The organism is Novosphingobium sp. TK71, assembly GCF_055361505.1.
In genome coordinates, this window is record NZ_CM143962.1 from 3,354,186 (window position 1) to 3,436,332 (window position 82,147).

The following is an 82,147-nucleotide window of genomic DNA, read 5'->3' on the forward strand; positions in this document are numbered from 1 at the left end:
TTATATCGGGATAATCGGGCGAACGGCCCGACTGTCACACTATTTGTATTTTTACGTCATTCGAATACGGCGGCCAGTACTGTGGCGACATTGGCAGGGTCCAGTCCGTCGATCTCGATTTCGAGATCGGGATTTTCGCTGTAGCCGAGCATCCGGCCATGGCGGTCGAACGTGACGGACAGTACCCGCAGGCCCTGTTCGTTCGTGATGACGGCCAGCCCACCGGCTGACGGGAACCGGTCTGGATCGACGATCAGCGTGGCCCGCCCCGGCAGGCCCGCGCCCAGCGTCGGCCGGCCCATGCGCAGCCCGTAGGCCCTCGGGCCGGCATTGCGGGGCGCTTCGACATGGGCATCGACGGGCGTCCTGGCGATCAGGCCATCGGGAAGCGGCGTGCCGAAAACGGCGACCATGCGATGTCCGGCAGCATCGTCGGCAAGAACGGCCGGCGCGGCGTCCTGGACCGGTATGAGGCGTTCGCCCAAGGGGTGAGGAATGTTGAGCCTGCGCGGCCGGGCGATGATGGAACCCGAACCGGCATCCAGTTCATCGCGCAGCGAGGCGACCCGCACGCGGGTCTTGCCGATCCGCAGTTCGGGATTGGCGATCATCGGCAGGACGGCGTCGAGTTCGCCGCGCGAATGCACGGCGGCAATGTGTTCGGCGAGCTGCCTGTCGTTGGACACATCGAACAGGCGGCGCAAGGTTGCGCGCACATCGTCGTTCCAGCGGTTGTAGGGCTTCAGCGCGTTTTCGATCCGCGAAAGGATCACGGGCGCAAGCCCATGCTCGTGTTCGAGGGTGGCGATCGTCAGGGCAGGATCGCCCGCGCGGCGCACGCGCAGGGCCGCGGCGAGCAGGACGGCAAAGCGCTCCGCCTCGGGATCGGAGCGGTCGGCGCCGTGCAGCGGTTCGGCCCAGGCGGCAATATCGAACTCGGGGTCGTCGACATCGATCAGCAGGTCCTGCGGATCGATACCCAGCGCCCGCGCGATTTCGCGAAGCTCACCGGCCCGCGCGAAAATCTCGCCCCGCTCGATCTTCGAGAGGCGAATATAGGTTATTGTCGGAAGCTGTTCCGACAATTCCAGCAGCGATCCGATATTCAGCTGCTTGCGATATTTCCTGATCCGGTTGGGAAAGACCAGCGTGCGGTAAGCATCGATCTCGATCATGGTCTCTGCCGCGGCAGGGCCCTTCCCAGTCCGCTTTTGCGATCTAAGCGGTTTTTGGGTCATTGAAGCTCTTGTTTAGCTAAGGTTGGCGAATTTGTTCCATGGAATTGCCATTTGGTCAATATTCCATGATCCATGTCGTACCAAAGTGGGTCGGAATAATGCATGCGGCAATAAATTCCGATGTTATTGCTCCTACTTTTACGCCGGAACGGTTAAGCTTGTCATGTTTCCAGCGAATTTCAGCTTCATTGCAGGCAAATTTTTCCCACTTCGGCCATGCAACTCGCCTCGCTGCTGCTCTAAAAGGAGCGGGGTTAAATTTTTGAAATACATATAGTTTTGTATTTCCCATTGCCCTGTGATCGCGATCACGGGGCAATTGCCTCGGGATCGGAGCATTTTCGGGATGAAGCAGGATGTGTTTGAAGCGGGGATGAACGGCTTTCCGGGTAAAGAGCCCGGAAAGAGGCTTTTCATCATGCCGTTGAGCATGGAACGGCTGTGCTTTTCACCTTTGGATCCTCCCGTTTATCCTTGAACGACGATGCGGCGATTTCGTTCCTGTAAATCAGTCCAATAATTCAGCCTGCCGCCAGGCATCCTTCAACGAAAGGGGGGCACGCCCCGCCTTGGAGCGCGCCCCCCTTTTCGAGCCGGGCTGAAAGCGCGATCAGCCCCGGCCGAGGGCGGCCTTCATCAATCCGATCTGCTTGCGATAGAGATTGGTCATGGCCGCGAAGTCCGCCTGGACTTCGCCGAGGTTGAGAAGCTGGTCTTCCAGCGTGACGTTGTTGCCGTCGGGCTTGGTCTCGCTGGTGTCGCTGTCCAGCACGATGTGGCTGCCGGCCTGCGGCGGACGGGCGCCGAGCGCGGTCATGCCGCCCGACAGTTCGACTTTGGGCCGGGACACGCGCGGGGCGCCGCCCGCCTCGCCATATTGCGCGACGAGGGAGGAGAAGTCGGGCGCCTCGACGGTGCGGGCCTTGAAGCCCGGCGTCTCGTTATTGGCGATGTTCTCGGCGATCACGCGCTGGTGTTCGGCCATGAACTTCATCGCCTGTCCCATGCCGTCGAAGATCGGGGGAAGAGAGGACATGCTTGCGATCCTTTACGAGCCGGTCAGGCGCGACAGGGCGGCCTGGTAGTTGGCGAGTTGCTTCTGCTGGTAGGCGGTACCGCCCCCGGTCACGGTGCCGTCCACCAGCGAGGCCTTCGTGGAATCCCAGTAGAGCGAGCGATAGGCGGTCTGCGTCATCGAGAGCGCGGACTTGATCTTGGAGAGCGCGACCGCGGCGGTCTTGGCATCGGACAGGTTGAGGGTGTCCGAAAGCGCGAGGCTGTAAGTGCCGCCCGGGGTGACCTTGGGCGCGTCGGGATCGGCCGCCTTGGAGGCCACGAGGCGGACGGGATCGATACCGAGCTTGGAAAGGGCATCCTTGCCCTCGGCTCCGGCGCCGAGTTCGATCTTGTAGCCCGACTTGACCTGGATCTTGAGCGTGGTCTGGCCATCGATCTTGGGTGTGGTGATGGTCGCCTTGGTGCCGGTGATCCGCTGGATCTTCAGCGAGAGCGAGGCCATCGTCTCGTCCTTGTCGATGGTGATCGTGCGCGTTGCGCCGCCGTCCACGCGCAGGGTGAACTGGTCCCCGGCGCGAAGGCTGGTCTGCGAGGTGAGGGTGGTCGATTCCTGCTGGTTGAGCGTCCCCCGGCTGAGGCCGAGCGCGCCCAGCACGGTGGAGCCGCCCGAAACGGCCGAGATCTTTACCGGCTCGGTGGTCGAGGTGCGCATGCCCCATTGCGAGATCTTTTCGATCTCTCCGGTCGAAGCGTCGATGCGGGCGACGAAGCCGTCGACGGAACCGGTCTTCGCGCCTGACAGGTCGCCCGCCGTGCGGCCGCCGACGTAGAGCGTGCCGTTCAGGTACGTGACGCTGTCGGCCTGATCGGTGGCCGAGGTGCCGATATAGGTCGTGGTGGCAGAGGACATCGCCGCGTCGATGCGCGTGACGAAGGCGTCCTGACCGCCGTTGATATTGTTGACCTGCGCGCCGTTGACCGCGTTGGCGGTGGTGCCGACGACCGCGATTTCGCCGGTGTCAGAGACCGCGATGGCGCGGGCGGTGACATTGCCGAGCGAGATCGAGCCAAGGTCCGAGGACAGGGACGAGGAATCGATCCGCCGGATCGTGGCGACGCCGTTTTCGCTGGTCAGGGCCAGCAGGTTGCCGGATTCGTCGATGGCCAGCGAGGTGACGGAATCGGCGCCGCCGCTGTCGATCGTGCGACGTTCCACGAACTTGCCGGTGGCGTCCAGCTTGGCGATGAAGGCATCGCCGCCGCCGGTGGAGGCCTTGCCCGCGACATAGATGCTGCCGTCGTCGCCTACGGTGACCGCGCTGGCCGTTTCATTGCCGACCTGGCGGATGACTGTGGCCGAGAGTTCCTCGCCCTTCACGTTGTATCGCGCGACGAGCATGTCGGTCTGGCTGTCGTCGCCGCCGTTGAAGGCGCCGCTGACGGTGCCGGCCACGACGATATCGCCATTGGCTGCAATCGTCACCGCCGCGCCCTGCGCGCTGCCGGCGGCGCCGAGGCTGCGCTGCCAGACGACGTTGCCCTCGCTGTCGACCTTGGTGAGGAACAGGTCGTCGGAACCGTCGGTCAGATGAGTGCCCACGTCGCCGGCGGTCGTGCCGACGACATAGCTGAAGCCTTCGGCGTCAGTGGCGATGGCCTTGGCCTGGGTCGCCGAGGAGACGGTGTAATCCTTGTCCTCGTAATCGTCGGCCGAGGCGGACGCCACTGCGGTTGCGGTGGCGGCGCCGTCCACGGCGTTGATCTTGCTGAGGCGCTGCCAGGACAGCGACGCGTCGAGGTCGTCGATGCGGTATACCCGCGCGGCGGTCACCGCGGAGGAGGCGGTTTCGCCGCTGGCGACCATCAGCGCGTCACTGCCGCCGATCTGGTCGATCGCGACCTTTTCGCTTCCCGCCGGATTGAAGACGAGGCCCCATTTGCCGTCGTTCTTCTCGACCGTGAAATTGGACTTCCACTTGCTGACCGGATTGCCGTCGGCATCGACGACCGGATTGCCGCTGGTATCTGTCGCCTGGCTGGCGCCGATCGCGGCATTGATCGCGGCGGCCACGGAATCGAGCGTGGGCGGCTGCGTCGTCTGCGACAGGTCCACCGTGACCGTCTGTGCGGCGCTGCCCTTGGTCAGCTTGATTTCGAGCACTTCGCTGCCGGTCATCCCGGCGATGGCGGCATCGCGCGAGGTGGACACCCCTTCGCCGATCACCGCGCCGCTGGAATTGGCGGCCTTGATCGCCACCGAGGTCGCATTGCTGGACGGCGTGCCGAAGTTGAGCGTGACAAGGTCGGTGTCAGCCGAACCCAGGTAGGTCTGGAGATCGGCCAGGCCTTTCGCGAAGGCCTTCTGGAGCGAGGCGCGCTCGGTCGAGGAGGTGGTGGTCTTGGCCGCGCTTTCGGCAAGGATGCGCAGTTTGTCGAGTGCCTTGTAGGTGGTGAAGGCGGTCTGGACGTCCGGCAGGTCCTCCAGCGAGCTGTCCTTGGTGGTGTCCACGATCGACAGCATCTTCTTGATCGCGAGGATTTGCGAACTGACGGAACTGGTGTCCGCGTCCTCCTGCCAGGGAGGCGTGGTATCGGGCACCTCCAGCGTGAAGTTCTTTTTCGCAGCCATAACCGCCGCACTGTCCATGGAGGCGAGGGACGACGACAGGGCGGAATAGGCGCTAGATCCGCCGAGAACCGACAGGCCTATCAACCCATTGTTTAAATTTATCGCCAATTGTGTCTCCATCGGGCGGTTGCGCTGACCTTGCTCCTATAAATAGAAGGAACGAGGCCCTGACCGTACGGGACCGAGCAATTTTTCGGGGGTATCGAAGTGACGATGATGGCCGCGGTGGGTGAGCCGCCGGAGCTCAAGAAGTATTCGGGCATGCAGCGCGCTGCCGCGCTGATGCTCGCGCTCGGCCGCGATCATGGCGGTCCGATCTGGGAGCAGCTCACCACCGAGGAGATCAAGGAGCTGTCCTCCACGATCGCCCAGCTCGGCCGGGTGCCGTCGGTCGTCGTCGAGCATCTGCTCGTCCAGTTCTCGGGCGAGGTCTCGAGCATGGCGACGCTTCACGGTTCCTACGAGACCACCGAAAGGCTGCTCGAAGGCATCCTTTCGGCGGACCGGGTCAAGGAAATCATGGAGGACATCCGTGGTCCTTCCGGCCGCACGATGTGGGACAAGCTGTCCAACGTCAGCGAGGCGGTGCTCGCGGGGTATCTCAAGAACGAATATCCGCAGACGGTGGCGGTCATCCTCCACAAGCTGCGGCCGGATCACGCCGCGCGCGTCCTGTCCGAGCTGCCGCGCGAATTCGCCACCGATGTCGTCATGCGCATGCTGCGCATGGATACGGTGCAGAAGGACGTGATCGTCCAGGTCGAACAGACTCTGAAGAGCGAGTTCATGACCAACCTCTCACGCGCGCAGCGCCGCGATCCGCACGAGACCATGGCCGAAATGTTCAACGCGCTCGACCGCTCCACCGAGGAAGCGATGCTCGGCGCGCTGGACGAGAAGGCCCCCGAATCGGCCGAGCGCATCCGTGCGCTGATGTTCACTTTCGAGGATCTGGCGAATCTGCTGCCGGGTGCGATCCAGACGATCGTGCGCAATTGCAACAAGCGCGAGCTGGCGCTGGCGCTGAAGGGCGCGCCGGACGAGATGAAGAAGATCTTCTTCAACGGCATGACCGAACGCGCCGCCAAGCTGATGCGCGACGACATGTCGGCGATGGGCCCCGTGCGCGCACGCGAATGCGAGGAGGCGCAGACCGCGCTGGTCCGCCTTGCCAAGTCGCTCGGCGATCGCGGCGAAATCATGCTGGTCGATCCCAAGAGCGACGATGCGATGATCTATTGATGAAATGTCCGATTTTGTACGCGCGTCATATTCCTGAAGAGTTCTTCGCGGAAACAGGTGCTTGCCTGTTCCGCCGCGGGGAAGTCCGGGCGATGTCGTAAACTCGCCAAGAGGCCGTCGAGGTTTGGGGCAGAATGGATCAGCGCAAGCCTCGCTGGCGTCATTAATGAGTTTACGACCTGATGAAGACGTATAGAGATTCCGAGGGTGCGGCGATGATGGAGGATCCCATGACCATTCAGCCATTCGGTTTCGACAGGGTGTTTCGATTCCCGACCAATGAGCCCGTGGACGAACGGCGGCACGAGGAACTGCGCGAGCATGTCGCGGAGCTTCAGGCGCGCATCGAACGTCTTCACGAGGACCATGTCGCCGAACTCGCAAGGGCCAGGTCCGACGGCTTCGACGCCGGGCTGGAGCAGGCGCGGGGCGAGCGTGCGGAGGCGATGCTGGCGGCGACCGACGCGCTTCACGCTTCGGTGGACGAAGTGGAACGACGCTTCGATGCCGTGATGGACCAGGTCATTTCCGAGGCCGGGGCGATTGCGCTCCAGGCCGCCGAACTGCTCGCCGGCCATGCCATCGCCGCCGAGCCCGCGCGCGCCATCGATGAAGCGCTGACCCGCGCCCTCGATCAGGTTTCCCGCGATACCGCGCTTTCGATCCGGGCCAATCCCGCCATGCGCGAGGATATCGAGCGCCTGGTGGAGGAGCGCCGCAGCCGTGAACGCCGCGCGCTTGCGATCGTCGTGATCGACGACGAGACGCTGCCGATGAGCGATGCCCATATCGGCTGGGCCGAGGGCGGCCTCAACGTCGATTCCGCTTCCCGCCGCGCCGCCGTCATGGGCGAACTCGCGGGCGTCCTCGCGCCGGAAGGCGCTGCGTAAACTTTTCCTGTTACCGGCAAGAGTTGCCTAGCCGATTATCCTATAATGTCAGCAGCGACGCCAGGGGGGTGCCGCTGCTGATGTAAGAGGCGACTTTTGAACGCGTTGCGGAACTTTATCGAGCAGATCGGTCCGCGCCGGGCCCTGCTGATGGGGGGCGTGGCCCTTGCCATGCTGGCGGGTCTCGGGTGGATGGCCTTTCGCAGCCCCACGACCGAGATGGGCTACCTCTATACCGATCTCGATCCTTCGGCCGCACAGTCGATCACCGAGAAGCTGAAGGGGCAGAACGTGCCCTTCCAGCTTTCGGCGGACGGCACGTCGGTCATGGCGCCGGTCGACAAGCTGGCCGAACTGCGCATGTCGATGGCGTCCGAGCAGCTCGGCGGCAAGATCGGCTATGAGGTGCTCGATGCCGAGGAGCCTTTCGGCATCTCGTCCTCGCGCGCCAAGCTCAACGAGACCCGCGCCATCGAAGGCGAACTGGTCCGTTCGATCGAGAGCCTTGAGAAAGTGGCCAAGGCACGCGTCCATGTCGTAATGCCCGACCGCGCGATGTTCGAGACCGAACCGCGCAAGGCCAGCGCCTCCGTCACGGTGAAGACCAATGGCCGTCTTTCCGGCGAGCAGGTCCAGGCGATCCGCTATCTCGTGTCTTCCGCCGTGCCCGATCTCAATCCCGAGGCCGTGTCGATTGTCGACCAGACCGGCGCGCTTCTGGCGCGTGCGGGTGAGGGCGGCGATGCGGGCGCGGGCAATCTCGAGGATCGCCAGAACGCCGTCGAGGCGCGCCTGCGCAACGAGATCGAATCGATGATCGAGCCGATCGTCGGCCAGGGCAAGGTGCGCGCCGAAGTGGCCGCCGTGCTCGAACGCGATCAGGTGCGCGAGGAATCGGAAGTCTTCGATCCCGATACCCAGGTCGTCGCCCATCAGGTGACGGTGGAATCCAACAACCAGAACGACGAGAACTCCGCTGGCGCGCAAGGCGTGACCGTGGGTGCGCAGTTGCCGGACAACCAGGGCAACGTGGCCGGCAACGGCGGCGAAAACCGCCGTTCGGCGCAGAACGAGACGTCTGAAGACACGACCTACCAGAACAGCCGAACCCAGAAGGTCGCGGTCCGCACGCCGGGGCAGGTCAAGCGCCTGACCGTGGCGGTCATGGTCGACGGCGGCCCGCAGGGCCTTCCTGCCGCGCAGGTCCAGCGCCTGCAGCGGCTGGTCGAGAACGCCGTGGGCTTCGATGCCGATCGCGGCGACAGCGTGGTGGTCGAGAACATGGCGTTCAACGCGCCGACCGATCTCGACGGCGCCGATTCCGGCCTGCCCTTCGGCATCACCACCGACCGCATCTTCGATGTCCTGAAGATCCTGCTGGTGGGCGGCATCATCCTCTTTGCCATCCGCATGCTGAAGCCCAAGCTCGGCGAACCGCCGCTGGTGGAAGGCGTGGTGGAACAGCGCCTGCCCGCTCCCGATGCCGAGATGATCTCGCTGAGCGAACGGGCGGCCGACGGCGACGAGGACGCCATGCGGCAGCTCGAGGAAATGCGGGCTGGAGAGGGCGAACCCCTGCTCGACCAGGAGATCGCGCTTGCTCAGGTCGATGGCCGCATCAAGCTTTCCGCCCTGCGCCGCATCGGTGACGCCATCTCGGCCAGTCCCGCAGAATCCGCATCCGTAATCCGTCAGTGGATGAACAGTTGAAAGGTATGACCATGAGCGACGAGCTCGAGCCGCGCCAGCTGGCGCCTGCTCACCTGACCGAAGAGAACCCCGCTGACATGGGCGGCGAAGGAACGACCGAACGGTCCCCGCGCCCGACCACGCCGCCCACGCCCGACGACCTGCACGCCGTGTTCGACGTGCCGGTGAAGGTACAGGCCGTGCTTGGCCGTTCGCGCATGGACATCGGCGAACTGCTGCGCCTCAAGCCAGGCATGGTCGTCGAACTCGACCGCCGGGTGGGTGAGCCGGTGGACATCTTCGTCAACAATCGCCTGATCGCTCGCGGCGAAGTTGTCCTGATCGACAGCACGCTGGGCATCACGCTGACCGAAATCGTGCGGCAGGAGGCATGATGCCCGTGTCCGATCACGATCCGACCCGTCTGATGCTGGTCGGGGACCTTGGCAACGCCATGGGCCTCGCGGTCGAGATGGTGCGCGGGTCGGCCGCGAGCATCGCGGTGGGAACCGCGAACCCGGCCGTGCTCGAAGCGTGGCACCGTGCCAACGGCGATATCGTCGTGGTGGATATCGCGGTGAACCTTCAGGATGTCATGGCGCGCCTGCGTGGTGAACGGGCCGGTAATCAGTCCGTCACCATGGCGGTGTCGGAACTGGTGGGCCAGAACATCGCCGAAGTGGAGCGCGAGCTGATCCTGCAGACGCTCGAACGCTGCCGCGGCAACCGCACGACCGCAGCGTCCATGCTCGGCATCTCGGTGCGGACCATGCGCAACAAGCTGCGAACCTTCCTGTCCGACGGCCTCGTGGTGCCGCCGGGCCTGATCCGCCACTGAAGCTTTCGGAACCCGGTGAAGCGATGAACGCACTCGTCTCTGCAAGGCTCGACCAGTTCCTGACGCGCCTCGGCCCCAGCCGCGACCTGGCGCTGGCGCTGGGCGTCAGCGCGATTATCGCCATGCTGATCCTGCCGATGCCGGGCTGGATGCTCGACATGGGTCTGGCGCTTTCGATCACGGCCTCGGTCCTGATCCTGATGACGGCGCTGTTCATCGAAAAGCCGCTCCAGCTTTCCAGCTTCCCGACGATCCTGCTGATCGTGACGATGCTGCGGCTGGGCCTGAACCTTGCCTCGACGCGCCTGATCCTGGGGCACGGGCACGAAGGCCATCACGCGGCGGGCGGCGTTATCGCGGCCTTCGGCGAGTTCCTGATGGGCGGCGAGACCGTGATCGGCCTCACCATCTTCGCGATCCTGATCGTCATCAACTTCGTGGTCATCACCAAGGGCGCGGGGCGCATCGCCGAAGTGGCGGCGCGCTTCAGCCTCGATGCCATGCCCGGCAAGCAGATGGCGATCGACGCCGATCTCAATGCGGGCACCATCACCGAGGCGCAGGCCCGCGAACGCCGCGCCGAGATCGAGGCGGAAAGCGGCTTCTACGGCGCGATGGACGGTGCCTCGAAGTTCGTTAAGGGCGATGCCGTTGCCGGCCTGCTCATCACCGCGATCAACATCGTCGTCGGCCTCATCATCGGCGTGGCCATTCACGGCGTGCCCTTCGGCGAGGCCTTCACCACTTACACGATCCTGACCGTCGGCGACGGTCTGGTCAGCCAGATTCCGGCGCTGATCGTCTCGACGGCGGCGGGCCTGCTGGTCTCGAAGGGCGGCGTGGTCGGCAAGACCGGTGCCGCGCTCGGCGAGCAGCTCGGCCGCTATCCCAAGGCATTCGGCATCGTCGGCGTGCTGATGGGCGTGCTGGCGCTCATGCCCGGCCTGCCATTCTTCCCGTTCGCATCGCTTGGCGCGGCCTGTGGCTGGCTGGCCTGGTCGATGTCGCGCAAGGCCGAGGCAAAGGCCGCGCAGGAGCGGATGCAAGAAGCGCTCACGCACCAGCAGCAGATGGAGGCGCAGGCCGAGGAGCCGATCTCGCGCACGCTTGCCATCGATTCGCTGCGCATCGAGCTGGGCTACGGCCTGCTGCCGCTCATCAACGATTCGCAGGCCGAGCCGCGCCTGGACGACCAGGTGCGCGCCCTGCGCCGGCAGATGGCGATCGACTACGGCTTCGTGCTACCCTCGGTCCGCATTCTCGACAACATGGCCCTCAAGCCGAACGAATATATCGTCTTCGTCAAGGAGACCGAGATCGCGCGCGGCGAACTGCGCATCGGCAAGCTGCTGGTGATCAACGCTTCCGGCCAGGACATGGGCATCCGGGGCGAGGCCACCAAGGAGCCGGTGTTCCAGCTTCCGGCGCTCTGGATCGACCGGGACATGCGCGAGGAAGCCGGATTCCGCGGCCTTACCGTGGTCGATTGCGGCACCGTGGTGACGACGCACCTGACCGAGATCGTCAAGGACAACATCGCCGACCTGCTCTCCTATACCGAGACGCAGAAGCTGCTGAACGAGGTCCACAAGGAATCGGAGAAGCTTATCTCCGACATCATTCCCGGCAAGATCTCGATCTCTGGCGTGCAGCGCGTTCTCCAGAACCTGCTGTCCGAGGGCGTGTCGATCCGCGACGTGCCGACGATCCTCGAAGGCATTGCCGAGGCAACCGCGATGTCGGGCAATCTCACGCAAGTGACCGAGCACGTCCGTGCCCGCCTTTCGCGCCAGATCTCCGCCCAGCAGACGTTCGACGGGACGATCCCCATCGTCACGCTCAGCGGGCAATGGGACGAGGTTTTCGGGGAGGCCATCGTCGGCCTGGGCGACGACCGCCACCTCGCCATGGCGCCCTCGCATCTCCAGGCCTTCATCACCGCCGTCCGCGAGGGTTACGACCGCCTCGCCGCGCAGGGCGAAATTCCCTGCCTGCTCACCAGCCCGCCGCTGCGGCCGTTCGTCCGTTCGATCATCGAGCGCGTCCGCCCTGCAACGGTGGTGCTCTCGCAGAACGAAATCCATCCGCGCGCGCGCCTGCGCAGCCTCGGCACGATCGGCTGAAGCGGCAGGCCCGAGTGAAGGCGAGGGTGCGACCGGGACCGGTGCAAACCCTCTATGATAACAACATGGCCGCGTATCGCCGGCCGGAGGATGCTCCATAATGCCGGTTTCCATGAATGCCCTGTTTCCCACCTCCGCACCGGCGGCAGGCGCCGCAACGAGCGCCGACAGCCTGGCCGCAAGCGGACAGAAGGCGCCGGTCGCGTTCGGAACCCTGCTCGGCGCGACCCGCAAGACCGCGCCTGCCGCTTCTGCCATGATCGCGGGCGAGGCGGCGGGGACCGGAGCGGAAACCGTTCCCGCCGCCGACCCGGCACTGGCCGCTCCCGCTGACGCTGCCGAGAACGGCAAGCTCGTCCAGCAGCCGTGGACCGCGGCGACTTCGCTTGAAGAGGCGGCAGTGGCAGCGACACCGGGCGCGGCGCTCGCCGGGAAGCAGGAACAGGGCGCCAAGCCGGTGGCCGCACACAAGACGGTGGCAGACAAGCTCGCTCCGCAGGCGGAGACGGCAAAGACCACGCTGGCGCAGCTTGCGGCGCAGGCAGCCGCTTCGCAGGTTCCCTCCGGCACCGACACGGCAGTACCGGCCGATGGCGCGGCTGCCGATGCGCCGGTTGCCGAGGACGGCAGCGCGCCGGATGCCGGCGATGCGGACGTGGATCCGGCGAGCCTTGTCCAGACCACGCAAGTTCAGAACATGCCCGTGCCCGCTGCGACGCAGCCCGCGTTGGCGGTGGCGCCGCAGGCGGTCCCGGACGTGAAGGCCGAAAAGACCGAAGGCGGCACCAAGAGCGGCGAAATCGGTGGCAAGTCCGGCAGCAAGCTGGCGAGCAGGGCATCCGCTGCCGACCGTTCGGCGGGCAGTGCCGACCGCCTCGCCCCGGAGCCGGCGGCAACGCGCGGACAGGGCGCCGGCTCGGCGGCGATGCAGCAGGCCGATTTCGCGACGGATCAGTCCTCCGCGCAGGGCGATGGCAATCTTTCGACCCCGCTGCTGTCGCAGACGCTGACCGGCACGGCCGCCCGCCCGGCCGCGCTGCCTTACCCGGCAACGCAGTCGGCGACCCAGAGCGCGGCGGTATCCGTTCAGGAGGGCCAGTTCGGCGCCGATATCGGCGTGGAGATCGCCCGCGCCCTCGACAAGGGCAGCGACGACCTGCTCATCCGCCTCGACCCGCGCCACATGGGCCGGATCGACGTGCGCCTATCCTTCGACCACGAGGGCGTTCTGCGCGCGGTCATGTCGGCGGACAGTTCTTCCGCGCTCGACATGCTGCGCCGCGAAAGCACCGATCTCAATCGCGCGCTGGCCGACGCCGGTATCCGAGCCGACGGCCAGTCCCTGCGCTTCGACAGCCGCTCGGGCGGGCAGGGCGGACAGCGCTGGCAGGGTGACCAGCAAGGGCAGCGGCAGGCGCAGGGCAGCCTGTCCGACACATTCGGCGGGAGCGACGACCCGATCTACCGACCGCTCAGGAGCAGCGGTCATGTCGATCTCATGGCATAAGGCACAAGAGCAATGACCACGGTTTCAAGCACGACGTCGACCACGAGCGACACCACGGCGGCCTCCACTTCGGGGCTGCTGACCGACTACAACCTGTTCCTCAAGCTGCTGACGACGCAGATGACGAACCAGGATCCGCTCGATCCGATGGATACCTCGGAATACACGCAGCAGCTCGTGCAGTATTCGCAGGTGGAGCAGTCGATCCAGCAGACCGGCAAGCTGGAGGACATCCTCAGCCAGCTCACCTCGCAGCAGATGGCGCAGGCATCGAGCTACATCGGGCGCGAGGCGCGTTTCGATTCCCCGGTTGCCGGGCTCGGCAACGCACCGGCCCACTGGACCTATTACGTGGACGGCACGCCTTCCACCATCACCGCCACGATCAAGGATTCCTCGGGCACCGTGGTGAACACCGTGACGCTCGATCCCACCACGCAGGGCTCCTACGAGTGGGACGGAACCAAGGCTGACGGCACGAAGGCCGCGGACGGCGCCTATACGCTGTCGATCACGGCCACCAATGCCGCCGGCAATGCGCTGGATACGACGATCAACTCGGTGGCGATCGTGGATGACGTGGTGACCGACGGCACCAACATCATGCTGGGCGTCAACGGTATCCGCATGTCCGCCTCCGGCCTCGTCGCCCTCGCGGCTGCCGGCGCCAGCACCGATAGCTGACCGGAACGGCCCCGAAAACGAGAAAGGCCCCTGAACCGGCTGGTTCAGGGGCCTTTCTCGTTTCAGGCCTGGCCGACCGTGCTGTGACGGTTGGCATTTCCGATGCCCGTTGCCGGCTCCACGCTCTCCGCCGACTGGAGGGAGACGTCGAGCCTGGTGCAGCCCGGAATACGTTCGGGCAACGCCAGGATCATCAGGCAGTCCGCGATCGACGGATCGTCGATCGGACCGATCAGTTCGTCCACCTCCTCATAGGAGACGTCCGATTGACTCATGCAGCGAAGCGCGGCCGCCTGCCAAAGCTGAGAAGTTGATTCAACTCTCAACTTGAGCGAGAACCAGAACTCTTCGTGCGACACGACAGTTGGACCGGCCTCGCCGGCGCAATTCCAAGGTAAATTTTCTATCATCGCACTCTCAAAAGTACATCGAACCGAATAGATGCAGTCCGTGCCCCCGGACCTGAGAGGGAGTCCCACAACCCCTGAAAGTTCAATGGCTCCCGTGGTCACTGGGACCAACTAAGGGATTTCCCGTATTCGATTTGGCGATTGGGTAAATGTTCTCTTACCGTGGAAGGCGAGGCAGTTGGTCCGGCAAACGGGGAGCGCCGAATAAGGGCGGAAACCCGCGGATTATGAGCGAATCGACAGGCGGCGGCATTACCCAAAGCTAACGCCGATGTGGTTGTGTTCAGGGAGATGCCAGAAATTTAATCCACAATCTTCGGCAGACTGCCGGCTTTACGCGCTAGGGCGACGCACAGCGCTATTGTCTTTGTGGAAATGGCGGCAGGCGCCGGAAGTCTCAGGGCGTGGCGGGCGGGGGAACGCGGCGCGCGCTCACGATCTTCACCTGCGGTTCGAGCATCTGGCCCTTCATGACGCCTTCGCCCTTGGTGGGCGAACGGGGCTGGTCCCAGATCCTGCGCACCACGTCCATGCCCGAGACGACATGACCGAAGGCGGCAAAACCTGCGCGGGCTTCGGGATTGTCCGAAGCGGGCTGGGCATCGAGGGACGGGATGTCGCTCAGCATGATCGTGAAGTCCGCCGTGGCGCTGCCGGGCGCGTAGCGGGCCATGGAGATGGTGCCGGCCTTGTGCGTGATCCCCGTGGCGCTGGTGGGCTCATGAGGTACTGGCGGCAGAACGTTGATACCCTGCAGGCCGCCTTGTAGTAATCCGTTGGGCTGGTCGCCCCAGTCGAGATGCATGGCGCGGTAGAAGTTGGCGCCGTCGAACCTGCGGCTGTCGACGTACTTGAGGAAGTTCGCGACCGTGAGCGGGGCGTGGGCCTTGTCGAGATCGAGGGTGATTGTCCCGGCGCTGGTCGTCAGCGCAACGTAGACATGCTCGGCAGGCTTGGGCTCGGCAGGCTTCGGTGCGGCGGTTTCGCCGGAGGGCGGAGCGTTCTGCGCGAGGGCAGGGGCGGCGAGCGCCAGAACGAACGGTGCGGCGATAAGCCAGGCATTCAGGGCCCGTCGCCGCACCATCGTCTTCATCGGATCAGCGAACCCGCGGGCCGCCGAAGGGAAGCGGCGGAGGAGGACGGCGCGCGCCGCGCGGCAGCTGTGCCTGATAGGCCCGGCCGCAATGCTCGACGCAATAAGGGAACCCGGGGTTCACCTTTTCTCCGCAGAAGTGGAAGTCCGGTTCGCCGGGGTGGCCCATCGGCCAGCGGCACACGCGGTCGCTGAGGTCGAGGAGGCTGGTCTTGTCGGCGATTTCCGCGCTCGGCTTGGCAGGCACCAGGCGGCGGGGCGGCGCGGGCGGAATCGGCTGCTGCTGATCGCCGGGGCCCTGGCGCAGGAAGCCGCCGGGGCCGACAGAGACGACGCGCGGGCCCTTCGGCGCGGCCGGGGCATCTTCGCTGGCGGCGACCGGCGGTGCCACCGGAGCGGGGCTGCGGGGTGCCGGCGCCACGGGCGGCTGCGGCGCGGCGCGCACGACCGGCGCTTCGACCTGCGGCGCGGGCGCGGCTGGCGCGGCCTCGGCAACGGGCTTGGGCTTCTTCGGGGCGGGTGCCGGGCGGGCCGGCTTTTCGTTGGCCTTGACCGGGGAAGGGCGTGCCTTGAGCCCGAGGCGGTGTGCCTTGCCGATCACCGCATTGCGGCTGACGCCGCCAAGCTCGTCCGCGATCTGGCTGGCGGTGGCTCCGCCCTCCCACATCTTGGTCAGCTTCTCGATCCGCTCGTCCGTCCAGCTCATTCGGTGTTCCATCTCTTCATCGGGCGAACCAAGAATCGCCCCAAAATTCCGTGGCGCGGCTTGCCTTGGAAAGCCGCAGCCGATACTCGCCGGTCCATGCCCGATCAAACGAATTCGACCGAACTGCCGACACAGGACGGGAGCGTGTCAGAACACATCGTGCCCCGGACGATCCCGGCCCGCCATTTCCCGGCGAAGGGAGAACCCCTGATCCACCAGGTGAACTGGGAGGGGCTCAAGACCCTTTATATGAAGGAGGTCCGCCGCTTCTTCAAGGTCCAGACCCAGACGATCTGGGCACCGGCGATCACTACCCTGCTGTTTCTGGTGATCTTCACTGTGGCGATGGGACGCGGCGGCCGGGAAGTGCTCGGCGTCAACTTCGCGACTTTCGTGGCGCCCGGCCTGATCGTCATGGGCATGATGCAGAACGCGTTCGCCAATTCCAGCTTCTCGTTCCTGGCGGGCAAGATCCAGGGAACGATCATCGATTACCTGATGCCGCCGCTGAGCGAAGGCGAACTCATGCTGGCCATGGTCGCCGCGGCGGTGACCCGCGCGGTACTGGTCGGGCTCGCGCTGTCGGGCGCGATGCTGCTGTGGCCGGGCGTGAGCCTTTCGATGGCGCATCCCTGGGCCGTGATCTGGTTCGGCCTCACCGGTTCGGTATTCCTCGCGCTGCTCGGCTTCCTGTCGTCGATCTGGGCCGAGAAGTTCGATCACAACGCCGCCGTCACCAACTTCGTGATCGCGCCGCTCTCGCTGCTTTCCGGCACGTTCTATGTGATCGACAACCTCGCGCCCACCTTCCAGGCGATCAGCCGCCTCAATCCGTTCTTCTACGTGATCTCGGGCTTCCGGTTCGGTTTCCTGGGTGTCAGCGATATCGGCGATACCAACATGGCCGTGCTCCACAGCGCGATCGGGATGGGTCTGCTGGACGCGGTGCTGGCGGGCATCATCTATCTGGTCCTGCGTTCGGGCTGGAAGCTCAAGGGCTGACATCCTTTCCCCTTCGCAGTTGCAGACGCCCCGTTCGGACATCCGGCCGGGGCGTTTTCGCATGTGGCGAAGGCGGAGGTGAAGGCCCTTGTCACATGGTTGACGCATTGTGACGCTTATGGCCGCGCTTTCGCTTGTGGTCGGCCTGCTGTTGCCTTCTAATGCTCTGGTATCCCTCGAAGGCTAAGGATTTCCGCGTGTTCGCTCCGATCCACACGCGCAAGGTTCGCAAGTCGGAAGCGGCCAGATTTGCGCCGCATATCGTCGTGGCCGCGCTCTTCATCGTCATGCTGATCGTCGGCTTCCTCATCTGGTCCGGGCGCGAGATCGACCGCATCGCGAGCGAGCGAGACCGTTCCATCGTGTCGCTCGTCCTCGCCCAGAGCATCGAGCGGGTCGGCCATGCGCAGGAATCGTCGACCGTGTGGGACGATGCCCTGCGTGAAGCGCGCAGGCGCCCGATCGATCAGGACTGGATGGATCTCAACCTCGGCATCTGGTTCGATCAATATGCCGGGTTCAACGAGGTCTACGTCCTTTCCCCCGAGAGCGTGCCGATCTACGCCATGCGCGGCGGCAAGCGGAAGGTGCCGGAAACTTACATCGCCATCGAAGACGTGGCCGACCCGCTGGTGATGCGGCTGCGCCGCACGCGGGGTAGCGGAAAAGTGGGAGTCGGCGGCGTTCCCATGATCTCGCCCGGCGCCTCGGACCTTGCGATTCTTCGCGGCCGCCCGGCGATAGTCAGCGCGAAGCCGATCCTTTCGGACAGCGGCTCGATCGTCCAGAAGCCGGGAAGCGAGCCGGTGCATATCGGTGTCGTCTATCTCGACAACGACTTCTTCGCCCGCCTCGGCAGCAACTACGGCCTCGCACAGGCGCGCTACGAGATATCGCCGAGCAGGGCCTGGGGCGAAGCCTCGGTGCCGCTCCGTTCGCGCGACGGCGATGTCATCGGCTACTTCGTATGGCATCCCTTCGCGCCGGGGAGCGAGGTGACCCGGTCGGTCGGGCCGGTCGTGCTGCTGGTCCTCCTGCTTTCGGCCGTGGTGATCTACCTCCTGGCCGGCCGGCTCGCCAGCCGCACGCTCGATCTTGAGGAAAGCCGGAGCGAGGCGCGCCACCAGGCGCTGCACGACGCCCTGACCGGACTGGCCAATCGCGCCATGTTCGAAGGGCGGCTGGACGCTGCCCTGTCCCGCTGCCGCCGGGAGGGCGGCCTTGTCGGGCTGCTCTACATCGACCTCGACCGCTTCAAGCAGGTGAATGACAGTCTGGGCCATCCCGCCGGCGATGCGCTGATCCGTCAGGTCGCCCGGCGGCTGACCTCGGAAGTGCGCGGCTACGACATGGTCGCGCGCCTTGGAGGAGACGAGTTCGCCGTGCTCGTCGTCGAGCCGGAATCCCGCGAGGCGATCGGGCAGATCTGCGAACGCATCGTAGCCGAGATCGAGCGTCCGTTCGACGTGGCCGGGGCGCAGGCGTTCATCGGCGCCAGCATCGGCGTTGCCGTCGCGCCGGACCACGGCGCCGACCGCACCGAGCTGACCCGGCGTGCGGACATCGCTCTCTACAAGGCGAAGATGGAAGGGCGGAGCCGCTTCACCTTCTTCGAGGCGAGCATGGACGAAGTGGTGCGGCTGCGGGAGACGACCAATCGCGAGCTGCGCCAGGCGCTTCTGGATTGCGACGAGCAGCTCAAGGTCTTCTACCAGCCGGTCTACTCGACGGTCAGTGGCCGGATGGTCGCGGTGGAAGCGCTGCTGCGCTGGAACCATCCGGTGAACGGTCTCGTCAACCCTGCCGGCTTCATCCAGCAGGCCGAAGAGTCCGGCCTCATTGAGGTGCTTGGCGGCTGGGTGCTGCGCAAGGCGGTGGACGATGCCATGGCCTGGCCCGACCTGCGGATATCGGTGAACGTCTCGCCGGTGCAGATGCGCAGCAGGGCCTTCGTGGACAATGTGCGGGCGGTCCTGAACGAAACCGGCCTCGATCCGCGCCGTCTGGAACTGGAGCTGACGGAAACCGCGCTGATGTCTGCTTCGGAAGAGGTCTCCGCGTCTCTCAAGGCGCTGCGCCGGATCGGGGTGGCCTGTGCGCTCGACGATTTCGGAACGGGCTATTCCTCGCTCAGCCACATTCGCGACATTGCGGTGGATCGCATCAAGATAGACCGTTCCTTCGTCCATGCGGTGAACACCGGACCGGGCGCGGCCCTGGTGGAGGCGATCGTCAACGTTGCCCGCGCCAATGGCCTGAACCTGACTGCCGAAGGCGTGGAGACAGAGGCCCAGCTCTCGCACCTGCGGTCACTGGGATGCCACGAAGTACAGGGCTACCTGCTTTCGCGCCCCGTTCCTTACGGCGAGATCACGCGCCTGCTGGAAGGCGGCGCGCATTCCTTTTCAGATACAGGGACCGAATCGTCCTGAAGAAGCGCGGGTTCAGTGCGCGAGACCGCGCCGCAACCGATAGCGCCCGTTGCCGAAATCATCGAACATCTGCGACAGAGAGGGGTGGTCTACCGGCCCGCCCTCGGCATCGGCGAGCAGGTTCTGCTGGCTGACATAGGCAACGTAGCTGGATTCCTCGTTCTCGGCGAGGAGGTGGTAATAGGGCTGGTCGCGTTTGGGGCGCACGTCCACGGGAATGGATTCGTACCATTCCTCACTATGGGCGAACACCGGATCGATATCGAAGATGACGCCCCGGAAGTCATGATTCCGGTGGCGGACCACATCGCCGATAGCGAATCGCGCACGGGTCTGGCGAGGCGCATCGATGATGCGTCCGGCCGTGGGTGAAAAAAAGTGCGCCCTGTTCATGCGAGAAATATAGGTTTCCTGCGGGGTGCAAACAAGCAACCCCTGTGGACAATCCCCATTTTTGAAAACAGGGGGTTGGCAAGGTCGAAATGCTGGGCTAACGGCGCGCTTCCCGACCCGATGGAGACCTTCCATCGCTATCGCATCTCTAGCGGAGAGGTGGCAGAGTGGTCGAATGCGCTGCACTCGAAATGCAGTGTACGGGAAACCGTACCGTGGGTTCGAATCCCACCCTCTCCGCCAAGAGCCCTTCCGGGACCATCCAGAACTGATCGCAGGAAATCGAAAGATTTCCTTGGCTTCAGGGCGATCCGGCTCAATTTCCTTTATCGTGGCTGGACGTTGGCTCGACGAAAGTCGTCTCTTGCGAATTTCGCGCGGAATGTCCGGGAATTCTCCTCACCGACCGGGGCTTTGTTCTCATGTGCGTGATTGCCGGCAGCGCTTGAACGTATTTCGGGCGGAAGCCGGTTTTTTCGTTCGCTGAGGTCACGTCCGGTGTCATGTTGACAGATATCGGCGGCGCGAGCAGCTTGTTCCGGTTGAAGATGGCGGCTCGGAGAGTCGGTGTGAATTAGCGCTTTTTCGGCGGCTACCTCGGTCAAGGGTCGGGTGCATGCAGAGGGTGTTGAGCAGCATTGCTTTGGCGGCGCAGGGCTTTGTTCTTGCCAGTTTTTCGACTGGCGCGGGCATTTCGCCGGTGACTCTGGCCATGCTCGATCCGTCAGGGCTTGCCGCTTCGATTTGCGGCGCAAGGGCTGAGGCGGCGGTGCTGGCGCACGAGCTTGTGCTTGCCGCAGCCGTTACGGGTCCGGTCGGTGCCGCATCCCAGGCGATACCGCTCTATCGCGATCTCGTTGCCGATCGTTTGCCGATCACCACTTCAAGCGAGCAGGCGCGGCGCTATTTCAATCAGGGTCTCCTGCTGGCCTATGGCTTCAATCATGCAGGGGCGGTGCGCTCTTTTCGCGAGGCGCAGCGGCTCGATCCGGCTTGCGCGATGTGCTGGTGGGGCGAGGCGCTTGCGCTGGGGCCGAACATCAACGCGCCCATGGACGATCGCGATCGCAATGCGGCTTTGGCGGCGATGGACAGGGCCGCAGGGCAAAGCGTGCATGCGTCCCCGCTGGAGCAGGCGTTGATCGGTGCGACGGCGCGCCGCTACACGCGCGATGCGAAGGCCGATCGCTCTGCACTGGATGCCGCATATGCCGATGCCATGATCGGCGTTGCCCGTCGCTTTCCAGCGGATGACGATGTGGCCGTGCTGGCGGCCGAAGCGGTCATGGATGTCAGCCCGTGGAGCTATTGGGAGGCGGACAAGCGAACGCCGACAGGCCGAAGCGGCGAGGCGGTTCGGCTGATCGAGGGCGTGCTAATGCGTGACCCGGGCAACCTTCAGGCCGCGCATCTTTACATCCATCTCATGGAGAACAGCGCGGAGCCGCGCCGCGCGGAAGCTGCGGCAGACCGGCTGGCGCGGGAAGGCGCGCCGAGCGCCGGCCATCTCGTCCACATGCCGGGGCACATCTATCAACTGGTCGGCCGCTACGCCGATTCCATCCGGGTCAACATTGCGGCCGCGCGTGCAGACGAGGCTTTCATCCGCAGCACGAACGATCGCAGCCTCGTCCGCTACGGCTATTACCCTCACAACGTCCACTTCATCGTGACATCCGCGCAGATGGCAGGTGACATGCGCACGGCGATCACCGAGGCGCAGCGTCTGCGGAAACTGCTGGATCCCGGCACCTCCGCGCGGATCGCCTGGATACAGGCGATCGATGCCGCACCCTTTCTGGCGATGGCGCAATTTGCCGAACCCGAGGCGATCCTGGCCATGCCGCCGCCCGACCCGCGTTTGCCCTATGCCGCTGCCATGCGGTTCTATGCGCGCGCAGTTGCCCGGGCGCAGGGGCGGGACCGCGCCGGAGCCGAGCGTGAAATCGCCGCCATCGTGGAAATCCGCAAATCCGGCACCCTGGCCGGCATGACCGAACAGGGCGTGCCCGCAGCGGACCTTCTCCAGCTTGCCGAAGCGGTGGCGCGCGGCAAGCTGGCCTTTTCGGAAAAGCGCTACGAAGAGGCCGCGCGCCTCTATCGCCGGGCAATCGTGCTGGAGGCGAAGATACCCTATCAGGAGCCGCCATACTGGTATTATCCCGTGAGCCAGTCGCTTGGCGCGGCCCTGTTCAGGGCCGGGCATTATGGCGAGGCGGCGCAGGCTTTTCGTGCCGCGCTCGTGCAGTCTCCGAAAAGCGGCTGGGCACTTTACGGACTTGCCGAAAGCGAGAAGGCGCAAGGGCGCGGTGTTGAAGCGGCCGCCGCCCGCCAGGCGCTCGGGCAGGCGTGGCTGGGCGACGATGCCTGGCTGCGGATGGACCGCTTGTGAATCTCGTCCACGCCCGGGCGCTGCCCATTTTCCCGCAGCCGCGCGGTGGTTATCGGGGGTCTCTTGCCTGCGTGCGCAGGTAGGCGATCAGGTCGGCTCGGTCCAACGGGTCCTTCACGCCGGGGAACTGCATGGTCGTGCCCGGCACGACCGAGGCGGGGGCGGCGATCCATGCGTCGAGCGCCTTTTCGTCCCATCTGCCGCCGATGCCGATCAGAGCCGCAGTGTAGCCGTAGCGCGACCTGTTGGTGCCGGGGGGCTGGCCGAACACGCCGAACAGGTTCGGTCCGCCGCGATCGCTCGCGCCTTCGATGATGCTGTGGCAGGCGGCGCACTGCCGGAATTTCCGGGCGCCGCTTTCCACGTCGGCAACTTTCATAAGCTCTTGCAGGGTCGGGTCTTGCCCCGCTTTCCGCAGGCGCTCGTCATGACGGTCATCGCGGCATCCGGCGAGTCCGATCAGGAGAGCCATTCCGGCAAAGGCCGCGCGGGCCGATATCCATGCTTTCACGGTTCGCGGGTCCGATGCATCAATCGCGATGGAAGAACGCGGGCCTGCCCTTGAGCACGTTGCGCGCCATGTCGCCGCCATCGTGAAGGGCGAGCGGGCCGCCGGGCAGGGCATCGTCCCAGAAACCGTGGTCGGCATATTGATCGAGCGCCTCTTCATACCGGGCGATCTTGGCGGCCTGCGATGCGAGCAGCCTTGTTGCGCTGTGCATTTCGGCAAAGTCGTCGCCCGATCCCGCGCGCACCATCCGGGCGAGATCGGGGCGTTCCAGTGCTTCGAAGTATTCGGCAACGAAGTCCCGGGCGGATTGCAGCGGGGTTGCGTGACCGGCAGTCGGCATGGTCATGGGCAGGTCAATCGCCGTTGCGCGGGGCGCGGGCATTGAGATCGGCCCAGAGTGCCTCCGTGCCCGCTTCCTGCGCCTTGTTCACGTATTGCGAGGCCACGAGCCAGCCCTTGATATACTGCAGCGGCAACACGCAGCCCAGCCCGACCAGCGGGAACGAAGTGAGCAGATGGACCCAGAACGGCGGGTCGAACTTCACCTGCAGCCATACGGCGAAGAACGTGAGCGGGAAGGCGACGATGCAGAGCGAGAAGAAGGCGGGGCCGTCGTCAGGGGCGGCGAAGCCGTAATCGAGCCCGCAGGCCGGGCAGGTATCGTTCAGCTTGAGCCACTTGCGGAACATGGCGCCTTTTTCGCAACGGGGGCAAAGTCCTTTCAGGCCGCACCTGAAAATACGGCGGGCCTTGTCGCCGGGCTCCATATTGTTGTCTGACATGATGCAGGTCCGCCGTTGATCGCGAGGATTCGTCTGTTGCTCAATATGGATATTGTATGCATACAAAGTCAATGCAAACAGTGATGCAAAATTGGCTGCCGGACATCCGCAATGCTCAAGGGCCGCTCTATCTGGCGATCTGCGCGGCGATCGGCCGGGATGTGGAGGAGCGTCGGCTCAATCCGGGGGATCGCCTTCCGCCCCAGCGCGAACTGGCCGAAGCGCTGGGCGTGGATACCGGCACGGTCACGCGCGCTTATGCCGAGGCGCGCAGGCAGGGGCTGATCGACGCGGAAGGGCGGCGCGGCAGCTTCGTCCGGGGGAAGGCGGCGTTCGATGCGTCCAGCCAGGTGCCGCCGTTCGACACCGGCATGAACCTGCCGCCGATTCCCTCCAACAGTTCCTATGCCGCCAGTTTCGCGAATGCCCTGCAAGCCGTGCTCGAAGGCCCGGCCGCGGCGAACCGGTTGCAGTATCAGCCTGCGGGCGGCGCTCCGGAAGACCGCGCGGCCGGCGCGCAGTGGCTGGCGGCTTCGGGAATGGAGGCGACGGAGGACAACGTCATCGTCACCAGCGGTGCGCAAACCGCGCTGCATGCGGTTGTCAGTTCCGTTCTGGCGCCCGGCGATGTCGTGTGCACGGGGCCTTTCGTCTATCCGGGCTGGAGCGCGATTTGCCGCCGGCACGGCGTGGCGATCGTGCCGCTCGGCGCGGATCGGCACGGCATCGATCCCGATGCTTTCGCGCGGGCCTGCGAAACCGGGGCGGTTCAATCCACCCCGGTCAGGGCGATCTATCTCGTGCCCGACAACGACAATCCGACGACCGCGACGCTCAGCGAGGAACGGCGCCGCCGCATTGCCGAGATCGCGCGGCGGCACGATGTTCTCATCATCGAGGACGATCCCTATTCCCGTCTCGGCAGCGGCGAGATCCCGTCGCTGGCAGCGCTCGCGCCGGAGCGGACGTGGCATGTCGCAAGCCTTTCAAAGCTCGTCTCGCCATCGCTGCGCGTTGCGTACTTGCGCGCGCCGCAGCTTCGGGATGCGCTGCGGCTGGCGACGGATACCTATGAGACCACGATCATGGCGCCTCCGCTCAACCTGGCCGTCTGTACCCAGTGGCTGAACACCGGGAAATGGGCCTCGCTGGTGGCGGAGGTGCGGGACGAGTGCCTTGCGCGGCAGGCTATCGCGGCAGGCATCCTGCCGCATGGGAGCTATGAGGCGGCCCGCGCGGGCTATCACTTGTGGATTGCGCTGGAGCGGGAAGGGCAGTCCGCCGATCTCGTGCGGGCGCTGCGGCCGCTCGGCATCTCGGTCGTGTCGGGAGAGCAGTTCCGCATCGACCCCGAGGCCCGTCATGCGGTGCGTATCTCGATCGGCGGCAGCGCCGATCGGCAATGCATCGAACGGGCGCTGAAGATGGTGGATGCGATGATCCACCATCAGGATGGCCGTTTCAGCCCGATGGTCTAGCCTCAACGGCCCGGAACTTCACCCGAAGCTCCGGGTCGTCGAGCCTCGGTCAGGCCGTTTCCGTTTCCATGAGGGCGGCGACCTGTTCGGGATCGCCCAGGATCAGGCCGATGCGCTGGTGAAGTCCGACCGGGGTCACGTCGAGCACGCGGTTCCAGCCGTCGGTCGAGGCGCCGCCCGCCTGTTCGACCAGGAAGCTCATCGGATTGGCTTCGTAAAGCAGGCGCAGGCGCGCCTTGCCCGGCGTGCGGTGATCGGCGGGATAGAGGAACACGCCGCCGCGCTTCAGGATGCGATGCACGTCGGCAACCATCGAGGCCGTCCAGCGCATGTTGTAGTCCCGGCCGCAGGGGCCCTTGCCGTCAGTCAGGCGCTCGTCGATGTAGCGCACCACGGTTGGCGACCACTGCGGGCGGCGCGCCATGTTGATGGCGATTTCGCAATTGCCCGAAGGAATCTGCATGGGGCCGTCGGTCATGATCCAGGCGCCCAGTTCGCGATCCAGCGTAAACTCGTAGACACCGGAGCCCAGGGTCAGCACCAGCAGCGTCTGCGGGCCGTAGATCGCATAGCCGGCAGCGACCTGCGCGGTCCCGGGCTGGAGGAAATCTTCCTCTCGTACTTCGCGGCCCGCGCATTCGTCAGGCGCGCGCAGCACGGAGAAGATCGTGCCGACCGAGAGGTTTACGTCGACATTGCTGGAACCGTCGATCGGATCGTAGACCAGCAGGTATTCGCCCTTGGGATAGCGGTTGGGGATGGGATGGATCGTTTCCATCTCTTCCGAGGCCATTCCGGCGAGGTGGCCGCCCCACTCGTTGGCATCCAGCAGCAGTTCGTTGGCGAGCACGTCGAGCTTTTTCTGAACTTCGCCCTGCACGTTCTCGCTGTCGAGGCTGCCCAGAACGTCGCCCAGCGCGCCCTTGGCGATGGCGTGGTTCACCGTCTTGCAGGCGCGCGCCACGGTTTCGATCAGCAGGCGCAGTTCGGGCGGGCAGGTCGAGTTCGGCTCGCGCTGCTTTTCGAGCAGGAAGCGGGTGAGTGTCGGTTTCATATCAGCTTCCTTACCCCATGTTCCGGACAAATCCATGGCACTGCGAGCACATCCTGCCCCTTCGGGCCGGCATTACGCCGCGTCTTGCAGCCGCCGGGCTACTTGCGGGCCATGCGCGAAGGCGGTGGCCTTGGCAATGGCCTCATCGTCGGGGCGGATGCCGGTATAGAGCACGAATTGCTCGATGGCCTGGAGCACGATCACTTCCGCGCCGGAGATCGCCGTCTTTCCTGCGGCGAGGGCGGCCTTGATAAAGGGCGTTTCGGCGGGCTGCGCCACCACGTCGAAGGCGACGTCGCAGGCGGCGATCTGCGCGGGCGTGAAGGCGAGTTCGCCGGCCTGCGCGCCTTCCATGCCGAGCGGCGTGACGTTGACAAGCATCGCCGCCCCCTGTTCGGGAAGCTCGGGGAGCCAGCGGAAACCGTACTGTTCGGCAAGGGCGGGGCCGGCTTCGGCATTGCGGGCGATAATCGTGCCCTGGCGGAAGCCGAGATCGCGAAGCGCGGCCATGACCGCCTTGGCCATGCCGCCGCTGCCGCGCAGCAGGAACGGCGTGGCCGGATCGATGCCGCGCCGGGCAACGAGATCGCGCACGGCGGTATAGTCGGTATTGTAGCCGGTCAGCACGCCTTCGTCGTTGACGATGGTGTTCACGCTGTCGATGGCGCGGGCCGAATCCTCAAGCCCGTCGAGCAGGGGGATCACCGCTTCCTTGAACGGCATCGAGATCGCGCAGCCACGAATGCCCAGCGCCCGCAGGCCGCCGATGGCCGCTGGCAGGTCCGTGGTGGAGAAGGACTTGTAGACATAGTCCAGCCCCAGCAGCCCGTAGAGCGTGTTGTGCAGACGCGACCCGGCGTTGCCGGGGCGGGCGGAAAGCGACATGCACAGGCGCGTGTCCCGGCCGATCGATTGTTTTGCGCTGAAGTCGGTCATCATGGTCAGGCTCCGATGGGCTGGTTGGCGCGGGCGTGAGGGCCGCTCGATCCGCGCGTGATGAGGCGTCCCGCCAGCACGACCTTGCGGGCAGGCGCTTCGGGATGGTCCAGCCGGTCCAGCAGCATGGTCATCGCGGTGCGGCCGATCTCCTCGACCGGCTGTTCGATCACCGAGAGCCCGTCGCCGACGAATTCCATCCAGTCGTTGTTGTCGAACCCGGCAAGGGCAATGTCGCCGGGCACAGCGAGATCGAGGTCGCGCAGCGCACGCAGCACGGTGAGCAGCATGACGCCGTTGCTGGCGACGAGCGCGTCCGGGCGAACCGGGCCGCAGAGCAGTTCCCTGACCGTGCGTGCCGCGGCCTCGGCGGCGTGCGGCATCTCGACCGTGACGGCCTCCATGCCGAACTTGCGGGCCGCTTGCTCGAACCCGGCGCGGCGCTCGATCCCGGTGCTGCTGGCGGCGCCGAACAGCCCGGCCACGCGGCGGTGGCCCTGGGCGTGGAGGTGCGCCACCAATTCGGCGGCCATGGTTTCGTTGTCTAGCAATACCGTGTCGAGACCGGCGCTGGGCAGGCTGCGGTCGATCAGGACGACGGGGAAGCCCGGTTCCAGCCGCTCGGCCTTTTCGACCCATTGGCGGCAGGGCGCGAAGATCACCCCGGTTACGCGTTCCTCGTGCATCAGTTCGAGATAGCCGGCCTCCTTGGCCGGGTCTTCGTCGGTGTTGCACAGGATCACCCGCATCCCGCGTGCGGTGGCGAGGCTTTCGATGGCGCGCGAGACCGCGGTGAAGAAGGGGTTGCGGATATCGGCGACGATCAGGCCGATGGTGTTGGTGTGCTGGGAGCGCAGGCGCCGCGCCGCAAGGTTGGGGCGGTAGCCGGTGGACTTCACGGCCGCCAGCACCCGCTCGTGCATCGCGGGATCGACGCTGCGGCCTGACAGCACCCGCGAAACGGTGGCGGGGGACACTTCGGCAACCCGGGCTACGTCCTTGATTCCAACTGTCATCCGCAATGCGCCATTCGAGAAATCGTTCTCACTTGTTAGGGCGTTTTGCCCCTCTCCTGCGGGAGACTATGCATCACGTTCTCTCAAGATCGCAAGCATTCTCTTGACAAGCGCTTTGAGAAAACGTTTTCTAAGTACATCACAGACCCGTCGTCAAAACGGTCAGGAGAGGCCTGAAATGCTCGCAGATGCGCCCGCCTCGGGGGTAGAGGATCTCGTTCGAATCGATGCCAGCGCGGCAGACAAGGTCGATGCGATTCGCCAGGTCGGCCAGCTTCTGGTCGCCGCCGGCTGCGTTGCGCCCGGATACGAGGAAAGCATGGTCCGCCGGGAGGGCGTGGCGAACACGTTCCTGGGCGCGGGCGTGGCGATCCCGCATGGCCTGGGCGAGGACAAGGGCCTGGTCCGCCGCGACGGCGTGGCGATCCTCCAGTTGCGCGAAGGGGTCGAATGGAACCCCGGCCAGCGCGCCCATCTGGTGGTGGGCATCGCCGCCAATTCGGACAGCCACATCGCCATCCTGCGCCGCCTGACCCGCCTCATCCAGGACGAGCCGCGCCTTGCCGCGCTGGTCGCCACCGACGATCCGGCCGCCTTTTCCCGCGCGCTGTGGGAAGACGGCGCGGCTGCCGCCCCGTCCGAACCGGCGGCAGACTATGCTGAAACCACAGAATGGACGGTCGACTACCCAACCGGCCTCCATGCCCGCCCCGCCTCGGCCTGGGTCGAAGCGGCGCGTGCCTCTGGCGTGCGCCTGCGCGTGCGCCACGGCGGAGAGAGCGCCGATCCCCGCAGCCTCGTTTCCCTCCTCCAACTGGGGCTGCGTGCTGGTGATCGGGTGACTCTCTCCGCCGAAGGGGCAGGCGCGCGGGCGGCGCTGGACAGCTTTGCCGCCGTGGTCCGCCGCCTGACCGTGCGCGAGAAGGAAGACGCCGCGCGTGCCGCCGAAAAGGCCGCCGCGCCGATCCGCGGCTGGAAGCCCGTGGGCGAGGCGCGGATGATCGCGGGCGTCGCCGCCAGTCCGGGCCTCGCCATCGGCAAGGTCCATGTGCTTTCTGCGCAGGAACTCGACGTGCCCGACCGGCCGACCGATCTGGCCAGCGGTGGCACCCAGCTGAACGATGCGCTCACCCGCACCCGCGCGCAGATGAAGGCGCTGATCGACGATACCACCCGGCGTCTGGGTGCGGGCGATGCCGCGATCTTCAAGGCGCAGGCCGAACTGCTCGACGATACCGATCTCATCACGCTCACCTGCCAGCTCATGGTCGAGGGGCACGGGGTGGCATGGTCGTGGCATCAGGCGGTGGACCGTATCGCCGGGCAGCTTTCGGCGCTGGGCAATCCGGTGCTCGCCGCGCGCGCGGCGGATCTGCACGATATCGGCCGCCGCGTTCTGGCCGAGATCGATCCTGCGCTTGCGGCCGGATCACTGACCGATCTGCCCGAGGAGCCCTGCGTGCTGGTCGCGGCGGACTTGTCACCTTCGGATACCGCCACGCTCGATACCGCGCGGGTTGCGGGCATTGCCACGGCGCTGGGCGGGCCGACTTCGCACAGCGCGATCCTGGCCCGCACGCTCGGCTTGCCTTCGGTCGTGGCGGGCGGCGCGGACCTGATGGGGCTTGCCGCCGGGGCCACCGCGATCGTCGATGGCGACAGCGGCCGCGTCTGGCTGAACCCGTCGGAGGCCGATCTCGCCTCTGCCCGCGCGTGGATCGCGGCGCTCGCCGAAAAGCGCGCCGCCGAAGAAGCCGAGCGCGGCAAGCCTGCCGAAACCCGCGACGGCCACCGCGTGGAGATCGCCGCCAACGTCAATCGCCCCGATCAGGTCGCTTTCGCGCTGGCGCAGGGCGGCGAGGGCGTCGGCCTGATGCGCACCGAATTCCTGTTTCTCGAACGCGGCGACAGTCCGGGCGAGGACGAGCAGGCCGAAATCTACCGCGCCATGACCGAGGCGCTGGAAGGGCGCCCGCTGGTGGTGCGTGCGCTCGATATCGGCGGCGACAAGCAGGTGCCGCATCTTGACCTCCCGCGCGAGGAGAACCCTTTCCTTGGCGTACGCGGCGCGCGACTCTTGCTGCGCCGCCCGGACCTGCTGGAGCCGCAGCTTCGCGCGCTGTACCGCGCCGCCAAGTCCGGCGGCGATCTTTCGATCATGTTCCCGATGATTACCTCCGTCCACGAACTGATCGCGCTGCGTGCCCGCTGCGAGGAGATCCGCGTCGAGCTGGACGCGCCGACGATTCCCGTGGGCATCATGATCGAGGTTCCCGCCGCCGCCATCCAGGCGCGCTCGCTGGCGGCCCATGCCGATTTCTTCTCGATCGGCACGAACGACCTTACCCAATATGTCCTCGCCATCGACCGGCAGAACCCGGAACTGGCGGGCGATGCCGAAAGCCTGCACCCCGCCGTGCTGCGCATGATCGCGGCGACGGTGGAGGGCGCGAAGGCGCATGGCCGCTGGGTCGGCGTCTGCGGCGGCATTGCCGGCGATCCCTTCGGCGCGGCGCTGCTGGTGGGGCTGGGCGTCAGCGAACTGTCGATGACCCCGCGCGACATTCCGGCGGTGAAGGCCCGCATTCGCGGCGCCAGCCTCGAAAGCCTGCGCACGCTTGCCGCCAGGGCGCTCGACATGGAAAGCGCCGGCGAAATCCGCGCGCTGGACGGGCCGAAAATCGAAGAGGGGGAAGGCTGATGCGCACTCTTACGGTCACCTTCAACCCGGCCATCGACCAGACCGTCATGCTTGACCGGCTGGTCGTGGGCGAAGTCCACCGCGCCCGTTCGGTGCGTCAGAACGCGGGCGGCAAGGGCGTGAACGTCGCCAGTTGCCTGGCCGACTGGGGCATGCCGGTGTCCGCCTACGGCCTGCTCGGCAGCGACAATGCCGCCGCGTTCGATGCGCTGTTCGCCGCCAAGGCCATCGAGGACCGCTTCATCCGCATCGCCGGGGCCACGCGGGTCAACCTCAAGCTGGTGGACGCGACGGGCACGACCGATATCAATCTCGACGGGATCGCCGTGGATGCGGGGCGCGCCGAAATGGTGGCGGCAACCATCTGCGAAGCCGCGCGTGAGGGCGATCTGGTGGTCCTGGCCGGAAGCCTGCCGCCGGGCTGCCCGCCCGACAGCTACGTCACGCTCACCGCACGCCTGCGCGCGGCCGGGTGCCGGGTGGTGCTCGACACCAGCGGCCTGCCGCTCAAGTGCGCGCTTACCGCCGATGTTCTGCCCGATGTGGTGAAGCCCAACCGCGACGAACTGGCGCAATGGCTCGGCCGTCCCCTGTCCGATCTGGCCGCGCTTTCCGAAGCGGCGGCGCAGCTGCACGGGCGCGGCGTTTCGTTGGTCGTCGTGTCGATGGGCGAGGAAGGGGCGCTGTTCCTGTCCTCGGAAGGCGCCGTTACCGCGCGTCTCGCCATCGGACAGGTCGCCAGCACGGTGGGCGCGGGTGATGCGATGGTCGCGGGTATCGTGGCGGCTCTGGGCGAAGGCGCGGATCTTGAACGCACCGCCCGCCTCGCCACCGCGTTCGCGGTCGCCAAGCTCGGCATGGCGGGGCCGAACCTGCCCGCCCTGCCCACGGTGCATGCACTGGCCGATGAAGTGGCCGTCACGCCGTCGATGCTGCCGGGCTGTACCCGCCCGCAAACGATCAAGGCCGGAGAGGAATGATGGGCAAGCTCTACGCAGTTATCGATGCGGCCGATTCCGCCGTACAGGGCGTGCTCGCAGGGGAAGCGCTGCGCAAGGCGGCGCGGGCCAAGGGCCGCGATATCGAGATCGAGGTGCGCACCGGGCAAGGCGTGCTCAATCCGCTTCCGCCGGAATTGCAGGCGGGCGATACCCTGCTGCTGGTCGCCGCCCATGACGAGGCCGCAGCCGCACTCCCGCTCACGCCGCTTCGCCGTGTCACGCTGGAGGCGGTGCTGGCCGATCCCGAAGCTGCCCTGGCGCAGGAGCCGCAGGTTTCCGCCGATTTGCCGCGCGTAGTGGCGATCACCTCATGCCCCACCGGCATCGCCCATACCTTCATGGCCGCCGAAGGCCTTGAGGAAGGCGCCAAGCAGCTGGGCTATCCGATCCGCGTGGAAACGCAGGGCTCGGTCGGCGCCGGTTCGCCGCTGACGGCGGAAGAGATCGCGGCGGCCGACGTGGTCATCATCGCCGCCGACCGCGAGGTCGACCGTGCGCGCTTCGGCGGAAAGCGGGTCTTCGCATCGAGTACCAAGCCCGCCATCTCCGGCGGCAAGGCCCTGATCGAGCGTGCTCTCACCGAGGCGAAAGTGCAGGGCGGCGCGGCCTCTGCCGAGACTTCCGGCGGCGCTGCCGAACGTGCCGGTCCCTACAAGCACCTGATGACCGGCGTTTCCTTCATGCTGCCCTTCGTGGTCGCGGGCGGCCTGCTGATCGCCATGGCTTTTGCGCTGGGCGGTATCGATGCCAACAGCGCAGGCGCCGAGGGAACACTTGCGGGTGCCCTGTTCCGCATCGGCGCGCAGGGCGGTTTCGCGCTGATCGTGCCGGCGCTGGCGGGCTATATCGCCTATTCGGTGGCGGATCGGCCCGGCATCGCGCCGGGGATGATCGGCGGGATGCTGGCCGCCAATCTGGGCGCGGGTTTCCTGGGCGGCATCGTGGCGGGCTTCATCGCCGGTTACGGCGTCGAATGGCTCAACCGGCTTATCAAGCTGCCCAAGAACCTTGCGGGCCTGAAGCCGGTGCTGATCCTGCCGCTGCTGGGCACGCTGCTGACCGGGCTGCTGATGATCTATGCGGTCGGCACCCCGGTCGCCGCCGCGCTGGCGTTCCTGACTGAGTGGCTGCGCTCGATGCAGGGATCGAGCGCGATCCTGCTGGGCGTGATCCTGGGCGCGATGTCGGCCTTCGACATGGGCGGGCCGGTCAACAAGGCGGGCTATGCCTTCTCGGTCGGGCTGATTTCCAGCCAGGTCTATACGCCGATGGCCGCGACGATGGCGGCGGGCATGGTGCCGCCGCTTGCCGTGGGCCTTGCCACCCGCCTGTTCCGCGACCGGTTCTCGGTGGAAGAGCGCGAGGCAGGAGGCGCCGCCGCCGTGCTGGGCCTTGCCTTCATCACCGAGGGCGCGATCCCCTTTGCCGCGCGCGATCCGTTCCGGGTGATCCCGGCGCTGATGGCGGGATCGGCGATTGCCGGGGCCATTTCGATGGCGGCGGGCGCCGAGCTCAAGGTGCCGCATGGCGGCGTGTTCGTCCTGCCGATCCCCGGCGCGGTCACGCATCTGGCGGTCTACGGGCTGGCCATTCTGGCGGGCGTGCTGGTGAGCGGGGTCCTCGTTGGCCTGCTCAAGCCGCGCATGGCCCCGGCGGAAATCGCCGCCGCCTGAATTGATTCCGGGCCGGCGGAAGACCGGGCCGATCCTAGAGAGGATATGTTTCGATGCGGTTCGCACTGCTCAAGGGCGCCTGCTGTGCAGGTGCCGCCGCCCTTTCCTTGCCCTGTTTGACGGCATCCGCCGCCATGGCGCAGGAGGTCGCTTCCGACGAGGCCCCGGTCGCCGACAGGCAGGCCGATGTCCCGAAGCCCTGGCAGCCGCTGGCCGACGACGGCATTACCCTCGCGCTCAGCTACACGGGCGAGGCGGCAACGAACGTCACCGGCGGCCTGCGCCGCGATGCCGCTTATGCCGGGCAGATCTATGTCGGCGCGGACCTCGACATGGACCGCATCGCCGGCATCGGCGGCGGCACGATCCATGCCGCGATCACCAATCGCCACGGGGAAAGCCTCTCGGCGCTGGCGCTGGGCAACAACACCTCGGTTCAGGAAATCTGGGGCACCCAGAACACCCACCTCGCGATCCTGACCTGGGAGCAGAAGCTATTCAACGATCGCCTGATGATCGAGGCGGGGCGCAGCCAGGCCAACATCCATTTCCTGAATTCGCCGATCTACTGCAATTTTCAGGGCAATTCGGGCTGCGGCAACCCGACGTTCGTCTTCAAGAACAGCAACTTCACCTACTTCCCGGCATCCAGCTGGATGATCCGCGCCAAGGCCGAAGTGCTGCCGCATGTGACCGTCCACGTCGGCGCTTACGAGGTCAACCCGGACCGCAAGCGCGCCAGCGACCACGGCTTCAACTTCAGCACGAAGAATGCAACCGGCGTGATCGTGCCGTGGGAACTGGGCTATTCGAACGAAGGCAAGGGCGTGCGCCTGCCCGGCCACTATATCGTCGGCGGCTGGTTCGACCGGGGCGACTATGCCGATCCGCTGCGCGACGATCAGGGCGGCATCGCCATCCTCACCGGGCGTGATCCGCAGACCCGCAAGGGCCGCTCGGGCCTCTATTTCCGCTTCGACCAGCGCCTGACCCGGCCCGATCCCCGTTCGGAGCGCGGCCTCAGCGTGTTCGGCGTGGCGATGACCAACTTGTCCGGCCGGGTGGAGGAAAGCCGCTTCCTCGACTTCGGCGTGGTGCAGACCGGCACTCTTGCCGGACGCGATGCCGATACGATCGGCTTCATGATCAGCGACCAGCGCTTCAGTAACCTCGCGATGGAGCGCATGCGCGCGGCGCGGGTTTCGGCGGGCGGGGATGCCGCCGTCAGCCGCCACCAGTACATGATGGAACTGGCCTACGGCGCGCAGCTCGGCCCGGCGATCCGCATCTCGCCCAATGTGCAGTACATTCTCCACCCCGACCAGACCGGCGCCCCGTTCCGCACGCGCGACATCAAGGATGCGCTGATCTTCGGCTTCAAGTTCACGATAGACGCGCCAACGCTGCTGTCCGGAGGTCGATAAAGGCGGGAGCGCTTGACCGCCGCCGCCGAAGATGATGGAACGGACGCGTGAGCGACGATCTTCCCCGCCCCGAAACTCCATCTCCATCCAGGGCAGAGGCAAAAGCCGAAGTGCGCGCGGCCGAGGCCGCCGCCATCCGCCGGCGATGGATCACGCTGGGCGAAGTGCTGGCCGTGGTCGCAGTCGTCATTTCCGGGCTGACACTCTGGAATAACTGGACCGCGCGCAGCGACGGCGAGGCCGTGAAGCAGGCCGATGCGCAGCGCGCTTCCACCCGCGCCGCAACACTGGTGCTGGTGGCGACAAGTTCCGGCGAACAGGTGCTCACCCTGAAACCTGCTTCGCCCGAACAGTCCGTACAGAGCCAGACCATCCTGTTCCCGACAGCCTTGGGTGTGGCGCCTGCCGAAACCACCGGAGAACCGCGGATCGAGGCCAGGTGGTTCGAGCGGGAACTGGAAAAGGCACGGAACGAGGCCAAGCTCCCCGATAACAGCCGCGGCGACGAGCGGCTGCCGGTTGCGATCAGGACACGGTTCCTGGTCGATGGCGAACCGTACGAAGATGTCGCGCTATACGATATCGGTTACAGCGTTTCCGGTCGCTTCCTGTCCGGCCACAGCGTTGCCCTTCGCGGCGTATCGCTGATTTCCCATGTAAGGAGCGGCGCCGCTCAATCGAAACTCGACGCCCGTTGGGAACGTCTGCGCGCTCGCCCCTGAAGGTCGTCATCTGAACGGGTGGCAAATGCCCGGAAGGTGCACGGGCAATCCGGCCCTTCCGGTCACGCGGAACCGCTGCTCGCTGGCAAGGGGCGGCGAGGCGATTCCCAGCTTGTTGCAGAGTGAGTTTTACGCCGTCTTTTCGGCGTGAACATCTCGATGGCGAGGGGGCATTCCTGCGTGGGTCTGGCCGCTGCTTCTGTCACGCTCTGTCGGTCTCAGTGGCCGTTAGGTGCTCTTCAATGCGTGTGTCCGATCTTAATTCTGTGTCCGGCGAGACCGAAAACCGAGACTGCGATCCTATAAGAAGTTCACGCTGAGCCGGGATCGGCAAAGGTTTGTAGCAGCGGTCGCAGGAGTTGGGTCTTGTTTGGTTTCTTCGTTTCCGGTTTCTGGTTTGCAGGCAGCGTTTTCCTGGCATCCGCAGCCATTCAACTCCTGATCCGGCATCCGGGATTCCGTGGCCCTGCGGCCATCGCCTTTGCGGTCGTCGTGGCATGGGATATGCCGAGCATCAACGCCGCCCTCATCGATATTGCCAGTGCAAGCGGGTCGGCGCCTTCACTTGTCAATGATGTAGATGGGAAAATGATGGAGTTCCTGTACTTCCTGCCCATTCTACCTCTCGGATACGGCCTGTTTGCGGTCATGACCTGGCTGCGCGAGAACTCCCTGGGAACTCACGCGGCGACGAGAATCCAAGCTTGAATACTGTTCTTGTGGCTATGAATATTTTCGCCGGCATGTGATTATGCTCCGGTCACGGGTTGGGCGCGCGTCCTGCGGGCAATGTGTTCCTGAAGAATATTCCTTGCGGCCCCTTCATATCTGGTCGTGATCAGCCAGGCGAAGCCGACGATGACGGGGATCAGAAGATAGGCTTCCCATCCGGTACGCTCCAGGCCTGTGAACCTCTCGAAAGCGCCGGAATAGAGCGCGAGGATCGGCACATGAAGGCCGTAGACCGGATAGGAAACGACCCCCAGAAAGCGGCCGCCGGGGATCACTGTGCGATGGCCTGCGATAACCGCAAGAACGAGCGTGCATGGCAGGATGACAGCGGTGACGAATAGCGTCCATCTGACGTCATTTATCGGTAGGCAAAGCGACAGGATCAGAAGCAGGGCTGCGACGTACGAAGCCCAGGCTCCGGCTTTCGGCAGGGCTTGGCGGAATGCGTGTATCAGCAGGCCGATCAGGAAACCGAAGGATACGCGTGCGAGGCCGCCGGTAAATGTCGGCAGGTTCCAGCCCATGTCCATTGTTCCGTGAATTCCGGCAAGACGGGTCAGAGCGATCAGGCTGATCGCGGCGAGAACCAGGAGCGTCCCGCGTCTCCTGGCGACCAGAAACCCGGCCCATGCGAAGTTCACAAGGATTTCGAAGAACAGTGACCAGAGGGGGCCGTCCGCCGGGAAGAGTTCCCAACCGGTTGCCGATGCTTGCCACCATTTGGGCAGCAGCAGGAGGTTGAGCGCAGCGCTGGCGAGGATATCTTGCAGGCTGTCAGACCTCGCGGGTACGGCGATCCAGCGAGCAAGGAGGTAGGCTGCACCCATCAAGACGCCCAACACGATGATTGGCGCCACTCTGATGATGCGTTTCGTCGCAAAATCCCCGAATGTCATGCCGTTCAGAAGTCGCGCGCGGTAGGCTTCCGCGATGACAAAGCCACTCAGCATGAAGAAGAAATCGACAGCGAGATACCCGTTCGCGGCCAGCGGCGGGGCGCCCGTTCGGGTTCCGATGTGAAAGATCAGGACCGCCATCGCGGCGATGCCGCGCATTTCATCCAGAAACCCGTAGCGATCATGTGTGGAATTCGCGGACTGCATCGGCAGTAATCCCTGGGCGTGCATTTCGGGAACCGGCTTGCGCCGAAGTTCGGACGACATCGTTGGCTGCCGTCATGGGCTCGCGGATGAAATAGGGGGAAGATGCGGCTCTCACCGGGCGGTCCGGCTGGAAGGAAAGCGCTGTCGCAAGGCCGAAGCCGAAAGCCGCGACAAAGTCGAAATTGGCATCCGCGATCATCAGCGACACGGTGAACATCGGTATGTAGGCAAAGCGGAAACCCGAAGCGAGAATCCGCAGTTCCGGGCTGCTCGCCGAGCGAAGGCAGCTTTGAGCGATGAATGCGCAGAAAAAGACGCCTCCGAGGATACCCGTGGCGCTGAATATGGCGACGATGCTGCTCGACGCCCGTGTGCTTCCCAGACCAATGCCGAAGCCATGGCTTTCGAAAACGCTGGCGAGCGCAATCGAACGCCACATTCCGCGTTCCTCGTAGGAGTGCGATGAGCCTTTCTGCAGGACCATACGGTCGATCATGGCATAGATCGGATCAAGCAGGTCCGGCTTGAGAAGCAGGGTCATGGTCACGCCGGTCAGGATGGCGATCGGCACGGATAGTTCGCCGAGAAGGCCTTGCCGGTAGATCAGCCCCGTGTGCTGCGGCTTGTTCGCCCTGAGCAGCCATTCGGCACATGCCATCGCCACGAAGAGGCCCATGCCCACGTAAGCAGCAGAGGATTTCGACTGCCAGCAGAGCAGGAGCAACGCGATCAGAATGGGCGGACAAACCCTGGTTCGCAGCGCAATGTTGGTGATTGCGCGCCTGTAGAAGTAAAGGCTGCACAGGAAGCCGAGGCAATAAGTGCCGAACGCGGAAGCTTCCGGCATCAGGCCGACGACGCGTTTGGAGCCCATGACCTCCACTTCCGTGGCCAGTGCATAGGATGCAGTCCTGAACGGCTGCAGCAAGGGAGCCAGCGGCAGGAACTGGCTCGCATAGTCAAGCAGGCCGGTGACGATCAGCATGGCTGCGCCGAGGCAGAGCGCCTGAAGGGCATGCTGCCGCATGTCCGGCGATCGCAGGTGCCTGGCAAGCGCGAAGACCGTGAACACCGATATCGTCATGTAGACCCATTGGGAGAGATTCTGCGTCGATGGGGCCAAGGGTGCCGTGGTGCGGAGTACGCCGCGTACAGGAACGACGAGCAGGTCGCCGGCAAGCAGGCGGGGCATGAAAAAGGTCGTGACCGTGGCGATCGTCCAGAAGGCGAACAGGAACAGAAGCCGGTTCGGCATGATCGCCATCGACAGCAGGGCCGATGGGCCTTGCCTGTTGAGGAAGGCTTTTGCGATGACCACTATCGCAGCGATGGGCGTGGCGATGAACGTCAGCCCTCCGGTGAGTTGGGTGGGGATCACCGCGAAAGCGCCGAACGGCATGGTTGCGAAGAAAAGATAGAGCGCAACCGGCCGCCGGCTTGCGGCTGCCCAGATGACGAGCAGCCAGAACAAGGCGATGGGAATCGCATTCATTGCCGGTTCTTCCCGTGCTGCCGGGATGCGGTGCGGAGGTTAGAGGGTATCAGGCTGACCTCCGTGGGTTGGCGATCTGGACGTGGCTGGAGACTAGCCCGGAGTGGTCTGCAGGCGCAGTCGGGTCATCTCCGTTCCGGTGTCAGTTTTGATCGCTGACCAGTGTGGGCGCGGCTCATCTCTTCCATACCTGGCATTTGCTGTAGTCGCGGCTGATGGCTGGGACGGGGGTTATGGAGGGGCCGCGTGAATTTCGACGGCATACCGGTTGCATCGCGAATGCCTGGGGAGTTGTATCGGATACGGATGAGTTCGACTTGAAGGAGAGAAAATACTGGCGCACCGTTTGATTGAGGCGGGTTTTGCATGGTGATGGATAGGTGTTTACACATAATCTATCTGTGCAATTGCATTATTGGTTGTGTCTGTGATGGTAACCATCGCTGTAAGTCTGTCGTAGTGATATGATCCGTTACTTCCGGGGAAATTCTTCTTCGGGGAACGTTATGACTATCCGGTTAGATGCCCAGACCCACTTCAGCCAGGGGTGGAACACATCGCTTCTTGATGCCGCTGCAAACCTTGGCGTGGATGGCATCCGCGACAGCGTGCCATGGGGGGCGATCGAGAAAGCTGCGGGCAAGTATGACTTTTCGGTTCCGCAGGCTGCCTGGCTCGATCAGGCGCTGCAGAAGGGCCTTGCAGTTACGCTGACGTTTGCGAATGCCAATGCGCTCTACGACCGCGGATACACGGTTTACAGCGATGCGGGGCGCGAGGCTTTCGCCAATTTCGTCGTGGCGACATTGCAGCGCTATCCCAATGTGAGCGCCGTCGAGATCGGCAACGAATACAACTCCAATTCTTTCGTGACCGGCCCTGTGGCGACATCGTCGGCGGCCAACCGCGATGATTATTATGCCAAGCTGGTTGCCGCGGTGGACAGTGCGCTGAACAGGGCGGGACTGGACGTGGAACTTGTAGGAGGCGCCACGCACTCCATCCCGGTGGACTACTTCGCGGACCTCAAGGCACTCGGAACACTGGGCCTCCTCGATGCGGTTTCCATCCATCCCTATACCACGCCGCCCGAGCAGTTTGCCGACCAGATCGAGGTGCTGCGCGGCGTGATCGGCAAGGACATGGCGATCAAGGTTACCGAGTTCGGTGCGAATTTCGCCTCGCTCGACGATGCGCCGGCCTATCTTGCGAAAATGCTCAGCGTCATGGGGGATGCCGGTATCGAGAGCGCGAGTTGGTATGCACTGGCGCGCCAGTCCTACTTCCCGAACATGGAGCTCTGGAATACCCAGGGCGCCAGCGCGACGCCGGCGGGAGAGGCTTTTCGGGTATTCGACAGCCTGCTGGCTGATGCCGACGTGATCCGACGGGTCGCGACCGATGATTTCACTTACCTGTACACTTTCGGCGATCATGCGGCGGTGCTTTGGGGGCAGACGGGTTCCGTCAGCCTGGCGAAGGGCGTGTCCGCCTATGATCTCGACGGCAATCGGATCGCGAACTTCGACGGCAGGATTTCTGCGGATACTCCGATCATCCTGAAGTCCGAGGGGGTGATGACGGGAGCGTCGGTCCAGTTCCACGCGGGAAATCTCGTTGCGGACAGCTATGACCAGTTTGACGTGACCAATCAGGATGCGGCAGGTGCCGGGTTCGAGGGGCCATGGTCGTACTTTTCCCTGTCCGGCACCGGCCAGGTCGCCGCGTTGCAAACGATGGGGGGCGGATTGAAAGGGGGGGAACTGTGGACTCCGTATCTGGGTTCGCAATGGCTCCGCCCGCTGGAGATCAATGCGACAACGCTGACACCCGTTGATTTCGGCGGAGGCAAGAGCGCGGCGGCCCGTTACGGCATTATCGAGCGGTACACCGCCCAAACTGGCGGTCTGTTCACGATCAAGGGCACATATGATGTTGCCGATCAGAGCCTCGACGGGATTTTGCTGAAGGTCACCGTGAACGGGAAGGAGATTCTCCAAAAGGAGATCTATGACCCCGCGAAGGGCAATGCATACGATTTCAGCCTGGCTCACGTATCGCTCGCGGCAGGGGATCAGGTCGATTTCATCGTGCAATCGGGCGCCAGCTCAAGCGGCGATGTTACCACGCGCCATATCCAGATCTACTCCGAGAAGGCTGTTGCTGCCACGGTCCAGGCTGCAACCCTGGATTACTCGGGCGCGGGGGCCGGATTGCAGGTCAACCTGACGAAGGGGGCGGCGATCGTGGATGGCAAGCGCGCAGCCATCAGCGGGTCGGACGTGAAGGGATCGGCCCATGCCGATATCCTTGTCGGGGACGGGAAGGGCAATCGTATCGACGGCGGCGCGGGTGACGATCGTCTGGACGGACTTGCCGGAGATGACGTCCTGATCGGCGGAAAGGGCAATGACAGGATCGACGGCGGGATCGGGGCCGACCGCATGGAAGGTGGCGACGGCGACGATACCTATTTCGTCGACGACCGTGGAGACAGGGTGATCGAAAGCGGTGCGCAGGGCGGCGTCGATACCGTCAGGTCGCAGGTCGATTTCACGCTTGGCGACAGTATCGAGCGGCTCTACCTGACCGGCACGGCCAACCTCCATGGTATGGGCAATGCTCTGGCGAACATTCTCTACGGCAACGACGGGAACAACGTCCTGAATGGCGGCAAAGGCGCGGACAAGCTGACAGGTGGGGCCGGCGCGGACACCTTCGTATTCGATTATCTCGAAACAGGTGCGAATGCCGATACCATCCTCGATTTCCAGAGCGGTGTCGATCACATCGAGATCGACAAGGACATCTTCGCTGCGCTGGCCCCGCTTCGCCCGGGTTCGCCCGCGACCCTCGACTATGGCCGCAAGGCTGCTTCGGCCGATACGCATCTGTTCTACGATGCCTCTGCCGGGACGCTCTACTATGATGCCGATGGTAGCGGGTCTGCCGCGGCCGTTGCCCTTGTCACCCTCCGTGGAAAGCCGATGATCGATGCGACCGATATCATCCTTGCCTGACATGCAGGAAACTGGCGGTGAGCCGCTGGTTGGCCATAGGGAGGGCTTTGGCCCTTGCTCCGGTGAATTCATGCCGGGGCCGAGCAGGCGAAAGCCCTGGGGGGCATCCCGGAGAGAACCGCTGCCGGAGATCGCGCATCCTCATCGCCCCTCGCTTCTGCTTGGCCGCGTGTTTGCAGCCGAGTCCGACGACAGGAATCCGATGATGGGGATTGCGGTGGCCATGGCGGTCTCCGTCATGGGTTGGGCACTTCTTCTGGGTGCGATTTTCTGAGGCGGCCGAATGCCTCCGCCTGGCGGGGGCGCTCTCCCGGAAAGTCAAACGCCGCAACCGGAATTGCGTGAGGCCCGTAAAAAAGCGGACCGGGATGCGAAGGCATTCCGGTCCGCTTTTTGTGCGTTCAGGGCTCAGGCGAAGATAATGTCGGCGCTGGTCAGGTGGGCGTCGTAGAAACGAACGGTGGTGGTGCCGTAAGTCAGAATGGTGTTGTCGCCGAGATAGCTGAGCGAATAGGTGTTGCCTTCGAGCAGGCGAACCTTGTCCAGCCCCAGTTCGAAGTCGAACACCTTGTCCGAGCCGTCATCCTTGTCGAACTCGAAGATGTCGGCGCCGGTTTCCGTCGGGTCGTTGGGGTTGTCGCCATAGAGGGCATCGTCGCCGGCGCCGCCGAAGATGATGTCGTCACCCGAGCCGCCGTAGATGCGGTCGGCCCCGCCGCCTCCGTTCAGATAGTCATTGCCTTCGCCGCCGCGGAGCTTGTCTGCAGAACCGCCACCGTAAATGGTGTCGTTCCCTTCGTCTCCGTAGAGGTTGTCGCTGTTGGCTCCGCCGATGATGTAATCATCACCGCCGGCACCATGCACGGTGTCGTTGCCTTGGCCGGAAAGAATACGGTCTCCCAGCGCACTGCCGGAAATATTGTCACCAATGGATGATCCGTTGATATCTGCCACGGGAATGCTCCTTGCAATAATCGTTGCGATTTGAACTCGAAACCATTCGACGACGATTGTGCCGGCTTCCCGATTATTTGTGCAGCAAATCACGTCCACTCAAGAGAGTTTGGTGAAGTGTACCGGTTGCCCCCTCCCCCTTTCGATTTGCAGGTTCGGCGCAGTGCGCTTCAGTGCCCTCTCAATCGTGGCTTGTTCATAAGGCTTAGGGTTAATGTCGTGCAACCGTTTTGATGTGGATCTTACATTCATTCATTTTAATATACGCCATTATGGATGGTGTTTTACGTGTTATTACTAGAGTCTATGGCGATATTGCGCGGAATTTCTTTGTTGTTCAGCGCCCGCATGTGAAGTCTCCGCTTCCGGAATGTCCATTATGGACGCAGAATTCGATGGCGGGGAGGGGGGCTTGCACTTCTGGCGGATTAACGATGGCGGGCGTCGCGAGGGCGCACAAGGAAAGGGCCCCGATTCCTCGGAGCCCTTTCGATACAGTCGCTTGGGGAGATGTGCGGGGCGTCAGCGGCCCTGTCAATGAACGGGCGGCCTCACGCCCAGAGCAGTCCGGCATCGGTGTCGGCCACATGGAGGCCTTCCATTCCGACGCCCTTGATTCGGGCGAGCAGGTGGTCGCCACTTTCGTCATGCATCTGGAGGTAGGTGCCCGAACCGCTGGTGACGATGTCGAACGTGGCAGTGCTGCCGTTCGCGATGCCGGTGATCAGGATCTTGTCACCATCGGCCGCGCTGAAATCGTAGATGGTGTCCATGCCTGCCACGTCGGAAGCGTCGAACACGAAGGTATCGGCGCCGGCCTCGCCATAGAGCCGGTCCGCGCCGGTTCCGCCGAAGATCCAGTCATTGCCGGTGCCTCCCATGATCGTGTCGATGCCGGCATCGCCATAAAGATGATCGTTCCCGTCATCGCCATAGAGCGTGTCGTCGCCGTTGCCGCCGTGGATGCCGTCGTCGCCGGCCATGCCGCGCAGCTTGTCGATCCCGTCGAGGCCGTCGATCCGCTCGCCTGCCGTGGTTCCCACGATGCGGTCATCCGCGCCGGTGCCGGTCATGGTGGCTGCATAAGTGCGGCCTTCATCGCCATAAGGGCTGGTGGCCGCATGATCCGTGGAGCCCGAACCGGGCGTCTCGGTGACCGGAGCATGCACGGTTCCGTCGCCGGTGCCGGCCTCGCCCGAGGTGTTGCCGGGGACTGTCGGCGTTTCCACCGGGGCCTGCGTGACCGGCTGGTCGACCACTGCCGAAGTGCCTGCGGCGAGCAGCTTCACCAGTTGGGCGTAGCTATAGGTGCCGTCCGAGAAGGTGAAGGTTTCGACGTTGCTGATGGTCGAGACCTCGCCATACTTTGCGGAGATGAGCACGTCGCCGGTGGCCGAGACCGAGCCGGAAATCTTCGAAAAGGCGCAGTTCATGACCAGCGCGTCCTGGCCTTGCCCGCCGTCGATCCTGTCATTGCCGAAGCTGAAGTAGATCGTGTCGTTTCCGCGCCCGGCGCTCAGCATGTTGGCGACGTTGCTGCCGATCAGCGTGTCGTTGCCGTCACCGGAGTAGACATTTTCGATGGTATTGGCCGCCAGGTTCAGCGTGACGCCGGCGATCGTGCTTACCTTTGTGGCGGTAAGATCGATCGTGGTGTTGCTGGTGACGGCCGCCGCGTTGATCGTGTCGGTTCCGCCGTTCGCATCCTTGAGCACGCTACGCTTCGCGAGATCGGCGCCGGCGTAGAGCGTGCCGAATTCGTCGGTGTAGATGTAAGTGTCGTTCTTTGAGGTGTCCGCTTCGCCGAGCAAGGTCAGCGTTGCGCCCTTGAACTTGCCCGTCATCGGCACCCCGGCCTTGTCGGCAGCGGCGGGATCGCGGTTGTAGATGTCGAGCTTCCAGGTACCGGCGGATTGTTCGCCCATCGAGGCAACCGAACTGAAAGTGAAGTTGCGGATGCTGCCGACGCGGCTCTCGGTTGGAAGGTCGTAGACCAGGCGGACCCGGGTACCTTCCGGCGATGTCAGGTAGACGTCGAGATCGCCTGTGTTGAGCCAGTTGAGGTCGATCGAAATCTGGACATGTTCGAGATCGATCGCATCGGTCACGGGGATGTCGAGCGAAAGGTGATCGTTCGATCCGGCGACCAGGGTCTGCGCTGTCGTGACGGTCTTGGTGGCTGTGGCCATGTTCGCGAAAGTCTGCTGTTCGTCCCAGGTTTCGGCCAGTCGCACGGCATCGTGGACGTTGAGGAAGCCGTAGCCGAATGCGTCGCTGTAATGGAGCCCGCCGCCATTGGCGTTATCGGCGCCATTCGTCCGCCAGCCGTCGCCGAAGCTGGCGCCTTCGGTCAGACCGGTGCGGTGGGCGGAGTAGGCGAGGATTTCCTGAACGTCGCGGTAGCCGAGGTCGGGGTTGGCCTGGAGCATCAGGCCGATCGTTGCCGACACGGCCGGAGCGGCGAATGATGTTCCCGAAACGCTTTCATAACGGTCGCTCAGCGTGGTGGTGAGCACGTCGCGGCCGGCGGCCGAGATCAGCACGTTCGCGCCGATGCTGGTGAAGGCGGAAGGATTGCCGTCGGCGTCGACCGAGCCGACCGCGATCGTATAGGGCGAGTTCTGGAAATTATGGTAGTTCGAGGTGCCGGAGGTTCCAGCGTTACCGGCCGCGAACACCAGCGAAGTGCCCAGCCCGCCGCGTCCGGTTGAAACGGCGGAAACGAGCGCTGCCTTGTATTCCGGGTTGGCATTGAAATTGTCGGCGAAGTTTTCGACGAAGCTCCAGCTGTTGTTGGCAACGTCCAGGCTGGCTGACTTCTGCAGGGCAGACACGATCTGCCCTGCGGCATTGCTGGAGGAATAGTCGACGCCGAGGCCGACGAGCGTGGCGCCAGAGGCGATGCCTACGGTTCCGATGGCATTGCCGGCTTCGGCGGCGATCACCCCGGCAACGGAAGTGCCGTGGGATTGGGGCAGGGCGGTGGCGCTGATCGTTACGGCGTCAGTCGCCGTTGCGAAGTTGTAGTCGAGCGTGGTGTCATAGGCCTTCTTGAGGTCGGCATGACGAAAGTCGATCTGGGAGTCGATAACGCCGATGCGCACGCCTTTGCCGGTGTAGTCCTGCCAAACGGAATAAGCGTCGATGCTCAGCTTTGAGCGGGTCGATCCGTCCAGATACCACTGCTGCTTTTCAAGAGCGTCGCCGTAATAATTGGTTGTTGCCGCAGTCGATGCGATGATATTCTTCTTTGCCATGTGATAATACTCGCATTTTTGGCTCTATCCGGATCGATTGTTGTTTCGGTAGAGCTGTTGGTTTCGTTTCTGCGAGATATTCAATATGGCTGTAGTGGCTAATCGGGGCCTTCTGTGCACGGTAAACGCAAATTCACGGCTGAATGTTTGGGTCGTGATTCAAGTAATACTTGGTTGGTAAGGGCGATTGCGTACAATTCACAATCGTTTGGCGGTTGCAGCCGCTTTTGCCCTGCAGTCACAAACGTTTGTGCGTGCCCTTGTAGAGGTGGCGTTAACCATGCGCAGAATTGGCCGGCTTTGCAGGCCCGTTGTGGTTCCGGTTTCGCAGGCAAAAACCAGGTGGTTGCCCGGATGCCATGGCCGATAGGGGTTTCGCCCTAAGCGTGATCGTTTTTTCCGGGATCGACGCTTTTTCCCTTCCTAAGGGAGCGGAAATGTCGATTCGGTTGCCGGGTGGACTTGCCATGGGCGGGGTGAGGGACGCAGCTTGGCTCCGCTATTATTTGATAGCGCCGACAGGAGCGCAGGCCCCCGTGTCGTACAGGCGTATGCGATACCGGACCGCACCCGTGCGGCCAGCGCCCTCCGGTGCGACGACAAAGTCCAGCGCCTGCCCGGGGGCAAGCGGTATCGTCCGCTCTATCCGGATCGGGGCCGCCCCCCGGGTTGCAAACACGGACTGTCCGCCCGATCGCATGGATACGGCCAGGCCGCTTTCACTGCGGCCTGTCAGCGCGAATTCGGCCTCTATCCTGAGCACCATCCGAAACCGCGCGGTGTAGCGGAGAAGAACGGCATCTCCGTTTGCTCCTGTGGCCGGGACAATCGTGTCAGCCGCCACTCGAGGTCCGGCCGCGCGGCGCGGCGCGAGATAGGGGGTCCATGGTACGCCGGCCGTCTGTTGACCGGGAAACGTCATGAAAGGCACTTCGCGAGAGCCCGTCTTCCAGAACGGGACAAGCCCGACCGTCTGGCTGGGGATGGCACCATCGGGTGCCGGGAAAGTAAAGCCGAGGAAACTGTCCGCGATCAATGGCGTGCAGCCGAGTTTCACGTGTTCGTCGATCTTCAGTGGAACCTTGCCCGTGAGGATGAGCACCCGGTCTTCGGCCAGCATCAGAGAGGCGCCACTAAGCCGGGTTCCCGCGGCGTCGAACGCGGAAACGGAGGCGGAATCGATCGAGATCGGCCTTGCCGCGCCCCAGAGGACCCAGGTTCTGGCGCCGAACGCGTGAATGAAGGTGAAGCGATCGGGGCTTCGATCCTCCCCCCGATGATCGCCGAGTTGCTTCGTCACGAAACGGAAGGCGCGGCCTGCCTCCGTCAGTCTTGCGTCGCGTCGCAGCAAGGGGACGAACCCGTCGCCCCGATCGTTGAGCGGGTACCAATCGAACTCCGCGATGCCCAGAGACGAAAGGGTCGCGTAAGCGCGGACCAGATCGTCACCGGCATGCTCTGGGTCCAGGCTGCCATATTCGGTCATGTAGAGCGGTATTGGCGCCAGAGAAGGATGGCGGCGGAGGACTGCGACTTGAGCGGGAAGTTGATCGATCGGCGTGGTGTAAGGATGGAGCGCGAGACCGTCGAGCAGGCCGGCGCCGCCCTGATCGAGAAGGGGCCAGAGAAAGCCGCCGGGCAGCGAATGGGTGGAGCCGCCAATGACCTTGATATCCGGCCGTACCGCTCTCGCGGCCTTGGCTGCGCTTCGTACCATGGCCAGGTGGTAGGCGAGGCGCTGCGCGGGCGGCGCGTCCTTCATCGGGCCGGAAACGAAATTGTTGCCGTTGATCTCATTGCCGATTTCCAGCGTGTCGATCGCAGGATACCGGCGCACCACTTCGGCAACGAACTTCCCGAATGCCGCGAGCGCTTCGGGCGAATGCGGTGTCTGTCCGGCATCGTAGAGCGGATTTCCCCAGTTGAGCGTCAGGGTCATCCGGGCATGGTGCTGCTCCAGGCTGGCCGGATACAGGGACATCGGCTGGTCGAAGGTGTAGCGGCCTCTGGTTTTCTCGACGTCTGCCCAGCGGATGCTGTCGCGCCAGTTCGCAAGCGGCAGAGCCAGGGCGGCATTGAACAGGCGAGGGAGGTTGCCCTGCGAGAAATTGGAGGCGGCGCCCAGCCGCATCGGTGGGAGCGGGGCGCGGATTTCAGAAGCAAGCCGCGCGCCGGGTTGCGCTTCTGGTCCTGCTTCGAGGCGGCTGGGGCGCTGCGGGTTTCCGGCGGGCGCCTGAGCGGCAGCAAGCGCGGCGATCAGTGCGAGTATCCGTTTCACTGAAGATTATTCTGAAATTTCAAGGCGTAATGGCTCGTGCGATTTCGGTGTGCAGGCTTTCTACCCCATAACGCGCCTGCGCGATTACGCGGGCGTGGGTGTTGGGGGCTATTCCGTTCGCCATGGCTTGAGCCAGCAGGAAGGCGGCTGTTTCGGCCGGGGTGGAGGCTGGATCGACAAGCCATTCGCCGTGATCGATGGAATGTACAAAGGAGGCGAGCTTGGGGTCCCAGTCCAGCGCGACGAAGGGAATCCTGCACGCGTAGGATGCGATAATTGCGTGCATTCTGAAGGCGATAAGTCCGCCGAGACCGGAAATGAGCCGCGCCAGTTCGCCCGGCGTATCGGCTTCGGGAAACGAGATCTGGCCTGGCAGGGCGATGGTTTCGAAGGCGCTGCGAAGCCTGGCGGCGCAGGCGCGGTCTTCCGGGCTGCCATTCGTGAATACGGCGACCCGAAACCCGCGTGCAACCAGGGTTTCTGCGAGATTCAGGTACCAATCCTCGAGCTGTCGGGCCTGCGGGGCATGTTCCGCATGGTATTGCACGGCGACGGGGGCAGTCACATTCAACCCGACCAGAACGGCACCTGGACGGGGTTGAGAAGCACCGAGGCCGTAGCGTTCGCCGGCGAGGAGGCCAGGGTCGCGCACCAGTCTGGCAGGGAGGCCTGCATGTTCGCCGAAAAGGTCGTGCCACAGCGATATCGATCTTTCGTCGCGCAGGAACACCTGCCGGACCGCGCCTCTGGCAAGCGCCTGTTGCAGCAGCGCCGCCCCTTGCCTGCTCCAGCCTGAGGAGACCCCACAGCCATAGATGAAAACCGGCAGTCCGCGATCCGCCGCTTCATGGATTGCCAGGGCCAGTTTGGTCGGGAAATTGAGATCGAGATCGGCGATGAGGTTTCCGCCTCCGATCACCACGCAATCGGCATCCCGCAATGCGGCGCGGTAATGGGGCAGCCAGCGGCGGCGGCTCTGGACAGCGAGCGGCAGGCGGACCGCGAGCCGGCGGAGCGCGGGCGGCAACGACTGGAGCATCCGCATCAGCGCCGACCGGCCCGCCGTGCCGCGACCGTATGCCGAACGCGCTGCGAGATCGATCGAGCATGTGCTTTCATCGGCCCCGCATTCCACCAGCGCCTGTTCGAGGCACTCCGAAAGCAGGCCGTCCCCGAGGTTTGGGCTGTATTTCACGTTGAAGATCCGCACGCGGGGGCGAGGCCGCGGGGAAGGGCGTGCGGCGGTGTGGTTCAGGGCGCTGGTCGATGGCATCGGTGCGGTTATTCCGGTCATGCGGCCATTTCGGGCGAGGCTGCCGGAGCGGCCCCGCAATCGAGATTGCGGATGACTTGCGCGATCACGCCGGACGATGTCGGCAGATATTCGAAGCGTCCTTGCCGGCCGGCGGAGATGATCCCGACCCCGGCGATGCGATCCAGCGCGGCATCAAGGCGTGCGCGCGCGCCCACCGTGTAGAGCGGATAGCTGTCCTCCACGAGTTCATGGCCTTCCAGCCGAAGGTCGCTGGCGAGGCCGAGCCTTGTTGCATGATCGCGGAAATCTTCGAAGGCGGCGCCGGGGCTGTGGCGGGCGCCGGGGGGCAGGGTGGTTTCCACCGAGAAGAATTCCCGGCCGCACGCGGGGTCCGGATAGATGCGCGAATAGATCGTGGCGCGTTTCCATTCGCCTTCGGCATGGAAGTTGAACAGCACATTCCCCGCATCCGGATGGAGGTGCGCTGCGGAAACGTAAAGCGTGGTCATGTCGAGCGAGACGGTGCCGGAAGGCGCCGAGAACAGTACCTGGTGGAGCGCATCCACCGGGATCGTGCTGACCACCGCCGAAGCGAGCCGGGTGGTGCGGGGGGCTCCATCCCGGCCAGCACCATGGTTCGGGCCGTGATGGCCGCTCTGGCCCGAGCCCTGCGTGCCGACGCGGAAGAAGCTGCCTTCCCGCTCCACGGCGGAAAGCTGTTCGCCAAATGCGAATTCGACCCCCGCCGCCGTCAGGCGTTCCACGATCGGGCGGAACATCGCCTGATATCCTTCGCGCGGGCGCACGCGCATCGGCCAGCGTTTGCGGTGCTGGCTGCCCTGCCGGATCATGATTGCGCGGGCGGCGCTGCGTGCCAGCGCGTTCATGCGGGTGAAACGCTCGATGATGGCCATTCGCCGGAAAAAGAATTCCTCGTCGATCTGTTCGGGCGGGACGTGATGGAAGCGGCCGATGTAGGAGCGCAGGCCGGTATCTTCGAAGAATGTGCCGCCCAGCCGCTTGCGGCAGATCGCTTCAAGGGTTCCATCGCGGCTGACGGCGATGCGCGAGCCGAGGAGATCCAGCACCGACCGGGCGAGCCGCAAGGGGGATTGCTTGAGCAGATCGCGCGGTTCGATGGGGTAGAGCAGGATCGAACCGTCAGGCGCGACGCGCCGTTGCAGGCTCAGGACCTGGGGGCAGAGATCGCGGATTCCCGGCGCCAGATCGAAGACCCTGGCGTTTTCTTCGTAGAAGATGCTGCCGACATCGAAAGTATAGGGGCCGATCTGGCGGCTGCGGTGCGTGCCCCCGGCGGCGTTGCCGCGTTCTATGACGATGACTTTGTGACCCGATCTCACGAGGCTGTCCGCCGCTGCAAGGCCGGCGATCCCGGCGCCGAGGACGATCGTCGGCCCGCCGGTAAGGTGCAGGGGAAGTTCGCTCACGCCGGGGGCGGGCCGGCCGCGTGGCATCCGGCGAGAAACGTCTTTTGGGGCCTGGAGAATTCGGGGAGATGTTGCAAGCGATGCTCCAAGCAAGACCGAGGAGAGGGAGCCTCCCGTTTCCGGCGTTCGTTTTATGGTTCCGGCATGGCCTCGGCAACGCGATCAGGGTCCATTACGGCGGGCGTTTCCATCCATTTCGGATGGCCCGGCATCCACCGTTCAGCGCGCCAGCGCCCGAACGCAAAAGCGCCGCGGCCGCGCCTCCCGCGTGAGCGGTGGAGGCGAAGCCGCGGCGTCCTGGATAGGCGAAATCCGGTCCCGGAAGGCCGGTGGGCCTTCCGGGCCTTTCATCCGCTCAGATCAGAAGCTGGCGCCGACCGAGAACAGGACGGTCGATCCGGCGATCTGCGAGCCGTTCTTCGTGGAGGAGAAGTTCGGCTGGAGATAGACGCTCTCCGACTTGGAGATATCGGTGTCCACATAGGCGACGCCAAGCGTGACCGGGCCGAGCGCGAGGTCGGCGCCGAGCATCCAGTCGAGGTATTCACCGGTCGGCGCGACGCTGGTGCCGTTCGGGCCGAGGCCGGAGTTGCCCTTCGAGTAGCCGAGGTGCGCCTTGAGCGTCAGCGGGGTGCTGGGGATGGCGGTGTTGCCGTCGGCCCACATGTAGAAGTTGTCCGACTTGGCGCCGGGGCGGCCGATGCCGTCGGCATAGTCGTCACCGCTGGCATAGACCTTGCCGAGCGCCTGCTGCTTGGGCGCGTAGGCGACGCCGACCAGCATGTTGGCAGGGCCGATCGCGCCCGAGAGCTTCACGTAGGGTTCGGCGAAGTCGGTTTCCGAGGCGCCGCCCGGATACATGTACCAGGTGAGGCCGACGTCCAGCTTCACGCCGCTGGTGATCTCGGTGGCGTAGCCGGCCACGAGGTCGAGTTCCATGTTCGATCCGCCGAAGGTGCCCCAGCCGGAGAGGTTCGAGGCCCAGGTGCCGACATAGGCGCCGCTGGCGTGGGACACGGTGATGCCGCCCTGAACGGCCATTTCCTTGTCGGTCTGCGAGACCCCGCGGAAGCGATAGTCGGAAACGAGGCCGACGGTGCCGGATACGGTGATCTCGCTCGGGACCTCTTCCTGGGCCATGGCAGGAGCGGAGAAAGCAATACCGGACGCGGCGAGGCCAAACAGGCCTGCGGCAAGACGGATTTTCATATGGAACGCCCTCATGATGACTGTTGTCGCGTTCCATCCTGCGGCCTGCAGCCGGGCCCTACATGCGTGGCGAACCCGTTTCGTGCAGACTTGCACGGTGTTACGGGCCGTAATTGTCCTTTGGTTTTCCCATCCGTGACAAAGTGTGTCTGATCGCCACGCGGCGCCGGGGCGATGGGGCGCCCCCGGCCGGAGGCGGCCGGCGAAAGGAATGCGGGCAAAAAGAAACCGGGCGATCCCGCATGGAGATCGCCCGGCAGAGGAAAGGGGCGCGGACGAGAAGGTGCCCGCGCCTTACGAGATCGAAGTGATCGTCAGGCCGCGATCGGAAGCGGGCGCAGGATCGGCTCGGGGCCGGTCACGCGGTCCGCATGGCCGCTCTGGCGGCGCCGGTTGAGCCATTCGCTGATCGTCTCGGACGTGGTGTGATCCATGACCTTGAGCTGGCCGAGGTCGAGGTGGACCGGGCGGCCGTGCGGCAGCTTTTCCAGCACGTTGTTGAGGCGAGTGAGGCCGAGGAAGGTGGCGCCGCCGCCAAGGGCGAGGCGGGTCGATTCGCCCGCTTCGTGTTCCTCGACGTGTTCCTCAACCTTGAGCTTCAGGTTCCTGAAGTGCGGGGCCAGTTCCACCACTGTCAGCGCCAGGCCGACGAGCACGCCGGTCAGCAGGTCGGTGGTGACCACGAGCGCGAAGGTCACTGCCCAGATCAGCGCCGGGAAGGCCCCGTAGTTGTGGAACAGGTGGCGCACGTGGCTGAGGCTGACCAGCCTGAAGCCGGTGACGACGAGGACGCCGCCCAGTGCCGCCATCGGCACTTCGCGCAGCAGCCAGGGCAGCAGGGCGATGAAGGCGAGAATCCATGCGCCGTGCAGGATCGCCGACAGGCGGGTCTTGGCGCCGGCCTGCACGTTGGCCGAGCTGCGCACGATCACGCCGGTCATCGGCAGGGCGCCGAACACGCCGCAAAGCAGGTTGCCGATGCCCTGCGCACGCAGTTCCTTGTCGTACTTGGTGCGCACGCCGTCATGCATGCGATCGACCGCGGCGGCCGAAAGCAGCGTCTCGGCGCTGGCGATGAAGGCGATGGCGAGCGCGGCGACGATCAGCGCCGGGTTGGCGAGCGGGGCGAACCAGCCGGTGCTGGTGGGCAGTGCGAAGGCGGCGCCGATCGATTCCGGAACGGCGATGCGGGCAACGTCGAGGCCCATGGTCCAGGCCACGGCGGTAGCCGCGACCACGCCGAGCAGGGCGCCGGGGACGAGGCCCATGGACTTCGGACGGACCTTTTCCCAGCCGAGCATGATCGCCATCGTCAGGACGCCGAGCATGACGGCCATTTCGGTGGAGGCCATGTTGCCCGGATCGAGGCCGAGAATGCGCGCGGGCATCATCGCCATGTTCTGGAGACCGCTCGACATCGGCTTCTCGTCGAAGAGGATGTGGAACTGGCCGATCACGATGAGCGCGCCGATGCCGGCAAGCATGCCGTGGACGACGGCGGGGCTGATCGCGCGGAACAGGCCGCCGAGGCGGAGCGTGCCGGCGAGAACCTGGATCAGGCCGGCCAGCAGGAGGACGGGGCCGAGCGCTTCGAGGCCGTGCTCGCGCACGAATTCAAAGACGATGACGGCAAGGCCGGCCGCCGGGCCGCTCACCTGGAGAGGCGAGCCTGCCAGCAGGCCGACCACGAGGCCGCCGATGATGCCGGTGACGAGCCCCTTTTCAGGGGGCACGCCCGACGCGATGGCAATGCCCATGCAGAGCGGCATTGCCACCAGGAACACCACGATCGAGGCCGTGAAGTCCCTGCCGAAGTGGGCGAAAGGCCCACTCCGGGTTGCCTCCGGAGAGGTGGGGGCGGCGGTCGTCATTCCGCTGCCTCGGCGAATTCGGAGGCGATGCGGGCGCGGGCGGAAAGCGCGACCGGAAGCGGCGCTTCCTCACGCAGCGGCACGAACTGGCCGGTTTCGCCGTCGAGGCCGAGGACCTGGCCGGCGTGAATGTCGACGAACCAGCCGTGCAGCGTCATTTCGCCGCGGGCGATGGCGGCGGCAACCGCGGGGTGGGTGCGCAGGTGGCTGATCTGGGCGATGATGTTTTCGAGCGTGATGGCGCGGACGCGGTCCTCGCCCGAGAGGTCGCCATGGCAGGTGCTGACGATATGCTCGGCGGCGGCGCCGTGCTTGAGCCAGGCGGCGACGTTCGGCATCGTTTCCAGACCGGTCGGGTCGGCAAGCGCCTTCATGGCGCCGCAGCCCGAGTGGCCGCTGACGATGATGTCGCGCACGCCGAGGGCGGCCACGGCATATTCCACGGTCGAGGTCACGCCGCCGTTCTGGGTTGCGTAAGGCGGCACCATGTTGCCGGCGTTGCGGCAGACGAACAGGTCGCCCGGCTGGGCCTGCATGATCTGCTCCGGCACGATACGCGAATCGGCGCAGGAGATCATCAGGGCCTTGGGCTCCTGACCTTCGCGGGTGAGCTTGCCGAACAGTTCGCTGCTGGCGGGGAAGATGGTCTTCTCGAAGTGGAAGACGCGTCCGATCAGTTCATTCACTCTCGTAACCTTTCCTTGATTCGGTTGCCCCGCGCGCACGGAGGGGTTTGGGGGACGCGGGCGCGGAGCTTGATGGGAAAGGTACGTGTCGCTGTTTTCGCAGGTCGTGCGCGTTTGTCAGGAAATGTTGCTGCAGCGCAGCGTGGATGAACGGCAATTCAGGAAAGCCCCCGGTAAAGCGGGAGTTTCCGGGGATGGCAGTCGTGTTTCAGGGAATTGCCGAATATTAACAGCGTGTTGTCCGCCCGGCTGGACAGCAGGACCGGCGGCAATCGCGATCAGCGCGTTCCGAGCGGCAGCCTGATCGTTGCCCGCAGGCCGCCTTCGGGCCGGTTGCGCAGGTCCAGCGTGCCGCCTTCCAGCCGCACCGCCTTGCGCACGATCGGCAGGCCCAGGCCCATGCCGGCCGTGTCGCGGGCGCGGGCGGTGTCGAGGCGGACGAAGGGCTGGAGCGCGTCGGGAATGCGCTCCTCGGGAATGCCGGGGCCGTCGTCGTCGACGGTTATCTCGGCGCCGTCGCCGTCGCGCCGCAGGCTGACGCGGACATTGCCGCCGTAGTGCAGCGCGTTCTCGATCAGGTTGGACAAGGCGCGGCGGATCGAGACCGGGCGGGCCATGATCTCGAGGCTGGTCGGGCCGCTGTAGGAGGCATTGGCCCCGCGATCGGCGGCGGTATCCACCAGCGTCTCGGCCATGATGGCCAGGTCGATGCGCTCCGCCGGGATCTGGGTGCCGCCCGTTTCCACATAGGCCTGGATCGAATCGAGCAGCATCCGCATCTCGTCGATGTCGTGATTGATGCCGTCGCGCACCACCGCATCTACCTCGCCATCGTCCAGCCGCAGCCTCATGCGGGCGAGCGGCGTCTTCAGGTCGTGGCCGATGGCGAGCATGGTATGCGTGCGATCGAGCAGGGACTGGTGAATGCGTTCCTGCATCTCGTTCATCGCCCGGATGAGCTGGCGCATTTCATCGGGGCCGCGTTCGGGGACGGGCCGGGGCGGACCGGCGCCGAGATGGCGGGTGGCGCGGATCAGCGAACGCAGCGGATTGAGCGCGGCGCGCAGCAGGATCCAGGCGAAGGTGATGAGCAGCAGGGTCGGCAGGACCAGGCTGGCGAGCCGCCCGGCGCTCAGCTTCCAGGCGGAGCGGGCATGGGTCCGGAAATCGAGGACGCTGTGGTCCGGCAGGCGCAGCGAGCCGCCGATATTGCCGTCCCGCGGGATCGATTCGAGGTGCAGTTCAAGGTCGCTATGCGCGAGTTCCGGGGCGATCTCGATGATCTGGGCGCGCAAGTTGGCAAGGCCCAGCGACCCGCGATAGCGCTTGCCCTCCGTCAGGCGCAGCGAGAACTGCGGCGAGCTCAGCGCGGCGGTGACCTTCTGGCGGTCGCCAGGGAGGCTGTGGTCGATCGCGCGGCTCGCCAGCACGAGATTCTCGGCGATGCGCTGGGCGTCGTCGCGGCGCAGTTCGAACGTGTTGGCACGCTCGAACAGCACCGTGTTGCAGACGACATCGATGACGAAGACCAGCAGCAGGACTGCGATCAGCCGCTCGGGCAGGCCGAAGCGCCGGAACAGACGGAACCGGCGCAAGGTCATCAGGCGCGCGTTACCTCGGCCTTGAACATGTAGCCGACGCCGCGAACCGTCACGATCGGCGATTCGCCGCCTTCCGCCTGCAGCTTGCGGCGCAGGCGGCTGACGAGCACGTCCACGCTGCGGTCCGAACTGTCGCCCAGGCGCGAGCGCGAAAGCTCGATCAGCCGCTCGCGGCCGAGCACGCGCTGCGGATAGGCGAGGAACGTGGCGAGCAGGTCGAACTCGGCGCCGGTGAGGTCCACCATGGCCCCGGTCGGCGAGCGCAGTTCGCGGCGCGCCATCGACAGGTTCCAGCCTTCGAAGTGAATCGATTCGGGCGTGCGGCCATCGGCGACGGCATCGTTCCCCGTGAATTCGGCAGTGGCCGCGCCATTGCCGCCCCGGCGCAGCACGGCGCTGACGCGGGCCGCCAGTTCACGGGTGCTGAAGGGCTTGGCCAGATAGTCGTCCGCGCCCAGTTCGAGGCCGAGCACACGGTCTTCCTCGCTGCCGCGCGCGCTGATGAAGATCACCGGGATGTCGCATTCGCGGCGCAGGCGGCGGAACAGGTCGAAGCCGCTGGTGCCGGGAAGCATGATGTCGAGCACGACGAGGCTCACGGGGCCTTCGCGCAGGGTCACCCACATTTCGGCGCCGGTCGCGGCGGTGAGCACGTTGAAACCGCTCTGCCTGAGGGCGCGCGCGGTGAGGGTGCGCAGGGGGCCGTCGTCCTCCACCAACAGGATCGTCGGGGTGGGCATGGGGCCGTCGTCGAGGTGGCGATAGATGGGGGCTGTGGTGTTGCTCATCGTCTCTTCATGCACAGATGTATGATTTCGGGCGCGGCTTGGCAAAATCTTTGGATAAAACCCTGGGGCAAAACCTTCAGGCTATCCCGATCGGGCCGTTAGCGGATGGCGCCCGCCAGTTTCTCGTCCGCCAGTCTCTCGTCCGTCGATGCGCCGGCCCGGTGCCGGGTTGCACCGGGCCGGCGGGGACGATCACTGAGCCTTCGGTGCGGAGACTTCGGCGCTGGCGAGGGCCGGTGCCGCGGTTGCAGCCTGGGCCTGGGCGTTGCGGTGGCGGCAATCGCGGCCCTTCGAGGGTTCGGGATGGCATACGCCGCGCGACTGGGCCTGCGTCTTGGCCTTGGGGGCGGCAACCGCGGTATGGCCCTTGAGGTGGGCGGACGTGGTGTTGGCGATCGCGGCGCCGGGGATGGCGGCGACGACGAAGGCAGCGGCGGCAATCAGGGTAGACTTCATTATTTCAGCTCCAGACTTTGCGTGGAGCCGAATCTGGGCATGCTTCGTGTCTTGCCTCGTGCAAGAATGTAACGAAGTGTTGCTCGATGGAGAGTCTTGGAAACGAACGGGAAAAACATCGGAAACCATGCGGACGCAGCACGGTGGACCCCGGTGGGGGGTGTTTTCGTCGTTCGTTGTCTTGATGGGAAAAGCTGAAACCGTTGCCGCATGGCGGAGACGGAGGGATTCGAACCCTCGGTACCCCCTTAAGGGTACGACGGTTTAGCAAACCGCTGGTTTCAGCCACTCACCCACGTCTCCGGATGCGGCCTAGGCGGGCCCTATAGCGAGGGGTATCGGGGGCGGCAAGGGGGGCTAATGCAGGTTTTTCGCTTTTTCGAAACGCTTGTGGGCAGATGCGAGGTTTCCTGCGGGTTCGGCCCGCCGCAAAACGGAGTCGCCCTGTCGACCGTTCATTGCGGGGTCAGGCGCACTGGATTCTCTAGTGACATGCCGTAGTGCGCCCAGCGGGGGCGCCTGCCTTTTTGATTTCGGGATCGCCATTGGAGGGCCAGAAAATGCCAGTCACCATGCAAATCGCCGCCAGGGGGGCGCCGGTTCGCTTGTCGAGCAAGCTGGGCGGAGCGGCCGCGGCCCTGCTCGTGCCCCTGCTCATGCTCGTCGCGCCGATGACCTCGGCCGTGGCACAAGTGACCACCGTCGATCCGGATGCGGCGATCGACGCGGACATCAGCAGCGGCAACAATGCCGGAACCAGCTATCAGCCGCCGGTATCCAGCCCTGCCCAGACCGCGCAGGCCCAGCCGGCCTATCCCGGCAACGGCACGCCGGTCGATTCGTCCGGCAACGGTTCGACCTGGAACGGCAGCCCCGCGCCCATGCAGGCGCCGCCGGCCCAGAGCACCACCTATCACGAGGATGATCTGATCGGCGCGGCCGAGGGCGTGTTCGGCAAGGGCGCCAAGGGCCTGGCCGGCGTGATCGAGGACCTGCTCAAGAAGCAGGGCGAGCCCAATGGCTATATCGTCGGCCGTGAAGGCGGCGGCGCCATCGCCGTGGGCCTGCGCTACGGCTCCGGCACGCTCTACCACAAGATCGAGGGCGAACAGCCGGTCTACTGGACCGGGCCTTCGATCGGCTTCGATGCCGGGGCGAATGCGGGCAACGCCTTTGTGCTGGTCTACAACCTCAACGACACCGAAGACCTCTATCACCGGTTCGGCGCGGGCGAGGGGCAGGCCTATCTCGTGGGCGGCTTCACCGTCAGCTACCTGCGTCGCGGCGACGTGGTGCTGATCCCGGTGCGGGCCGGTGCGGGCCTGCGTCTGGGTGCGAACATCGGCTATATGAAGTTCACGCACAAGCAGAGCTGGATGCCGTTCTAGCCTGCGTCGTTGCTCGTCCGGTCCCCCGATCCACCGGGGCCGGACGAGCGCGCGAACCCGTTTCAACAGCCTGTCGGGAATGCGATTTTCGGTGCTGCGCGCCTTTCCGGCAAGTTGCACAAAATTTCGCGGTACAGGCTTTCCGGGACTGCGCGGCGCGATAAATTCCGGCATCCCGGCAATTCCCTGTCGATCTGCCATTGCGTGCTTTCCCTGCCCGGTCTAAGGCCCCGCGCGCCATGCTTACGAACCTTCAGCAACAGCCCGCCGACGCGCTTCTTGCGCTGATCAAGCTCCACAACGACGATCCGCGCGCGGACAAGATCGACCTTGGTGTCGGCGTCTACCGCACCGGTGAGGGCGACACGCCTGTGTTCCGCTCGATCAAGGCCGCGGAGGCCAAACTCGTCGCGGAGCAGGATTCGAAAGCCTACCTCGGCCCCGAGGGCGACATGGGCTTCGTCGAAGCGCTGATGCCCTACGTCTTCGGCAAGGCCGACCCTTCGATGGGCGGCCGCATCGAAGGCATGCAGACCCCCGGCGGCACCGGCTCGCTGCGCCTCGCGCTCGCCATGGTGAAGCGCGCCGGCTACAACCGCATCATCGTCGGCGTTCCCAGCTGGCCCAACCACGCCCAGATCTGCGCCGACCTCGGCCTTGAAGTCGTTGAATTCAACCACGCGCTCGCTTCGGGCACCACCGACATGGACGCGCTGCGCGGCGCCATCGCCAATGCCCAGGCGGGCGACGCCATCCTGCTGCACGGCTGCTGCCACAACCCCACCGGCATCGACTACAGCAACGAGCAGTGGGACGAGATTGCCGGCCTGATCGCCGCTTCGAAGATCCTCCCCATCCTCGACCTCGCCTATCAGGGCCTGGGCAAGGGCATGGAAGAAGACGCCTACGGCCTGCGCCGCGTGCTCGCTGCCGTGCCGGAAGCGCTGATCTGCTATTCGTGCGACAAGAACTTCGGTCTCTACCGTGACCGCGTGGGCGCGCTCTACGCGATGGTGGGCGATCCGGCCGACCTTACCAAGGTCATGTCGAACGGCCACAACCTTGCCCGCGCCAACTGGTCGCAGCCGCCAGACCACGGCGGCGCCGCTGTCCGCCTCGTCCTCGAAGACGAGACGCTGACCGCCGACTGGCTCGCCGAGCTGGACGAGATGCGCGACCGTATGCGCGAAGTGCGCGCCAAGCTGGCCGAGGCCGGCACCGCCGGTTCGGCCGACCTGACGCCGATGGGCGGCCAGAATGGCCTGTTCTCGATCGTGCCGCTGAACAAGGACCAGGTCCTTGCCATGCGCACCAAGCACGGCGTCTACATGGCCGGTTCCGGCCGCATCAACGTGGCGGGCCTGACGATGGGCAACATCGACAAGTTCATCGCCGCCGTTGCGGACGTGACCGCCTGATCATGAACAGACAGCCGGTCCTCGAAGGGGACCGGCTGGTCCTGCGCCCCCTTCGCGCGGACGACTGGGACGCGCTCTACGCGGCCGGATCGGACCGTGAGATCTGGGCGGTTCACCCCGCCCACGATCGCTGGCAGGAACCGGTGTTCCGCCAGTTCTTCGCCGACGCACTGGATGGCGGCGGCGCTTTCGCCATCATTGACAAAGAGAGCGGCGCCGTGATCGGCTCCAGCCGCTATGGCGTGCCCGAAGCGGGCGAAATCGAGATCGGCTGGTCCTTCCTTGCCCGCGCCCACTGGGGCAGCGGCCTCAACGCCGAAATGAAGCGCCTGATGCTGGAGCACGCGCTGGCGCATTTCGAGCGGGTGATCTTCAAGGTCGGCGCGGAAAATCTGATCTCACGCAAGGCCATGGAGCATATCGGCGGGCGGCTGACCGACCGCTCATTCGAGCGCGAGACCTGCGGTGTGGTGGGTGTCCATGTGATCTACGAGATCACGCGCGAGAGTTTCGCGGCGGGGCCTTTGAAGAACAAGGGATAAGTTCTGGGGGATGATCCCCCAGACCCTCGAAACGTCTTCGTTGTACCCAGCCTATATGTCCCGCGCGCCTTGCGGCGCAGTCAACAAGTCTCCCGACGCAGCCATGGGCGCGCTTCGCGGTTGGTCCGCGTGACCTGGACGGTACCGGGGGTGCAGGGGGGGCTATGCTCCCCTGCCTTTACTCTTCAATCCCTTACCCGCGAAGCGACTGCATCCGCTGCAGATACCGCGCCAGCACGTCGATTTCGAGGTTCACCCCGTTACCGGCCTTGAGCGCGCCGATGGTGGTGACTTCCGAGGTGTGCGGGATGATGTTCAGCATGAAGTGGCAGCTGCCGTCGCTCTGGTCGGCCACGTCGTTCACGGTCAGCGAGACGCCGTCCACCGTGATCGAGCCCTTGGGGGCGAGATAGGGCGCCAGTTCGGCGGGGGCCGCGATCACGAAGCGCTTGGAATCGCCTTCGGGGGTTACGCTGACCACGGTGCCAACGCCGTCGACATGGCCGGTGACGATGTGGCCGCCCAGTTCGTCGCCCAGCTTGAGCGCCGGTTCGAGATTGAGCTGCGTGCCTTGCGCCCAGCGGCCGTCCACCGTGCGCGATACCGATTCGGCCGAGATGTCTACCGCGAACCAGGCGTCTCCCGCCACGCCGCCCTTGTCCACCACTGTCAGGCACACGCCCGAACAGGCGATCGACGCGCCCATGGCGATGCCGGCGGGGTCGAAGGGGCAGGTGATGACCGCGCGCAGGTCGCCGGTCTGGCGGGCTTCGCGGATCTGGCCGACGGCGGTGACGATTCCGGTGAACATGGCTACCTTTCGAGCGGCTGCTCAGATGATTTTGCGGTCTCGTAGACTTCGAGCGTGTCGCTGCCAAGCTGTCGCCGCTCGGCGAGCCGCCATTGGCCATGCGCATCGGCAAGGCGCAGCAGGCCGAAGTCTGCAAGCGCGGGGCGGCCGCCGACGAGGATCGGCGCGCGGTAGATCAGCAGGCGGTCGACCAGCCCGGCGCGCAGGAACGAGGAGGCCGCGCCCGCGCCGCCTTCGACGAAGAGGTGCTGGGTGCCTTCCATGGCGAAGATCGCCTCGGGCGAGGGCAGTGCGTTCCAGCCTTCCGGCACCGCGCCGCGGGTGAGAACCCAGCGCCGGGGACTGCGTGTCTCGAGGCCGGGGAGGCGCACGTCGAGCCGGGGGCGATCTACCCGCAAGGTCGCTCCGCCCACGAGGATGGCATCGGCCCTGGCGCGCATGGCGTGGGTGTGGGCGCGGGCCTGGGGGCCGGTGATCCACTGGCTTTCGCCGCCGGCAAGGGCGATGCACCCGTCCAGCGACAGCGCCAGTTTGAGTGTGACTTCCGGGCGGCCGAGCCGCTTCGAGAGCAGATAGCCCGAAAGGCTCCGTTCGCAGGCGGGCGAGGGCAGGTGGCGTGCCGCGATCCCGGCGCGCAGGATGCGCGCAAGGCCGGAGCCGGAGGTGCGCGGATCGGGGTCCATGCACCCGATCACCACCCGCGCGACGCCGGAGGCGCTGACGAGATCGGCGCAGGCGGGGCCGCGCGCGGATTCGTGCGCGCAAGGTTCCAGCGTGACGTAGAGCGTCGCCCCGCGGGCGGCGTGGCCTGCGGCGGCGAGCGCCACCGCCTCGGCATGGGGGCGGCCGCCGGGCTGGGTCCAGCCCCGCGCGATGACCTTGCCCTCCTTGACGAGGATCGCGCCGACGCCCGGATTGGGGCGGCTCGCGGGCCGTGCACGCGCGGAGAGAGAGGCGGCGGCGGCGAGCCAGCGCGCGTCCTGGATCACTGTTCGGCGGGCTCCCGCGCGGGCTGCTGGTCGATCTGCGGAAGCGAGCGCCCTTCGGGCAGGCGCGGCGCGCCGATCTCTTCAAGCTCGGCCTTCTTGCGCGCGGCTTCCTCGACCTCGGCGTCGTGCGCGATCTTGTCCACGTCCATCCCGGACATGCGGCCGATGGTCTTGTACATCTCGCGCACGTCCTTGTCGCGCCGGGCAAGCTCGGCGGCCCAGGCTTCCTTGCGCTTCTGGTTCTCGACGTTGGAGGCCATGATCTGGGCATCGGTGCGATGCGCCGGCAGGACCGAGATATAGGTCACTTTCGGCGGCGGATGCGGCCCGCGTGCTTCCTGCGTGGACATGAGATAGAAGACCGAGAACGTGCAAGCGGCGGAAACCGCGGCGATGCGCCAGCGGTTTTGTCCTGCTTCCTTCCACACGGCGCGGAAATCCGCGACCATGCCGGTAGGGCTGACGTGCTTCCAGTATCCGGAACGATTGAACAGAGCCATGCCCGGCTATGTAGTGCCTAACGGGGCGGAACGCTACCCGAACGGCACATAGAGCGACCTGCCGTTTTCCCGGAGCCAGCGATTGGCCGAAGGCACGCTTCCCTCGAAGATTCGTCCCAGAAAATCATGAAATGCGGGCGAGTGATCGAAGTGGACGAGGTGCGCGACCTCGTGCGCGACCACGGAGCGGCGGACGGCATCGGGTGCCATGATGAGCCGCCAGTTGATGCGAATCGACCCGTCCGTCGCGCAGCTTCCCCAGCGCCGCCGCGCGCTCGACAGCGAGAGCGGCGGGGTCGGCTGGTCGGCGCGGTGGCAATATTCGGCAAGATCGACCGAGAGCACGTCCCGCGCCTCGCTTTCCAGCCAGCGCTTCAGGCGCGCGGCCAGCGAGGTGTCCGGGCCGCCGACGAGCAGTTCGCCATCGTCGGGCACCGGGCGGCGGGGCAGGGCGGGGTCATGGCGGATCGTGAAGCGGTGCCCCCGGAAATCGAGCGCGGCGCCGTTGCCGAGGGGGCTGGCCTGAGGCAGCGCCTCGATCTGGATCGCCAGCCAGGACTGCTTGGAGCGCGCGAATTCCAGCGCATCTTCCGAGCGGGTCCAGCGGGGGATCGAGATGCGGATCTCGCTGCCGTCAGGCGCCAGGCGCATGGTCATCCGCCTCGCCTGGGCGAGCCTGCGGATCACCACCGGAACCTGCCGCCCGGCGATCTCGATCACCGGTTCCTCCCGAGGGTCTCGGCGCAGCCAGTCCAGCACGGGTTCAGTCGGTTTCCCAGGGCGCGGGGCCTTCGGGTTCGAGATACTCGTCCCCGTCCTCCTCGTCGCCATAGGGCCAGACGATGTGGTTTTCGAGCGGCCCGGCCACGGTTTCGCTGATGACCTTGCCCGCCACCGAGATTCCGGCTGCGTGAACCGCGTCGCGATCGCCGCAGACGAGGTAGTGCCATTCGGGCAGCGGTTCCCCGTCGGCGCGCAGGCGGTAGGCGCAGCTTGGCGGCAGCCATGCAAGGTTGCCCGCCGTCTGCGGGGTCAGCTTCATGCAGTCCGGCACGAACTTGTGGCGCCGGGAATAGTCGCTGCACTGCGCCGTCTTGAGGTTCAGCAGCTTGCAGGCGACGTTGGTGTGGTAGATTTCGCCGGTATCGGCGTCCTCCACCTTGTGCAGGCAGCACTGGCCGCAACCGTCGCAGAGCGCTTCCCACTCCTCTCGGTTGAGCGTCTCGATCGGACGTTCCCAGAAGGGCCGGGTGCCGCTCACTTCACCCACTTGGCCAGTTCGGCGGACACGGCCTCAGGCCCCTTGTCCACCGGCAGCATGGCGATCGGCTTGCCATCCGGGTCCATGAGGTAGGCGATGCGGCTGTGGTCCATCAGGTAGCCGCCCGGCGTGGCTTCGCCCTTCTTGTAGTAGACCGCGAAGGCATCGGCCGCCTGCTTGACTTGCGCGGGCGTGCCGGTGAGGCCGTAGAGGCGCGGGCCGAAGGCGGCGGTCCACTGGCCGACGATCTCGCGGGTGTCGCGTTCGGGGTCGATGGTGATGAAGATCGGCTGCACCCCGGCGGCCTGCGCGGCATGGGCCTTTTCGAAGAGGGTGAAGCCGCGCATCATCGCCTGCACGTCCATCGGGCAGGCATCCGGGCAGAACGTGTAGCCGAAGTAGACGATGCGCCACTTGCCCTTGAACGTATCCCAGGTCACGGCCTTGCCGTCCTTGTCGCTCAGCGTGAAGGGGCCGCCGATCTGCGCGCCTTCGAGCGGCGGCGCCTCGGTTGCGGCCTGCTGGCACGCGGCAAGGGACATGCCCATGGAAAGGGCAAGTGCGATCGGTGCAATCCGGCGGAACAGGTATGTCATGGCGCGCCGCTTCATGCTCTGCTAGAGCCCGCCATGCAAGGGTGCGATGCCGGAAGGGAAGGCCGGTATTCACGGTCGCCCTGTTTATCTGGAGGTAATGAAGGTGCCTAAGACCATGTCCGGGAACGTGTCGCAGCTTTCGCGCAGGATCCTGAAGACGGGGCCGGTCAGGATCGTCGTCGCGGCGATGGCGGCAGGCCTGATGTTCGCTTCCCCCGCCCATGCCGACTTTTCCGACGGGTACAAGTTCCTCGAATCGGTAAAGAAGAAAGAGGGCGAGAAGGTGGAGCAGGCGCTCATGGCGAACGGCCAGATCGTCAACGCCAAGGACGTGACCACCGGCGAAACCGCGCTGCTGATCGTGACGGGCCGCCGCGACATCACCTGGCTCAGCTATCTCATCGACAAGGGCGCCAACGTCAACGCCTCGGACGATCGCGGCCGCACGCCGCTGGCCGTTGCGGTCAGCCTCGGCTGGCGCGAGGGCGTGGCGCTCCTGCTCGACAAGAAGGCCGTGGCCGACACGTCGAACGATGCCGGCGAAACCCCGCTGATCTTCGCGGTTCACCGCAAGGACACCGACATGGTCAAGTCGCTGCTCGAAGCGGGCGCCGATCCCAGCCGGGCGGACAATTCGGGCCGCAGCGCGCGCGACTATGCCGGGCAGGAGGCCCGCGGCAGCTCGCTGGTCTCGCTGCTCGAGGAATATGCCAAGAAGAACACCGGAAAGGCCAAGGCGGTCTACGGTCCGAGCTTCTGAGCACCATGATGGAACAGGCTGATACCCTCGAAGCGCTGCGCCGCCAGCTTGCCCCCGCCATCGCCGATGCCGCCGCGTTCGACGGCTGGACGATGGATGCGGTGCGGCAGGCCGCCCATGTCGCGGATGTCGATCCGGCCCTGGCCGAATTCGCCTTCCGCGACGGGCAGATGGCGATGATCTCCGCGTGGATCGGCCATGTCGACGAGCAGATGGCGCGCAGCGTGCCCGCCGCCTCGCTGGCCGGCGTATCCATCCGCGAACGCATCCGCCGCCTCGTCATGGCGCGTCTCGATGCCGTGGCCGGGCGCGAGGAGGCGCTCAACCGGGCGCTCACCATCATGTCCATGCCGCAGAACCTCAAGGCCACGCTGCGCCTCGGCTGGCACAGCGCCGATGCCATGTGGCGGCTCGCCGGAGACACGGCGACGGACTACAACCACTATACCAAGCGCACGATCCTTGGCGGCATCTACGCCGCCACGCTGCGCGTCTTCGCCACCGACAAGAGCGAGAACAAGGCCGAGACCCGCGCCTTCCTCGACCGCCGGATCGAAGGAATCATCCGCTTCGAGAAGACCAAGGCCCAGTTCCTGCGGGCGCCGGAAGAACGGATCAGCCTGGTGCGGCTGCTGGGCCGGCTGCGTTACCCGGCGCGCTGATCTTTCACGAAAAAGGGCCGGGGAACTGCGCGAAGGCGATCCCCGGCTCTTTCTTGAGGAAATACCGGACTTTCCAGGGGGCCTTGCGCGCCTTGCCAGATACCCGCCGGCGCGGCCGCGCGGCCTCGGCCGGTCTTCCGGGCCTGCCTGCATTGTTAGTTATTGCGAACAAGTTGCAATCGCTCTGCCGATCTGGCAGCGGAGCCGCATGACTCTCGATCTGCTCCCCATCGACCAGCGCGCTCGAATCGTCGCGGTGGACTGGAATGCCCTCGTTCCCGAAGAAGCCCGCCGCCTTCGCGCGCTGGGACTGGAGGAGGGGGCGACCGTCTCGGTATCGCACCGCGGCGTCGCCGGAGGGCGCGACCCGATCGCCATCGCCATCGGCCGCATGACCATCGCCGTGCGCCGGGCTCACGCCCATGCCATGGAGGTCGCGCCGGTATGAGCGGCCAGCGCAAGATCGCCCTCGTCGGCAACCCGAATGCGGGCAAGAGCGCGCTGTTCAACGCGCTCACCGGCGCGCGCCAGAAGATCGCGAACTATCCGGGGGTTACCGTGGAGCGCAAGTCGGGCCGCCTCGTGCTGCCGACCGGCGAGCCGGTGGAAATGACCGACCTTCCGGGTGCCTACAGCTTGGATGCGACCAGCCCCGACGAGGAAGTGACCTCCAAGGTCATTGCCGGTCACTTCACCGGGGAAGCCGCGCCCGATGTTCTGGTGGTCGTTCTCGACGCCTCGAACCTTGAGCAGCACCTTGTTTTTGCGCAGGAAATTCTTGCGCTGGGCAAGCCGACCGTGGTCGCGCTCAACATGGTGGACCTTGCCGAGCGTGACGGTCTGGTGATCGATCCCGCGGTGCTTCAGGAAGAACTGGGCGTGCGGGTGATCTCCACCGTCGCCGTGCGCCGCCGCGGCCTCGTCGAACTTGCCGAAGCGATCGCCTCGGCGGAAACCCGCCATCCGGGGCCGGGCCTGACCGCGCTTGGCGCCACCGAGCGCCGCGTTGCCGCCCATGCCATGGCCGACGCCGCGATCCTGTCCGAATCGAAGCGCCACCGCCTCCACGCGAAGCTCGACAAGGTGCTGCTGCACCCCTGGTTCGGCTTCCTCATCATGATGGCGGTGTTCTTCGTGATGTTCCAGGCGGTGTTTGCCTGGGCGACGCCGTTCGCTGATGCGCTGGATGCCGGCGCGGGCTGGCTGCACGATACCGTGAAGGGCGCGATGCCCCCCGGCTTGCTGCGCGACCTCCTGACCGACGGTGTGATCGCCGGCGTCGGTGCGGTGATCGTGTTCCTGCCGCAGATCGTCATCCTCTTCGCCTTCATTCTGGCGCTGGAAGCCTCGGGCTACATGGCCCGCGCGGCCTTCCTGATGGACCGGCTGATGGCGTTCGTGGGGCTTTCTGGCCGCAGCTTCATTCCGCTGCTCTCCAGCTTCGCCTGCGCCATTCCCGGCATCATGGCCACCCGTTCGATCACCGATCCCAAGGACCGGCTGACCACGATCCTGATCGCTCCGCTGATGACCTGTTCGGCGCGCCTGCCGGTCTATGCGGTTATCATCAGCGCCTTCATTCCCAACAATGACATCGGTGGAGGCGTACACCTGCAAGGCCTCGTGCTTTTCGCGCTTTATGTCGCGGGCATCGTCGGGGCCATGGTGGTGGCGCTGATCCTTCGCAGCACGGTTACCAAGGGTGCCGCTTCGGGCTTCATCATGGAGATGCCGAAGTATCAGTTGCCCCGTCTCAAGGACATGGCGATTGGCCTGTGGCAACGTGCGTGGATCTTCCTGCGCCGCGCCGGCACGATCATCTTCACTGTCACCGTGGTGCTCTGGGTGCTGCTCAACTTCCCGCAGGCCAAGCCCAGCGAGAGCCAGGTCGACGCCTCGATCGCGGGCAAGATCGCCAATGGCCTTGCCGTGGTGGTGGAACCGATCGGCTTCAACCGCGACATGGCACTGGCACTGATCCCGGCCATGGCCGCGCGCGAAGTGGCGGTCTCCTCGCTGGCGACGACTTATGCCGTCGATGCCGGGGACGACGAGGATGCGCAGGCGGTTGAACTGGGCGACCGGCTCAAGGGCCGCTGGACCCTGCCGATGGCGCTGGCGTTCCTGGCCTGGTTCGTCTTCGCGCCGCAGTGCATGTCGACCATCGCCGTCACCCGCCGCGAGACCAACGGCTGGAGGTGGCCGATCTTCATGCTCGCCTACCTGTTCGGCCTTGCCTACGTGGCGGCGGGCGTGACCTACTGGGTCGCGGTGGGGGCTGGGTTGTAGAAAACCCGCCTCGGCAGACTCGCGCCCGGGCTCGCCATTCGCTACCCCGTTCGCCGAATTTATACAGGAAAGCGATTCCCTCATGGCAGGCAGCGTCAACAAGGTCATTCTGATCGGCAACCTCGGAGCCGATCCCGAAGTGAAGTCGTTCCAGAACGGCGGGCGCATTGCCAATCTGCGCATCGCGACCTCGGAAAACTGGAAGGATCGCGCCACCGGAGAACGCAAGGAGCGTACCGAGTGGCACTCCGTGGTGATCCAGAGCGAAGGCCTGGTCGGCGTGGTCGAACGGTTCCTGCGTAAGGGCTCGAAGATCTACATCGAAGGCCAGCTGCGCACCCGCAAGTGGCAGGACCAGAACGGCAACGATCGCTACACCACCGAAGTCTCGGTCGGCGGCATCGGCGGCGTGCTCACCATGCTTGACGGCGCCCAGGGTGGCGGCGCTGGCGGCGGCGGCGCGCGCGGCGGTTCCGGCGGCGGCTGGGGCGAAGGCGGCAGCAGCGGCGGTTCGTCGGGCGGCTTCGGCGGCGGCAGCCGTTCGGGCGGCGGTTCGGGCAGCGGTTCGGGCGGAGACTGGGGCCGCAGCGGCGGCGCCGCGGGCGGCGCGTCTTCGGGCGGTGACGACTGGGGCCGCACGGGCAGCACCGGCGGCGGCTTCGGCGACGATCTCGACGACGATATCCCGTTCTGATCGTTCGCGAACCACATCATGGAAAAGGGGGCTTTCGGCCCCCTTTTTCGTATCCGTCAGGTCGCTCAGGGCTATCCCCCGAAGTCGCTCATTCCTTGAGGCCAAGTCCCTTGAGCGCGGCGAAGGGGCCGCTGTCCTCGGGCGTGCCGATCCCGGCGGCCTTGCGGGCGGCATCGGCGTCCGGCCCGGTCAGGAACGGGTCGATCGCAAGCGCAAGGCTCTGCGCCACGGCTTCGCCAAGGTCGAAGTGCGTGCCGGAATACTCGATCTCGTCGCAATCCTCGGCGGCCAGTTCCAGTTCCTCATCAGGCGCATGGTCCGTCGCTTCGGGGACGAAGCGGAAGAACACCGGCTCGTCCACCGAGACGGCGATATCCTCTGCCGAGACAGCGCAGGCCTGGACGAATTCCGCCTTGATCCTGCCGCGGACATCGACCTTGCGGTCCCTGCGCGAGAGTTCGAGGTCGGCCGACAGCGAATCGATCCGCACGAGCATGAAGCGTTTGGCCAGGGCGGCGCGCTCGGCCTCATCGGCGGCGAGATGCGCGGCCTTGCCTTCAACCTGCCGGATGTCGAGGCTGCGGGAAAATTCGGGCTTGATGTTGGGGGTATCGGTCATCGCGCAATGCTCGCGTTCAGGATCTCTTGATCGGAAAGGGTATCGAGCCGGGCGGCCAGTGCCTGGACGTGCCCGGCCAGCTTGAGGGTGTCGGCGGCGCCGTTCAGCGTCACGTTGCGTTCCAGCACGCCCGCCAGTTCTTCCGCGCCCAGCGGCAGCGCCTCGCGCAGCGCGCCGATGCGGCCGCCCAGCACGCTCATGAGCTTGCCCATGCGCTTGCCCACCACGAGGTCGCCCACGCCCGACTGGCGAAGCTGCCCGTCCATGTCCTCGACGAACAGCTCGGTCAGGCGCACGGAAGGTTCGATCAGCGTCCCGTCACGCTCCATCCGCAGCATCACGAGCGCCAGCACCAGCGTTACCGCGTCGAAACGGCCCGGCACGCTGTCGGCCACGCCGAATTCGGCATACCAGGGCTTCTCGCGGGCGATCTCGACCACGCGGTGCCACAGTGGACGGACCTCGGCACGGGTATCGGATCGCTTGCCGACGAGACGGGAAAGTATGGACACGGGACAGTCTGACCTTTCGTTCATCGGCAATTCAATCGACCTGCCCCAACGCCCATTGCGTGACGGGCTGGCGGGCTCTAAGGCTCGGTGCCGTTATCTGGCCGATATATGGGCCCTGTGCCGGCTGGCAATGCCCGGCGCAGGTCCAGGCCCCGAATGGAGTGGGAAAATGCGCAGTTACGGTCACATGGCTAAAGCGGCAGGCATCGCGCTGGCGCTGGCTGCGCTGACGGGAGGTTGTTCCTCCATCCGCGATCACCGCGGCTACCTCGTCGACCAGACGCTTCTCGATTCGGTTCAGCCCGGCATCGACAATCGCCTCTCGGTGGAGAAGACCCTCGGCCGCCCGACTTTCATCAGTCAGTTCGGCGAGAAGGACTACTACTACATCTCGCAGACGGTGAAGACCCCGCCGTTCCGCCGCCCGCAAACCTCTGAGCAGACGGTGCTGCGCGTGCGATTCGACCCGGCCGGCAACGTGGTGGGCGTGGACAAGCGCGGCATCGAGGAAGTCGCCCGGATCAACCCCGATGGCGACAAGACGCCGACGCTGGGCCGTCATCGCGGCCTGCTCGAAGACCTGTTCGGCAATATCGGCGCCGTCGGCGCAGCCGGCATGGGCGGCAGCACCGGACCGACCGGCCCCGGCCCGAACGGCAGCTGATCCCGGCAGCGAAAGCTGCCGCTGCAAAAAGCCGCGCGACATGCCTGAATGTCGCGCGGCTTTTTTGTGTCCGCCGCGGCCCGCTTTCGTCCGGTCTTCGGGTACTTTTGCCGGTCCGGCGGAACGCTCACGGCTTGAACCGTGCGAACGCGGCCATATATCCCGCGGCATGGACAATAGCGGGGCGAGCCACGGCCTGATCCAGTGGCACGGAACGACCATCATCGGCGTGAAGAAGGGTGACAAGACCGTCATTGCCGGTGACGGGCAGGTTTCCATGGGCAACACCGTCATGAAGCCCAATGCGCGCAAGGTGCGCCGCATCGGCGACGGGAAGGTGATCGCGGGCTTTGCCGGCGCCACCGCCGATGCCTTCACCCTTTTCGAACGGCTGGAGCGCAAGCTGGAGCAATATCGCGGCCAGCTCATGCGCGCTGCGGTGGAGCTGGCGAAGGACTGGCGCACCGACAAGTATCTGCGCAACCTCGAAGCGCTGATGATCGTGGCCGACGCCGATACCCTGCTGGTGCTGACCGGCAACGGCGACGTGCTGGAGCCGGAAGGCGGCATCACCGCGATCGGTTCCGGCGGGAACTATGCGCTCGCCGCCGCCCGCGCGCTCGACGACTATGAAGAGGACGCCGAGCGCATCGCCCGGCGCGCCATGGCCGTCGCCGCCGACATCTGCGTCTTCACCAACGACCGCGTCACGGTCGAGACCATCTGAGATCATCGAAAACATGAAAGACAACCTGACCCCGAAGGCGATCGTCCGCGCCCTTGATGAGCACATCGTCGGCCAGACCGAAGCCAAGAAGGCCGTCGCGGTGGCCCTGCGCAATCGCTGGAGAAGGCAGAAGCTCTCGCTCGAACTGCGCGACGAGGTGACGCCGAAGAACATCCTGATGATCGGCCCCACGGGCTGCGGCAAGACCGAGATCAGCCGCCGCCTCGCCAAGCTGGCCGATGCGCCTTTCGTGAAGGTGGAAGCCACCAAGTTCACCGAAGTCGGCTATGTCGGTCGCGATGTCGAGCAGATCGCCCGCGATCTGGTGGAAGAGGCGATCCGCCTCGAAAAGGAGCGTCGCCGCGAATCGGTGCGTGAAGCCGCTTCCAAGGCGGCGATGGAGCGCCTGCTCAATGCCCTCGTCGGCGAAGGCGCCTCCGAGGCGACCCGCGCCTCCTTCCACCAGCGCATCACCGAAAACGCCATGAACGAGACCGAGGTCGAGATCGAGGTCGAGGACGGACCCTCGGCGCCGATGGAGATTCCGGGCATGGGCGGCTCGGTCGGCATGATCAACCTGTCGGACATCATGGGCAAGTTCGGCGGTCCGAAGCTGACGCGCCGCAAGATGAAGGTGCCTGACGCCTGGGACAAGCTGGTCGACGAGGAGTCGGAAAAGCGGATGGACCAGGACGATGTGGCCCGCACCGCGCTGGCCAATGCCGAGACCAACGGCATCGTCTTCCTCGACGAGATCGACAAGATCGCCGTGTCCGACGTGCGCGGCGGCTCGGTCAGCCGCGAAGGCGTGCAGCGCGATCTGCTGCCGCTGATCGAGGGCACCACCGTTGCCACCAAGTACGGGCCGATGAAGACCGACCATGTCCTCTTCATCGCCTCGGGCGCGTTCCACCTCGCCAAGCCTTCCGACATGCTGCCCGAGCTTCAGGGACGCCTGCCGATCCGGGTAGAGCTGAAGGCGCTGACCGAGGCCGATTTCGTGCGCATCCTCTCGGAGACCCGCGCGAACCTGGTGGCCCAGTACCGGGCGCTGCTCGCTACCGAGGAGGTTTCGGTGGAAGTCACGAGCGACGCGGTCAGCGAAATCGCCCGCATCGCCGCGCTGGTGAACGAGAGCGTCGAGAACATCGGCGCCCGGCGCCTGCAGACGGTGATGGAAAAGCTGCTCGAGGAACTCAGCTTCGAGGCCGAGGACCGCAAGGGCGAGACCGTGACCATCGACGAGACTTACGTTCGCGACAGGCTGGAAGGCCTCGCCGGCAACGCCGACCTGTCGAAGTACATCCTGTAAATCCCGATAGCCCCGGACTGCCGCCCCGGATCGCTGCCGCATAAGCGGCGCGGTCCGGGGCGGTGTTCATTTGTTCCTTGAATGTTCTTTCTGGCCGGCTAGTCTCCCTCGCGTCAGAAGGAGATTCGCAATGACGCTCGAAGGTGGATGCCAGTGCAGCGACGTTCGCTACACTGTAGAGGGTGAGCCGGAACACGTCGCGCTTTGCCACTGCGCCGATTGCCGCAAGTCGTCCGGCGCGCCGACGGTGGCCTGGGCCGCTTTCAAATCGCCGGAATTCACGGTGACCGCTGGCCAGGCCAGCGTCTACAACTCCAGCGGCAGCGCCATGCGCCACTTCTGCCCGCGCTGCGGCACCGGGCTGTGGTACACGAACGAGGAATACCTGCCCGGCCTCGTGGATATCCAGGTCGCCACGCTCGACGATCCCGATGCCCTCCCGCCCGGAGCCCATATCCAGGTTGCCGAGCGGATCGGCTGGATGAAGCAGATCGGCGATCTTCCCGAATTCGAACGCTATCCGGGGTGAACGGCTCCGCGCCTCCTGCGGAAGCCGGAGACGAGCGGCTGCAACTCCGTCTGGACCGTGATGGCGCCTGTTTTCATGGCGGGCTGGCTTTGCCGATTCTCGATGCGCTTGCCGGGGTTCTGGCGAAATGGCCGGACGGCCGGGCCGGAACCCGGATCGCGGGAGATGCTGGACTGGCGCGGCTGCTCGGGCCGGAAGCGCCGGTCGGTGCGCGACTGGCGGAACTGGCCGGTCTGCCGGTGCGCCCGGTCAGGGCGGTGCTGTTCGACAAGAACGACCGGGCCGACTGGTCGCTGGGCTGGCATCAGGACCGGACGATCGCGGTCCGCGCCGAAGCGGATTTGCCGGGCTTCGGGCCTTGGACCGTCAAGCAGGGCATTTGCCATGTGGAACCGCCCTTCGCGTTGAGCGAAGGGATGCTGACGGTGCGCATTCATCTCGATCCGGTCGATGCCGGAAACGCCCCGCTGCTGATCGTTCCGGGCTCGCACCGGCTGGGACGCATCGCGGTGGCCGATGTGGACGCGATCGTGGCGCGGGCGCCGGTGTTCTCGTGTCTGGCGGACACCGGGGATGTCTGGATCTATCGAACCCCGATCCTCCATGCCTCCCACGCGGCCCGGCCCGGCCGTCGCCGCCGGGTGCTCCAGGTCGATTACGCTGCCGGGGACTTGCCAGCCCCGCTGGAGTGGCTAGGCATCTGACATTCGAAATTGAGAGAGATGCCGATGTACCAGACGCCCGAAGACCGCCCGATCTACCGCCTGCTCACCGGAGCGGACGACCGCGCCTTTTGCGAGCGTGTGTCGGAAGCACTGGCGCAGGGCTGGCGGCTCTACGGCTCGCCCTCGCTATCGTGGGATACGGCCGAGAATTGCATGAAGGCAGCTCAGGCGGTGGTGTGGCACGAGGCCGACGTCGTCAAATAAAGTGCCGGCGCGCCGCATCCTGAAAGCGCAGCCGCGCGTCAGGCGAAGACGACACCGGGGATAAGAGCCGCCGCGACCAGGGGAGCCAGCGCTGCCATGTGCAGCAGGATTGCGGACAACGGGGGGCATTTCACGTGCGGGAGGCTCCGGGTCGGAAGGGGCATGGCGGAGAAACCCCCGCCCCCTTCCGATGGTTCCCGCAAGCAGGCGGTCCCGCCTTATTCTGCCGCTTCGATCATCGCTTCGGCTTCGGCGGCCTGGCGCGCCCACATTTCCGCATAGAGCCCGTCCTGCCGCAGGAGCTGGGAATGGGTGCCGCTCTCGGCCAGGCGCCCGTCATTGAGCACGAGAATCCGGTCCGCATCGGCGATGGTCGAAAGCCGGTGCGCGATCGACAGGCTGGTGCGGTTCTCGGATACGCGGTGCAGCGTGGCGAGGATGTCCTGCTCCGTGCGGGTGTCCAGCGCGGACGTGGCTTCGTCGAGCAGCAGGATCGGCGGGTTCTTGACCAGCGTGCGGGCGATCGCCACGCGCTGTTTCTCGCCGCCGGAAAGCTTGAGGCCGCGTTCGCCCACTTCGGTGGCGAAACCCTGCGGCAGGCGGTCGATCAGGCCCATCAGCGCGGCGCCCCGCGCGGCGTTTTCCACCTCGTCCTGCCCGGCGCCGTCGCGGCCATAGGCGATGTTGTAGCCGATGGTGTCGTTGAACAGCACCGAGTCCTGCGGAACGATGCCGATGGCGGCGCGCAGGCTGGCCTGGGTGATCCCGGCGATGTCCTGCCCGTCGATCAGGATGCGGCCCTGCTGGGGATCGTAGAAGCGGAACAGCAGCCGCGCGAGCGTGGACTTGCCCGCGCCCGAAGGCCCGACGACGGCGAAGTTCTGCCCGGCCGGAACCTCGAACGAGAGGCCCTTGAGGATGCGGCGGTCGGGCTCGTAGCCGAACTCCACATTGTCGAACACCACCGAAGGCCGGCGGATCACCAGCGCCGGGGCGCCGGGCTTGTCAGAGACTTCCTGCGGTTCGTCGAGCAGCCGGAACATTTCCGCCATGTCGATCAGGCCCTGCCGGATCGTGCGATAGACCATGCCGAGCATGTCGAGCGGGCGGAAAAGCTGCGTGAGGTAGGTCTGCACGAAAACGAGCTGGCCGGCCGTGTACTGGCCCTTGTACCAGCCCCAGACGGTATAGCCCAGCGCGCCCGCCATCAGCAGGTTGACCACCACGCCCTGCGCGATGTTGAGCAGCCCGAGCGAGTTCTCGCTCTTGACCGCCGCGACCGCATAGGCCCTCGTCGCCTGGGCGTAACGCTCCCGTTCGCGGTCCTCGGCGGAGAAGTACTTCACCGTTTCATAGTTGAGCAGCGAGTCCACCGCGCGGGCCAGCGCCTGCCCGTCCAGCCGGTTCATCTGTTCGCGCAGCTTGGTGCGCCACTCGGTGATCGTGCGGGTCACCCAGATATAGGCGGCGATCGCCACGGCAGTGGCGATGACGAGGCCGGGGCCGAAATTGATGTAGAAGATCACCGCCACCACCAGCAGTTGCAGGATGGTGGGCGCGATGTTGAAGAGCATGAAATAGAGCATCGTGTCGATGCTCTTGGTCCCGCGCTCGATCGTCTTGGTCACTTCCCCGGTGCGGCGGGCAAGGTGGAACCGCAGCGAGAGCCGGTGGAGCTGGCCGAACACGTTTTCCGCCAGTTCGCGGGTCGCATCCTGTCCCACGCGCTCGAACACGATGTTGCGGAAGTTGTCGAACGCGGTCTGGATCAGGCGGCCCGCTGCGTAACCCAGCACCATCAGCATCGCGAGCTGCACCAGCTTCGGGCCGGTGGCGCCCATCAGGTCGACCGCCCACTTCATCAGGTAAGGCAGGGCAAGCTGGGTTGCGGTGGAAAGCAGGATGAACACGCAGGCCCAGACGATCCGCCAGCGCAGCGCCGGATTCCCGGCAGGCCAGAGATACGGCATGAAGCGCAGCAGGGTGCGCCAGCCATCGTGGCGGGCGCGGGAATCGGTTACGGCGGTGTCTGGCGGCATCGCTGCTATTTAGGGTGTTCGCGTCGATAGACAATCGCGTCCGGGAATTCGCGGAAAGAGGGCGGTTCCCGCTATCGCCCGCGCGGTGGACGGTGCGCGGCGGGGCCTCTTCACGATCCCTTCGGCATGTCGAACAGGATGCGGCGCGTCGAGAAGTCTATTGCGATCCGCTTGAACACCCTGAGTTCGCGCATGCCCAGGAAGATCGCGGGGCGCTTGCGCAGGCTCAGTTCCTTGAAGGCGGGGGCATCGGCGAAGGCGATCACCACGTTGGAAATGTTGACGTCGCTGATTCTCAGCACTTTCGCCACGCCGAGGCCGGCGGGCAGTTCGTGGCCGGTGACGCTGAGCAGGGTGGTTTGGCCGGCGGACCTTTCGCGGATCGCGCGTTGCAGGGCGAGGTTGCCGATGGTCGAACTGGCGCCGGTGTCGATGACGACGTCTGCGCGGATACCGTCGATCAGCGCATCGGTGAGGATGAGGCGCCCCTCGCGCTTGCGGGCGCGCACCACGATCTCGTAACCGCTGCTGCCGCCCAGGCTCTGGGCGTCGCCGATGGCGATGGTATTGTGCACGAAGTCCAGCACGACCCGCTGCCCCTGCAGGCTGTCCGTGCCGACGATCCCGTCCGCCCCGATGTGCTGTCGTTCCAGCAGGGGCACGGTCAGGTCCGTGTAGTTCTTCTGCCCGATATCGAGTGACTGGAGCTGTGCGGTGGCCACGCTGCTGCTGCCGCCCATGCTGATGACGCGCACTTCCGGCCCCTGCACGAGCCCGAGCCTGCCCGCCAGCGTGCTGGAGACCACCGTGTTCTGCGATCCCGTGTCGATCAGGAAGCGGTAGGGGCCCTTGCCTTCCAACCCGACGTCCACGGTCATCCGGTCGTCGATGTCGGCCTGGCCCTGCACGGTTTCGGTATCCTGCAAGGCATCCTTGATGGAGCCTCTCAGGGCCAGGGCCGGAGGGTCGGCGCCGGTGGGTGCCGGCGTCCCGGATACGGCAGGAGGGCTCACGCCCAGAATCACCGATTCCGCGATAAGAAGTGCCTTCGCAAGCATGCTTGCGGCCATGTCATCCTCCCCGCGGGGTTGATCCCCGTCGGATTGTTGTCAGGCATGGACACTACCATGAAACGCGAGTGGAACAAAGGAAACTCGCGGGTTCCGGGGGTGACTGCGTCCCGAATCGGGAGGTGCCTTCGCGCAGCATTTTCCGCAGCAATATCGCCGGCGATCCGCGCGGCGGCATGAACGGCGCGCCAGTCAGCGCGCGGCGGCTTCTGCCACGATCAGGCCGCTGCGTTCGAAGGCCGCGCGCAAGTCCGGGTCCTCGACGAAGCGCGCCGGGTCTGGAGAGGCGCGTTCCCAACGGTCGTACTTCCAGCTGTTGGATATGCCCTTCATGTGGCGATAGGCGAATTCCGGGGAGAGGGTGCGGTTGTGGGGCGATCCGAAGACGTTGTGGACCGACCATGTGTACTTTGCATCGTGGCGCGCATCGGGAACGATGCACCACTTCGGGGGGCAGGTTTCCTGCTCTTCCCGGTCGCGCAGGAGAAAGTCGCCGTGGCGGCAATCCTCGGGCGTGGCGGCGCGGTGGTTGGCGCTGCTGATCCATGCGCCGCCGAACTTGATGAAGCCCGCCTTCGAGGCTTCGGTTTCGGCGAAGATCGATCGTTCCCGGCTGGAAAGGACGAGCTCGTCTATATCGACGTTGAGCACGCTGCGTGCGCGGCGCAGGAAGCGGAAGCGCGCATGCTGGAGCGATCCGGTCTGGCAATAGTCCGAATCCCAGGGCGTCTCCCGGCCGTCCACCGCCCCGGCAAGACCGCCCTGCGGCCCGTAGATGAAGGGCCAGTCCACCACCGCGACAGCCATGTCCGGGAAGGCCTGCTCCAGCGCGGCGCGCAGTTCCCCAAGGGTATAGGCGGTCGAGCCGTTGTCGTAGAGCAGCACGCCGTCGGCGCCGTGGATCGCGGCATAGAACGCGATCCAGTCCTTGATCCAGCGGATGTCGTTGTTGCGGGACAATGTGTGGATCACCCGCCGTCCGGCGAAAAGGTGCGAGAGGTCGGGCTGGACGGTGATGTCGAACCGGCCGAGAGCTCCGTCCAGCAACAGGGTATCGCCGTCATGGCGCAGGCGGATTTCGCAGCCCTTGCTGCGATCCACGAGGCGGGCCTTGGGCCAGAGCGGCCGGAACTTGCTGCGCAGGCCCTCGGCCGCCTTCAGCATCGGCAGGAAGTTCAGGAATGGCGGCCCCTGAAGCACCACCTCCGGCCCGGAGCGATAGACGTCGTAAAAGATCGTGCGCCAGTCGAACTGCGCGGCATAGGCGGCGTTGCGCAGGTTCTCCGGCCGGGGAGACTGGCGCACGATCCCCCGGTCCTCGGCGACGTGGCAGGCGGAAAGGGAGATCGTTTCGTCCATCGGTGCAGGTCTCTGTGCGGCTGCGCTCAACGAGCGGCCTGGAGGCGGTTGGCGACGGTCCGCGCGAAAGGCAGCGATGAGGCGAGGCCGAGGAGGTCGTCGAGCGCGGGGTGGCGCAGCAGGAACAGCGTCGCCAGCCAAGCCGCCACGCCGGCGATCGTGGTGGCGAGCAGCATGGCGAAGCCGAGCTGCGCGGGCGGAGTCCAGAACAAGTAGCACAGCGTCAGCGGGGCGATTGCGGCCAGCGTCGCGGCGGCGCTGCGGGCATAGATGTGCAGCAGGGCGCGCACGTCGAAGCGAACCAGTCCGTGAATGAAGCGCGCATAGAGGCCGAGCCAGAGCGCACCGTAGACGAGGCGCGAGGCCGCGGCGCCCTCCAGCCCCCAGAGGCAGCCGAACGCCAGAAGCGCGATGGAAAGCACGGTATCGGCGATGTTGAAGGCCAGCAGGCGGTTGAGCCGTCCCAGCAGGATCGGCAGGTCGCTCACCAGCGGCAGGGCGATCAGCATGATCTCGGTGAGCGAGATCATCGTCAGCAGCGGCGCCGTGCGCATCCACGCTTCGCCGTAAAGAATGCGGACCAGCGGGTCTGCTGCCAGTGCGAGCCCCGCCATGCCGGGCCAGATGACGGCCGAATAGCCTGCACAGACCCTGAGATATGCGGGGCCAAGCGGCTCCCCCCGGTCGCGGATACGGGCGAAGGCGGGGAAGAACACGCTGCCGATGGCGCCCGAGATCAGCGTGCGGAACTGGTCGGACAGGCTGGCCGCGCGGCTGTAGAACCCGACGGCGGCGAGGTTCAGCAGCTTTCCGAGGATCAGGTCCGGGCTGCGCGTGCCCAGTGCACCGGTCAGGTAGAGCACGCTGGAACGCGCGCCGAAGCTCAGCACCGGCCGCGCACCGTCCACGCGCAGCGGCCAGGGCAGGGCGGGGCGCAGGAACTGCGCGATGATCCCGCGCGAGGCGGCGGATGCCACTGTGGCCCATGCCAGCGCAAAGGAGGATTCGCCCGCAGCCGCCAGCGCTACCGCGACCGCGCCTTGCGTGAAGGCGCCGCCGACATTGATGGCGAAGTGCCCCCGGAATTGCATGGCCCGCGCCATCAGCGCCATAGGCACGACCGTCAGCGGCAGAAAGAAGTAGCTTCCCCCGATGATGAGGAGGATGGGCGTCAGGGCAGGCTGGGCATAGATGTGCGCCATCGGCCAGGCGAGCGCCCAGATCACCGCGACGACCACGAGCGAGAACAGCAGCGCCACCGAACTGCACCGGGCCACTTCGCGCCCGTCGAGCACGGCGAGTCCCGAAATGTAGCGGGAGAGTCCGAAGTCCTGGAGGATCGCCACGAGCAGGGCTGCGGCAAGCGCGATGGAGAACAGGCCCACTTCCGCCGGTGTCAGGAAGAACCGCGAGATCACCACGGAAGTCGCGAACTGCATGGCGAAAGAAAGATACTGTCCCGCCATGGCCCAGGCCGCAGCCCCGCGCACGCTCATCGCGGCGGGTTCGCGGCCGTCGGTGGGGGCAGTGTCTTCGCTCATGTCAATGTGCCGCCAGCGTCGCGGCGAGCCGGAGCGCGCGCCGCGGTTCGCCGAGCCGCAGCAGCCGCACGACCGTCCGCCACATCCCCTCGCGCGCGCCGCCTTCTCTCAGATGACGCAGGATCAGATCGAACCCCTCGTCTCGAAGCCCCGTGGGTGAATAGAGCAGGTCAGGCGCCACGCGGGCACGAACAGCGCGCGAGATCCCCTCGCGCCCGAACAGCTCGTCGAGCTCGTCGATCGGGGGCAGCCGTTCGAGGTCCGCCGTGGGGTCGGGCCGCCCGGCCTCTCGTTCCTTCCAGGCGAGCAGCGCAATGGCGGCGCCGGTCTGCTGCTCGGTGACATGGCGCTGGGAAACCTGGTCGGGGTAATGGCGATAGCGGATCAGGCGCTGCGGCAGGCTGGCCAGCTTGGTGACCGAGGCCAGCCTGAGCCAGAGGTCGAGATCCTCGCAGTGCCGGAACGCGGCGTGATATCCCCCCATCGAAAGCACCAGTTCCCGTCGGTACATGACGGCGGGGTGGCAGAGCAGGGGATGCCGGGCCTTGATCGCGGCGATGAAGGCCTCGTGCGTATCGGGGTGCTCCGGCCCGCTGACGCGATAGGGCGCATCGTTCTCGTCGATGTCATGGCTGCGGCACCCGATCACGCCGTAATCCGGATTGGCATCGAGGAAGGCGACCTGGCTGGCGAAGCGCTCGGGTTCGCAGATATCGTCGGCATCCATACGTGCCACCAGCGGCGCGCGCGCTTCATGCAGAAGCTCGTTGAGGCTTGCAACGAGCCCCCGGTTCTCGCGGATGATCGGGCGGATGCGGCTATCGCGGGCAGCGAATTCCCGCACGATTCGCGGGGTTGCGTCAGTGGAGCCGTCATCGAGGATAAGGAACTCGAAATCGCCGAAGCTCTGCGCCAGAACGCTTTCGATGGCTGCCGCCAGGAACCGTTCGCCATTGTAGATGCTCATGGCGACACTGAGGGAAGGGCAGTTCATCTCTTGGGCAATCCCGTGATCGCGGCCTTCTCCAACCGGTGGCCGTGTCGGTCGTGATAGGGTTTCAGGGTAAACAAACGGTGTTTGGCAGCTCTGGCGGCCCTTCGGCCTGGAGGCAAACGGGGCCTCGGTTGATAATCCGGGAAGACACCCCATATCCTGTCGGCGATAAGGCCGAACTCCCCGTAAAGTGACCTTTTTCACCTGAG

74 protein-coding genes and 2 tRNA genes are annotated in these 82,147 nt (G+C 65.5%); 36 read left to right on the forward strand and 40 right to left on the reverse strand.

Annotation, left to right across the window (positions count from 1 at the left end):
- Positions 1–56 precede the first annotated feature (56 nt).
- Positions 57–1,175 carry a helix-turn-helix domain-containing protein gene (locus ACXJ16_RS15925; RefSeq protein WP_082370352.1) on the reverse strand — a complete coding sequence of 373 codons (1,119 nt, stop codon included), beginning with the start codon at positions 1,173–1,175 and terminating at the stop codon, positions 57–59.
- Between the two features lie 101 nt (positions 1,176–1,276).
- Between ACXJ16_RS15925 and ACXJ16_RS15930 the strand changes: the two genes are divergently transcribed.
- Positions 1,277–1,504, forward strand: a complete 228-nt coding sequence (locus ACXJ16_RS15930) for a hypothetical protein (RefSeq protein WP_463920929.1) — start codon at positions 1,277–1,279, stop codon at positions 1,502–1,504.
- A gap of 32 nt (positions 1,505–1,536) precedes the next feature.
- Complete coding sequence (locus ACXJ16_RS15935) at positions 1,537–1,716, forward strand: hypothetical protein (RefSeq protein ID WP_463920930.1); 180 nt, start codon at positions 1,537–1,539, stop codon at positions 1,714–1,716.
- A gap of 132 nt (positions 1,717–1,848) precedes the next feature.
- Here ACXJ16_RS15935 and ACXJ16_RS15940 read toward each other — a convergent pair whose 3' ends face one another.
- Positions 1,849–2,274, reverse strand: coding sequence for a flagellar basal body rod protein FlgB (locus tag ACXJ16_RS15940; RefSeq protein ID WP_054437862.1), 426 nt, complete (start codon positions 2,272–2,274; stop codon positions 1,849–1,851).
- A gap of 12 nt (positions 2,275–2,286) precedes the next feature.
- Positions 2,287–4,884 (reverse strand): NHL repeat-containing protein, encoded by a 2,598-nt coding sequence (locus ACXJ16_RS15945; protein WP_463920931.1) that lies wholly within the window; start codon positions 4,882–4,884, stop codon positions 2,287–2,289.
- Positions 4,885–5,097: 213 nt separating this feature from the next.
- Between ACXJ16_RS15945 and fliG the strand changes: the two genes are divergently transcribed.
- The 8 genes from fliG (at position 5,098) to ACXJ16_RS15985 (ending at position 13,857) form a co-directional block, all read left to right on the forward strand.
- The gene (gene fliG, locus ACXJ16_RS15950) at positions 5,098–6,126 is read left to right on the forward strand and encodes a flagellar motor switch protein FliG (protein WP_054437859.1); all 1,029 of its coding nucleotides are present in this window, start codon (positions 5,098–5,100) and stop codon (positions 6,124–6,126) included.
- 230 nt (positions 6,127–6,356) lie between these two features.
- Positions 6,357–7,016 carry a FliH/SctL family protein gene (locus ACXJ16_RS15955; RefSeq protein WP_463920932.1) on the forward strand — a complete coding sequence of 220 codons (660 nt, stop codon included), beginning with the start codon at positions 6,357–6,359 and terminating at the stop codon, positions 7,014–7,016.
- A 96-nt stretch (positions 7,017–7,112) separates the two neighbouring features.
- Positions 7,113–8,726, forward strand: a complete 1,614-nt coding sequence (gene fliF / locus ACXJ16_RS15960; protein WP_054437854.1) for a flagellar basal-body MS-ring/collar protein FliF — start codon at positions 7,113–7,115, stop codon at positions 8,724–8,726.
- An 11-nt stretch (positions 8,727–8,737) separates the two neighbouring features.
- Positions 8,738–9,100 (forward strand): flagellar motor switch protein FliN, encoded by a 363-nt coding sequence (fliN, locus tag ACXJ16_RS15965; RefSeq protein WP_054437989.1) that lies wholly within the window; start codon positions 8,738–8,740, stop codon positions 9,098–9,100.
- Positions 9,100–9,543 carry a helix-turn-helix domain-containing protein gene (locus tag ACXJ16_RS15970; protein WP_132469129.1) on the forward strand — a complete coding sequence of 148 codons (444 nt, stop codon included), beginning with the start codon at positions 9,100–9,102 and terminating at the stop codon, positions 9,541–9,543. Before fliN ends, ACXJ16_RS15970 begins: the two co-directional genes overlap by 1 nt.
- A 23-nt stretch (positions 9,544–9,566) precedes the next feature.
- On the forward strand, positions 9,567–11,666 hold the full coding sequence (flhA, locus tag ACXJ16_RS15975; RefSeq protein WP_054437852.1) for a flagellar biosynthesis protein FlhA: 2,100 nt from the start codon (positions 9,567–9,569) through the stop codon (positions 11,664–11,666).
- Between the two features lie 100 nt (positions 11,667–11,766).
- Positions 11,767–13,173 (forward strand): flagellar hook-length control protein FliK, encoded by a 1,407-nt coding sequence (locus tag ACXJ16_RS15980; RefSeq protein ID WP_463920933.1) that lies wholly within the window; start codon positions 11,767–11,769, stop codon positions 13,171–13,173.
- 12 nt (positions 13,174–13,185) lie between these two features.
- Complete coding sequence (locus tag ACXJ16_RS15985; RefSeq protein ID WP_185996716.1) at positions 13,186–13,857, forward strand: flagellar hook assembly protein FlgD; 672 nt, start codon at positions 13,186–13,188, stop codon at positions 13,855–13,857.
- Between the two features lie 62 nt (positions 13,858–13,919).
- On the opposite strand, the gene ACXJ16_RS15990 is transcribed toward ACXJ16_RS15985, so the two are convergent.
- From ACXJ16_RS15990 to ACXJ16_RS16000, 3 genes are all read right to left on the reverse strand, one after another.
- Positions 13,920–14,132, reverse strand: a complete 213-nt coding sequence (locus ACXJ16_RS15990) for a hypothetical protein (RefSeq protein ID WP_324696733.1) — start codon at positions 14,130–14,132, stop codon at positions 13,920–13,922.
- A gap of 532 nt (positions 14,133–14,664) precedes the next feature.
- Positions 14,665–15,351, reverse strand: a complete 687-nt coding sequence (locus ACXJ16_RS15995) for a peptidylprolyl isomerase (protein WP_463921807.1) — start codon at positions 15,349–15,351, stop codon at positions 14,665–14,667.
- Positions 15,352–15,364: 13 nt separating this feature from the next.
- Complete coding sequence (locus ACXJ16_RS16000) at positions 15,365–16,066, reverse strand: GcrA family cell cycle regulator (RefSeq protein WP_054437845.1); 702 nt, start codon at positions 16,064–16,066, stop codon at positions 15,365–15,367.
- 96 nt (positions 16,067–16,162) lie between these two features.
- Between ACXJ16_RS16000 and ACXJ16_RS16005 the strand changes: the two genes are divergently transcribed.
- Both ACXJ16_RS16005 and ACXJ16_RS16010 read left to right on the forward strand, forming a co-directional pair.
- A complete protein-coding gene (locus tag ACXJ16_RS16005; protein ID WP_054437843.1) occupies positions 16,163–17,068 on the forward strand; it encodes an ABC transporter permease in 906 nt (301 codons plus the stop codon).
- A gap of 197 nt (positions 17,069–17,265) precedes the next feature.
- Positions 17,266–19,500, forward strand: coding sequence for a putative bifunctional diguanylate cyclase/phosphodiesterase (locus ACXJ16_RS16010; RefSeq protein ID WP_463920934.1), 2,235 nt, complete (start codon positions 17,266–17,268; stop codon positions 19,498–19,500).
- A 12-nt stretch (positions 19,501–19,512) separates the two neighbouring features.
- On the opposite strand, the gene hspQ is transcribed toward ACXJ16_RS16010, so the two are convergent.
- Positions 19,513–19,893 carry a heat shock protein HspQ gene (gene hspQ / locus ACXJ16_RS16015; RefSeq protein ID WP_054434385.1) on the reverse strand — a complete coding sequence of 127 codons (381 nt, stop codon included), beginning with the start codon at positions 19,891–19,893 and terminating at the stop codon, positions 19,513–19,515.
- Between the two features lie 153 nt (positions 19,894–20,046).
- Between hspQ and ACXJ16_RS16020 the strand changes: the two genes are divergently transcribed.
- Both ACXJ16_RS16020 and ACXJ16_RS16025 read left to right on the forward strand, forming a co-directional pair.
- A tRNA-Ser gene (locus ACXJ16_RS16020) sits at positions 20,047–20,136 on the forward strand.
- A gap of 373 nt (positions 20,137–20,509) precedes the next feature.
- Positions 20,510–22,285, forward strand: a complete 1,776-nt coding sequence (locus tag ACXJ16_RS16025; protein WP_443477951.1) for a tetratricopeptide repeat protein — start codon at positions 20,510–20,512, stop codon at positions 22,283–22,285.
- Positions 22,286–22,334: 49 nt separating this feature from the next.
- Here the strand turns inward: ACXJ16_RS16025 and ACXJ16_RS16030 are convergent, their stop codons facing one another.
- The 3 genes from ACXJ16_RS16030 to ACXJ16_RS16040 are packed head-to-tail and all read right to left on the reverse strand — an operon-like array spanning position 22,335 to position 23,578.
- Positions 22,335–22,796, reverse strand: a complete 462-nt coding sequence (locus ACXJ16_RS16030; protein WP_324696723.1) for a c-type cytochrome — start codon at positions 22,794–22,796, stop codon at positions 22,335–22,337.
- 19 nt (positions 22,797–22,815) lie between these two features.
- Positions 22,816–23,142, reverse strand: coding sequence for a hypothetical protein (locus ACXJ16_RS16035; RefSeq protein WP_324696721.1), 327 nt, complete (start codon positions 23,140–23,142; stop codon positions 22,816–22,818).
- Between the two features lie 7 nt (positions 23,143–23,149).
- Complete coding sequence (locus tag ACXJ16_RS16040; protein WP_054438379.1) at positions 23,150–23,578, reverse strand: DUF983 domain-containing protein; 429 nt, start codon at positions 23,576–23,578, stop codon at positions 23,150–23,152.
- Positions 23,579–23,661: 83 nt separating this feature from the next.
- Between ACXJ16_RS16040 and ACXJ16_RS16045 the strand changes: the two genes are divergently transcribed.
- Positions 23,662–25,056 (forward strand): aminotransferase-like domain-containing protein, encoded by a 1,395-nt coding sequence (locus ACXJ16_RS16045; protein ID WP_324696718.1) that lies wholly within the window; start codon positions 23,662–23,664, stop codon positions 25,054–25,056.
- A 49-nt stretch (positions 25,057–25,105) separates the two neighbouring features.
- Here the strand turns inward: ACXJ16_RS16045 and ACXJ16_RS16050 are convergent, their stop codons facing one another.
- From ACXJ16_RS16050 to ACXJ16_RS16060, 3 genes are all read right to left on the reverse strand, one after another.
- The gene (locus tag ACXJ16_RS16050; RefSeq protein ID WP_132469723.1) at positions 25,106–26,110 is read right to left on the reverse strand and encodes a class 1 fructose-bisphosphatase; all 1,005 of its coding nucleotides are present in this window, start codon (positions 26,108–26,110) and stop codon (positions 25,106–25,108) included.
- Positions 26,111–26,182: 72 nt separating this feature from the next.
- Positions 26,183–27,049 carry a shikimate 5-dehydrogenase gene (locus ACXJ16_RS16055; RefSeq protein WP_324696716.1) on the reverse strand — a complete coding sequence of 289 codons (867 nt, stop codon included), beginning with the start codon at positions 27,047–27,049 and terminating at the stop codon, positions 26,183–26,185.
- A 2-nt stretch (positions 27,050–27,051) separates the two neighbouring features.
- Positions 27,052–28,062 carry a LacI family DNA-binding transcriptional regulator gene (locus ACXJ16_RS16060; protein ID WP_324696714.1) on the reverse strand — a complete coding sequence of 337 codons (1,011 nt, stop codon included), beginning with the start codon at positions 28,060–28,062 and terminating at the stop codon, positions 27,052–27,054.
- Between the two features lie 178 nt (positions 28,063–28,240).
- On the opposite strand from ACXJ16_RS16060, the gene ptsP reads away from it, so the two are divergent.
- The 6 genes from ptsP to ACXJ16_RS16090 all read left to right on the forward strand — a co-directional run bounded on the left by ptsP (position 28,241) and on the right by ACXJ16_RS16090 (position 36,291).
- Positions 28,241–30,763: a phosphoenolpyruvate--protein phosphotransferase gene (gene ptsP, locus ACXJ16_RS16065; RefSeq protein WP_324696712.1), complete on the forward strand. Its 2,523-nt coding sequence runs from the start codon at positions 28,241–28,243 to the stop codon at positions 30,761–30,763.
- Positions 30,763–31,743: a 1-phosphofructokinase gene (gene pfkB, locus ACXJ16_RS16070; protein ID WP_054438381.1), complete on the forward strand. Its 981-nt coding sequence runs from the start codon at positions 30,763–30,765 to the stop codon at positions 31,741–31,743. Before ptsP ends, pfkB begins: the two co-directional genes overlap by 1 nt.
- Entirely contained in the window at positions 31,743–33,437 is a 1,695-nt protein-coding gene (locus ACXJ16_RS16075) for a fructose-specific PTS transporter subunit EIIC (RefSeq protein ID WP_324699074.1), read from the forward strand. Before pfkB ends, ACXJ16_RS16075 begins: the two co-directional genes overlap by 1 nt.
- Positions 33,438–33,490: 53 nt before the next feature.
- Entirely contained in the window at positions 33,491–34,861 is a 1,371-nt protein-coding gene (locus tag ACXJ16_RS16080; protein ID WP_324696708.1) for a carbohydrate porin, read from the forward strand.
- Positions 34,862–34,908: 47 nt separating this feature from the next.
- Positions 34,909–35,583, forward strand: coding sequence for a hypothetical protein (locus ACXJ16_RS16085; protein WP_324696706.1), 675 nt, complete (start codon positions 34,909–34,911; stop codon positions 35,581–35,583).
- Positions 35,584–35,949: 366 nt separating this feature from the next.
- A complete protein-coding gene (locus tag ACXJ16_RS16090) occupies positions 35,950–36,291 on the forward strand; it encodes a hypothetical protein (RefSeq protein WP_324696704.1) in 342 nt (113 codons plus the stop codon).
- Between the two features lie 41 nt (positions 36,292–36,332).
- Here the strand turns inward: ACXJ16_RS16090 and ACXJ16_RS16095 are convergent, their stop codons facing one another.
- Both ACXJ16_RS16095 and ACXJ16_RS16100 read right to left on the reverse strand, forming a co-directional pair.
- Positions 36,333–37,418 (reverse strand): acyltransferase family protein, encoded by a 1,086-nt coding sequence (locus ACXJ16_RS16095; RefSeq protein WP_324696703.1) that lies wholly within the window; start codon positions 37,416–37,418, stop codon positions 36,333–36,335.
- Positions 37,393–38,910, reverse strand: coding sequence for a hypothetical protein (locus ACXJ16_RS16100; protein ID WP_185996744.1), 1,518 nt, complete (start codon positions 38,908–38,910; stop codon positions 37,393–37,395). The genes ACXJ16_RS16095 and ACXJ16_RS16100 overlap by 26 nt, the downstream gene beginning before the upstream one ends.
- Before the next feature lie 506 nt (positions 38,911–39,416).
- Here ACXJ16_RS16100 and ACXJ16_RS16105 point away from each other — a divergent pair.
- Complete coding sequence (locus ACXJ16_RS16105) at positions 39,417–41,930, forward strand: calcium-binding protein (RefSeq protein ID WP_324696700.1); 2,514 nt, start codon at positions 39,417–39,419, stop codon at positions 41,928–41,930.
- Between the two features lie 408 nt (positions 41,931–42,338).
- Here the strand turns inward: ACXJ16_RS16105 and ACXJ16_RS16110 are convergent, their stop codons facing one another.
- From ACXJ16_RS16110 to ACXJ16_RS16165, 12 genes are all read right to left on the reverse strand, one after another.
- Positions 42,339–42,983 (reverse strand): calcium-binding protein, encoded by a 645-nt coding sequence (locus ACXJ16_RS16110; RefSeq protein WP_463920935.1) that lies wholly within the window; start codon positions 42,981–42,983, stop codon positions 42,339–42,341.
- Positions 42,984–43,435: 452 nt separating this feature from the next.
- Positions 43,436–46,141, reverse strand: coding sequence for a S8 family serine peptidase (locus tag ACXJ16_RS16115; protein ID WP_463920936.1), 2,706 nt, complete (start codon positions 46,139–46,141; stop codon positions 43,436–43,438).
- Positions 46,142–46,643: 502 nt separating this feature from the next.
- On the reverse strand, positions 46,644–48,419 hold the full coding sequence (locus ACXJ16_RS16120; protein WP_463920937.1) for a glycoside hydrolase 5 family protein: 1,776 nt from the start codon (positions 48,417–48,419) through the stop codon (positions 46,644–46,646).
- 19 nt (positions 48,420–48,438) lie between these two features.
- The gene (locus ACXJ16_RS16125) at positions 48,439–49,713 is read right to left on the reverse strand and encodes a polysaccharide pyruvyl transferase family protein (protein WP_463920938.1); all 1,275 of its coding nucleotides are present in this window, start codon (positions 49,711–49,713) and stop codon (positions 48,439–48,441) included.
- Positions 49,710–51,122, reverse strand: coding sequence for an FAD-dependent oxidoreductase (locus ACXJ16_RS16130; protein WP_324696696.1), 1,413 nt, complete (start codon positions 51,120–51,122; stop codon positions 49,710–49,712). The genes ACXJ16_RS16125 and ACXJ16_RS16130 overlap by 4 nt, the downstream gene beginning before the upstream one ends.
- Positions 51,123–51,482: 360 nt before the next feature.
- Positions 51,483–52,331 (reverse strand): TorF family putative porin, encoded by an 849-nt coding sequence (locus ACXJ16_RS16135; RefSeq protein ID WP_463920939.1) that lies wholly within the window; start codon positions 52,329–52,331, stop codon positions 51,483–51,485.
- A gap of 314 nt (positions 52,332–52,645) precedes the next feature.
- Positions 52,646–54,202: a SulP family inorganic anion transporter gene (locus tag ACXJ16_RS16140; RefSeq protein WP_132469730.1), complete on the reverse strand. Its 1,557-nt coding sequence runs from the start codon at positions 54,200–54,202 to the stop codon at positions 52,646–52,648.
- Positions 54,199–54,888, reverse strand: coding sequence for a carbonic anhydrase (locus ACXJ16_RS16145; RefSeq protein WP_054438406.1), 690 nt, complete (start codon positions 54,886–54,888; stop codon positions 54,199–54,201). Before ACXJ16_RS16145 ends, ACXJ16_RS16140 begins: the two co-directional genes overlap by 4 nt.
- Before the next feature lie 278 nt (positions 54,889–55,166).
- Positions 55,167–56,489 carry an ATP-binding protein gene (locus ACXJ16_RS16150; protein ID WP_054438408.1) on the reverse strand — a complete coding sequence of 441 codons (1,323 nt, stop codon included), beginning with the start codon at positions 56,487–56,489 and terminating at the stop codon, positions 55,167–55,169.
- Positions 56,489–57,229, reverse strand: coding sequence for a response regulator transcription factor (locus ACXJ16_RS16155; RefSeq protein ID WP_054438532.1), 741 nt, complete (start codon positions 57,227–57,229; stop codon positions 56,489–56,491). Before ACXJ16_RS16155 ends, ACXJ16_RS16150 begins: the two co-directional genes overlap by 1 nt.
- A gap of 240 nt (positions 57,230–57,469) precedes the next feature.
- Positions 57,470–57,733: a hypothetical protein gene (locus ACXJ16_RS16160; RefSeq protein ID WP_463920940.1), complete on the reverse strand. Its 264-nt coding sequence runs from the start codon at positions 57,731–57,733 to the stop codon at positions 57,470–57,472.
- Positions 57,734–57,944: 211 nt separating this feature from the next.
- A tRNA-Ser gene (locus ACXJ16_RS16165) sits at positions 57,945–58,036 on the reverse strand.
- Between the two features lie 257 nt (positions 58,037–58,293).
- On the opposite strand from ACXJ16_RS16165, the gene ACXJ16_RS16170 reads away from it, so the two are divergent.
- From ACXJ16_RS16170 to ACXJ16_RS16180, 3 genes are all read left to right on the forward strand, one after another.
- A complete protein-coding gene (locus tag ACXJ16_RS16170; protein ID WP_463920941.1) occupies positions 58,294–59,121 on the forward strand; it encodes a DUF1134 domain-containing protein in 828 nt (275 codons plus the stop codon).
- Positions 59,122–59,360: 239 nt separating this feature from the next.
- The gene (locus tag ACXJ16_RS16175; protein ID WP_132469738.1) at positions 59,361–60,539 is read left to right on the forward strand and encodes an amino acid aminotransferase; all 1,179 of its coding nucleotides are present in this window, start codon (positions 59,361–59,363) and stop codon (positions 60,537–60,539) included.
- 2 nt (positions 60,540–60,541) lie between these two features.
- A complete protein-coding gene (locus ACXJ16_RS16180) occupies positions 60,542–61,081 on the forward strand; it encodes a GNAT family N-acetyltransferase (protein WP_324696685.1) in 540 nt (179 codons plus the stop codon).
- 193 nt (positions 61,082–61,274) lie between these two features.
- Here ACXJ16_RS16180 and ACXJ16_RS16185 read toward each other — a convergent pair whose 3' ends face one another.
- The 6 genes from ACXJ16_RS16185 to ACXJ16_RS16210 are packed head-to-tail and all read right to left on the reverse strand — an operon-like array spanning position 61,275 to position 65,238.
- Positions 61,275–61,892, reverse strand: coding sequence for a riboflavin synthase (locus ACXJ16_RS16185; protein WP_054438501.1), 618 nt, complete (start codon positions 61,890–61,892; stop codon positions 61,275–61,277).
- A gap of 2 nt (positions 61,893–61,894) precedes the next feature.
- Entirely contained in the window at positions 61,895–62,881 is a 987-nt protein-coding gene (gene ribD, locus ACXJ16_RS16190) for a bifunctional diaminohydroxyphosphoribosylaminopyrimidine deaminase/5-amino-6-(5-phosphoribosylamino)uracil reductase RibD (protein WP_324696682.1), read from the reverse strand.
- Positions 62,878–63,381 (reverse strand): hypothetical protein, encoded by a 504-nt coding sequence (locus ACXJ16_RS16195; RefSeq protein ID WP_054438506.1) that lies wholly within the window; start codon positions 63,379–63,381, stop codon positions 62,878–62,880. The genes ribD and ACXJ16_RS16195 overlap by 4 nt, the downstream gene beginning before the upstream one ends.
- Before the next feature lie 33 nt (positions 63,382–63,414).
- Positions 63,415–64,101 carry a M48 family metallopeptidase gene (locus ACXJ16_RS16200; RefSeq protein WP_463920942.1) on the reverse strand — a complete coding sequence of 229 codons (687 nt, stop codon included), beginning with the start codon at positions 64,099–64,101 and terminating at the stop codon, positions 63,415–63,417.
- A gap of 43 nt (positions 64,102–64,144) precedes the next feature.
- A complete protein-coding gene (locus tag ACXJ16_RS16205; RefSeq protein WP_054438510.1) occupies positions 64,145–64,651 on the reverse strand; it encodes a YcgN family cysteine cluster protein in 507 nt (168 codons plus the stop codon).
- A complete protein-coding gene (locus tag ACXJ16_RS16210; RefSeq protein ID WP_324696675.1) occupies positions 64,639–65,238 on the reverse strand; it encodes an SCO family protein in 600 nt (199 codons plus the stop codon). The genes ACXJ16_RS16205 and ACXJ16_RS16210 overlap by 13 nt, the downstream gene beginning before the upstream one ends.
- Before the next feature lie 97 nt (positions 65,239–65,335).
- Between ACXJ16_RS16210 and ACXJ16_RS16215 the strand changes: the two genes are divergently transcribed.
- The 5 genes from ACXJ16_RS16215 to ssb all read left to right on the forward strand — a co-directional run bounded on the left by ACXJ16_RS16215 (position 65,336) and on the right by ssb (position 69,643).
- Positions 65,336–65,998, forward strand: a complete 663-nt coding sequence (locus ACXJ16_RS16215; RefSeq protein WP_463920943.1) for an ankyrin repeat domain-containing protein — start codon at positions 65,336–65,338, stop codon at positions 65,996–65,998.
- An 8-nt stretch (positions 65,999–66,006) separates the two neighbouring features.
- Positions 66,007–66,660 carry a COQ9 family protein gene (locus tag ACXJ16_RS16220; RefSeq protein ID WP_054438541.1) on the forward strand — a complete coding sequence of 218 codons (654 nt, stop codon included), beginning with the start codon at positions 66,007–66,009 and terminating at the stop codon, positions 66,658–66,660.
- Positions 66,661–66,868: 208 nt separating this feature from the next.
- Positions 66,869–67,108: a FeoA family protein gene (locus ACXJ16_RS16225; protein ID WP_185996756.1), complete on the forward strand. Its 240-nt coding sequence runs from the start codon at positions 66,869–66,871 to the stop codon at positions 67,106–67,108.
- Positions 67,105–68,949 (forward strand): ferrous iron transporter B, encoded by a 1,845-nt coding sequence (gene feoB / locus ACXJ16_RS16230; RefSeq protein WP_463920944.1) that lies wholly within the window; start codon positions 67,105–67,107, stop codon positions 68,947–68,949. Before ACXJ16_RS16225 ends, feoB begins: the two co-directional genes overlap by 4 nt.
- Before the next feature lie 82 nt (positions 68,950–69,031).
- The gene (gene ssb / locus ACXJ16_RS16235) at positions 69,032–69,643 is read left to right on the forward strand and encodes a single-stranded DNA-binding protein (RefSeq protein WP_054438515.1); all 612 of its coding nucleotides are present in this window, start codon (positions 69,032–69,034) and stop codon (positions 69,641–69,643) included.
- Between the two features lie 88 nt (positions 69,644–69,731).
- Here the strand turns inward: ssb and ACXJ16_RS16240 are convergent, their stop codons facing one another.
- Positions 69,732–70,262: a YceD family protein gene (locus ACXJ16_RS16240; RefSeq protein WP_082370393.1), complete on the reverse strand. Its 531-nt coding sequence runs from the start codon at positions 70,260–70,262 to the stop codon at positions 69,732–69,734.
- Positions 70,259–70,774, reverse strand: a complete 516-nt coding sequence (locus ACXJ16_RS16245; protein ID WP_185996758.1) for a ubiquinol-cytochrome C chaperone family protein — start codon at positions 70,772–70,774, stop codon at positions 70,259–70,261. The genes ACXJ16_RS16240 and ACXJ16_RS16245 overlap by 4 nt, the downstream gene beginning before the upstream one ends.
- A 187-nt stretch (positions 70,775–70,961) precedes the next feature.
- Here ACXJ16_RS16245 and ACXJ16_RS16250 point away from each other — a divergent pair, with 187 nt between their 5' ends.
- From ACXJ16_RS16250 to ACXJ16_RS16275, 6 genes are all read left to right on the forward strand, one after another.
- Positions 70,962–71,438, forward strand: coding sequence for an outer membrane protein assembly factor BamE (locus tag ACXJ16_RS16250; protein ID WP_243692742.1), 477 nt, complete (start codon positions 70,962–70,964; stop codon positions 71,436–71,438).
- A 169-nt stretch (positions 71,439–71,607) separates the two neighbouring features.
- The gene (gene hslV / locus ACXJ16_RS16255) at positions 71,608–72,165 is read left to right on the forward strand and encodes an ATP-dependent protease subunit HslV (protein WP_054438519.1); all 558 of its coding nucleotides are present in this window, start codon (positions 71,608–71,610) and stop codon (positions 72,163–72,165) included.
- A 13-nt stretch (positions 72,166–72,178) separates the two neighbouring features.
- On the forward strand, positions 72,179–73,477 hold the full coding sequence (gene hslU / locus ACXJ16_RS16260; RefSeq protein WP_054438521.1) for an ATP-dependent protease ATPase subunit HslU: 1,299 nt from the start codon (positions 72,179–72,181) through the stop codon (positions 73,475–73,477).
- A gap of 130 nt (positions 73,478–73,607) precedes the next feature.
- On the forward strand, positions 73,608–74,006 hold the full coding sequence (locus ACXJ16_RS16265; RefSeq protein ID WP_054438523.1) for a GFA family protein: 399 nt from the start codon (positions 73,608–73,610) through the stop codon (positions 74,004–74,006).
- Positions 74,003–74,710, forward strand: a complete 708-nt coding sequence (locus ACXJ16_RS16270) for a phytanoyl-CoA dioxygenase family protein (protein WP_463920945.1) — start codon at positions 74,003–74,005, stop codon at positions 74,708–74,710. The genes ACXJ16_RS16265 and ACXJ16_RS16270 overlap by 4 nt, the downstream gene beginning before the upstream one ends.
- A 24-nt stretch (positions 74,711–74,734) precedes the next feature.
- Positions 74,735–74,935 carry a DUF1737 domain-containing protein gene (locus tag ACXJ16_RS16275; protein ID WP_021235064.1) on the forward strand — a complete coding sequence of 67 codons (201 nt, stop codon included), beginning with the start codon at positions 74,735–74,737 and terminating at the stop codon, positions 74,933–74,935.
- 218 nt (positions 74,936–75,153) lie between these two features.
- Here ACXJ16_RS16275 and ACXJ16_RS16280 read toward each other — a convergent pair whose 3' ends face one another.
- The 5 genes from ACXJ16_RS16280 to ACXJ16_RS16300 form a co-directional block, all read right to left on the reverse strand.
- Positions 75,154–76,974 (reverse strand): ABCB family ABC transporter ATP-binding protein/permease, encoded by a 1,821-nt coding sequence (locus tag ACXJ16_RS16280; RefSeq protein WP_132469742.1) that lies wholly within the window; start codon positions 76,972–76,974, stop codon positions 75,154–75,156.
- A gap of 110 nt (positions 76,975–77,084) precedes the next feature.
- On the reverse strand, positions 77,085–78,044 hold the full coding sequence (locus tag ACXJ16_RS16285; protein ID WP_082370395.1) for an aspartyl protease family protein: 960 nt from the start codon (positions 78,042–78,044) through the stop codon (positions 77,085–77,087).
- Positions 78,045–78,236: 192 nt separating this feature from the next.
- Entirely contained in the window at positions 78,237–79,403 is a 1,167-nt protein-coding gene (locus ACXJ16_RS16290; RefSeq protein ID WP_463920946.1) for a hypothetical protein, read from the reverse strand.
- 26 nt (positions 79,404–79,429) lie between these two features.
- Positions 79,430–80,944, reverse strand: a complete 1,515-nt coding sequence (locus ACXJ16_RS16295) for an oligosaccharide flippase family protein (RefSeq protein ID WP_463920947.1) — start codon at positions 80,942–80,944, stop codon at positions 79,430–79,432.
- 1 nt (position 80,945) lies between these two features.
- Positions 80,946–81,938, reverse strand: a complete 993-nt coding sequence (locus ACXJ16_RS16300) for a glycosyltransferase family 2 protein (protein WP_463920948.1) — start codon at positions 81,936–81,938, stop codon at positions 80,946–80,948.
- Positions 81,939–82,147 lie beyond the last annotated feature (209 nt).

What these genes read in the sequence shown, in the direction of transcription:
- ACXJ16_RS15925 (WP_082370352.1), bottom strand. Translation starts at nt 1,175, where the DNA reads ATGATCGAGATCGATGCTTACCGCACGCTGGTCTTTCCCAACCGGATC.
- ACXJ16_RS15930 (WP_463920929.1), top strand. Translation starts at nt 1,277, where the DNA reads ATGGAATTGCCATTTGGTCAATATTCCATGATCCATGTCGTACCAAAG.
- ACXJ16_RS15940 (WP_054437862.1), bottom strand. Translation starts at nt 2,274, where the DNA reads ATGTCCTCTCTTCCCCCGATCTTCGACGGCATGGGACAGGCGATGAAG.
- ACXJ16_RS15945 (WP_463920931.1), bottom strand. Translation starts at nt 4,884, where the DNA reads ATGGCTGCGAAAAAGAACTTCACGCTGGAGGTGCCCGATACCACGCCT.
- fliG (WP_054437859.1), top strand. Translation starts at nt 5,098, where the DNA reads ATGATGGCCGCGGTGGGTGAGCCGCCGGAGCTCAAGAAGTATTCGGGC.
- ACXJ16_RS15955 (WP_463920932.1), top strand. Translation starts at nt 6,357, where the DNA reads ATGACCATTCAGCCATTCGGTTTCGACAGGGTGTTTCGATTCCCGACC.
- fliN (WP_054437989.1), top strand. Translation starts at nt 8,738, where the DNA reads ATGAGCGACGAGCTCGAGCCGCGCCAGCTGGCGCCTGCTCACCTGACC.
- ACXJ16_RS15970 (WP_132469129.1), top strand. Translation starts at nt 9,100, where the DNA reads ATGCCCGTGTCCGATCACGATCCGACCCGTCTGATGCTGGTCGGGGAC.
- flhA (WP_054437852.1), top strand. Translation starts at nt 9,567, where the DNA reads ATGAACGCACTCGTCTCTGCAAGGCTCGACCAGTTCCTGACGCGCCTC.
- ACXJ16_RS15980 (WP_463920933.1), top strand. Translation starts at nt 11,767, where the DNA reads ATGCCGGTTTCCATGAATGCCCTGTTTCCCACCTCCGCACCGGCGGCA.
- ACXJ16_RS15985 (WP_185996716.1), top strand. Translation starts at nt 13,186, where the DNA reads ATGACCACGGTTTCAAGCACGACGTCGACCACGAGCGACACCACGGCG.
- ACXJ16_RS15990 (WP_324696733.1), bottom strand. Translation starts at nt 14,132, where the DNA reads ATGAGTCAATCGGACGTCTCCTATGAGGAGGTGGACGAACTGATCGGT.
- ACXJ16_RS15995 (WP_463921807.1), bottom strand. Translation starts at nt 15,351, where the DNA reads ATGGTGCGGCGACGGGCCCTGAATGCCTGGCTTATCGCCGCACCGTTC.
- ACXJ16_RS16000 (WP_054437845.1), bottom strand. Translation starts at nt 16,066, where the DNA reads ATGAGCTGGACGGACGAGCGGATCGAGAAGCTGACCAAGATGTGGGAG.
- ACXJ16_RS16005 (WP_054437843.1), top strand. Translation starts at nt 16,163, where the DNA reads ATGCCCGATCAAACGAATTCGACCGAACTGCCGACACAGGACGGGAGC.
- hspQ (WP_054434385.1), bottom strand. Translation starts at nt 19,893, where the DNA reads ATGAACAGGGCGCACTTTTTTTCACCCACGGCCGGACGCATCATCGAT.
- ACXJ16_RS16025 (WP_443477951.1), top strand. Translation starts at nt 20,510, where the DNA reads ATGCAGAGGGTGTTGAGCAGCATTGCTTTGGCGGCGCAGGGCTTTGTT.
- ACXJ16_RS16035 (WP_324696721.1), bottom strand. Translation starts at nt 23,142, where the DNA reads ATGACCATGCCGACTGCCGGTCACGCAACCCCGCTGCAATCCGCCCGG.
- ACXJ16_RS16040 (WP_054438379.1), bottom strand. Translation starts at nt 23,578, where the DNA reads ATGTCAGACAACAATATGGAGCCCGGCGACAAGGCCCGCCGTATTTTC.
- ACXJ16_RS16045 (WP_324696718.1), top strand. Translation starts at nt 23,662, where the DNA reads ATGCAAAATTGGCTGCCGGACATCCGCAATGCTCAAGGGCCGCTCTAT.
- ACXJ16_RS16050 (WP_132469723.1), bottom strand. Translation starts at nt 26,110, where the DNA reads ATGAAACCGACACTCACCCGCTTCCTGCTCGAAAAGCAGCGCGAGCCG.
- ACXJ16_RS16055 (WP_324696716.1), bottom strand. Translation starts at nt 27,049, where the DNA reads ATGATGACCGACTTCAGCGCAAAACAATCGATCGGCCGGGACACGCGC.
- ACXJ16_RS16060 (WP_324696714.1), bottom strand. Translation starts at nt 28,062, where the DNA reads ATGACAGTTGGAATCAAGGACGTAGCCCGGGTTGCCGAAGTGTCCCCC.
- ptsP (WP_324696712.1), top strand. Translation starts at nt 28,241, where the DNA reads ATGCTCGCAGATGCGCCCGCCTCGGGGGTAGAGGATCTCGTTCGAATC.
- pfkB (WP_054438381.1), top strand. Translation starts at nt 30,763, where the DNA reads ATGCGCACTCTTACGGTCACCTTCAACCCGGCCATCGACCAGACCGTC.
- ACXJ16_RS16075 (WP_324699074.1), top strand. Translation starts at nt 31,743, where the DNA reads ATGGGCAAGCTCTACGCAGTTATCGATGCGGCCGATTCCGCCGTACAG.
- ACXJ16_RS16080 (WP_324696708.1), top strand. Translation starts at nt 33,491, where the DNA reads ATGCGGTTCGCACTGCTCAAGGGCGCCTGCTGTGCAGGTGCCGCCGCC.
- ACXJ16_RS16095 (WP_324696703.1), bottom strand. Translation starts at nt 37,418, where the DNA reads ATGCAGTCCGCGAATTCCACACATGATCGCTACGGGTTTCTGGATGAA.
- ACXJ16_RS16100 (WP_185996744.1), bottom strand. Translation starts at nt 38,910, where the DNA reads ATGAATGCGATTCCCATCGCCTTGTTCTGGCTGCTCGTCATCTGGGCA.
- ACXJ16_RS16105 (WP_324696700.1), top strand. Translation starts at nt 39,417, where the DNA reads ATGACTATCCGGTTAGATGCCCAGACCCACTTCAGCCAGGGGTGGAAC.
- ACXJ16_RS16115 (WP_463920936.1), bottom strand. Translation starts at nt 46,141, where the DNA reads ATGGCAAAGAAGAATATCATCGCATCGACTGCGGCAACAACCAATTAT.
- ACXJ16_RS16125 (WP_463920938.1), bottom strand. Translation starts at nt 49,713, where the DNA reads ATGACCGGAATAACCGCACCGATGCCATCGACCAGCGCCCTGAACCAC.
- ACXJ16_RS16135 (WP_463920939.1), bottom strand. Translation starts at nt 52,331, where the DNA reads ATGAAAATCCGTCTTGCCGCAGGCCTGTTTGGCCTCGCCGCGTCCGGT.
- ACXJ16_RS16140 (WP_132469730.1), bottom strand. Translation starts at nt 54,202, where the DNA reads ATGACGACCGCCGCCCCCACCTCTCCGGAGGCAACCCGGAGTGGGCCT.
- ACXJ16_RS16150 (WP_054438408.1), bottom strand. Translation starts at nt 56,489, where the DNA reads ATGACCTTGCGCCGGTTCCGTCTGTTCCGGCGCTTCGGCCTGCCCGAG.
- ACXJ16_RS16155 (WP_054438532.1), bottom strand. Translation starts at nt 57,229, where the DNA reads ATGCCCACCCCGACGATCCTGTTGGTGGAGGACGACGGCCCCCTGCGC.
- ACXJ16_RS16160 (WP_463920940.1), bottom strand. Translation starts at nt 57,733, where the DNA reads ATGAAGTCTACCCTGATTGCCGCCGCTGCCTTCGTCGTCGCCGCCATC.
- ACXJ16_RS16170 (WP_463920941.1), top strand. Translation starts at nt 58,294, where the DNA reads ATGCCAGTCACCATGCAAATCGCCGCCAGGGGGGCGCCGGTTCGCTTG.
- ACXJ16_RS16175 (WP_132469738.1), top strand. Translation starts at nt 59,361, where the DNA reads ATGCTTACGAACCTTCAGCAACAGCCCGCCGACGCGCTTCTTGCGCTG.
- ACXJ16_RS16180 (WP_324696685.1), top strand. Translation starts at nt 60,542, where the DNA reads ATGAACAGACAGCCGGTCCTCGAAGGGGACCGGCTGGTCCTGCGCCCC.
- ACXJ16_RS16185 (WP_054438501.1), bottom strand. Translation starts at nt 61,892, where the DNA reads ATGTTCACCGGAATCGTCACCGCCGTCGGCCAGATCCGCGAAGCCCGC.
- ACXJ16_RS16195 (WP_054438506.1), bottom strand. Translation starts at nt 63,381, where the DNA reads ATGGCTCTGTTCAATCGTTCCGGATACTGGAAGCACGTCAGCCCTACC.
- ACXJ16_RS16210 (WP_324696675.1), bottom strand. Translation starts at nt 65,238, where the DNA reads ATGACATACCTGTTCCGCCGGATTGCACCGATCGCACTTGCCCTTTCC.
- ACXJ16_RS16215 (WP_463920943.1), top strand. Translation starts at nt 65,336, where the DNA reads ATGAAGGTGCCTAAGACCATGTCCGGGAACGTGTCGCAGCTTTCGCGC.
- ACXJ16_RS16220 (WP_054438541.1), top strand. Translation starts at nt 66,007, where the DNA reads ATGGAACAGGCTGATACCCTCGAAGCGCTGCGCCGCCAGCTTGCCCCC.
- ACXJ16_RS16225 (WP_185996756.1), top strand. Translation starts at nt 66,869, where the DNA reads ATGACTCTCGATCTGCTCCCCATCGACCAGCGCGCTCGAATCGTCGCG.
- feoB (WP_463920944.1), top strand. Translation starts at nt 67,105, where the DNA reads ATGAGCGGCCAGCGCAAGATCGCCCTCGTCGGCAACCCGAATGCGGGC.
- ssb (WP_054438515.1), top strand. Translation starts at nt 69,032, where the DNA reads ATGGCAGGCAGCGTCAACAAGGTCATTCTGATCGGCAACCTCGGAGCC.
- ACXJ16_RS16240 (WP_082370393.1), bottom strand. Translation starts at nt 70,262, where the DNA reads ATGACCGATACCCCCAACATCAAGCCCGAATTTTCCCGCAGCCTCGAC.
- ACXJ16_RS16250 (WP_243692742.1), top strand. Translation starts at nt 70,962, where the DNA reads ATGGCTAAAGCGGCAGGCATCGCGCTGGCGCTGGCTGCGCTGACGGGA.
- hslV (WP_054438519.1), top strand. Translation starts at nt 71,608, where the DNA reads ATGGACAATAGCGGGGCGAGCCACGGCCTGATCCAGTGGCACGGAACG.
- hslU (WP_054438521.1), top strand. Translation starts at nt 72,179, where the DNA reads ATGAAAGACAACCTGACCCCGAAGGCGATCGTCCGCGCCCTTGATGAG.
- ACXJ16_RS16265 (WP_054438523.1), top strand. Translation starts at nt 73,608, where the DNA reads ATGACGCTCGAAGGTGGATGCCAGTGCAGCGACGTTCGCTACACTGTA.
- ACXJ16_RS16275 (WP_021235064.1), top strand. Translation starts at nt 74,735, where the DNA reads ATGTACCAGACGCCCGAAGACCGCCCGATCTACCGCCTGCTCACCGGA.
- ACXJ16_RS16280 (WP_132469742.1), bottom strand. Translation starts at nt 76,974, where the DNA reads ATGCCGCCAGACACCGCCGTAACCGATTCCCGCGCCCGCCACGATGGC.
- ACXJ16_RS16285 (WP_082370395.1), bottom strand. Translation starts at nt 78,044, where the DNA reads ATGGCCGCAAGCATGCTTGCGAAGGCACTTCTTATCGCGGAATCGGTG.
- ACXJ16_RS16290 (WP_463920946.1), bottom strand. Translation starts at nt 79,403, where the DNA reads ATGGACGAAACGATCTCCCTTTCCGCCTGCCACGTCGCCGAGGACCGG.
- ACXJ16_RS16295 (WP_463920947.1), bottom strand. Translation starts at nt 80,944, where the DNA reads ATGAGCGAAGACACTGCCCCCACCGACGGCCGCGAACCCGCCGCGATG.
- ACXJ16_RS16300 (WP_463920948.1), bottom strand. Translation starts at nt 81,938, where the DNA reads ATGAACTGCCCTTCCCTCAGTGTCGCCATGAGCATCTACAATGGCGAA.